This window comes from Paenibacillus sp. FJAT-27812, assembly GCF_001273905.1.
GTDB lineage: Bacteria > Bacillota > Bacilli > Paenibacillales > Paenibacillaceae > Pristimantibacillus.
Genome location: NZ_LIGH01000001.1, coordinates 240078 through 355420, shown reverse-complemented (window position 1 = coordinate 355420; position 115343 = coordinate 240078). Strand labels below are relative to the sequence as shown.

Here is a 115343-nt window from a genome sequence, read left to right as displayed (position 1 = left end):
TCTGGAGAACGCGACAAACGGGATATAAATAACGGTAAAATAGGCTAACGTCAGCAACAGCAGCATGTAAGGGATATTGCGCTGCCTGATCGCGTTGAACAACATGAGCAGCAAGCCTGCCGAGCCGATCAGCATCATCAGCACATGCGGCGGATAGACGTACGCAATAGGGATGTCGAATACCATTCGCCAGTAGTAGGGGCCGAGATACAGCCCTTTAATTTTCTCGGTCGTATACCACTTCAAATAGTCCGTAGGCTGCTGCGTAAAGCCATAGCGCATAATTTTTTTGGCCGTATCAGCCATTGCATCGTCTGAGCCTATAAATAAGCTGGCTCTATCGCGTCCCTCGTATTCCGGGTGAGCATCGAAGAAAGCCGGCGCAGGAGCAGCGTTATTGATTAAAGCCCCTAACAGCATCGGGTTTCCGGCAGATTTGGTGAACGGAATAAACTCGTCAAACGTGATGTAGTTGCGTATCCACCATGGAGAGAGCAGAAGCACCATCGTTATGGATATAACAACCGTATGCTTGATGATCGTTTTCCAAGACACTTTATTGAACAACCACAGTATGAATAACACGACTGGAAAAAGTCCGGTATGCGGTTTGAAGTAGCAGCCGAGTATGACAAGAACCGCGACGATGACATAATGCTTCGTTTTATTGCTCTTTAAAGCGAGCAGGCTGAAGCAAATTAACAGCATGAATATCGTTCGGAATATCGTCTCGGACAAAATAACGCCAGAAGAGAAATAATCTGGTAAATATAAAGCTGTTGCAATGCTTGCAATAAGAGCGGCACGGCTATTAAACAGCTGATTCGCAATGACGAAAATCAGATAAATGGAGAAAGCCTGCAGCGCCGCCTGCAAAACGCGAAACGCAATTACGGCAGCGTCCCCCTGCCCAAAAATGAGCATTAAACCGGACAAAACAAACGGCATGCCAGGCATAATGAAGGAGGACGGCGACTCGCCGCTATTGTAAGCAAGCGTATGTTTGTTCAGTAAGATTTTTGCGCTGTTTACGTATTTCACGTCATCATTGTTTAATTTTTCATAGGTGCCCAGCAAGAAGTAGTCTCCGTAAATGAGAACGCATGCGGTACTGATTGCGAATACGAGAAGGATCGTTACGAGCAGTGAGGTTTTGATTGGCTTCGATACTTGGCTTAAATTAAACAATAATTACACACCTTTCAAATGTATTAACCTTATTATAACGAATAAAGAAAGCAAAATGTTCCAGCCCGAGCGATCATTCCTTCGATTTACTATATTTGTTTTCTAATAAACGTTCGTACAATTGCTATAGACCTCCCGAGCATAGAGTAGATGGAGGTGAAATGCTGTGTTTAAAAAAAATTATGCTAGCCGAAACATAAACGGAAAGCTTCTTGTCAGTGAATACTTATCTGCGAATAAGAAGCTGGAGCAATACGTGCCGCAAACCGTCTCGTTTAGTCTTGAGCATCTGGAGATGATGTTTAACCACTACGATATGGTTTATGTTAAGCCCGATATTGGCTCGCACGGGAAAGGCATCATCAAAATCGAACGAGCCGATTCAGGCTTTGAGCTTTATGAAATTGTGCAAAAAAAACAAAGCCGCAGCTTCTATAAGACTATTCCTGAAGTCTATGAGCGGTTGAAGAAGCGGAAGACGTGCAGGCTTATTGTTCAAAAAGGAATTTCTTTGGATCGGGTGAATAATCGTCCATACGACATTCGGGCTATGGTGCAGCGCAAGCCTGGAGGCTCATGGGTTTGCACGGGGCTTATGGTAAAGGTCGGAGCGCGCAATAAAATCGTCACGAACTATTATCAAGGCGGCGCAATCTATTCGATGAAGAAGCTGGGAAAAAGACAAGGGCTGTCAGTAGGAGCGACTGAAGCGCGCGTAAGAACGCTTAGCCGTGTCGCCCTGCAAATAGCCAGTACGCTTAGCCAAAGGCGCTCGGGGATGCATGAGATAGGCGTCGATTTTGCTTACGATAAGAAGCAGCAGCTGTGGGTGCTGGAGGTAAACTCTAATCATCCGCAATTTTATCCGCTTAAAAAGCTCGACCCTGCCGCCTATCGCAAAATGAAACGTTTTGCGGCGAGCTACGGCAGACGCGATGCATAAGTAGAGGCAGGGAAGCAGGTCACGGCAGTCGCCATGGCCTGCTTCCCTTTTTGTCACAAATTAATTGGTTGCGCTTACTTCGATGATTGAAAAGTATCATTTATAGTTGTTCAGGTGCCTATTAGTCCTATTCGGATCACGATAAAATACAAGAAGAACAACAAGAGCAAGGGGGATTGAGTAGTGGCGCAGCTTTCCGTAAATGACGAGCTAGAATTAAAACCAAAAACTAAAAATGTATTTTTCCGTTTCGTGAAGCAAATGGACATCCAGATGATGGTGTTGCCTGCATTGTTACTCATTATCGTGTTTAGCTACATTCCGATGTACGGCGTATTGATGGCTTTCCAAGATTACAGCATTTTCAAAGGCTTTTTTGCAAGCGAATGGGTCGGTTTGAAACATTTCGACATGTTCTTTAACTCTCCGGAGTTTTTTAAGGTCATGCGAAACACGGTCATCATCAGCTTGCTGAAGTTCTTTATAGGATTTCCGGCACCGATTGCGCTGGCCTTAATGCTCAATGAAGTGAAGAACATGATGTTCAAGCGACTCGTGCAAACGGTCAGCTATCTGCCTCACTTTATGTCATGGGTAATCGTCGCGGGACTGATCATGTCCATGCTTTCGACGGATAACGGCAGCATAAACATTTTGCTAGAGAAAATGAATTTTATCAACGAACCGATCAATTTCTTGTCGCTTCCGGAATTATTCTGGTCCATCCTCGTATCGACGGGCGTTTGGAAGGAAATCGGATTTGGCTCCATCGTATACTTGGCGGCTATCGCCAGCATTGATCCGAGCATGTACGAAGCGGCTTCGATGGACGGAGCGAGCAAGTTTAAACAAATATTTTTGATCACCTTGCCTTCCATCATGCCGGTAGTCCTTATCTTCATGATTTTGGCGATAGGGAATCTATTGAATGCAGGCTTCGAGGATATTCTCTTGCTTGCCGTTAACCCGGTGCTCCGAGACGTCTCTGATGTCATCGATACGTACGTTTATCGAGTCGGTATTCAAAGTTCAAGGTACTCGTACGCTACTGCGGTAGGATTGTTCAAAGCCGTAATCAGCGTTGGACTTCTGACGATGGCGAACTATCTGGCACGCAGAGCCGGCAGCAGCTTGTGGTAGACTATAATTAGCCCGGAAAGGCGGATGATGCAGTGATCAGGCTCAGCTTTGGAGACCGCGTGATGACGGTAACCATCTACATTTTACTAACACTATTAGCATTTATGACCTTCTATCCCTTCTGGAATGCGTTGGTCATATCCTTTAATACCGGTATCGATACGTCAATGGGCGGTGTAACCTTCTGGCCGCGCGCTTGGACACTGGAAAACTACGGCATCGTATTTAAAGACGATCGAATGATCGGCGCCTTTATGATATCGATCGCCCGTACGGTTGTCGGTACGGCAGCTTCCATTATGTTGACAGCCATATTCGCATACGGTATCTCTAAGAAAGAACTGATCGGCCGCAAATTTTACATGATCCTATGTATCATTACGATGTATTTCTCCGGCGGTCTAATTCCTTCATTCTTGCTGATCCGTGAGCTTCACCTTATGAATACGTTCTGGGTGTTCATCATTCCTTCGCTAATCAGCGTGTGGAACATGATCATATTCCGTACCTTCTTCCAAGGCTTGCCTGCAGGTCTTGAGGAATCGGCGAAAATCGACGGAAGCGGCAATTGGGGCATCTTTTTCCGAATCGTCATTCCGCTCTCTGGACCGGTTATTGCTACGCTGTCGCTGTTCACGGCAGTCTTCCATTGGAATGATTGGTTTGGCCCGAGTATCTATATTACCAATGAGAAGCTGCTTCCTATACAAACGATGCTTAAGCAAATTTTGAACTCCAACATCGTATCGGATCAGATGTCTCAGCTCGATTCCGCGGCACAAGGCCAAATGGCCAAAATGAGAACGGTGACGAGCAAGTCGTTGTCAATGGCGACTATGATGGTAGCAACGATCCCAATCATTATGGTTTACCCATTCGTTCAAAAGTATTTCGTGAAGGGCGTTCTCGTAGGATCGCTGAAAGAGTAGGGCAACAAGTATGAAAAGAAGTTTAAAGCGAAAGCTTTGAACATATAAAAATGAGCTTGAAAGGGGATTTTAAACAGATGAAAGCGAAAAGTAAACTTCTCGTCCCTATGGTCTCCGCTTTTATGGCCGTTTCATTATTGGCCGGCTGCAGTGGCGGCAACGGCGGTAAATCCGGCAACGGAGAAACGCCTGGCAACAAGGCGGAAGAAAATAACAGCAACAAACCTGCATCCGTGTATGAGCTAGGCAAGGAGCAGCTTGATTTCACGCTTTACGGTCACTATGATTGGTACACTATGCCGGCTTGGGGTGGCGACATCACGAGCACATGGATTAGAGATACGAAGAAAGTTAATGTTAAACCGATTCATTCCGGCGGTGCAGCTCCTCAGAAGCTGAACACGATGATCGCAACGGGCGATCTGCCTGATGCAATCTGGCTGGAGCGCGTAGATGTAGAGAAATTGCGCAGTGCAGATTTGCTAGTGCCGTTTGACGATTACCTCGATAAATATCCTAACTTGAAAAAATGGCTCGGCGAAGAAGGAATCAACATGCTTCGCTCCGAGGATGGCAAATTGTATCAGTTCCCGAACTGGTATACAAAACAGCCAAATGGTAACTCAGGTTACGTTGTAAACAAAAAGATCTATTCGGAGCTAGGTTCTCCAAAGCTTGAAACAACCGACGATCTTTACAACTACTTGAAGCTAGTTAAAGAAAAGTATCCGAACGTAGTTCCTTACGAGCCGCATCTCGCAAAAGATGGACAAGGTCTTGATGTTCTTTACTCCGCATTCAAAGAAAACGATCAGAAGTACCCAGGCATGCGCGCTGTACCTAACGGCGACAAACTGACTTCGATCTTCCTTGACCCGCAATACCGCGAGTCGTTGCAGTATACAGCTAAATTGTTCCGCGAGAAATTGATTACGCAGGATGCAATGACGCAAACACTTGATCAAATTACAGAAAAGGTTATGACAGGCCGCGTAGCCGTATTCGCAGCTGCAAGCCCGACAGAAATCGCGATGCAAGCGCATGCTGAGCTCGTGAAGAATGATCCAGAAGCTGGTTACTTCATGATTTGGCCGGTTCATAAAGAAGGTCTAGATAAAAATAAAATTTTCCCTGGAACTTATGGTATGCTAGGTTGGAACGTAACGGTCATTACGAAAAAAGCTAAAAACCCAGAAGCAATCTTTGCATTCTATGACTGGTTGACTGGTGCTGAAGGACAAAGCGCATTGATGTGGGGCCCTCCAGGCATCTACTGGGATGGCGTAGAAGCTGACGGAGAAACACCAATTTTCACAGAGAAATACACTTCCGATGCAGGCGAGCTTGCTAAGCTTCAAGCGATTACGACTAACCTGAACTGGGTTGGTAACACGGTATTCCTAGATACTACAAAAGCGAAATTCGAATCCACATTGCCGGTTGAGCAACAAAACTGGTCGACTCGCTACCAACGTGAAATTACGTGGAAAACGCAATCCAATGCTACGGAATTCATCAACATCGATCCACAGCCGGAAACAGAGGAAGGCATTATCCGTCAACGTATTGAAGACTTGTACCTGGAAGTTAGAGCAAAAGCATTGTTCGCTAAGAACGACGCAGACGTACTGGCTATTCTAGACCAAGCCGAGAAGGATGCTCAAGCAGCTGGTTATGACAAGCTTCTTGCATTCAAAACTACAAAATGGCAGGAAAATCTCGCGAAAATGAAAGCGCAATAAGTTTATAGCCTTTTATAAAACGGCGGGTATACTAAGATCATTAGTGTACCCGAGTTTTTTCGTTTATACAGAGCTATGTTCGGAGCATGAAACATCTATCGCGTTTTCCTAATTGGAGCTGATAACATCATGTATAAAGTATTGCTTGCAGACGACGAGCGGCTGGATTTGGAAGGTATGCGCACCTTTATTCCTTGGGAGGACCTTGGAATGGAGGTCGTAGCTGGCGTGATGAACGGCTTTGATGCTTGCAAGGTGCTGGATGCGGAAAAGGTAGACATCCTCGTTACCGACGTCCGCATGCCTAATATGACAGGATTAGAGCTCGCGAGGCGAGCGCTTGAAATGTCCAAGGACATTAAAATTATATTCGTCAGCGGCTATCAGGATTTCAGCTATGTGAAGCAAGCGTTGTCGCTTAATGCGGTCAATTATGTGCTTAAGCCGATGGATGATCAGGAGCTGATCGATTCCTTGCTTAAGGTCCGTGACGATTTGGACCAAGAGCGGGTAAGGCAGGATGCCTACTGGCAGATGGTGCCGATCGTTAAAAACGAATACTTGCTGCAGCTGCTTGAAGGGACAAGCAGTGTGAGGACGATTGAGGTATTGAATCAGGAATATGAAATGAACCAGTTCAGATGGCCTGGTTATGCTGCGGTGATCGAAATCGATGATATGTCTTGGAAGCAGCGTGACGAGAACCGGAACGACCCGGATGAGATGCAGGAGGTTGTATCCATCTGCAAGGAGCTGGGCGTGCGGCAAATTTGCAAAATAAGCAAGGCCCGCGTCGCGCTTCTTATCGAAGGCCCGGATAACGACGCCATGTTAGAGAAAATCGTTGGCCTTGTAAATGAGCAAAATTTGTTCTCTATTACGGCAGGTGTGGGCGAGCGGTGCCGCTCTATCTCCGAGGTAACGATCTCTTACCGGCAGGCCGTGGAAGCGCTTGATATGAAAATGTTTTACGGCAAAGGAAAGGTAATCGGCCATGGCGAGGTTAGGCCGGCGGAGAAGGAAGATGTAAGGCATCTCGAAGCTAAGCTTGAGGCGTTATTTGGAGCGATGTCCGGTTATGAGCTTGTACGCATTCATGACGAGCTTGATGATTTATTTCAGGTTGCCAAAAATTTAAAATCGAAATTCACTCTGCGCAATTATGCACTCTACATCTTGATGAAGCTCGACAATTACTTGCAAAGAACGAATGAAAATGTGTTCCAGCTGCTAGGGATGGAGCTGAACAATTACGATATTATTATGCAATTTGAAACGATCAATGATATCCATGTGTGGCTCAGACGCAGAGTTTACGAGATTTCCGAGACGCTGCAAACGAATAAGCAAAAGAAAAATTGGAAGCTTATTAAGCAAATGATCGAATATATGAAAGAACGGACGAATGATAACATTACGCTAAGAGATTTGGCTGAGCAATTCTCATTGTCGCCAAACTATCTCGGATTGATTTTCAAAGAGGAAACAGGGAAAAACTTCAGCGAATATTTCATTCAGCTGCGTATGGAGAAATCCTGCGAGCTTCTTAAAACGACCAATTTGAAAATTTATGAAATAGCCGATCGCGTAGGCTATCGACACCTGCCTTATTTCAGCAGGCAATTCAAAGAAACTTACGGCATGACGCCGCTGGAGTATAGACGAACATGACCATCCACAAGAAGGAGCATCGCTACATTCCTTTTGGCATCAAGCTGATGCTAACCTATAGCTTGTTTATCATTATCCCCGTGCTGCTGGTCGGCTACGCAGCCAACGTGATTTTTACAAACTCCATACAGGAACGAACTCGCGAAATTAACCACGGGACGCTCGAGCAAATGAAGGACAATATCAATTACAAGCTGGAGGATATGTCCCGCATTTCAGGCATGCTTTATTTTGACAGCAATCTAGCCTCTTACCTACGCCGCTATGAGGAGGGCTGGGTCAGCTATGAGGCTACGACAAAGCAGCTGCTTCCCCGAATTTTGACGACGATCGATGCCGCCAATAACAAAATGAGGCTTGTGATCTATTTGCATAACAACACACTCCCTGAAATTTACCATAACTATAAAGACACCGATCCGCTTAATGCGGAAGGGCCGCTGTTCGATTTGTACCATATTGAAAGAATTAAGGACAAGCCATGGTATTTGGATTATCCGACAGAGCGGTACGGCGAGACGATGCAGTGGAAGCAGATAGAGGGAGATGCGAAATTCGGCCATATTTCTTTGCTCCGTAGGCTGGTTGATATGAATGATTCCACCGCAGTTAAGGAAATTGGTTTTGTTCGGATCAGCCTGCGGCTGACGGATTTGCTTGAGAGCGTTGATTCCGAGAAAATCGGCAAGGGCACCAAAATATTTGCCATGGACGAAAATCGCAAAATTATGTTCTCCTCCGGCGATACGGACTACAAGCTGGGCGAGACGCTGAGCGAAGAGAAAATTTCGAATTATTGGGTTATAGATGAAAAGATACCGCAGCTCAACTGGCATCTTATCGCGCTCGTTCCGACCGACATCATGGAGAAAGCAACGAACGAGGTTAGGCTGTGGACGATACTTATTTGTTTGGCTTGTTACATTGTCTTCTCGTTCGCGGGCTTGTTTATATCCCGTTTCTATTCCCGTAAGGTGTCAAAAATCGTTCGTGTGCTGGATTCGTTCCAAGAGGGCAACTTCCAAAAAAGCATCAATTTCAAAGGCAATGATGAATTTACGCGCATCTCCATTGCCCTTAATGAAATGGGACAGAACATCGACGAGCTGATTCAAGAAGTGTATATGACGAATATTAAGAAAAAAGAAGCGGAGCTAGAATCGCTGCAAGCACAAATCAATCCCCATTTCTTATACAATACGCTTTCTTCGATCAGTCGCTTGGCTAAGTTCGGCGAAGTGGACAAGCTGCAGCGAATGGTGCTCGATTTGGCTAAGTTTTACCGGTTGTCGCTGAATGAAGGTCGAACCGTTATCCCGATCAGAAATGAGCTGGAGCAGGTCAGCGCCTACATCAACATTCAGAAAACGAAATTTGCCGATGGCATGCAGGTGTTGTTTGATGTTGATCCCGATATTTTAAAGTTTACGACCGTAAAGCTCATTTTGCAGCCCTTTATCGAAAATGCGCTTGAGCATGCATGGTATGGCGAGCGGATTAACATTCGGATCGTCGGGAAACTCGAGGGAGAGCTGATCACCTTCCAAGTCATTGACGACGGCGTCGGCATCCATCCCGAGATGCTGCGACAGCTGTTCGATCCCGTTGAGAGCTTGAATGTCGGCTATGGCATTCGCAATGTTGACGGGCGAATTAAGCTTCATTTTGGCGCTGAGTACGGCGTCATGATTGTCAGCAAAAGAGGAATGGGTACGTCAGTCATTATAACCATTCCAGCAAAAACAAGCGTTAACCAACCAGAACGCCCTATTTAAAATAGGGTGTTTTTTTGTATCTTTTAAACTTAATGTAATAAAACCTAACATAGTTATTGACACATCCGTACATTCCGCACTATAATTCGGTTAAACGTAAGGTTTTATGACAAAAGAATATCGGCTCTCAACATTATTGATGAGGGCGACTAGCAGTCTAGGGTTCCGTTAACGACGGCTCGGCGCGGCAATAACGCGTTTGGCATGTAGTTAAGCCTGGTCCAAGAGACGGCGTATAGATGAAGCGGCGCGAGCGGCCGCCCGTCTATATAACACGGAAGGATAAAAGCCTGGGAGATCATTCTCCTTGGCTTTTATTTTTTTTATAACGCTTTTTAGGCGCTAATAAAAAGATGACAGGAGTGGGGAGTAATGAAAAAATCACTGAAGGCAGCACTGGTTCTCATGCTTATTGTATCGATGGCGTTTGTGGCGGCGTGTTCTGGCAATGCAAAGGAAACGGCGGGAGGGGCATCGGGGGATCCCATTACGATTGCGCTCAGTCCTTGGCCGGGTTGGTATATGTGGTATTTGGTAGAGGAGAAAGGATTTTTCGAGAAGCACGGGGTTGACGTTAAGCTGGAGTTTTTCCCCGTGTACAGCGACTCGCTCCAAGCGATCGCCGCTGGCAAGGTTGATGCGAACAGCCAGACGTTAAGCGATTCGCTGGCGCCGCTCTCGAAGGGAATTGGCCTGAAGGCAGTACTCGTTAACGACAACTCCTTTGGCGGAGATGCGATCGTGAGCAAACCTGACATTAACTCTATCCAAGATTTGAAAGGCAAGACAGTGGCGACGGAGCTCGGTACGGTCGATCACTTCCTTCTGCTTACTGCGCTAGCGGAAAACGGGATGGATGAGAAGGACATTAAATACGTGAACATGACGGTGAATGATGCCGGACCTGCCTTTATTTCGGGCAACACCGATGCTTCGGTGCTTTGGGAGCCGTTCCAAACGACTGCCGTAAAGGAAGGGAAAGGCAAGGTGCTTTATTCTTCCAAAGATACGCCGGGGCTTATTCCGGATTTGCTCGTATTCCGCGAATCAGTCGTGAAGAATCGTCCGGAAGACGTACAGAAGATTGTTGATGCTTGGTTCGATGCGCTGGCATGGTATGAAGACAACAAGGATGAGGCGATTAAGCTGCTGGCTGAAAAAGCCGAAACGACGCCCGAGGACTTTAAGCTTGGGTTAGACAGCATCAAGCTGTTCGGCGTCGAGGATAACGTAAAGGCATTCGAAAAACACGATGATTATACATCGCTCAGCTACACAGGCCTAAAAACAGCGGATTTTCTTCATAAGCTTGATATGGTCGATAAGCTTGATAGCGTAGATGAGCTGCTCGATCCAAAGTTTGTAAATCATAAAGCAGGGAAGTGATAAGCGATGGGGACGCCAATACGACGTAAAAAGTATAAATTTCAAATTTTTAAAGACATCGGCCCAAAGCCGTTTGCCGTAACGGCGGGTTTCTCCTTCGTCTTGCTGCTTGGCATTTGGTCGCTGCTTAGCTACACGGAGACGGTTAGCCCGATCTTTTTGCCGAAGCCGCATGCCGTGCTTATTCAGCTTATTTTAAATCTTGGCAGCCCGGAATACTGGGGACATATCGGCATTAGCGTATTCAGGGTTACAGCCGGATTCTTGTTGGCCTGCGTGATCGCCATTCCGATCGGATTGTTCGCCGGAACGTTTAAGTACGGGGAAGCCTTCGTGGAGCCGCCGATGGAATTTATCCGGTATATGCCGGCGGTTGCTTTCATTCCGCTTATTATGGTGTGGGCGGGAATCGGCGAATGGGCAAAGGTGCTGTTAATTTTCATCGGCTGCTTCTTCCAGCTCGTGCTGATGGTGTCGGATATTACAAGGCGCGTACCGCATGATCTGCTGCATGCATCCTTTACGCTTGGAGCGAGCAGATGGAAGGCGATTGAAACCGTGATTATACCGGCGATCCAGCCTCAGCTGATGAACACGCTTCGTCTTATTCTCGGATGGGCATGGACCTATCTTGTCGTAGCGGAGCTCGTAGCCGTAAGCAGCGGGCTTGGCTATCAGATTATGAAGGCGCAGCGGTTTCTGAATACCGATGAAATATTTGTTGGCATTATCGTAATCGGCTTGCTGGGCCTTGTAAGCGACCGGGTGTTTGCTTTTCTAAATCGTCGTCTGTTTCCTTGGGCATAACATTGCGTAATAATACCTGACATAACAATTGACAAAATCGGTGAATCGCTATTATACTCCGATTAAACGTAAGGAAACATCACAACAAAATATAGGTTCTCATGATTGCCATTGAGGACGACAAGCTGTCTAGGGTTCCGCTGGTTAGCACAGGCGCACTCCTTTTGATGAAAGGAATCGCCGGTTGTTAAGCAGGCCTGGTCCGAGAGACGGCATATAGCAGAGCGGTTGTTTTACAGCTTAGCCCGCTATAGTACACGGAAGGATAAAAGCCTGGGAGACTACTCTCCCGGGCTTTCTTTATTTTTAACACCAACATTTATTGAGGGGGAAACAAGGATGAGCAGCATTTGGAGCACAACCATCCGCCCAGGCGGCAAATGGTCAGGAACGATTAGTCGAGGGAGATTGCTAAGGTTCACCGCGCTTGAGGCGGGAGCGAATGTGTCCGTTCTTTTGTACAATGCGAAGGATTTGACGGAACGCTACAATATGCCGGATACGCTAAAAGCGCAATATACCTCACATCTAGCCAAAGGGAATATGCTCATGAGCGATAACGGCAGATCGCTTGCGAGCATCGTGGACGATGAGCTCGGCTGGCATGATACGATTTGCGGCTATACGAGCCGCGCTGCAACGGATGCCAAATATGGCAAGACCACCTATCAGGAGCTGCGAAATGAATGGCTGCACAGCGGGCAAGAAAATTTTGCAGTCGAGCTGGTGCGAAATGGACTCGGCGTGAGGGATCTTGTTCCCGTCGTGAATCTGTTCTCCAAAGTATTTTGTGATGAGCAGGGCACGATGCACTTTAGCTCAGAGCACTGCCGCGCTGGTGCGGCGGTAACGCTGAGAACCGATATGGATGTGCTGCTGTTGCTGTCTAATACGCCTAACCCGCTTGATCCAAGCAGCAAGTATCCATCGGTGCCTGTTCAAATCGAGGTGCTGGAGGCGGAGTCGGTCGCGGATGATGACTATTGTTTAAACTACCGTCCGGAGAACCGGCGCGCCTATGAAAATACGCAGCAGTATTATTTGCTGCAAGGCCTATAGAGCTTATTAAACATTGAATAGGAGGAATGACAGATGTCTGTTTTTAATCGAGTGGAAAGCCTGCGTAAGGCAGAGGATGCCATATACGATGAAGTGATAGCAGCCGGTGACGGCTGGATGTATGATCTGGAGCCGGGCCAAGTGCTGCGAATCGTTGATTTGGACGGCAATCAAGCAGCGGACACGTTATTCTATGATGCGGACCATCCGGAGGATCATTACAGCGCGGTAGCGACGATCGCCGGTCAAGGCAACATCTATTTGACGACAGGCACGGTGCTGCTCTCGGAGTCGGGCAAGGAAATGCTGAAGATTATTGCGGATACATGCGGTCGGCATGATACGGTCGGCGGCTCATGCTCGGCGGAGAGCAATACCGTTCGCTACTCGCATGACAAGCTTCACATGCATAACTGCCGCGATACGTTCATGCTGCAGCTGGCAAAGCGGAATGGAAATTATACGAAGCGGGATTTGGCTCCGAATATTAATTTTTTCATGAACGTGCCGGTTACGGCTGACGGCGGCCTGCAATTTGCGGATGGCGTATCCTCGCCTGGCGCCTACGTAGAGCTTGAATCACTTTGCCGCACAACGGTGCTGCTCAGCAATTGTCCGCAGCTTAACAACCCGTGCAATGCTTATAATCCAACGCCGGTTCGGGTGCTCGTTTGGGAGCAATAGAGTCATATATGCGCTAAGAAATTAGAGAAAAATCATTGGCGAGGAGAGGTTACCATGTTCACGAAAGTATTGATTGCAAACCGCGGCGCAATCGCCGTCCGCATAGAGCGCACCTTGCGCAAGCTTGGCATAACCTCCGTTGCTGTTTATACCGCAGCCGATCAAGACAGCCTGCATGTCGATCAAGCGGATGAAGCCGTTCTGATTGGGGATGGCGCTGCTAAAGAAAGCTATTTGAACGTGGAGCTCATTCTGCAAACGGCGCTTGAGACGGGAGCGCAGGCTATTCATCCAGGGTACGGCTTCCTTAGCGAAAATGCTGACTTCGCCCGCGCTTGCCGCGAGCATGGCATCGTCTTTATCGGTCCGACGCCGGAGCAGATGGAAATGTTCGGCCTCAAGCATTCGGCGCGGGAAATTGCCGAGCGCGCAGGCGTTCCGCTGCTGCCGGGCACGGCGCTGATTACGGAGCTTGAAGAAGCGCTTGTACAGGCCGCGCAAATCGGATATCCGGTTATTTTGAAGAGTACGGCGGGCGGCGGCGGCATCGGGATGCGGGTATGCGCGGACGAGGAATCGCTGCGCGCAGCCTACGATGGCGTGAAGCATTTGGCGGAAACGAACTTCAAAAACGGCGGCTTGTTTCTGGAGAAATATATTGCGAGGGCGCGCCATGTAGAGGTGCAGATATTCGGCAACGGCTATGGCGAGGTCGTTACGCTGGGCGAGCGTGACTGCTCGATTCAGAGACGCAATCAGAAGGTCATTGAGGAAAGCCCTGCGCCAAATCTGTCGGATGAGGTTCGAAATGCGATGTTCGAATCCTCGAAGCGTCTTGCGGCGGAAGCCGGCTATCGCAGCGCGGGTACGGTGGAATATTTGTATGATCCGGAAACATCCGAGTTTTATTTTCTGGAAGTAAATACGAGGCTGCAGGTGGAGCATGGCGTAACGGAAGAGGTGCTCGGCGTTGATTTAGTGGAGTGGATGGTCCGGGAAGCGGCAAATGAGCTTACGGGTTTGCAGTCGCTCGTGAAAGCGCCAGTCGGACACAGCATTCAGGCACGTATATACGCAGAGGACTGCTTGCAAAACTTTCGTCCAAGCGCGGGGCAGCTTGATCAAGCGGTATTTTCCGAAAATGCCCGCAATGAGTTTTGGGTTAGAGACGGGCTTACGGTGACGACGCTTTATGATCCGATGCTTGCTAAAATTATCGTTCATGGCGCAAACCGCGAGGAAGCGATCAATAAGCTGATTCAAGCGCTTAGCGAAACCCGCATGTACGGCATTACGACAAACCTGCAGTATTTGCAAGCGCTGCTTGGCGATGAGGAGGTAACGAGCGGCAATGTCTACACGCAGCTGCTAAATGGCTTTGAGCCTGCCGAGCATGCGCTCGAGGTCATTGACGGTGGCGTGCAGACGACCGTTCAGGATTGGCCGGGTCGGGTCGGCCACTGGGATGTTGGCGTTCCGCCTTGCGGGCCGATGGACCCTTACTCGTTCCGAATCGGCAATAAATTGCTCGGCAATGATGATCAGGCGGCTGGACTTGAGCTAACGCTGCGCGGCGGCGCTTATAAATTCCGCAGCGGCGCATGGTTCTGTGTAACCGGCGCGGATATGGGAGCGGAGCTGGATGGCGCTAAGGTTGAGCTTTATAAGCCGACCTATGCGGACCGCGGTCAGGTGCTTAGCTTTGGGGAAGCGCGAGTAGGCCTCCGCACGTATTTGCTCGTTGCCGGCGGCTTCGATATGCCGCGGATTCTTGGAAGCGCGGCGACCTTTACGCTTGGCGGGTTTGGCGGCCATGGCGGACGCGCGCTGCGCGCAGGCGATGTGCTTGGCGTGAACAAAGCGGCAGAGCCTGCTGTTTTGATTGAGCTTGCTCCGAGCGAACGACCGCAAATGACGCGCGAGTGGACGATTGGGGTCATTCCCGGCCCCCACTGCACGGGGGAGTTTTTGAAGCCGGAATATTTGAAGCAGCTTGCGGAGACGGCTTACGAGGTTCATTTTAACAGCTCTCGCACCGGGGTTCGCTTGATTGGCCCTGCTCCGCTATGGACGCGGGAGGATGGAGGGGAAGCTGGGCTTCACCCTTCGAATATCCATGACAATGCGTATGCGATCGGAACGCTTGATTTGACGGGCGACATGCCGATTCTGCTTGGTCCGGATGGGCCGAGTCTGGGCGGCTTCGTATGTCCGGTGACGACGGCTTCGGCGCAGTTTTGGAAAATCGGCCAGCTGCATGCCGGCGATAAGGTGCGCTTCCGGCTGCTGACGCTTGAAGAAGCGGATGAGCTGCGCGATGTGCAAGAGCGCAATTTGCTGGCCATTGGCGGCTCGGCTCGTGAAGGCTTGCCTTCCGCGGAGCTTTCGGAACTGGCATCGGCTTTGACGCCGGATTATCCGCTGCTTGTCAACGAGGTAGAAGGCCGTAGATTCCCGATCAAAATCCGCTGCAGCGGTGATGAGAACCTGCTTGTGGAGTACGGCGATTTGGAGCTTGACCTGCTGCTGCGCTTCCAAGCGCATGCGCTGATGCAAGCAATCGAGCAATCGGGAAAAATTCCGGTGCTGGATTTGACGCCGGGCATTCGCTCCTTGCAGGTGCATATTGACCGCTCCAAAATTACGGTAAGCGAGGCATGTAAAATGATTTTGGAGCTGGACAGCTCGCTGCCGCCTTTGGAAACCATTCAAGTACCGTCGCGGATCGTTCGTTTGCCGCTTTCATGGGATGATCCGGCAACGCAGCTGGCGATTGACCGCTATCAGCAAACCGTTCGGCCGGACGCCCCTTGGTGCCCAAGCAATATCGAGTTTATTAGGCGAATTAACGGGCTGGAAAGTATAGAAGAGGTGCAAAAGATCGTATACGAAGCGAACTATCTTGTGCTTGGCTTGGGCGACGTATACCTAGGCGCTCCGGTAGCAACGCCGGTTGATCCGCGTCACCGCCTTGTGACGACAAAATACAATCCGGCACGGACATGGACGCCGGAAAATGCGGTTGGCATCGGCGGCGCGTACATGTGCGTTTACGGTATGGAGGGTCCGGGCGGCTACCAATTCGTTGGACGGACGATTCAAATGTGGAACCGGCTGCGCAGCACGGAGAGCTTTAAGCCTGGCAAGCCATGGCTGCTGCGGTTTTTTGACCAAATTCAATTTTATCCGGTGGAAGCAGATGAGCTGCTGAAGCTTCGCGAGGACTTCCTGCGCGGCAGGTATGAAGCGGACATTACCGAAACAACGTTTGACCTTGGTGAATATTTGAACTTTTTAGGCTCCATTGAAGAGAGCGCCGCGGCGTTCAAGGAGAAGCAGCAAGCCTCTTTCCAAGCGGAGCGCGAAAGCTGGAAGGAGCTTGGCCTTGCCGAGTATGTGGCGGAGCATGAGCCGGCGCGGGCTGAGCAGGAGGAGCAATTGCAGGAGGGCGCTGCTGCGATTCGGTGCACGATGCCGGGCAGCGTGTGGAAGGTGCTCGTTGGCGTTGGCGAACAGGTGAAGAAGGGCGATACGTTGCTTATCGTAGAAAGCATGAAAATGGAATTTTCACAGCAAGCGTCATGCGACGGCGTCGTATGCTCCGTCCATGTAGAGCCGGGCGACCAGGTGCATACGGGCCAGCTGATCGTGGGGATTTTGCAGCATAAGGAAATGGAGGCGGTCGTATGAAGAAGGCAGCGATTCCACTTCAATTGACGGTTGGGTGGTTAAGGGAGAGCTATGCGAGCGGGTTGTTGACGCCGGAGGATGTCATAGCGGAAATCGTGCAGCGGTCAATATCAGATGCAGGCATGAATATTTGGATTACGCCTCCGTCTATGGCTTCGATTAAGCCTTATTTGGAAAGGCTAGCTGGACTTGACCCTGCTGATGCTCCGCTTTGGGGCATCCCGTTTGCGATCAAGGACAATATCGATGTAGCTGGCGTTCCAACGACGGCTGGCTGCGAGACTTTCGCATATACGCCGCAGGAGCATGCGTCTGTCGTGGAGCGGCTTGTCGCGGCAGGAGCTATTCCGCTTGGCAAAACGAACCTAGACCAGTTCGCGACCGGGCTTGTCGGCACTCGCAGCCCTTATGGCGAAGCGCATAATTCGCTTCGTCCCGAGCTGATAAGCGGCGGCTCGAGCTCCGGCTCGGCCGTGGCGGTAGCCCGCGGTCAAGCCGTATTTTCGTTAGGAACGGATACGGCTGGCTCAGGACGGGTGCCGGCTGCGCTCAATGGTCTTGTTGGCTATAAGCCAAGCCTCGGCTCATGGCCGGTGAAGGGCGTTGTGCCTGCTTGCGCCAGCCTTGACTGCGTGACCGTGTTTGCGAATAGCTTGGAGGATGCGCTTGTCGTGGATAGCATTGCTAGAGGCATTGACGAGAATGACCCTTGGTCGCGTTACGTGCCGAGGCAAGAGGCTGGGCTGCCAGCCAAAATCTGTTTGCCGAAGCAGCCGGTAGATTTCTATGGACCTTTCGCAGAGAAATACGAGGACGCTTGGCAAGCTGCGGTGAAACGTATAGAGCAATTAAACATTCCGATTGCGTATGTGGATTACGAGTTATTTTCGGATGCGGCAGCTATTTTGTATGATGGTCCGTGGGTAGCGGAGCGCTGGGCGGATTTAAAAGACTTCATCGAAGCGAATCCGGAGGTAACCTTTCCGGTGACAGAACAAATATTGCGCTCGGGCGCTGCGGCAAGGCATGATGCGACTTCGGTATTCAGCGCCTTGCATAAGCTGCAGGCTTATAAGCTTGAAGCGCGAAAGCTGCTGCAGGATGCGGTGCTCGTCATGCCGACCTGCGGCGGAACATGGACGCGCGAGCAGGTGAGGCAGGACCCGATTCGCACAAATAGCGATATGGGACGCTACACAAACCACTGCAACCTACTCGATTTGTGTGCGGTAGCTGTACCGGCAGGCCTGGCAGATGAGCGGCTGCCATTTGGCATTACGCTGTTTGCGCTTGCTGAGAATGAGCATCTTATTAACGAAGCTGCGCGTTCGTTCGTGAATGAAGGTGAGCGAACTGTTGAAGCGGGAAATGCTGCCGGAAATGAAAATGCGCAGGCAGTCGTGGATGATACGTTGGCTTTGACCGCGCAGACATCGGCAAATGAAATTGGAGCTGCCTCGGATCCTGTTGAAGAGATGATCGTCGTTGCGGTTTGCGGCTTGCATATGCGAGGTTATCCGCTTGAGAAGCAAATGAATGGACTCCATGCGCGCTTCATACGCGAAGCGAGATCGGCACCACGCTATAAACTGGTGAAGCTGCCGACGACGCCAGCGAAGCCAGGCATGATCAAGCAATTGCAGGGCGGCGCATCCATTGAGCTCGAGCTTTGGGAAATGTCTCCGGCAGCCTTCGGAACGTTTACCTCTTTAATTCCGGCGCCGCTAGGCATTGGCAAGGTTGAGCTGAATGATGGTTCAGAGGTATCCGGCTTCGTCTGTGAAGCATATGCTGCTGCGAATGCAGAGGACATTACCGCATACGGCGGCTGGCGCCATATTCCGCAAGTATAATAAAGACTTCCGATAAACTCGTTATTCGAGCTTTTCGGAAGTCTTTTTCTTTTTTGAAACAAAAGGGGGAATACAAACGTCTTGTAATTGGAAATATTATCAAAATAGATGGTTTCAGTATAAGGAGAAAAATGTATGCGTATTTCTTTAATGAATAGACTCTCGACAGTTGTAGGGACTCTCATAAAACAAACTTTTATTATAGCGGCGACGTATACAATGCTTTACTTTTTAACGCAAGCAGTGGATAAACTAGGCATTGCTTTATTGGCAAATTTGATGGCTAAAGGTTTCCCATGGTATGGACACGAGTTTCCGTCCGCGGGATTTGAGCTATTGTGCGAAGAACTACCCTTTTACTGTTCCGGCTACGTTAAGCCTTATCTTGTTATTAACACAGTCGGCAGCATGATTGTTTTTACAATAGCTTATGCTGCTTACAGATTAAAAGCCAGAAGCTAGCTTTCCACCCGATATTCCCCCCCTTAAATCGACAAAATTAGACGAATCTTTATAAAAGCTATGCATAAGGAGTGAATCACGATGGTGAATAATTACAAAATTATGTTGAGCTGAAAGCAATCGCCGATATGCAGCATACGACCGTGCAAGCGATCGTCAATGGAATCATTGTCCAATACCTGGCAAGCGCCCCAAACGAATCAACCCCTATCTCAGTGGACCAAAAAGAAGATAACCCACTTCTGTATTTGGACGGTATTTGCAAACTAGAGGATTAAGGAGTGCTTACATATGGATAACTACTTGAACATTAAGGAAACCATTTTTCTGGATGAAACGGCTTTAGCCGCTTTAATGAACCCTGAAGACCCCCGCTATATGAAAGCCCGTTCCCTGTTTCTGGATTTGCATGATCTTGAACGTAATTATGTGACTACCAACTCCATTATATTTGATCTTCACGTGTGGCTTTGCAACGAATACAGCTATCAGCAGGCGGAATATTTTCTGAATGCCATTGATAAGGCGGTGAGTAAAGGGAAGCTTGAGGTCATCTCCGGCGGCCCCGAATTTGAGAGGGAATCGCGCAGACTGCTTATGGACAGGCCCGAGCTTCGTTTCTCGCTCAGCGAAGCATTCACTGCTGTGACCATGTCCTTTTATCAGGTAAAACGCATCTTTACTTTCAATCGCAATTACATGATGCTTGCCAATTTGGATAAGGAAATTCGAATCATTCCATCCAATTAAGGACTTTAAACTAATACAGCCTGCCCTCATTAGTGGCGGTTGTATTTTTTTGTTGAAAAATGGTTCATTCTTTCTGGCGAGAGCGATGTCCGCAGGCTCCGTGTCACCTCTGCGGGAATAATCTCGCGGTGAATTTACGGAAATTCACTCGAACCGTGACTAGTTTTGGATGAGACAGCCTTCGACAGAAACATTTTCCTCCGTAGTGTCGTTAAAGAGGGTACATTCGCTGGCCCGCATCCGCTTACGGATTCTTCTTTTTCCGCGGTTCCAGCAGAAATTCTATAGGAGGATTGCAAAAATGAGGAAAATCGCTCTGGCATTGCTCGCGTTATCGTTGCTGCTTGGATTGGCCATCCCGGCCGTGGGAGCGGCGGCGCTCACGACGGAGGAGAAGTTCCAAGTGCTGAAGCGTCAAGGGATTATGACCGGTTTCGAGGACGGGTCATCCCGCCTGAACGAATCCATGTCACGCGAACAATTCGCTTCCGTGCTCTACAAGCTTCTCGAGTTGCCTCGTTCCAATTCCACGCCCGGCTTCGTGGACGTGCTGAAGACGCGCTGGTCGTTCGCGGCTGTCCAAGCCGTGCGAAGCGCGGGCATCATGATCGGCAAAGGGGGTAACCGATTCGAACCGAAAGCCCCGGTGAAGGTCGAAGAATTGGCCACCGTGCTGGTGAAGGTCAACAACGTCCCTGCCAGCCCGAATGTCGGCTTCGTTGGCAAAGCATCTGCTTGGGCGAAGGTTGCGGTCGGAACCGCTCTTAGCCAAGGTTGGATCACCCCTCGGAACGACTATACGGTCAACGCCACGCGAGGCGTGCTCGTGGAGGCTGTTTACGCAGTCTATACGGGCTGGGACAGTGCGCTCGACGTGAAGTCGGTCGAAGGACTGAACGTTCAGACGGTGCGGGTGAACCTGAAGACGAAGACCGACTCGGCGGATATCGGCCGATTCTCTCTGCGGGACGATCTCGGCAATGTTGTACCGATCATTCTTGCGACGCTCAGCGGAGATGGGATGTCGGTATTGCTCACGACGAGCGACCAGCTCGAGAACCGCAAGCATTACTTAGCAATCGATGGCAAGGCATGGGATTTCTCTTCGACGAGATCGGACTTGGTGAAGCCAACGATAACCGGATTCGACCGGGTAACAGCTCGCTCCTATATCCTGACGTTCTCTGAGCAGGTTGAAAGCAAGACGGCTACGAATCCCGCGAACTACTCGTTTTCCGGCAATCTGAAGCTAACGAATCTGCAGCTCTCTTCGGACAAGAGACAGGTCACGTTCTCTACATCGAATCAGTCGGACAACACCAAATACTGGCTAACTGTTAAGAACGTCAAAGATCTCGCCGGCAATGTTATGGACACACGATCGGATTTGTCTATCATCGGCAACGACGACGCGGTAAAGCCGACGATCATTGATTCGGAATTTAAAGTAAATGCGGATGCTTCATTGACCGTTAAATTCAGTGAGAAGGTAAATCGGGATATTGCCGTGCAGACTGGACGGTATAGCATTGGCGGCTTGGCGATCGTGTCAGCAAGCCTGGACAACGAGGGACGCACCGTCACGCTGCGGACTTCCGCCCAACAAGACAAAACCGTGTACAACCTTACCGTGTCGGGCATTCCCGACCAGGCTGGCAATGTGATGGATTCGAAATCGGGCCTTCTATTCGGGGGCATCTCCAATCCAATCCTTCCGGTGAAGCTTCAGAGCATAGCCGCGGTTAACGAGAACACCATCGAGATTACGTTCGACAGAGATATCAAGGACTCAGACGTCGGTTCCTTATCTGTAACGATTCTCAAAGACAACGGAGCCAATGTTTCGATGTCCGGCTGGAGCAAATACGCCGTCCGCAAGCCGGGAACGAATAGGGTCGTTGCCGTCCAATTCCGCACGGGAACCGATCCGAACCCGGGCTTGTTCCATCCTGGTCACGTGTACACGGCGAGAGTAAATGGCGTGTCATCACTCATCTCGCAGGACGGCGCGAACGAATCCGCGTTCGCGGGAACCATTGTCGCCAACGAGGCTCCGTATGCGAACCAGGTTATCGTCTTGAGCCGGACGACGATTAAGGTCGTATTCAGCGAACCAGTGAAAAACGTCAACGAGCCATTCTTCGTAATAAAGGAACAGGGAGGGGATGCCGTCGGTATATCCCGCGACGAATTAAACAATACGGGCGCGGTCGTTACCGAGGTAACGCTGAAGCTGTCCAAGGACATGAAGCCGGGCCAGGTGTATGAACTGACGTTCAAACCGGGCATTACCGATGCGGCAGGCTACAACGGATGGAAGACGAAGAACGGCAACGAGGATATCAGCCTTCTTTTCACCGGCGTTTAAAAAACGTCTGAAGGAATGAAACGCATCAGGAGCAGCGTTCTCCGTACGGCAGCCAGAAATCATCATCGGTGGACTGCGAAGCTTGTGCCGGATGAGCCGCAGCCAACGGCGCCTAAAGCGGAGATGCAAGGATGAATAGGGTACCCATACCTGGACACTTTGAAAAAGTGTTTACAGCTATGGGTATCTTTTTGTATATGAGAGTAGACAGCGATGGCGAAGCGAGCGTACGAGTGAAAAAATACCTTCGGATGCAGTGGATTCAACTCTATCTTTTCACCAACTTAACTATTATGCGTTTTGATGGCGAGACCCCTACAAGCAAAAACAGACCGCCCAAAGCTGGCGGTCTGCTCTTATCCGATCAAATATGCAGTTACCTGCTGAAGTAATCTTCCAGCCCTTCCGCAATTGCTTTGGCTGCTTTCTTTTGGTAGCTGGAGCCGCGGACGATGGATTCATCCTTTGCGTTGGACAAGAATCCGAGCTCTACGAGTGTTGATACCCTATCATTTTCCCGCAAAACATGAAGATTGCCAAAAGAAATCCCGTTGCTCTTCAAGCCGATGCCGTCTGCAAGCCTGTTTTCTATCGCGCGGGCCAATGGTTGATCTTTCGTTTCTGAATAAAAGAAGGTAAGTATGCCGGACGTATTTTTTTCCGAAGAATTATAATGGATGCTGACGAAAGCGTCCGCGCCGGCGGATTCGCTTATCATCACCCTGTCGGAGAGCTTAGGCCTCTCCTCATCCTTCGTTCTTGTCATGAGGACGCGAGCTCCGCGGTTGCGAAGCTCATCCTCGAGGTAGAAGGAGGTGGTCAAATTAAGCTCTTTCTCTATCGTTTCATGTTTCATTCCGATCATTCCGGGATCGTCTCCGCCATGTCCGGGGTCAATGACGATTACTTTCCCTTTAAGCCCATTCGATTTTCCTGAAGAAACCGAAGCCGAAGCTGTTTGCTTTGCGCCTCTCACGATATAACGATCTGATACCCAGCCGATTTGTCCATCAGCAGTCTGGATCTTTGCCCAGCCTTCCTGGTTGTCCATTATCGTAACGGCCTCACCCTTTGTTAGGCCTCCTAGAACCTTATAGCTCAATCCGGCGCCAGCCCTGATCCGCAGCGAATCCGCGAGCACAGTCGCCCGGGTGGTTGCAGAACTCTTTTGCACAATGCTATCTTGATCTGTCGCCGATGCCGTTACTACAGTGCCATCGACCTTCTTCAAATATTGACCTGCCACCCATCCGGAGAGCTGGTCCGACTTGATGCGCAGCCAGCCGTGTTCATCATTCGAAACGGTGACCAGCTCGCGATTCTTCAAAGCACCTACGATCGTCGATTCAAGTGAAGGCTCACTGCGGACATTCAATAAGTCGGTGTACACCCTGGCTGTATAACTACCGCTTGCTACCGCCTGGTTTGGCATATAACCGGAAATACTCATCAACCCACAGATCAAAATGATCAGGTATACATTTTTTTTCATACAAGTCTCCTTTAGAATTCTTAGGCTATGTAGGTCTATTATTATACCAGCAATTACTAGATTCATGCAGTCTTATATACGTAAAATTGCCTGTATTCTCCATGAGCCGTCAAAAAACTAGAGTCATAGCTATACGTTAGAGCGTGACGCTAGTTGCAAGAGTGTGAAAAAAAAGAGCCGCTTACGTCAGGAACAGACGTAAGCGGCACCGATTTAAATGTACTGCGGAGGAATGAAGCAAGGAAAATAGCTGCGTTCTTATCGCAGGTTTTGAACATGAACAATGGTCAATAATGGTATTGTTATAGGAGATTGCTTGAGCAGTGAAGAGTTTAAGGGAGGCAGATGCTGTACGCTATGGCTGTCCGGTATGAGGTTATGATAAAATTGATGGAATCCTTCATGAATAAGGAAGTGTTAAACAATGAATATTGAAATGGTTATGCAGGAGCTTGAAGCTCTCGGCAAGGAACGAACCAAGAAAATATATGTATCCAATGGCGCGCACGAACCGCTTTTTGGTGTGGCTACAGGCGCAATGAAGCCCATCGCCAAGTAAATTAAAAAAACCAACCTTTGGCGGAGCAGCTTTACGCAAGCGGAAATTACGATGCCATGTACTTTGCCGGTGTAATTGCAGACCCAAAAGCAATGACGGATGCTGATTTTAACCGTTGGATAGATTCGGCTTATTTTTATATGATATCCGACTATATAGTGGCTGTAACCTTGGCAGAAACAGATATTGCACAAGACGTTGCCGATAAATGGATCGCAAGCGGCGAAGAACTGCGAATGTCAGCGGGCTGGAGTTGTTACTGTTGGCTTTTGGGCAGTCGACCGGACGGCGAATTTTCCGAAAGCAAACTTGCCAATATGCTAGAAATTGTGCAAAATACGATTCACGATTCTCCCGAACGAACAAAATATGCAATGAATCGTTTTATTTACACCGTGGGGGTATCCTTTACGCCTCTCCATGATAAGGCGGTCGAGACCGCAAAAGCAGTTGGCCAAGTAGAAGTCAAACGGGACAAGACAAAAAGCAAGTTCCTACACGCTTCCGAGACTATTCAGAAGGCAGTAGATAAAGGGCGGCTTGGTTTCAAACGCAATTATGTAAGGTGTTAATGATTGAGTGACGAACAGGCAAAACGATGTGCATAACATCTCATTTTGTGCGTATGTAAAAGGAGCAGCCGACCAGCTGCTCCTTTTCAATTTTAGTGCGCCCAGCATGGGCGCTATCTATAGGGTTCAAGTCCCGAATGGCGAAGGCAGTAGTAGCCATAGCTCAAGGCAAGGGTGTTCATCGCGAGGTGGAATCTGAAGGAAGCTGGCGGCAAATCTCCGGTCTGAGGAACACGAACTTCATATAAGGCTAGCGAACGTTGGATGAGGTTGCTAAACAAACCAAAGTCCTTACTGCCGAAGGCGTGCGAGAGTAAATGAAGCAGATAGATGGAGAGGAAGATAGCGTTCTTACCTGGGGAGATCTGTACGGAACGCGAGAAACCTCGTAAACCTGCTTGTGAAAGCAGGCTGAACGTACAGAAGTCAGCAGACGCCAAAGTACAGAAGCTGTTGCAAGGTTAAGCACCTTATAATATGAGCCGGTGCTGACATCAGTGGCAATAGAGAGTTGAGAGCGATCTACCATCACTTCTTCCATCGCCTCAGTGAGCTCCGCGACCTCTTCCTGACTGAGGATATTGTCCACCTGAACGAAACCGTTCTTCTGATAGAATTCAATGTGCTCTTGCGTTACGACATGAGTCATCCGCCCATCCATCCTTTCGATTGTTATGGATTTACTGTACCATGCCGCCTCTGCCTGCTCTTTGTTATGAAAGGATGTCTTGGGATGATGATTACTAAAGAATGTCTTATCGATGAGATTCAATTTCTTATTGAAGAATACATCGACGGGTTATCTTCACCTTTTGATTCCTTCTTGGAGGAGCATATTCTAGCATCGACTTTTTACATGATCCAAGAGAGGTCAAAAGTAGTCGGTTGGTATGTTAACGAATGAGGCTTATAGAAAGCAAGGAATTGGGAGAGTCATCATTTTACAATTAAGGAAATGGTGTGCTGATCAGGGTGTTAAGCCTGTAAGTGGATGTTGGTACTATAACGAAGCTTCTAAGAGGACTCTGGAGAGTGCGGGCATGGTCACGAAAACCAGACTACTGAATATGAAAGTAACTTATTTTCTTTAAGGTTTGCCAGCCAGCTGCCGAAGCCGGAAGAACGCCCGCGAGTCATTTCGGCATTTTATATATGCGCGTACTCCGGATTCATAGTTCCTCCTGTTGGAGTCAGAGTGCTAACTCAATTCGAAAGTTACATCACAATAATTTTACAAATGATTTTAAAAATAGATGCTTTGCGCTTGGCGAACCCGGTCTTTTGTAAATTTTTTGTTCTATCCTCCCGGAAGTCTCCATTTCCTATACAATAAGAGCATTCGGTTCATTCAGGAGGCCAAGCTTATGGGGTCATATTCGAAGGAAGAAAAAAGCTGGATGTGGTACGACTGGGGCCATTCCGCCTACTCCATTATCATTTCGACTGCCGTCTTTCCGCTTTTCTATAAAGCGGCGGCAGAGGACGCAGGCGTCAGCGCCACGAATTCTACGGCTTACCTGGGATATACGATTGCGATTTCGACGTTTATCCTTGCCCTGTTAGGCCCGATCTTGGGCACGATTGCGGATTACCAAGGGTTCAAAAAAACGTTTTTCGCCGGCTTCAGCTTGCTAGGCATCGTCGCCACGGCGCTGCTTACGTTTATTCCGAACGACAGCTGGGAGCTGCTGCTCGTCTGTTATATGTTCATCGCGATCGGCTCGGCGGGCTCCAATGTGTTCTACGATGCCTTTCTCGTGGACGTCACCGATGACGAACGAATGAACAAAGTGTCTGCCCGCGGGTTTGCGTTCGGATATATAGGGAGCACGTTTCCTTTTATCATCAGCATTGCGATCATTCTTCTTGCTGAGCAAGAGGTTCTGCCAATCTCCGTCACGGCTGCGAGCCAAATCGCGTTCTTCATTACGGCTCTCTGGTGGGGCGTCTTCACCCTGCCCATGCTCCGCAACGTACGCCAGAAGCATTACTTGAACCGCGAGCCTCGGATCGTTGCCAACAGCTTCAAGCGTCTTTACGAGACCTTAAAGCAGATCAAGCAGCATCGCGCGATTTTCCTTTTCTTGCTCGCTTATTTTTTCTACATCGACGGCGTTGGTACGATCATTACGATGTCCACCGCCTATGGGACCGATTTGGGCATCGAATCGACCGACCTGCTCATCATATTGTTCGTCACGCAAGTCGTCGCTGCCCCGTTCGCGATGTTGTACGGGCGTCTGGCGGATCGGTTCTCGGGCAAAATCATGCTGTACGTCGGCATCTGCGTCTATATCATCGTATGTATCTATGCATATTTCATGAAGTCGGCGTTCGACTTCTGGGTGCTTGCGATGCTGGTTGCTACCTCGCAAGGCGGCATCCAGGCGCTGAGCCGGTCTTACTTCGCGCGGATGGTGCCTAAGGAGAACGCTAACCGGTTTTTCGGGTTTTATAATATTTTCGACAAGTTCGCTTCGATTCTGGGTCCCCTTCTTGTCGGCGTAACCGCGCAGCTCACCGGCCACACGAGCATGGGCGTATTCAGTCTCGTCATCCTGTTCATCGTAGGTATCGTCATCCTTATGCGAGTGCCGGAGCCGGGTACAGGGCAGATAGTCGGCTTCTCGGGCGGGCATGGCGACAAGACGAGCGGGCTGGACTAGTCACCGATGCACCGTGCTTGGTCATAAATTGCTGCAGCCAGTTCAGCTATAGAGGATAACATTGGTATTTCCAATACGAGAAGCATGCACTTGTCGCGAGATCGGGATAGGAGCATGCTTCTTTTTAATGACTTGAAAAGCGATATCGTCCTCAACGTTCGATTAATCGAGCAAACCCATGGCTTGATAAGAGCCGAGAAAGGAGAGGCGGGTAAGTTGTAAAGCCATATGCCGGGATGAGTAAACCATTCGCTGCTCCAACCATTTTTTCGCCAAGTGAAAAGTAGAGAAGCTGACGTAGTCGAGCAGCAGGTCCTGTGGAACAGCCTGTTTGTAATCCATTGGGATGTTGGAAATTCGCCAATAAAAGGCATCACGGATGACAGCGATCATTTTATCGGAGTAGTAGCTAGATGCCGCCGGATCTAGTTTCGTCAGCAGCACGCGGTAAAACGTTTCATTGGCCTCCAGATGATCGAACAAAGCAATGAAAAACGGATCGGAACTATCGAATCTAGGTAAGTAAGCTTCTAGTCTCCCCGCTTTATCCTCCGTGAATATGGCGTTTAATTCAGTGAGCTTTCCCTCCACCATTTTGATCAACAGATCATCTTTGTCGCTGTAATAGGCGTAAAAGGTAGAACGGTTCACGTTAGCCCGCTCCGTAATTTCCTTAATGACAATTTCCTTGAAGCTCTTCTCCTGCAGTAAAGCAAGGAATGCTTCGGTAATGAATTGTTTGGTCCGAATAATGCGACGATCTGAAGATTGCTCCATTCCCACACCTCCATGTTCAACATATTTAATAAATTTGTCGGAAAAACAACATGTAAATGAGCTTGTTTGTTACTGTGACCTAAACAGGGAAATAGATTTCCATCTATACGTGGTCATTTTAGAGACAAACAAATGCATGTTTTCTGTAGGGTTATTCTCAAGAATTCAAACATTTTCCCAGTTAACTGTTGGATTTTCGACAAAATTCTCAAAACTAACGGTTGTAGGAAAATAAATTATAGCTATCATAATAAATAAAACCAATTAAATCAATTGGGATAATGTAAATAATTAATTATACGAAATGGGGAATGTAGCTTGAGAGGAGAAGCATTCTTGCGCAGCTTGAATGATGGCCGTCAAGTTTGGCTCGAAGGCGTTCAAGTCGGGCAATTGTCTGAGCATCCGGCATTCAAGGGTACTTTGGACACGATTAGGCAGTTGTTTAATACATTGGACGATCCTGCCATAAGGGACATTGTCGGGTTCAAGGTTGGCAATACAGATCGTTATGCGCACAGCTCGTTTCTTGTTCCATATACGCATGAACAGCTGGCAAAGCGAAGCCGTTCATTCGATTACTGGTCACAGCAAACACATGGGATGATGAGCCGTTTATCGGATTATGCCCGCTCGCTCGTAACCGGCTGGTATGCGGCGCGGAAGGAACTTGGGCGGCTGGATCCGCACTTTGAACATAAAATCACGAAATATTACGAGGAAGCGCGTGACGGTGACCTATTTCTGACTACTGCCATTATCGATCCGCAAATTGACCGCTCCAAGGATTTGGACAATTCCCGCATTGCAGATCGCTTCCTCCATGTTGTAAAAGAAACGAGCGAGGGCATCGTCGTGCGGGGAGCCAAAATGATTGCAACGGGGGCGCCTTATACGCATGATTTCATCATTTCATCTTTTTTGAAATTTGAAGCGAAAGACCGGAATTACGCGCATGTGCTTATTGTGCCAGCGAACTCACCTGGACTGCATATCGTATGTCGGGAATCGTTCGCAGACCTCCGGGGACAGGATCATCCACTCAGTGCGAGATACGAGGAAATGGATGCTGTGTTGTTTTTCGAGGATGTACTCATCCCTTGGGAACGAGTGCTGCTGTTCGGCGATTCGGCGAAGGTGCTGGCGCTAAGGAACAACAAGTCGGCCAATGCGCTGGCATTCCATCAAAATATCGTCCGCTATGTGGCGAAGCTCGAATTTGTAGCGGGCATCACTTTTGCAGTAGCAGATTCAATCGGGGCGGGAGGCTTTCTCCACGTGCAGGAAAAGCTCGGCGAACTGATCACGCAGATTGATGTCATTAAGGCACTCGTCATCGCCTCGGAGACGCAGGCAAAGCCGGATGAAACGGGCGTTCTGGTCCCAGAGCTAACCTACATTCATACTGCGCGCAGCATAGGCACGAAATTTTACCCTCGGGCGATCGAGATCTTGCAGCAGGTGGGCGGAGGCGGGTTCGTTCAGGCACCGTCAGGCATGGAGGATTTTTATGGCCCGCTCACGAATTTGATGCACCGTTATTTCGAGGGTGCTTCAATCAGTGCCGAGAAGAAGGTTCAGCTGTTCAAGCTGGCTTGGGATTTAATCGGCAGTCCGCTAGGCGCAAGGCACGAGCTGTACGAGCGGTTCTATGCCGGGGATCCGGTTCGGGGATATGCCAATCAATACAACGATTACGACAAGCAGCGCTTGACGGATCCGGTGTGGCAACTGCTGAAGCAGTCAAGCAAAAACAGCAGAACACCTATGTAACGATGAAGAAGATAAAGTATAAACGAAAGGATGAGCATGAATGGAAATATTTTGGTTTATACCAACGCATGGCGACGGTCGTTACATGGGTACAAGCGATGGAGCGAGGGCCGTCACCTACAATTATTGCAAACAGATTGCCCAAGCAGCGGACGAGCTCGGGTTTAACGGGGTACTGCTTCCGACAGGCAAATCCTGCGAGGACTCCTGGATCGTCGCCTCTACTCTTGTGCCTGCCACCGAGAGGCTTAAGTTTCTCGTTGCTGTAAGGCCGGGTTTAGTTCAGCCGACATTGGCGGCAAGAATGACAGCGACGCTGGACCGGTTCTCGAAAGGAAGACTTCTCATTAATGTCGTAGCAGGCGGTGATCCGGTGGAGCTTGCCGGCGACGGGCTGTTCTTGGACCATGATACGAGATATGAACTGACCGACGAGTTTCTGCATATTTGGCGCAAAGAGCTTGCGGGGGAGAGCGTCGATTACGAGGGAGAGCATTTGCACGTGCAAGGCGGAACGGTATTGTATCCGCCCGTTCAGAAGCCTTACCCGCCGCTTTACTTCGGTGGTTCGTCCGATGCGGCGATGGACGTCGCGGCGGACCATGTCGATGTTTATCTCACCTGGGGGGAGCCTCCTGACCTTGTTCGATGCAAGTTGGACAGAATGCGCGAATTGGCAGCAGCTAAAGGAAGAGTGCTGAAGTTCGGCATTCGGCTTCATCTTATAGTTCGGCGGACGGAAGAGGAAGCTTGGCAGGCAGCCGACGATCTCATTTCCCATCTGGATGAAGAAACGATCGCAAACGCGCAGCGTATTTTCGCCCGAATGGATTCGGAAGGGCAGAAGCGGATGAGCCAGCTTCATAACGGAGACCGATCGCATCTCGTCATCAGCCCTAATCTGTGGGCAGGGATCGGATTGGTTCGCGGCGGAGCAGGAACGGCGCTTGTCGGCAGTCCTGAGCAAGTAGCCGAAAGGATTAACGAATATGCAGCGCTTGGAATCGACACATTCATCTTGTCAGGTTATCCGCATTTGGAGGAAGCATACCGTACGGCTGAGCTGCTATTCCCGCTGTTGCCTCTACGCAATCAGGAGAATCACGATGAACGATCATTCATCAGTCCGTTTGGTGAAATGATTGCCGGAAATGAGCTCCCGCCCGACAAGGGCAAGAAGCAGCAAGATGCTGTTAACGAAAAGGCAACAGTTTCTGGAGCGCATAAAAGCCAGTAAAGGAGGAGAAACGATGACAATTGATTTCGGATATTGGGCCCCCTTAGAGAAGGGTGGTTTGGTCGCAACAAAGCTGGAGCAGCGAACGAGCTGGTCGTTCGACGCCAATGTCAGCTACGCGAAAACGGCAGAGCGAGGCGGCTTTGCCCATATGCTGCTGCCAACCCGCTTTGTCGCCAGCAGCGACTCCGAAGATCAGTGGGAGGCACTTACCTTCGCCGCCGCGCTTGCTGTCAAGACGAATAAGCTCAGCCTTATCGTCGCTGTCGCTTCCGGCTTGTGGCCGCCCGCAATTGTAGCGAAAATGTTAACAACTATCGATCATTTGAGTGGCGGTCGAGCAGCGATCAACGTCGTAAGCGGTTGGCTCAAGGATGAGTATATTGCGCTTGGCCAACCTTGGCTGGACCATGACGAACGTTACCGTCGCTCGGAGGAATTCATACGCGTGCTGCGCGAGCTGTGGACAACGGATAAAGCGACGTTCGCGGGAGACTTTTACCGGCTGCGCGAGGCGCAGTTCAGCCCTCGACCGGTTCAGCGGCCCGGCCCGACAATTTTTCAAGGCGGAAATTCCAAGGCTGCGAAGCGAATGGCAGGACGGGTATCAGATTATTATTTCATGAATGGCAATACGCTTGAAGGATTGAAGAAGCAAATCGATGAAGTAACCGGTTATGCGCAAGAATATCGTCGCACGGTGAAATTCGGGGTTAACGCCTTTGTAATTGTGCGGGAAACTGAGGCCGAGGCGAGGCAAGTGCTGCAGGATATAATAACGAATGCTGACAGTGCTGCATTGGAAGCGTTCCGTGAGCAGGTAAAGAATGCCGGACAAGCGACCTTGGACCGTGAAGGCATGTGGGCTAATTCATCCTTGGAGGATCTGATTCAATTCAACGACGGATTCAAAACCGGGCTGATCGGCACTGCCCAGCAGGTAGCCGAGCGCATTATCGCCTTAAAAGAGATAGGTGTGGATCTAGTGCTTACGGGCTTCCTTCATTATGACGAAGAGCTCGAGCTTTTCGGACAAACAGTCATTCCTCTTGTGAGGCGGCTGGAAGCGGCGGCACAGTCATTGAAGCAGCAGACGAGCGCAAATTGAAATAACTTTATACACGAAATAGACCGATCGGACAACCGAAGGCTCTCTTATCTCGAAACAGAGAAATTAAGGGAAGTCTTCTTTTTTATTCTTTTCAATGTCCATCACTTATTATTGAGGAGGAGTTTTGAGATGAGTCATTCCGAATTAGCAGCACAGGTTGGAAGCAATGAGGGTGGAGGATCGAAGTTAACACCTAAGCGAAAGCTGAGTCTGTTTGATACAATTGGCTCTACGTTGGCGCAAATGGCGCCAGCGGCAGCTATTTATTACGGCCTTCCAGTCATCTTCATGGCAACAGGCATCGGCTCGCCGCTGACGATTTTAATCTCAGCAATCGCGATTATTTTCGTAGGGCTGAGCCTTACACGATTTTCCACCAAACATCCTTCGAGTGGTTCCTTAATCAAATATATCGGGATGACGTTCGGACCCTTGACGGGAACGGCTTCGGCCATCGTATTTCTCGTTGGAACGGTCTTTCTGGCGGGTTCAGCATTCCTTGAATTAGGGGGATGGATAGCCGATTCGTTATCGTTGTATAACATTCACGTCCACTGGGCGGTTCCGACCCTCATTCTCGGCTTAGTTATTTGGGGATTAACGATTATAGGAATTGACCGCTCGACGAAAATAGCGACGATTGCGCTCGTGATCGAAGTCGTCGTGCTAGCGGGAGTTTCCATTTACGTGCTTATTGATCCACCGGCCGGCTTATCACTTGAACCGTTCGCTGCATCATCCGTCACGGGCGGCTTGGCTGGTATTGGGCTCGGCTTCCCGCTTGCGATCTATTTGTTTATCGGGTTTGAAAATTCGGCTGCGCTTGCCGAGGAATCGGACAATCCAAAGCGCAATACGAAGCGTGCTGTTCTGATCAGCATCGCCCTAATGACGGCGTTCTATCTGCTGGTCAGCTACGCGGTCGTAACGGGCTTTGGCAACGATAACAGCGCGCTCGTTAAAAGCTCGAACCCCTTCATCGATGTCGCGAACCAATATCTAGGACGCTTCTCCTTCCTTGCGATTATCGCGGGCTTCACGAGCATTGTCGGCATGACGATTGCCTGCCTGAACGGCTTCTCCCGGGTTGCTTTTAACTCCGCTCGCGATGGCGTCATTCCAGCGAAGCTCAGCTTTATCTCCAAGTATCAGACGCCGGCAGCGACCCTTTCCCTGCTTAGCGGCCTTGGTATCGCGGCCGCTCTTCTATTTGGTTTTTCGGGAGAAACATGGGTGACGGGTTTTGGTTATTTGGGAACGATTGGGACCATTCCGCTTTTAATTATTTATGCTTTGCTTAATTTAGCTGTCATTTTCTATCCGAATAAAGAGTTGACGCTTGTTCAGCGTTACGTGCTGCCGATACTTGGCGTCATTAGCATTGGGCTCCCGATTTGGGCGCTGGTTCAGCCTGGACAACCGAAACCTTTCAGCTACTTCCCTTGGATTATTTTTGGCGTCGTCGCAGCGAGTCTAATCTATGCCTGGTTCAAGCTTAAAAGCGATCCATCGATTAAGCAGCGCATCGGAGCAGTCGCGACGGAAGCGTCCGAACTGGCCGAGTCGGCCGATTACCATTCGAACAATGCGACGGCGCTTAATCGGCAGCCGCTGCAACCAAGGAGGTTAAAAAAAGATGACAGCTTATACAAAATCAGCCCATGATTCGCATGAGCAAACAGCGGCACATATTCGTCGCATTGTAGATGAAAGGATTAGACCAAATGCGGAACGGATCGATGAAGAAGGCCGTTTTCCAAAAGAAAATTTGCAGGCATTGGCGGATGAAGGCTGGAACAGCATCCTCATTCCAAAGGAATACGATGGTCTTGGACTGGATTATACGGCGTTTTCCTTGGCTGCTGAGGAAATTGGCAAAGGCTGCCCTTCGACCTCGCTCATTTATGTCATGCATGTCGGCGCGGCGCAAACGGTGGCCTATTACGGAACCGAGGATCAGAAGCAGCGCTGGCTGAAGCCCGTTCGCAAAGGGGCGATCGCGACGCATTCGATGAGTGAGAAAGCGACCGGCGGTCATACCTGGTTCAACTTGAGTCAAGCGAAGCGGGACGGGTTAGATTATGTCCTGGATTTGGAAAAGTCGTTTACGACGAGCGGCGGGCACGCGGACTTTTATGTGCTTCAGACCCAAACACCAGGCGCGCAAAAGCCGAGTGACTTGAGCTATTTCATCGTGGACGGCAAAGATCCAGGCATTTCCGCGGGGCCTTGGGAAGCTCATGGCGTACGCGGCAATCAAAGCGGACCGCTCAAGCTTGACAATGTGAAGGTTCCTAGAGAGGATTTGCTCCTCGGCGAAAATAAAGCGGTCGAAATCGCCCTCAACGGTGTCGACCCGCTGTATCTGCTTGGCATCGGATCGGCTTGGATCGGCGTGGCGCAGGAGGCACTTGCGATCGCGATAAACCGCGTGAAACGGACGATCCACAGCGATTTTAACAAGAGCCTCGCCGACTATCAGGTGATTCGCCAGCAACTGGCTAATGCAAAAATCTCACTAAGTGCTTTGAAGCCGTGGCAGCTCTCGCTTGCTGAGAAGTATAACCGGTATGAGGCGGAAGGCAGGCTGCTCGGCGAGCTGTGGTATGAGGGGACCGAGTTCAAAATCCATGCCACGGAAATTGCGAATCAAGTCGTATCTATCGCAATGGACGTTACAGGCGGCTATGGGTATAAGAAAGGTGTAGTCGAACGGTTGTACCGCGATGTTCGCGCAGGATTGGTGCTTGCGCCTTCCAATCATTTGGCGCGCGAGTTGGTTGGTAAAGATTTAGTCGGTTTGCCACCAGAGCTATTCACTGCCGGGGGCGAATAGTGACAAAAGGAGGGAAAGGACATGGGGGTTGCCATTGAACCGATTTATTTAACTGTGGCGGCTGAGCTGGCAGAACGGTTTCGAGAGGACGCCGTCCAGCGTGACAAGGAAGGCGGCACGCCAAAGACACAGCGCGATTGGATACGCGAAAGCGGCCTGCTTAAGCTGCTCATTCCAGAGGAATATGGCGGAGACGGAGGGCTGTGGTCGGACGTTCTTAAGGTCGTGAGGGAATTTTCTCGGTCTGACGCAGCGCTTGCCCATTTGTATGGCTATCATTTTCTATGCATGGTCGCACCTCACTTGGCCGGAACCGAGGAGCAGAAGCGCTATTTTTACGAATTGACGGCTAGACATCATTATTTCTGGGGAAATTCCTCAAACCCGCTTGAGAAGTCAATCATCGGTAAACATACAACGAGGGGGGTAGTGGTCAACGGCTCCAAATCGTTCAGCTCAGGCTCTCCGGATTCGGATCTGCTCGCTATTTCTTGGAATGATGAAGAGACCGGTGAGTATTACGAAGGCATCATTCCAACCTCTCGCGAAGGAGTCCGTATCGTGGATGATTGGGATAATATGGGCCAAAGACAGACAGGGAGCGGGACGGTTGTATTCGCAAATGTTTGGGTAAAGCCGAATGAAATATTAGAAAGGCCTTATTCTGGCCAAACTGTATTTTCTACCATTATTCCGCTGCTGTCTCAAAGTATTCTTGCAAGTATCTTTATCGGCAGCGCAGCAGGTGCGCTCGAAGAAGCAAGAGCTTATACGAAAACGCATGCGAAGCCCTGGTATACATCGGGAGTTGAGCAGGCTTCCGCTGAACCGTCTACGATTGCACGTTACGGCGATCTGTGGACGGATTACCAGTCAGCACTAAGCCTGGTCGAGAAAGCGGATCGTGAGCTTGATTACATCTGGAGCAAAGATATTGATCTAACCGAAAAGGAGCGAGGCGAATGCGCAGTCTTGATCGCTGCTGCTAACGTGAAGGCGGGAAAAACGGCACTCGACATTACGAACCGGATTTTCGAAGTGATGGGAGCAAGGGCTACTTCATCCAAATACGGCTTTGATCGATTTTGGCGCAACGTGCGAACCCATACCTTGCACAACCCTACTGAATTCAAGCTGCGCAGTGTCGGAAACTGGTATTTGAACGGCGTATCTCCGCTGCCTGGATTTTATTCCTAGAGGTTAAGTACATGGAAGGCTTGAATCTGTAGGTAAACCACGATCTTTCTATCGACAAAAATGGCCAAATGGAAGAAGTTCCTTCCTATTGGCCATTTTAGTTCATCAAATTTTTCTGTCAGCTATTGTGATAAGGTCAATTAGCGGCAAGCTCTCGACGCTACGGGAGCAGCTCGAGAAACCGTTTGGCAGCCGCGGAAATCGGAACACCTCGCAGCGTAGCGATGCCAACGCATCGAGCGGGAGTAGGCGGGTGCAGCGGGATTTCAATAAGCTCGCCTGAAGCTAGCGCATCTGCAACTTATGCGCGAATGAGAAAGGCGAGACCGAAGTCGCTTCTTGCGAATTGAGCAAGCAGATCGAGGCTGCCCACCTCAAGCTCGGGGACGAGCTTAACCCCATGCGACTCGGCATGCTCTTCAAGAAAACGGCGAGTGCTGCTCCCTTTTTCCAATAACAGCAGCGGATGCTCGCCAATAGTTTCAAACCGTATGGGCTGCTGGTCTTGGCTGTCCAATAAAAGACGCGAACGACGGGAAGGCCGCGCCGGATGGGCTGGTTTGATGCGGTGGCAACTCGTTATGGCTGCATGCTCCAGGGCGCTACGGAGGTTGCTCTGACCAACCTCGACGTGCTTGGCTACTTAGAGGAAATACCGGTATGTGCTGCATATGAGCTGGACGGTCAAATCGTAAAGGAGCACTTCCCGGTTACGGCAAAGCTTGATTCGGCAAAGCCAGTACTAGAGCGGCTTCCAGGCTGGAAATGCGATATTTCTCACGTGCGCAGCTTTGAGCAATTGCCGGAGGCGGCGCAGCAATATGTTAGGTTCGTAGAAGAAGCCGTCGGCGTAAGGGTCGGAAGCGTATCTGTAGGTCCAAGCCGAGAACAGTTGATCACTAGATAAGCGCGGGCAAGTAATGGAAAAGAGGCTGTCCCAAAGCCTTATCTTGGTTTGTTTTCGCCCACAGTTGAAGTGCGGATCATAAAAGCTAAGCTTCCAACTTCACTTTCAAGGTGAGGTCGGGGGCTTTTTCAATTGATAGTTGAGACCTTCTTCTTCCGTATTTCGGTTTTGTGTCAGACTTTGTTTTCATGTTTGTTGGAATGGAATAATGCGCATGGATCAGTCCGGACGAAGAAGGTTTTCTTCTTTCTAATGTATTGCAACACATGAATGTGTAATGAGCGGACTGAAGTTCCGTTATATTTGCGTTTTGACCATTTTGCTGTAAGAAGCGGACAGGAGATCCGTTATCTCCATTTAAACGAGGTTAAAATTGGTTTTTTGAGTGAATAGCGGAACCTGAGTCCGCGAACGCCACAATAATCGTTGTATTAGAAAAATAAAGGATTCTCTGTCCGCTGAAGCTCTCTTTTCACCACCGCCCTCATGCCTGATTAGTTGCAAGCGAAGATTTTGGAAGAGCCTATCACTTAGCAGCGTCTCTTTCGCTTGCTCTTCATTTACTCCATTTGGCTGCTATAGCTAAAAATAGAAAGATGGCGGTACAGGAGTAGTCCCTGCACCGCCAATTCATGTTTTCTTTACTTTTGATCAAAGCGAAATATTTCTCTAGCGAGTTTAGTACTTTTGAACCTGCTCCTTTTTCTTGCGCGGCCACAGCGTATAGCTGAAGCTGATAAGAAAATCAATGCCGAGCACGAGTGACCAGAGACGAAGCGTATGAAATAAAGCTACTGTTCGTGCTTCATCTCCAACCATCCTAATCATGACGTACAAGATGATGGAACCGATTGCCCATGCTAATAGATGATGCAGCCATCCATTCCTTTCATATCTTGCATGCTCAGCGCCGAATTTCGGCTTTCCGGCTGGGGCGGGTCCGCCAGCGAAGCGGTGAGCGAACCGTTCATCGGCCCATTTGATCATGCGATGCCCAAAAGCGATGGAAACACCAATATAGACAGCTGCCAGACTGTGGGCGAACGTGGCTTCAGCGCCGCCGCGCAGATCATAGACGGTTGCGATCACGAGCGCCAAATCGATTAGAGGTGTAGCCAATAGGAAGAGAGTGCCTAACAGTTTCAATTTAAAAATATAGCGGAATAATAGACCGGCAAGCACAAATACCCAAAAACCAATTTCACAGCCAATGATAAAAGCGGTAATCATGTGATTATCTACTCCTTCTGTTAAAATAGTTTCATGCTTGAACATTGCGAATGGGATAACGCGAACATTGGAAGGGATTGAATCATTGATGAAAAAATTGCTTGTCGTTGGAAGCATTAATATGGATATCGTTAGCAATGTCCAAAATTTTCCGCTGCCGGGGGAGACGATTCCGAGCACGGCTACTTCCTTTTTTCCGGGCGGCAAGGGTGCGAATCAAGCTGTCGCAGCAGCCCGAGCTGGCGGAAGCTGCACGATGATCGGGGCGGTGGGCGAGGACCCTTTTGCCGAGACGCTAATCCATGCTTTGTATAATAATGGAATTGCCACAGAACACGTATTACGCAAAAAAGGTACTTCAGGTTTCGCGATTATTACGGTAAACGAAGAAGGCGAGAACCATATTATTTTATCCGAGGGGGCGAACGGGCAGTTAACGTCAGACGATGTGGCAGCAAGCGTTGGCAATTGGTCTAATGTATATGCGGTGCTGCTCCAAAATGAGATCCCATGGGAAACAAATTTGTCCGTTATGACCAGCGCAAGCGGCAGCGGCGTCCATGTGTTTTATAATCCGGCTCCTGCAAGACCGATTCCAGAGCATGTATTCCCGCTCATACATACCCTTATCATTAACGAAACTGAGGCGGCTGTCATCTCTGGCCTCGCGGTAAGCGATCCGTCTACGGCAGCGGAAGCTGCAACGTGGATTTTGGCAAAAGGAACGAAAAATGTCATCATTACGCTAGGCGAGAAGGGCTGTTTTTATCAAAATGCACAGGGCGAATCAGCAACAATCCCTGCTTTCCGGGTGAAGCCGGTCGATACGACGGCAGCAGGCGATACGTTTTTTGGCGCCTATACGGCCGCAAGCGCAAATGGCTTGCCGGTTGAGAAGGCTTTAACGTTTGCCGCTGCGGCAGCGGCACTTGCAGTTACGAAGGCAGGCGCTCAATCCTCGATTCCAGGCAAAGCGGAAATTGAAGCTTTTCTCCTAAGCGAAAAGAAATATTAAATTTGGGCTTGCAAAAACTAATACCATTAGTTTATTATAAAACTAACGGTATTAGTTTTTATTTCGAGGAGGCCGATTAGGATGAGAATGATTCGTGAGAAAACTGTTGCACAGCTAACCTATTTGCCAAATGTGTTTCCGGTTAATTGCTACTTGGTTGAGGAGGAAGACGGCTTGACGCTTGTGGACGCAGCGCTGCCTAATAACGTGAAGGCTATTCTTCAAGCAGCCGATCAGCTGGGTAAACCCATTAAACGAATTGTGCTGACGCATGCTCATGATGATCATATCGGCGCCCTCGATGGGTTAAAGGAACAGCTTCCGAAAGCGCAGGTCTACATTTCCAAAAGGGATGCTAAGCTGCTCGAGGGAGACCGTTCACTTGAGAAAGGCGAGCCGAACACTCCGATTCGCGGCGGCGTACCGAAGAAGGTGCGCACGAAGCCGGATGTTCTTTTGCAGGAGGGAGATCGGATTGGCTCCTTGCTTGCCGTAGCAGCGCCGGGCCATACGCCAGGCTCGATGGCGTTTCTTGATACGAGAAACGATATTTTGATCGTTGGAGATGCTTTCCAAACCCGTGCAGGCGTAGCGGTATCTGGTCAAATGAAGCTGCTGTTTCCTTTTCCGGCAATGGCAACGTGGGATAAGCAAACAAGCCTCGAGACCGCGCGTCGACTTAGGGATTTAAAGCCTTCGCTGCTTGCGGCGGGACATGGCAATATGGTGCCTCAGCCGCAGCGGTTGATTGAAAAAGCGATAAATGTGGCGGAACGGTCTTTGGCAAAATAGAAGCTTAAGGGGGGATGGCCTTGTCGCCTAGAAGAGGACTGGATTTGCTTACTATCGTAGAGGAAGCAGCAGCGATAGCGGATGAGCATGGCATACAGGAAGTGACGTTGGCATCGCTTGCGCAAAAGCTCGGCGTTCGTTCACCTTCATTATACAATCATGTGAGCGGCTTGAATGGATTGCGCATCGAGCTTGCCGTATACGGCTTGAAGAAGCTCAACATAGCTATCAGCGAAGCGTTAAAGGATAAGACGGGCGATGAAGCCATACATGCGATAGCTGCGGCTTATATCGCTTTTGCAAGGAAGCATCCAGGATTATATGAGCTGACCCTGCGCTCGCCGGACGCCGATGAAGCGGAGTATGTTGCAGTCGCGCAGCAAGTGGTTGACCTGCTTGTGAATACGCTAAGCTATTACAAGCTGGACCACGACCAGTCGATACACATCGTGCGGGGCTTCCGCAGCTTTTTGCACGGCTTTGCCTCGATTGAGCAGAAGGGCGGCTTTGGGATGCCCCACGCAATTGATGAAAGCTTAAAGATAACGATACAGACGTATTTGAACGGGCTTCGCCAGATTTAACGGGATCGGCGTGCTATTTAAGAGAAGGGCAGTCCTTTAAGGCTTAACCACCTTGAAGGACTGCCCTTTTATTTTTAGTACGTTTGCTGAATTAATGCGGCAGCGCCGATCAGGCCTGCGTCCTGCTGAAGCAAAGCGGGAACGATTGCCGCTTCTCTTCCCGAAGGGTTAAGCGCATTTTTGGAGACATAATCTCTTACCGCTGCAAATAACGGCTCGCCAACCTGCGAAACGCCGCCGCCGATGACGATTTTGTTCGGATCAAGGATGTTGATGAGCGAGACGCAGCCCATGCCGATTGAAGTAAACACGCGGTTCACCAGCACGGACATTTGCGGGTCACCCTGCGCGGCCAACTCGAAGGCTTCTTTGGAGGAAACTTCACGGCCAAGCAGCTCCGTCGCTTGACGGGCAACAGCTGTGCCGGAAGCAACCACTTCCCAAGGCGTGCCAGCTTGATCCACGAGCATAAAGCCTGCGTCGCCGGCATTGCCTGTTGATCCGGTGAGCAGCTTGCCGTGCATAAAGATGCCTGCGCCAATTCCGGTGCTTATCGTAATAAAGATGAAATGCTCCGAATCCTTCGCCGCTCCGATCCATTTCTCGGCAAGCGCAGCTGCGGTAGCGTCATTCTCCATTTTGATAGGTAGTGGCAAATGTGCTTTAAGAGCTTCTACGACAGGGAAGCCCCACCAGCTTTTTAAGTTTGGCGGGCATGTTAGCTCGCCTTTTTGCGTGTTGAGCGGGCCGGGAGCGCCAACGCCAACGCCTTTTAACGTCTCAATCGAAAGCCCGTTTTGCTCAGCCAGCTGCTTGACCGCGTTTGCGACTCTCGCAAGCATGACGTCCGGCGCGACTGTAAGATCGGTTTTGAGCGAGCCTTTGGCAATTACGTCTCCTTGCTCATCTACAAATCCAAATGCTATTTTTGTTCCGCCAATATCGATTCCGATTGCTATACTCACTTAAATACCCTCCAATAATGTGAAAAATGGCTTTAACCGTTTGAGAAAAAGTCTATCATACTAGCGGAATATAAGGAAGAACCGCCCGGAAGAACGCTCAGCGGACGCGGCCAAATCTACCTGTAACTTATGCTGTACAAAAAGAGAGGAGTGTAGTAATATCCAATCAAATGAAGTGCAAGAGAGAGGATCCTTTGCGGCGCAAGGGGTCCTCTGACCGTTTACAACCTACATAAAGAAGAAGGTAGCCACCCACATGAAACCCGAGGCCAAAGCAAGCTCACGCATGTTGAAATTCGGAATGCCTATGAGCGCTAACGTATGGCGAAACGCCCGTATCGATCTTGGCGCATCCTGTTTGTTCAGCTTATTTAACGTCGTTTTGAATCAGTTTTACATGGCATTCGCGATTCAACAGGGCGCTACCAATTTTCAGGTAGGATTATTGGCGGCCGCACCCGCGGTTGGCTTATTATTTTCACCCTTCTGGGCCAGTTGGATTGAGAAAGCGAATAATCCAAAGCCATTCGTCATCATTCCTAATGCGATCGGAAGACTGCTTTTGCTGCTGCCAGCCTTTTTTGCTTATCCATCCGTGTATGTAACTGCGGCGCTCCTGTTTCAACTATTAATGGGCATCCAGGCTCCGGCGTATGCGGCGCTCGTATCTCGTATGTATCCTTCGGACTTACGGGGCAGATTAATGGGTTATGTACGTGTGGCTATGGGGATCATCATGATTCCGCTCGCTTATTTGGTCGGAAGCTGGTCAGATGCGTTTGGCCCTTCTGGCCCGCTTATCGCGGCTTCTATTGCAGGCGTACTCTCCATTGGTTTGTTTAACACGATCAAGCTGCCCGAGCATAAGGCAGAGATAAAGCCGGCTATGTTAAAAAAGAGCCGTTTTCCGCTGCAGGAGCAATGGAAGCTCGTTAAGGAAAATCGAACGCTTGCCGTTTTTTTAGCAGCTACTACATTTGCAGGCTTTGGCAATATGCTTGCGAATCCTCTCTATCAAATTATTCAAGTCGATGTGCTGGAGCTGTCCAACATAGAAATCGGTTATGCGCGCGTCGCTTATTTTACAGCGCTGCTGCTTACCTTTTGGCTAGCGGGCTGGATGATCGATCGGATCGATATTAAATATACGCTGTTATGCGGCATTGCCGCTTATGCGATTGTACCGATGCTTTACGGATTATGGGGCAGCTATGCTGCGGTTATTACGGGTAATGCGATTCAAGGGGTCGGGGAAGCGATTTGGGACATCGGAATCTTAGCTTTTGTTTTCCGATTGGCGCCAGGCCGCGAGGCGATGGTGTTCGGGCTGCATTTGATGCTGTTCGGGTTTCGCGGCACGATTGGACCTATTCTCAGCTCGTCACTCTCAACGAGCGTATCTTTCTCGGTTCTGCTCATTATCGCTTCCATTTGCGGCTGGATCGGCACGCTTCTGTTTGTAACGGGCAACTGGAAGAGGCGATCGCCCGTCTAGCAATCTTAATCTCTGATTTAGTTTTCGTTCATCTCTTGTTCATAATCGAATGCTAGTATTCAGTATGAACATAAGGAATATGGACCATATTCATAGGAGATGAACGATATGAACAAATGGAAAGTAATGCTTAGCGCGGTTGTAATCGCTGCGGCTCTAGCGGGCTGCGGGGTGCAGGAGGAGCAGACATCGGCTGAAACGAAAGCAGATTCGCCGGGAGAAGTGCAGCAAAATGGATCAAACGGCAGCACGCAGCCAAAGGGCTCCGGAGCAGGCATGAGGCAGATGGGCGCTCAAGCGGATCTGATGGGAAAAGTGAAGTCGATTAATGGGCAAACGATAACGCTCTTTAAATCAGCGATGGGACAAGGCGGTCCTCCGCAAGGAGACGGTGCGGGCGGCGAGGGACAGCAGCCGCCGGCGGATGGTGAACAGCCAGCGAGTGGTGAGCGACCGCAAGCTCCCGCTGGGGATGGAACGGCGCCCGAAGGCGGCGGACGAGGTATGGGCGCCATGTTCACGGACGAGACGGTAGATGTCGAGGTTACGGATGCGACCAAAATAGTCTCAGTCACGTTCGAGAACGAACAAATGGTAGAGAAGGATGTCGCGCTTGCGGATCTCAAGGCAGATGATATTTTGTCCATTATGCTTAAGGATGATTCACAAGAGGCGGAGTCGATCACGATTCGCGCCGGCGGCTTTGGCGGTTTCGGAGGCGGAGGCGGCGGAAGACAGCCGCAGCAAGAGCAGACAACCGCAACAAAATAGAAGAGCCATGAACAATGAATCGGCAGCAACAAAGAAGGAGATGCGCAAATGCTTGCATCTCCTTCTTTTGCGTTTTCACCATCAATAAGCGACTAATAAGCGACGTACACCTGAATATCCTGGTCATAATTGCCGAACTGCTTGCCGAACATACTTAATCCGCCGCTATGTGTAGCAGTTTCGGGTGCGCATATCCGGAAGCGGATATCTTCTCCATAACCTATGGCAAGATCCTCCACGGTCCGATCAGACATCCGAATGCCGTCGATGTAAGAGCCTTCCGAGTCGACGGTGATCTGCTTAAGCAAGCCATGCTGCGTTCCGAGCTCCCACCAAGCCGGGGTGTATACGCCTTTAACGGCGCCAAAGTCACCCGGGCAGGTCCATACGCCTAAGCAGCTATCATTCAAATAAAAGGATAGGTCAGACGGCCAATTTTCATTGTAGTGCGGTGCTTCCGAGCAAATCTCAAGTGAGATGGAAATGCTTCTTACGCTTTGTTTGCCAACCAAATAATTGGGGATGCGGTATTCGATATAGCCGCTGCCAAACCATAGATGGCATGCTTTCACATGCTCGGGATCTGAGAAGTAACGCGGGTCGTCAACCATTCCGATAATTTTTGTATCTGACGAGAGTCCGCAGGTCGGCTTAACCTCATAAGATGAGTATTGTCCGATCGGAATCGAAACGGCATACCGATTTTGATCCTTTTTCTCCTTCACGCGGAACTGCAGCGTTGCTGATTCCAGCGTCAGATGGCATATTTTCTGGCGTCCTCTCGTGCTTGGAACGCTCTCCGTCGTTACAATTAAAGCCTCCTCAAGCTTCTGTATATGCTTGGTCACGATAGCCGAGGAGATGCCGAGCGCTTCTGCCAATTCCTTAATATTCATGGGCTTGATATTCAGAAGCTCAATGATTTTGATTCTTGTGTCCGATGCAAAACATTCAAGAAATTTTATGTTATGGCTGGTAACCTCAATATTCATGGAAACGCCTCATTCCGTTCGGTTTGCTCCTATTATATAATCTAAAAGTTAAGTAGACAACTTTAAAGTTTACTATTATTCAAAACATAAAAAGGGTGTCCCGCAAAAGTCTGTTTAGACTTATATGGGACACCCTATTTGAGTGTATATGCTGTTTATAGGATTAATAAAGAGAAATGGTTAGAGTGTCGCGTTCAAAATAAGAATGAAGCGTAGCCTCACTGCCTACGATCTCTACGCTAATTAATGATTTAATACACGTTTTTAATGCGTTTTTGCCTGTCGTCAGCTTGCGATTCAGTACAGCGGTCAGCTTTTCAATGGCTTGTTTATTCGTATCGGTTAAATAGACAGGTATCGTTTTATTTTGGAACATCAGCATCGTTTTCATAAGTATGGACCTCCATCCCGCGAAGGATTTTTTTTATAGTGTAACTGACAATTATTAAATAATTCTTAAAATTCGGTGAGTATTTGGTTACAAAGCTGTAACTTTTGGCAAAAAGTCATATAAATGCGCCTTTTTTGCTAACTATAGTCTGCGTTCCGACGTTTCTAGCTGCTTTTTGCGGAACTGCGAAGGTGTACATTTCATCATTTTGCGAAATACTTTAACGAAATAACTAATATGATCGAATCCGACATCAAGCGCTACGGCCGATATCTTAAGCTCGGATCTGAGCAGCAGCTCGGTCGCTTGCCTAATCCGATAGGCATTCAAATACTCAATAGGCGTTTGCCTGGTCATCGTCTTGAAAAATCGGCAAAATTGTCCCTCGCTCATCGGAATCTGATCGGCGATTTCTGCGATTCGGATGGGACGGTGGAAGTTTTGCTGCATATATTCGATGGCCTTCTTCAGCCTGTCAATCTTAGTTGAGTCAGACATGCTTGTTTCGCTGCGGTTGCAGCAGGCTCCGACCGCTGCGATCTCGTGGAGCATTAAATAGAAGCGGCCCTTCACTGCCGTCTCAAGACCGGGGGGCTGGCTCTCATAAACGTTCATGATGCTTTGCAAATGATGAAGCAGCGCACGCTCCCAATCCGTCTTCGGCTGAATATGTCTCGGAAACGTTCGTTTCTTATCTTGAAGCGGTGAGATGTAGCGTTCCTGCACGGCATCAAAGCTTGCGCTCGCAAGCAAATGCGTATCGAACACAATGGCGCAAAACGAACATGCTTTATCGCCAAGAGCATGTCCGGCATGAATGTCGCCGCCATCAATGTAGACCGCCTCGCCAGCCCGGACAGGAAAATAATCGGTATCTACCTGAAACAGCACTTCGCCCTCAAGCACATAAAAAAATTCAGCCTCGGCATGCCAGTGACAATCCAGGACGGGGACACCGGCTTCATGATGTTCAATCCAATAGGCTGCAAGCGGGAACATATTGTCACCGTGTAGACGGTCTTCCTTTAATGAATGACGTGTAGTTTGATCCATTTTGCAAGGGCCTCCTGTGTTTGATTCATGATGAATAGCATCTGAAGAGGCATATCGTCAGAATAGTGCTATAGATGAGCATGATTTTGTTAGATTTATGCGATTAACTATCAGTATAATGCAATTATATAAGAAAGCAAATAAAACAAAACAGGAAGGTTGGTTCAGTCCATGAAATTTACAGACGGCAACTGGCTCATTCGTGATGAATACAAAGTATTAGGAGCAGTACAGGTCCATGATTTTGAGCAAAAGGAAGGAAAACTGACGGCTTACGCCTCTCCGCAGCCAATCGTAACGCGCTCTAATATGCTCGATACGATGCTGTTAACGGTTCATTTTCATTCTCCGCTGCCAGGCATTATCGGCGTGAAGCTCGTGCATAACGCGGGAGTAGTGGAACGCGGTCCGGCATTCGAGTTATCCTCGCAAACCGGCGATCATGTCATTATTGAAGAAAACGATGAAGAAGCCGTTCTAACAAGCGGCAATTTGAGCGTTCATATCCGTAAAGGCCCGGTATGGGCAGTCGATTTCTACCGCGGCGGCGAACGCATTACGGGCAGCACGCAAAAATCGATGGCTTACATTAAAGAAGACAATGGCAACACGTTTATGCGCGAGGAACTGGATGTTGGCGTTGGCGAGTGGGTGTATGGCTTAGGCGAGCGTTTTACGCCATTCGTTAAAAACGGCCAGGTCGTTGATCTTTGGAACAAGGATGGAGGCACAAGCTCCGAGCAATCCTACAAAAACGTACCTTTCTACATCACGAACAAAGGCTACGGCGTATTCGTCAATCACCCGGAGCTCGTTTCGTTTGAGATCGCTTCCGAGAAAGTGAAGAAGGTACAATTCAGCGTTACGGGCGAATCACTCGAATATTTTATTATCGACGGTCCAAGCATGAAGGATGTGCTTAACAAATATACCGATCTGACAGGCAAGCCATCGCTGCCGCCGGCATGGACGTTTGGTCTATGGCTGACGACGTCATTCACGACAAACTATGACGAAGCGACGGTTAATTCCTTCGTTGACGGCATGGCTGAGCGCGATCTGCCGCTGCATGTGTTCCATTTTGACTGCTTCTGGATGCGCGAATTCCACTGGACGGATTTCAAATGGGATGAGCGTGTTTTCCCGGACCCAGTCGGTATGCTTGCCCGTTTGAAAGCGAAAGGACTCAAAATTTGCGTTTGGATTAATCCTTATATCGCGCAGCGCTCGCGCTTGTTCGAGGAAGGCAGACAAAACGGCTATTTAGTGAAGAAAGCAAACGGAGACGTATGGCAGTGGGATTTGTGGCAGCCGGGCATGGCGCTAGTTGATTTCACGAACCCAGCGGCTTGCGAGTGGTACGCGAGCTACCTGCGCGATCTTGTAGACATGGGCGTAGACAGCTTCAAAACGGATTTCGGCGAGCGTATCCCAACGGATGTCGTTTATTCAGACGGCTCGGATCCGATGAAAATGCATAACTATTACACGCAGCTTTATAATAAAGTGGTGTTTGAAGTGCTGGAGGAGAAGCTAGGCAAAAACGAAGCGGCTTTGTTCGCGCGTTCCGCTACTGCCGGCGGTCAAAAATTCCCTGTTCACTGGGGCGGAGATTGTTATGCCGATTACGAGTCGATGGCGGAAAGCCTTCGCGGCGGCTTGTCGCTGGGCATCTCAGGCTTTGGCTTCTGGAGCCACGACATTGGCGGATTTGAAAATACGGCGCCTGAGCATGTATTTAAGCGTTGGCTCGCTTTTGGCTTGCTTTCGAGCCACAGCCGCCTGCATGGAAGCAAATCGTACCGGGTGCCTTGGGCATATGATACCGAAGCGGTTGACGTAACACGCTTCTTCACGAAGCTGAAATGCCGCATTATGCCTTATTTATTTAATACGGCTGTTCAAGCAACCGAGCTTGGTTTGCCTTCGATGCGCGCCATGGTGCTTGAATTCCCGGAAGATCCGACAAGTGAAATTCTTGATCGTCAGTATATGCTGGGCGACTCCTTGCTCGTAGCTCCAATCTTTAATGAGCAAGGCAACGTGACTTATTATTTGCCAGCGGGCAAATGGACGCATCTGCTGTCCGGCGAAATCGTAGAGGGCGGATCATGGCGCAAGGAGAACTATGATTTCTTCAGCCTTCCGTTATTTGTACGCCCGAACTCGATTATTGCGCTAGGGGCAAATGATGTTCGTCCAGATTACGACTATGCGGACGGCGTATGCCTAGAGCTGCACAACCTTGAGGATGGCAAAGCGGCATCTACGATCGTTCGTGATGTAAAAGGCGCGACTGAACTTACGGTAACGGCAAGCCGCCAAGGCGGAGCGATCTCCGTCAAAGTCGATGGAAGCGGCAAACCATTCTCAATCGCGCTCAAAGGACTTGGAGATATCGTCTCATTAGAAGGTGCGGAAGCTGAGATAAATGGCAATACGGCTAAACTATCACCTAGCGCTAAGCAATTGGCGTTCACGATTAATATTTAAGGAAGGGGAGAGCAGCTCTGTCACGGCCCTATGCTGGCGATATCGGAGCTGCTCTTCTTTTTTTAGCCCGTAAAACAAGCATTGACCAAAATCGCATAAGAAAAGGCTAATAAAACAACTGTTTTTCGTATGAAACTGTCGATATAATGAAAGGCGTAAGGCAAAATCAAATACATCAAAAATAACAAATATAAGGAGTGCAGCTCACATGACAAGAATGAATGTTGGTTTGCAGTTGTACACATTACGCGACGCTACGGCGCAGGATTTTGAAGGCACGCTTCGCAAAGTTGCCGCAATGGGCTATGAAGGCGTAGAATTTGCCGGCTACGGAGATATCAAAGCAGAAGCGATGCGCGATTTGCTTCAAGAACTAAACTTGAAAGCAATCGGAAGCCACATCGGCTTGCATCTTCTTGAAGGCAACCTTGAAGAGGAAATCGCTTATCTTCAAACGATCGGCGCAAAATATGCGATCTGCCCTTGGCTTCCAGCCGAAGCTCGCGATACGGAAGCATGGCGCGGCCATCTCGTCAAATTTGAAGAGTATGGAAAGCGTTTCCGTGAAGCTGGCATTACTTTCGCTTACCACAACCATGAATTTGAATTTGAAGTGGAAATCGACGGTCAAATCGTATTCGATGCATTGTACGAGCGCATTGCTCCACAATACTTGCAGGTTGAAATGGATATCGGCTGGGTGCAATATTCCGGCGTAGATCCGCTTGCTTACATCGCAAAATACGCTGGTCGTTTGCCGCTTCTTCATTTGAAAGATTTCCGCGGCGGCGAGAAAGGCCAGCAAATCGATACGGTTGAGCTAGGCCGCGGCGATTTGCCGCTTCTGCCAATCATCGAGGCTGCTTCGCAAGCATCCGTTGAATGGATTATCGTTGAGCAGGATACATGCGCGAACCCGCCTCTTGAGGCCGTGGCAGAAAGCATGGAATGGTTGAAATCCAATTTTTTAAACAAATAAATTAATCTAGAATAGGCAGGGGAAAATCATTATGTCAAAAGTTCGCGTAGCAGTTGTAGGTTGCGGTTCTATTTCTAAATATCGCCACATTCCGGAATATGCAGCTCATGAAAATGTTGAGCTTGTAGCTTTCGTAGATCCGATTATCGAGCGTGCTGAGCATTACGCTAATCTGCATGGCGGCAAAGCTTTTGCGGATTTTGAAACAATGCTTGCAGAAATTAAACCGGATGCGGTAAGCGTATGTACGCCAAACGCGCTTCACGCGCCTATGTCCATTACTGCAGCTAACGCTGGCGCTCACGTGCTTGTTGAGAAGCCGATGGCTGTTACAGACGAAGAAGCGGAAGCGATGATCGAAGCTGCTAAGAAAAACGGCGTTCATTTGATGGTTGGCCACAACCAACGTTTCATGCCGCCGCATGTTAAAGCTAAGCAAGTGCTGCAATCAGGCATCCTTGGCAAAGTACTTACATTCCGCACATCGTTCGGCCACCCAGGACCGGATGGCTGGAGCATCGACGGCGCGAACAGCTGGTTCTTCCGCAAGCCGGAAGCGATTATGGGCGCAATGGGCGACCTTGGCGTTCACAAATCCGATCTTATCCGCTGGATGCTTGACGATGAAGTTTCCGAGGTTGCTGGTTTTGTTGGCACGCTTGACAAAAAAGGCACGGAAGTTGACGATAACGCATCCTGCTTGCTTCGCATGAAGAGCGGCGCAATCGGCACCCTTGTAGCAAGCTGGACTTACTACAAAGGCGAAGACAACAGCACGATTCTATGGTGCGAGAACGGCGTTATGAAAATCGGCACGCACCCTGACGATCAAGTGATCGTTGAACTGCGCAACGGTACGGTTGAGAAGCATAAAGTAGGCGCAATCTCGACTAACGACAAGCAAGAGACTAGCGGTGTTGTTGATGCTTTCTTGGAAAGCATTCTAACGAACACTACGCCTGCTGTAAGCGGCGAAGACGGCCGTGCATCCTTGAAAGTTATTTTGTGCGCATTCGAATCACAAGCGACTGGCAAGTTTATCAGCGTAAACTAATTTTTATCGATACCTCCGAGAGGCTGGCGAGAGCCGGCAGCCCGGAGGTATTATTTTTTACACACTATCTTGTATTGCAGAATAGTATGTGGTAAATTATACAAAACAGCGAATTCGCGCACGATGCTATACTATAATAGTGAATAGTGAGTTATGCTTCATAGTGGAGCAGATGAGGCAGGATAACTTGAATTCACTAATGGAGGACAAGAAATGAACATTCAGTTTAAAAAGGGCGTGCTTGAAGTATGCGTGCTTGTTCTGGCTACAAGAGGGGATCGCTACGGCTATGAGCTGGCAGTTAAAATATCCGAGAAATTCGAAGTAGCAGTTGGCAGCGTCTATCCGCTTCTTAGCAGATTGACACAGGATGGCTACTTCTCTACTTATTTGAAGGAATCAACCGAAGGGCCTCCGCGAAAGTATTATCATTTGACACCGGAAGGCTGGAGCCATATGCGCCAGCTGATCGCGGAGTGGGAAAATTTCACAAGAGCCGTAAATGAAATCGTAGAGGAAGGACTAAAGCCATGACGACAAGAGATCGATATATGATGGAGCTAGAGAGCATGCTTTATAAAATACCGGAGCCGCAGCGTAAAGAGTGGCTGTATGATTATTATATCCATTTCCAGCAAGCGGTGGAAAATGGCCAGAGCGAAGAGGATGCGGCCCGCGAGCTGGGAGATCCAAAAATCATTGCAAACGAGCTGCTGCTTGGCTACCGGGTAGGCCAGGCCGAGACGAATAACAGCTTCGGCAAGCTGTCCCGTGCGGTGTTTGCGACGGTAAGCCTGGGACTATTCAACATTATTTTCATATTAGGCCCTTACTTGGCGCTAGCTGCTGTATTAATCTCATTATGGGCTACCGCTGCTGCACTCGGGATTGCAGGCGTAGGAATCGTCGTAGAGAGCATATGGAACGGGACGTTTACACTTCCTCAGGCTTTGACGCTAGGTTTGATTACGACCTCGCTTACGATCTTGCTCATCATCGGCTTGAAGGCTCTAACGGCTTCCTTCTATAAGATGACTTTAAAATATTTGAAATTCAACACAAGAATCGTAAAGGGGAATAACAAATGAAGAAGCTAGCAGCTTTCGCTTTAATTATGCTGGGCGTTGGGGTGCTCTGTGCATTTTTTGTTTTTGGCAAAAACGATTTGACGAAGTTTAAAGGTGATCCCTATTTGCTGGAAAAGACGGTTGATGCCTCATCTCTTAAATCGATTTATGCGAAGACGGATACGTTCAGCGTGAATTTTGTACGTGGCACCTCGGATGATATTCAATTGCGGCTCGAAGGCAATGCCAGTGCCCAATATAAAGATAAAATAGTGCTAAAAGCAGATCAGAAGGGCGATACGCTTTATATTGAAGGCAACACCAAAAACAGCTTCACCTTCGGCATCTCGATTATTAATTTAAAGCTGACGATAGAACTTCCAGAGAAGGTGTGGGATACCGTCGATATCAATACGGACACCGGCAATATTACGATTGAGCAGATGGAAGCGGAAAACTTAAAGTTGAAACTCGACACCGGTAATTTGAAAGTGTCTAACTACAGCTTTAAAGAAATCCTGTTTGATACGGACACCGGCAACGTTACCTTTACGGATGGCGTAGGCAGTATCAAGGGCGAAACGGATACCGGCAATATACGCATAGAAAATGATGAGCTTCGCGGTGATATTGCTTTGGAATCGGACACCGGCAATGTGACCATTAATGTAGACAAACAACCGCAATCAGCTGCTATACACATTCAGAAGGACGTAGGAAGCAGCAAGGTTGAATGGGCGGGCTTTACCGATACCAATGACTCCAAAAGTATTATAGAAGGAAAAATCGGAAACGGAGATATTCAGATTGCTGTTAAGTCTGATGTAGGCAACGTGAAGCTCGGCAGCAGATAACGAGCAGACAGCGCCTATCCGCATTTATAGGAAGCAAGCTACGGGTAGTAACCGCAGCTTGCTTTTTTGCTTGTCTGCCGTTTCGGGCCCATTGCGCACCGCATATGATATTGCAATGAGTTTACAGAAAGGGAGTGAACATGATGGCTGTTGAACGCAAATACTTCCGTAGATTCACGTTTGCTGAGTATGTGGATTACTTAAAGCCATTCGTATCACAGGTAAAATTCTCGCAGGTCCATGTGCATGGCACATGGAAGCCGACGATAGCTGATTATCGCAAGGCGAGCGATAAAATGAAGATCATACAGGCGATGTGGCGTTTTCATGCGATCACGCAAAATTGGGGCGACATCGCGCAGCACGCGACCATAGATCCGGACGGTTATATCTGGGAGGGACGCTCCTTGCTCGAAGCGCCAGCTTCGGCGGTCGGCTACAACGACCCGGATAACGATCGCATCCATCCGTTTATGTTCGAAATGATCGGAAATTTTGATGTCGGCGCTGAAAAGCTTGAAGGTGCTCAATTGGCTACAGCCGTTAAGCTTACAAGCAGCATAATGACGATGTGGAAGCTGCCGGAAGCTCAAATTAAATTTCACCGTGAAATGAACCCGGGCAAATCTTGTCCAGGAAGCTCGGTTAACAAAACATCCTTCCTAGAGCTTGTTCGTGATTGGAGGAATGTTGACATGAGTCCAGCGGACGCGAACAAAATTATCTCTAATTGGTTGTCGCCTGCATGGTTTGCCGCCAGCTCCAAAGCGGAGCGCGACGAGATACATCGACTGGCAAATGAGCTGCGAAAAGCAAGCGGTCAACTCTAAAAAACAGCTAAAAACGGTCATTAGCATATTCTCATAAAGCAGTAATGGTGCTGTTTTGCAAGCTATTTTTCGTCTATATCCAGTTTTTGTGTCATGAAACAGCCAAAACCCCATGGTAAGATAAGTGGCGTCAGGAAGAACAACACGCAAACAAAACGAACGTGCAGCTGATAAACAGCTCAGCCCGCAGTCGTTGAGTTAAAAAAAACTTATCTTATTATAGGAGGAATTATTCATGAAGATGCAACCAATACGTGTAGGTGTCGCAGGCATACTAGCAGCAACAGTAATCGGCGCAGGCGTAGGTTTTACGGCTCCAACGGCAGGTGCAGCACCGGCTGTGAAAACATACTCCACCTTTCAGAACTGCCCTGTTAGCATTAACACGATTAACCCAGATATGATTAAACAGATCGCAGATAAATATGGCATAGATCTTAGCAAGCTGCTAAATGGCGGTACGATTCAATTCCCGACTGGCGGAGCTAATGGAAATACAGGCACAACTAATCCGGGAACTGGTACAGGCACAGTAACAAAACCTGGCACTGGCACTGGTTCGGGTACGGTAACAAAACCTGGTACAGGCACTGGCACAGTTACGAAGCCTAGCACAGGTACAGGCAGCGGCTCTGGCACTACAACGAAGCCAGGAACAGGTACTACAACTAATCCAGGCACTTCAACTGGAGGCAACACTGGAAGTGGTACTACGACAGGCACATTCCAAACTCAAGTATTTGACCTAGTTAACCAAGAACGTGCGAAAGCTGGATTGTCGGCTTTGAAATCAGATGCTTTGCTTACGAAAGTAGCGACAGAGAAAGCAAGAGATATGGATGTAAACAACTACTTCAGCCATACTTCGCCGACTTACGGCTCGCCTTTTGATATGATGCATACTTTCGGAGTAACTTATTCCTATGCCGGCGAGAACATTGCTTCCGGTCAAAGATCGCCGCAAGAGGTTATGACTGCATGGATGAATAGCGCTGGTCACCGCGCGAACATTCTAAGCCCTAACTTCACGAAAATCGGCGTAGGATATGTAAACGGCGAGTGGGTCCAAGAGTTTACTGGTTAATGAATGCTGACGCATGAACAAACGGCCAATGTTAAGGGCGCTTGTCGCCCTTAACCATTTTTTTTACAATAACGCTACCGAGGTTGGGAAACGTCGGAAGAGCACAGGAGGATTTACCCCCAATGATTAAAAAACGTACATTAGCAGCAGCAGTAATCGGATTATCCGTCATGATGGCGGCAGGCACGGTTAACGCGGCATCAAAAACACATACATCGACAGACAATGATACATTCTGGAAGCTTTCCAAGCAATATAGCGTACCCTTGGATACTTTGATGGAAGCGAATCCAAAAATCGACCCGCTTAATTTATATAAAGGCTTGAAGGTTAACATCCCAACCACAGAAGCAGAAACGGCTAAGAAATCAGAAACGGTGGCTGCCGCTGCCGCTGATTCATCGAAAACGGTCAAAGCCATGAATGGTAAAGAATACGCTTACTCCAAAGCTTTGCTTGTACAAGCTACTGCTTACACATCAGCAGCATCGGAAAATGGCAAATGGGGAGCAGTCGACTATTTTGGCGATAAGCTTAAAGTAGGAACAATTGCGGTTGATCCTAAAATGATTCCGCTAGGAACGAAGCTTTATGTTACCGGCTATGATTATAACGGTTTGCCGCAGGGCGGTATGGTTGCAACGGCAACCGATATCGGAGGCTCCATTAAAGGCAACCGTATCGATATATTTGTTCCAGGCGTTTCAAGCCAAGCCATGTCATTTGGCATTCAAAACGTAAAAGTGTTCGTTTTAGAATAGATGGTTGAACAAAAGAAGGAATCCGCTGCAATCAGTGGATTCCTTCTTTTTTTGTTATGTTCCGGCAGCCGTTATCTGGCTGCGTCTTGTCCTACCAGCTCAGGCAAGGTTACGAGCTCATATCCTTTGCTTCGCAGCAGCTGAATAAGCTTGGGCAGCGCGTTAAGCGTGCCAGCCAAGCTTTGGCCGGTACCTCCGCCAGCATGCTGTAGCACGATTGATCCTGGCTGAAGCGTTTTTTTTATATTTTTTAAAATTGCGGCGCTGCTGGGGTTGTTTTTCCAATCTACTGAATCTACGTCCCAGTTCACTACGGTAAAGCCCGCCTGCTTGCTCCACTTCACCTGCTGCGGCAGCATTTCGCCATAAGGCGGACGGATAAAATGCGGGGAGTAGCCGACAATGTTTTTAATAATCGTATCCGTACGCCAAATTTGTTTTTGATAATTCGTTAACGAAAGCTTCGACATTACGGCATGGTTATAAGAGTGGTTACCAATAACATGCCCTTCATTATGTATCCGCTTCACGATCGAAGGGTGTTTGGCTGCACGTGTTCCAACAACAAAAAATGTGGCGCAAACCTTATAATTTGCTAATACATCCAATATGGCTGGCGTGTACCTAGGATCGGGGGCATCGTCGAATGTTAGCGCCACCCGCCTCGTATGGCGGGGTCCGTTAGTGAGAAAAGCATTAGGGTACTGCTTATGTAGACGAACCCATGACATGTCGGCCGCTCGCCGCTTCTTATCGTCTTTGGCCGGATGAGTCTCGGCTAGCTTCTGCCCGCTGGCAGTTGCGACTGCTTGCTCCGCTGTCACATTAAGCAGCAAGCAGCCGATTAAAGCAGTGCTAATTGTAGTCAATCCTATTTTGTTAACAACGTTACGCATGCCGTATCATTCCCCGCAGTCGATAGTAATCAGTCGTGCCGCTATTTTACCCATGTGCTTGCCTTTCATGCGCTTTACAATAAAAAAGCAGGGGCTTAAGATAAAATAAGATCTTATTTAACCATACGAAGGAGAGCGCTAAAATGAAGCTGCTGCACTATAAGCATTCGGATCAATTGAGGCTTGGCGTTAAGATTGAGGAAGGAATTATCGATGTTGCGTCTGCATCACAAGCTTTTGGAATAGCTGCCCCGCAAACCATCGAAGAGGCTTTGGCAAGCGGCGAGGAAGCGGCAGCTCAGCTGGAGACAGTGATGAAGCTTGTTTTAAATGATGCCGATCGTTCCTATTTGCTTGAGGAAGCAAGCCTTTCCTTTGCGCCGGTGGTAACAAATCCACAAAAGATCATATGCGTAGGCTTGAATTACCGCAAGCATGCGGAGGAAACGAAGGCTGAAATTCCGACCTCGCCGATCTTATTCAATAAGTTTGCAAATGCGCTTAGCGCTCACGGCGGCTCGGTCGAGCTGCCGCTTGCCAGCGATGAAGTCGACTACGAGGCAGAGCTCGCGATCATTATTGGGAAAACCGCCAAAAACATTGAAGAGGCAGATGCGCTCAGCTATGTATTCGGATATAGCTGTGCCAATGATTTGTCTGCCCGCAATTTGCAGCGCCGCACCTCGCAGTGGATGCTGGGCAAAAGCTGTGATGGATTTGCGCCGATTGGGCCTTATCTCGTTACGGCAGACGAAGTGCCTAATCCCGATGGGCTTTCCATTTCCTGCAGCGTGAATGGCATACAAAAGCAGCATTCCAATACAGCGGATATGATATTCTCTTGCCGTTCGATCATCAGCTACATATCGAAGCACATGACTCTTGTTCCCGGCGACGTTATTCTCACAGGAACGCCTGAAGGCGTTGTGATCGGATATCCGAGAGATGAGCGTGTTTACTTGCAAGCTGGCGATATCGTTTCCGTTCAAATCGAGAAGCTTGGCGAGCTGACCGTTACGATGTCAAAGGCTAATTGATAATCATTGTCGGTCACGGTATAATGAAAGCAATTGTTAAAAATGGTACAGGGGCTGGCGAGAGAGGGCGAGTAAATCAATGAATGATGAAATGCTTACGCTGCTTGAGAGCAGCTTTAATCTAACGGTTAACAAGCCGGAGGAGCTCGTATTCAGCTGCTTGGCATCGGAATTGCTGGATGAGAACAAGATGAAGTCATTATTAGAGCTCTATACGCCAATGATAAAAGGAACGGAACCCTCGGTAGGAGAAGTGTACATGGCTGGCTGGTTCAGAGGACCGATGCTTGGCTTGATTTATACGCTGTCCGCTTGGAACAAAGTTCCGGACTTGTCGTTGGATAATTTGTCGGCGCAAATTTATAAAGCCTATTATAATGAAGAACAATATTATGAGGTATCTTTCCTTATGCATAACGCGGATCTGATAGCAGCGCCGGAGCAAACGGATGATAGCACGGAATGGGCGACAGAGAAGCTTATGATCTTTTTTGAGCATACCGTCCGTCCCGTATTTGAAACAATAGCCAAGGCGGGAACGCTAAACGCGGGTATGCTGTGGAGCCAACTTCCAACCTCGCTTGCCTACTACCATGAGCGGCTGATGAATGGGGAAGATAGCGAGCATGTAAAACAAGCGGCCGAACGGATTTTTGGAATAGTGAAATCGCTCGAGGGCGCTGTCTTTGGCAGAAGCAAAAATCCGCTCGACGTCAAATTCCGGATGACGGAGTCGTTAGGCGATCCTGATAAGCAAGTTAGATTGAAATCGGCATGCTGCTTATATTATCTTGTGGAGGACGGAAATTATTGCTTTACTTGTCCTAAAATCAAGGAAGATGTTCGAATCGAGAAGCGTGCAGCTTACCGCTCCAAGCAGCAAGCCTAATAAAAAGACCATGATCTCGCCGCAGTTAAGCGGAGGATCATGGTCTTTTGTCTTATGTACTGTCCCCAATATTACTTCATTTTGAAAACGCTGATCGTTCTGAGCAGCTGAGCCGCCATCGTCCGCATCCGCTCGGTCTCCTCAACGACCGCTTGCACGGAAGCGATTTGCTCGTTCATCGAAGCAGAAACCTGCTCGGTGCCTGCAGCGGACTGCTGCGTAATCGCGGAAATATTTTGAATCGCTCCGGAAATTTTACGCGCGCTTTCGAGCATCGCATCGCTTTCCTGGGAGAATACAAAAATTTTATCCGTAATGAACTGAACGCTTTCAACAATTTCGGTAAAGACGACTTCTGATTCCTTAATATGCTCGGTTTGCAGCTTTACGACTTCTTCGTTTGTCTTCATATTTTTGATCGTTTGCTTGATGCCTTCGTCAATGCTCTTCACAAGGTTAAATACTTGTTTGGTTGAAGCGCTTGATTCCTCGGCAAGCTTGCGCACTTCCTGTGCAACGACGGCAAAACCTCTTCCGTGCTCTCCTGCTCTAGCGGCTTCAATCGAAGCGTTCAAGGACAAGAGATTGGTTTGTTCCGCAATATCGGAAATCGTTGTCGTGATGGCGCTGATCCCTTGTGCTTTGCGGGCTAGCTCTTCTATGGTTGCGGATACTTTCTCGGTAGCCTCAACGTTGCGGCGCATGCCGTCAGCTTGTACATCAAGCGCTTTCATACCTTTATCTACGAGCTGAAGCGTTTGTTCGGAGCGCGTGTTCATCTCTTTTGTAGAAGTAGCGTAATCGGACACCTTTTCTTCGATCTCCGTAATGGACTCGCTCATTTCGGATACATCCTCGGAGATTTCATTAGCGCCGGTTGCAAGCTCATTGGCAGAGGCAGCGACCTGCTGCATCGCAATTTGGATATTATTATTTTTGTCAAAAATGCTGTGGCTCGTATCGGACACGTGACGGATAATGTTAGACGTTTCCGTTAGGATGTCGCGCAGCTTATCGATCATGCTGTTAAAGGAATGGCCCAGCTCACCTAATGCGGAAGAGGAGTTGGTGTCGATTTTTTGGGTGAAGTCACCCTTGGAAATACGTAGCGCTGTTCCTTTTATTTCATCGAAGGAATTATTTATTGACCTTTCAATGAAAGAAACGAACGGCAGGGTAGCGATTGCCATAATGATCGTAACGATTATGCCTGCAATAATGGAGCCGCCTGATACAGATAAAACGAGAAGCATAATGAGGGCAAACACCGCTAAATTAAGGTAGGAAGTGATCAGCAGCTTATTGCGCACAGAAAGCGAATAGTACCATTGGATCATTATGAAAACGCTCCTTTTATTAGATTATCCATATTATAGCACCCGTCGCGAAATTGGTCTATAATTGTCGATTCATAAAAAATAAATAATAATAGCGCGCGCAATAGCCTTTTCGGAAAATACCAAACATATTTTCGGTGTAACAATATTTAGTCAATGATACTATTATCGGTAATTGATAGTTATTTTGTTTATTTTTATTTATCTTTCGCAAATGGTTCAATGATACTAGCGTGTGCGCGGAAAGGTTGAGCAATAGGCCAATATATATGTTTATACAACAATCAAAGCTTTTGTTGACTGAGGAATCGCCTGCTTTTTTTGAGGATCATTCAAAAGTCTTATTTTATTATGTATAATAAAGGTAATATATTGATTTTAAATGTCAGAATATTTATAATTTATTAAAATAAACGAAATATTTATGTTGTAAATGATAGAAAAGGACTATATAATATGCGTTGAGACCTATATGGAAACTCATTCCTAATTAACTACTAAGGAGGGAAAATAGTATGAAGCTGGAATACGGATCGCTCGCCCGTCAAGTTGAATTTGTGTTTCGTCAGCTGGAGGGGGAGCTGACGAATGCAACCGCAGGTACTGTATTGATTCATGTCCGTAACAACGCGGTGGGGAAGTTCGGCGTTAGGCATCATCCGATTGAATGCAAAAATGGAAAGTTTGAGGCTGTAGACAAAGGTTTGACTGCCGCACAGGTACAAGCCTTTAAGCAAATGGCAATTGAAGCGCTCAAGTTTCGAAGCGAATGGACACATGGCGAAATTTTATACGATTTCTCCGTACGCTCAAGCGCAAACACATGGTCAGCAAGTATTTTGTTCGAATCCAACTACAATATGGCCAATTGGAACGCACGCTTTTCTCCCCGAAAAAATGAGCTATGGGATTCGCAATTATAATCAGCCAAATCGATTTGAACAGAATGAATAGAAAAATAGCGGTACAGGGGATTAGCCCTGCACCGCTATTTTTTTTATTCTGGTTGAACGAGCGTTAGATCGAGCAAATGCCCAACCTAAAGGCCAAAATCAAAGTCAGGATACACATAAGGCGATTCTGGCGCTTTTATTCTCGTAAGCTTGACTGCCTCAAGTGCAATAATCTCATTATCCAGATAAGTTGAGGTCGTAAATTCTCCTCTAACCGACACCCATTCATCATCCGCATAATCCATCGCTTTTGGCCAAATGATCATTAATCCGTAAGGCAGCGCGTCGGCAGAGCAGCAGCTCATGGCAAAGCGGCTGACAGCAAAACGATCCTTGCCCATATCCTCCTCGCGATAAACAAAACCCGTTATTTCAATCTCCTTGCCGATGAAGGCTTCTCGGTACAGATCAAGCGTCGTTAACGTTTCAATAAATTGTTTCTCCGGAACGGAAATAAGCGGCTGCTTGTAAAGCTTTTTGCCGTATGCAGCATGGTCCGCCGTATACTCATCAGAAGGAAATAAGGTTTCGCTGCTGCCTGTATTTGGATTTTTTTGTACAGCAGAAGGCGGCGGGGTGGATTCCGCTTCGTGGATAGCCGGCGAAGGAGAGCTTGGCGCGGCAGCGCGTTCGATCGAGGAGTTCCCCGAGAAGCTAACTCCTTTTTTGGCTGCAAGCGCGCTGCCAAGCGTTCCGGTCGGAACAAGGAAGCCTAGCAGCAGCGGGAAAATAAATAATCCGTAAATCATAATATTTTTGAATAGGGAGGGTGAATGCTCATGCTCGCAATCGCAGTCCGGCACTTGATTGCCAAGACGCTTTTGGAGCGCCGCATAGACTTGATAGATGGCTGCCGCATAAAGACCGATCGCCGACAGCTTCACATAGAGCTCCATTCTTGGAGCGATGTATAAGATCATTTCGCCAGTGCGGTCCAAATAGACGATAAACATGGCAAAACCGGTTAATATGGCAGCGCGTATAAGATGATGTGTCATAAAAGGAATACCTCCGTTATCCAAGCTCCGATAAGGGTCAATACAGCCGTTAAGGCAATGAGGACAAGCACAAATTTAATTCGGAATGTCGTCAGCAGCATAAGCGTGTTTTTCAGGTCGATCATTGGACCGAACACAAGAAAGGCCAGCAGCGGCCCCGCGTCAAACATGCCGGTAAACGATGATGCAATAAAGGCGTCGGATGTGGAGCAAATCGATAGGATAAAGGCAAAAGCCATCATAAATAAATAGGAGTATAAGGGCTGATCTGCAAAAGCGTTAAACGTGCTGCGGTCGATCGCTGTCTGTAGAATAGCCGTTAATAAGGCGCCGAAAATCAAATATTTTCCCATTTCAAAAAACTCATCCGAGGCATGGGATAAAATCGAGGCGACTCTGCCGCGAAATCCTTTGGCTGTATGCTCGTGATGGTGGCGATGGCTATGGGTATGCCCATGCTGTATCATTTGGAACGGCGAGGCTGCGGATGCTGCTTTGAGCGGACTGCTTTTCATGAATTTATAAAGGAGTAAGCCGACAACAACCGATACGGCAAAGGCTAGTCCCATTCTTGAATATGCCATCGCGGGCGTTGTTCGAAATGCAGTGAATGTTGACGCGTATACGATCGGATTCACAATGGGGCCAGCAAGAAGGTATACGATTCCGATATAAGCGGGCATCCCCTTGCGAATAAGGCGGCGTACGACCGGAATCATGCCGCATTCGCAAAGCGGGAACAAGAGTCCAAGCAAGGCTCCGAATAATACGCCGGCTATCGGATTTTTTGGCGTGAATTTGCGGATATGCTCGTCGGTAACGAATACTTGAAGCAAAGCGGAGAACAGCACGCCGAGCAGGATAAACGGAAAAGCTTCTAATATAATGCTTATGAATAAGATTTTGAAGGACTGCATATTCGCGGCACTAAACAGATGCAAGGGCAGCTCTCGATTCGTTATGATGAGCGCGATCATGATCAGGCATCCAACCCCAAGCAGTGGCGTGCCATAGCGCAAAATGAATTTCATCATTAGAGTGATCCTCTCTTTTATGTAATTATTACGATTAGTATAGCTTATGCATTAATTGCCTACAATAGGACAACTATTTGTGCGCTTGACATTCATGTTTACAACGGTATAATCGTTGTAAATGCAATGATGGGAATAAGTAAGCTCGATTGAATGCGTGCAGAGAGCCGGTGGTAGCTGCGAACCGGTGCAAGCGTCGATGCTGAATGGGCCCCGGAGCCGATGAACGGAAACTGGCAGCAGCCGCTGCCGAAGATGTTTGTACGGAAGCTCCCCGTTATGGAGCAACAAGGTTTATGGGCTATTTGCGCTTCGTTTCTATAAAAGAGCGCACCATAAACGAATTAGGGTGGCACCACGGTCCCTCGTCCCTTGCGGCGGGGGATTTTTTGCGTTTTTTTAAGCCGAATTTTCGGTAATCAAAAATGAAAAGGGGTAGAAGTCGCATGAAAAAGGTACTTTCCGGCATTCAGCCAAGCGGTCAGCTTACGCTTGGAAATTATATCGGCGCGATGCAAAACTTCGTAAAGCTGCAGGATACGGAGGAATGTTTTTTTATGGTGGTGGATTTGCACGCCATATCGGTGCCACAGGACCCCGCTGCGCTAAGGGAGCAAACGGAAGCGGTAGCCGCTTTATTTATCGCTGCTGGAATCGATCCGCTTAAGGCGAACGTGTTCGTTCAATCGCATGTGCGCGCGCATGCGGAGCTTGGCTGGTTGCTGACGACGCTTACCAACATGGGCGAGCTGGAGAGAATGACGCAGTTCAAGGATAAATCTGAAGGCAAAGATTCGGTAGGCGCTGGCTTATTCGTATATCCGGCGCTGATGGCAGCCGACATTTTAGTTTACAATGCTGACCTGGTACCGGTAGGAGATGACCAGAAGCAGCATTTGGAGCTGACGCGCGATTTGGCGCATCGCTTCAATACAAGATTCGGAAAGTACTTTACGCTTCCTGAGCCTTATATTCCGAAAGTAGGCGCAAGAGTAATGTCACTGGACGATGCTAGCAAAAAAATGAGCAAAAGCAATCCTAATGCCGGCAGCTTCATTGCTTTGCTTGACCCGCCGGACGTTATCCGCAAAAAAATTAGCCGCGCGACAACCGATTCGGGCCGCGAAGTGAAATTCGATCCAGCGAGCAAGCCAGAGATCAGCAATCTGATGAGCATCTACTCGCATTGTGCGAATATGACGATTGAAGAGATCGAAGCCCGTTATGAGGGACAAGGCTATGGTCCGTTCAAAAAAGAGCTGGCGGAGCATGTCGTTTCGGTTATCGAGCCGCTGCAAGCCAGATATAATGAGATTCGCAGCTCGGGCGAGATTCATCAAATCTTAAAGCAAGGCGCTGAGCGGGCTTCCGTTATTGCAGATCGCACGCTTGCAGATGTGAAAGAGCTTATGGGCTTCCTTGCTCCCCGCAGTTAATAAAGCTTAAAAAAATGAAGGCTGACGCTTGGCGTCAGCCTTGTTTTTTTCGCCGCAAGCGAGCCTTCACGATAAACCCGGCTCCGATGGTAAAGAGGCTTAATAAGCCAAATAATAATACGAGCCAGCCATTATAGCTAATGGAAACGGCCATCGCGCTCATAAATAAGATGGCAAGTACCGAAAAGAACAGGGATAGCGGTTTGGACACGATGTTTTCTCTCCTTAACAAAACGTCAATATAATTTAAAATTTTTCAGAATAGTTTCCCCAAGGGTGCACATAATAAGCTTGCAAGCTTGCAACACACATCAAAGTGCAGAGGACGAAAGGAGAAATACATTATGGCAGGAAGAAACAACAGAAGCAATCAACTTGTTGTTCCACAAGCTAACCAAGCACTACAACAAATGAAACTTGAGGCAGCGCAAGAACTAGGCGTGCAAATTCCTCAAGATGGCTACTACGGTAATGTTTCGACACGTGATGCAGGTTCCCTTGGCGGTTACATTACGAAAAAGCTAGTCCAAATTGCTGAGCAACAGCTTTCTGGCGGTTCCCGTTAATCGTTTCTAATACAATGATGAATTGAAGCCCCAGGCTTGCCTTGGGCTTCTTTGCTATTGTAAGCTCTATTTAATCGCAGGGCAAAAAAAGAAAGCCCCTTTATTTTGCATCAAAGGGCTTTCGACGTCAATGTCAATAAGTATCCATACGCAATCGTTTCATTAAGCGCTCATCGCTTAGCCAGCCTACATAGGAACCGATCGTTTCATAGCTTTTGTTCATGAGCAGGACGCCGACAAATGGGTATTGCTTGCGATGCCGATACCGAACGTCGCACCATCTGACCTCATAGCCCCATTCATGCTCGCGAACATCTGCACAGGCGAAGCTTGTAAAATACAAAAAGGATCGTATGGCGGGATCATTTTTGGATTTCGCGACGGCCGGATGGTCTGAGCAATGTACCCGGTCTAGCCACTTCAAAGTGCCGTTGCGTAAATTGCCGATGACGAAGCCGCCATTTTTTACTTGCTTGACAACGTTCCATATCGTAAGCGATATGGTCGGTATCGCGATGTAGACATCGCCCTCATGGTACTCGGCATCAAGTGTTTTCATTTTTTGAACGGTGCTTTTGGCTGTGTGCGTCCGCCATGCGAAATACACAGCTAGAAACAAGTACATGAGCGGAAATAAAAAAGCGGGATTTGCTAAGCCGCCTGCCCACATTAAAATAGCAATGACATGCACCGTAAAAATGATGGGATCAAAAATATGGATGATGTTCCATGAAATCCATTTATCCGTAAAAGGCCGCATCGCTTGAGTGCCATAGGTATTGAACAAATCGGTAAATACATGCACGCAGACGGCGAGCAGTACCCATCCTCCAATATGAAGCCAAGGCAGGCTGCCGCGGTAAAACAATTGGAGAATGCCGGTAATCAGCAACGTCCATATGGCGATTGCGGGCAAAGAATGAGAAATGCCGCGATGATTGCGGATATAGACGGCATTTCCTTTTAGGCGAAGAAGACCATCCAAATCCGGCGCTTGCGATCCAACAACCGTGCCGAGCAGCACGGCTGTTTGAATCGATGGATTAGCTGCTACTACAGGATCGATGGCCGCGAGTCCGGCGAGTCCGATGCCCATAACAAGATGTGTGCCTGTGTCCATGTCGATTCCTCCTAAATCAAATGATTAGGTGTAGTATCGACGGAGCGGGGGAACTTTATCAATGATAGCAAAAGGAGACTGAAGGCAATGTATATTTGTTTTGCGGAATACCGGATTTCCGAGGAATGGCGGGAGCAATATCTTATTTATACGAACAAGCTGCTCGAAGAAGGCCATGATGTGCAATTATATGAAGGAACAGATCAGCCCGGCCTATTCGTGGAGGTATGGAACGCGGCAAGCGAGGAGCAAGCGGAGCAAATCAAAAAAGAACGCTGCAATGAGCGTTCTCCTTGGTTCCGGGTATCGGAGTGGATCGTTGGCGGACCTGCGAAGCTGCATATCTGGACATTTAAGCCGGCACATCCGAGCAGCAGCGCGGCATCACCCGATTAACGGCTGGAATTCGCAGTGCCGATTGTAGCCATGCCAAGAGGAGTTGAGGAGTTGACTACGCCGCCTTGGAAGGGGTATTCATAAGCGATTGGCTCATCGAAGGTGATATAGTCCAAATTAAGCGTCAAAAGTAAGTAACGCATACCGGTTGTCGGATCGCTGATGATGATGTGATCGCGTCCGGCAGCCTCGATGATTCCTTTGAAGATCTTGGCATTCCATTCACGATTGTTTTCGTATGTCATATAGAACGTTGCCATCTTTCCTCGGTTTAAGCGCAAGATGTTTTCTACATAAGATTCCTCTACCGCCGGAAGCGTAACGATATTGCCGCCAGATGGCGTAACAAAAGCGCCGCTTGGCACGGAAGCGGGAGGCATTTGCTGCATTTGCATTTGCTGCATCGGCATTTGTTGCATAGGCATTTGCTGCATCGGCATCGCAGTTGGGAACGGCGCTGCCTGACCAGCTACAGGAAACGTAGTTGCTTGCCCGGCCATAGGATAGCCATACCCGCCGAAGCCTTGTGTTGGACCTACATTTGCCGGACTTACCTGATTTTTGTAGCCATAACCGTTAGACATTTTAAATTTCCTCACTTTCACATCTTAGAAATTGAATTTAATAAACGGCAGGACAATCTCCTTGCGTAGGAACAAAGAAGCAGTGCGCTTTATATCTTCCGCTGTTGCCTTGGTCATACCATGTGTCAGGGCAGTCGCCTGCTGGACGGAAAAACCATAGCGCGTTTGAAGCTGGGCGTTGACGCTCGCCATTGATGACTCGCTCCGCCAACCGAATATCCTTATCGCGTGCACTTTGGTAAAAGTAACCTTTGGTCGTCGCCTCGAAGCCGCCTGGGCTTTGGTATACCATATCTGGTATGGATCGGATGTTTCTGAAGTCCAAGCAATTACCAAGTACGCGGTTTACGCCGACATTGCCAACCATAAGCATCCCGAGCTCGCCTTCGCCTTCAGCCTCTGCGCGCATGAGCCTGGCGAGCATGTTCGTATCCGCGGAATTCGTTTTAATGACTGCCATGGACTTAACGGTTCACTTCCCTTCGCATACATTAGATAGGTTTGATGCGCGGAGCGACATAGGCATCAAACTATATAGCCATAGTACTCGGCGCCCACCAAAATGGTTACTAAATGATTTGTCACAATTTGCGTGGCAAAATGATGAACAAAGCCGTCGAACGTTGTCATTGCATTCTTTTTTCGGTATGATTAAAAACGATTCATCAATGGATGATAGACGCCACAGGCGTCTTGTCGCATAACTCGGGAGGCTCGCTTCGTGCTGAAAGACTTAATTGCATTGACAAAACCGCGGCTACTTCGACTTAATGTGTTTGCTGCGCTAGGTGGCTTCTTGGTTGCTTCTAAATGGGACGTTGATGTCCTATTGCTCATATGGGCGCTAGTCGGTTCAACCTTGACGATAGCGTCGGCCACCGTCATTAATAATTATTGGGATCGGGAACTCGATTTGAAAATGGAGCGTACGAAGGATCGCGCGCTGCCAACCGGTCGGATGCAACCAGGGACGGTATTGCTTTACGGAATTATTTTAGGAGTCGTGGGACTGCTCATCTTGTTCGCGCTTGTAAATCCGCTGTCGGGCTGGCTTGGGCTGCTCGGATGGTTCGTGTATATCGTGATTTATACGATGTGGCTGAAGCGGACGTCGACATGGAGCACGTCGGTAGGCGGAATCTCAGGCGCCATGCCGCCTGTTATCGGATACTGCGCGGTAACCAATGAGATTGACGCTGGGGCTTGGATCTTGTTTGCTTTGTTGTTCCTATGGCAGCCAGCTCATTTCTGGTCGCTTGCGATTCGCAGAGTAGAGGAGTACCGCGCGGCAGGTTTTCCTTTGCTGCCTGTCGTGAAGGGAATCAAACGGACAAAGCTGCAAATGATTCCTTACATTTTGCTGCTGCTGCCAACTGGAATCTTCTTTTACACGTATGGATACGTAGGCATTTATTTTCTAATCATATCGATTCTGGGAGGCGGGGTATGGCTTGTCCATACGCTGCGCGGAACTGGTGCCAAGGATACGGAGAAATGGGCCAAAACAAACTTTCTTATCTCGGTCAATTATTTAATGATCATTTTTATTGCCATGATTCTTAATACGACGGGATCATAATCATTGCTTTAAGGAGTGGACGGGCGTGGAATTTGTAAAAAAGCATAGCTTCAAGATAGCCGTTCTTGCGCTATGTGCAGCTATGGGCATTTATTTATTTATAACATACGGCATGCCGGAGAAGCAGACGCTTCCAATCGAGATGGCAGCCCCGGCTTTTGAGCTGTCGGACCTTGACGGGAACGAGGTTACGCTCGCATCCACTAACGGCAAGGCGCGCATCGTTTATTTCTACTTTGCCAATTGCCCGGATGTATGTCCGCCGACGACCTTCCTGCTCTCGCAGGTACAGGATCAGCTTGAGGCAGAGGGCAAGCTCGGCACGAAGGCTGAGCTCATCTCCATTACATTCGATCCGGTTCGGGATACGCCGGAGGTTATTCACGACTTTGCAGAGCGCCATTTTGCCGATTTTAACGGCTGGCGGTTCCTCCGCGGCGATGAAGCGAAGACGATGCAGCTTGCCAAGGACTTTGGCGTTGGCGTAATCAAAAACGAGGATGGCTCATTTATGCATACGAATGCGATTACGATTGTCGATAAAGACGGCCAAATACGCAAATGGATCGATGGCAGCAAAGAGGAATTGACAGCTGACCAAATCGTAGCGGAGTTAAACAAAATCCTTTAAAATTCATCTTTGCTCCAAATCGAAGCGGGACTCTGCGCAGGGTACAAAATATGCGCATCGAGCCCCGCTTTTTCTAATTGCTCGATTAAATATTCCAGAGGCGTGTGCTCGACCCCGGAGTAGCCTCTGCGGGTGTAAATATGTTCAGCATCGGGAAAAACGTCGCGCAGCAGGTAGCGAATTCTTTTGCCGGAGGAATCGTTGTCGGTAAAAATGTAAGCTTGATCATGCCCCACCTGCTTGCGAAGCTTGTCCAGCTGCTCGGAACCGGGCGTGCCGAACGTGCAATAAATCGGCACATCGGGATGGAGGACGCGCTTTAGCCGCGATTTGTCATTTTTTCCTTCTACGATTATGGCGATATTCATTGTAGTCACCTCGGGTAAGTGATTAGTGGCAGGAAGCTAGCTGCGTACGTATAGTTTACCACCGATTTTCAATTTTACCGATAGCCGAATGGTTTGGCGACCAATAGAAAAAGCCTGCGCGGGGCAGGCTTTTTCTCATTTGCTAATATAAGCAAGTGCACGCAATGATCACGAGAAGGATAAACAATACGAGAATAATGCCAATATTAGATAAGCCATTGTGTCCACAACCGCGATTTTCGGAGCTTACATGTCCAGACATTTATGGAGTCACCCCTTTTCCTTTACGTAAGAACGATGACAGCCTTCAGCTAATGCCTGCTTCCCAACTGGTCATCTGCCATAATGTATCATATGTACCTACGAGAGATTAGCCCTGTGCATATACCCACGCCTACGAAAAATGGGTTCGGGAGGACAGTGAGCGCGAAATGTGAAAGGGCAGGACGGTTACGGCGATCATGAGCGCGATAAATGCGATGTAATAAGGCGAAATATGGTCCCGAACTTGTCCGGCGGCCATAGGCCCGATAAATGCGCCTACTGAGAAAGCGATGGATAATACAGAAAATGTTCGCCCGTAGCGGGCTCCGCCGCTAAGCTCAATTAACAGCGTTGACAGCGCTGGCAAAATGACTCCTTTCGCCATTCCGACCAAAAGCAGCATAACCGTGAGCGGCACAGGCGTGTCGGAGGCGATGCCAAAATAGATAATGGCAAGAATCAAGGAGCCCCATATGGTACGCTGATAGGCGGAAACGCGGTTCAGGAAGAGCATGCTCAGCGTAACGAGCGCCCCGATGCTTACTACCGAAAATAAGAGGCCGGTCGTCATCATCGCTTCTTGCGATTTGGCGAGCAGCGGCAGCTCGAACGAGAGTATGCCTTGAGCGCAGCTCACGGCAACCGGCAGCAAGAAGACAAGCCATGGGATAGGGGTAGCTTGCTCTAGCGTAAGCTTCTCCTTTTTCACTTTGCTCGCTTCAACGGCTGCCGGTTCCACTTTAGCTCGAATATCCTTTATGAAGAAAAGCGCGCAAACGGATGTAACGATCAGAACCCAGCCAAGCAACGTAAATGCGGTCGCAAACCCGATTTTGGCAACGAGGTATGCTCCTGCCGCAGGCGATACGACGGATGCAAGCGTATGAACAAGGCCATTGCCTGCCATGAGCTTTCCTTGCTGCGTTCGGTCGCTCGTAATTCTGGCCAGCAGCGAGAGACACGCAGGCGACAGAAATGCCAGCACAAAGCCGCTTATGGAGCGAAGCAGGAGCAACTGCCAAGGATTGGTCACATGCGATTGGAAGAGGAGCACGACACCTGCTGCCATGAGACTGAACACGATAAAAAATCTGCTGCCGTAACGGTCAACGCCGAAGCCCGCGATAAGATTGCCGGGCAAATGCGTAATGGAATACATGCCCATCATAAGTCCGATAAAGGAAGGGGCTGCGCCTAAGGAGATAGCAAAAGGCGTTAAAATCGGGTATTGCGCATGCAAATCGAAAAAGGCGATAAACAGAAATAGATAGAGCCAAACAGCGGTTTTCACAGGGCTGCCCTCCTTGCCAAATACATACTTATATACTTGTACGTTTCTATGGGACAGGATATGTCTGGATAAAAAGGGGGCGAGCGTTTACGCCCTAAATTTCGTAGGTTATAATATTTTGTAATGGCATTTTGTACGAGGTATAATGGAGGGGATCAGGTTTGGATTTTTTGAATTTTTCTACCTATGATTTGGATACGTGGACAACTTTTTTCAAAGAACATTGGCTAGTGCTTGTCATTGCGCTCATCGTGCTATTCCTTATCGTCAGAATCGTGAAAACCGTCTTGAAATGGGCGATCGTTGCAGCAATCGTGCTTGGCATTGTCGTGTACAGCGGCTATAGCATGGATGACCTGAAGGCGATCGGCACAACCGCGGTAGACACGTTGAAGCAGGAAGCGGTTAATGCCATGGTAGGCGAGGCAAAGGACGCTGCCTTCGTGACGAACTCGGATGGAACCTTTACGGTAAAAACGAAAAACGTTGAACTTACCGGAGAGCCGGGTGCGAGCGAGGTTTCCGTATCATTCCGGGGAACCGAGCTTGGCAAATTGGATGTTAACAGTGCGATTCAAGCCTTTATCGACCAAGCGAAGCAGAATGGGTAATGCTTATGACGAGCTGGGATCAAATGTTTAGAGAGCTTGAGCCTATTGCCGTTATTGTACTTTTGCTTCTGCTTGGCTCTCTTGTACAAGGTTTGCGGAGGGGCGCGTCGGGTTCTGCGAGGCGTCTTTTCTTTTTTGTATGGGAGGGCGTTGTCTTAGTCGCTTGTTTGGCGCTCGCAGCGCAGCTTACAAACCGACTATCTCCCGTCGTAGCGAAGTGGTTGATTAAAAGCGTGAAGGTACCCTTGCATGAGCTTAGCGGCTTAGAGCAAGCATGGTTTACTTTCCTCACGAGCATGCGGGATTTTGCACTGCTGCGCTACTGCGTCTTGTTTCTGCTTGGGTATTTGCTGCTGCGTACAATAGCCTCTTTTCTGGAGCCTATCGTTGCTCGCGCGGTGGAAGGTATGCTGCGCGGCAACAGGGAAGAGCGGGCAGACGGCACGAGGGGCAACAGAATCGCAAGCCGCGCTGCCGGCGCAATCATTGGGGCAGCGCATGGCGCAGGACGTTCATTCCTATTTGTTGCTTTGTTGTTTGTTTATGTGTCCCTTATTCCAAACGGCTGGTATGTCGACAAAATATCCGAATCGCAGATTTACAGCAAAGCGGCCGCATGGCTCAGACCGGTTGCTGGCGATGTTCTTGCCGGCCAAGGCCCCGTGCTGACCAAAGCTGTAGAAGCACAGTTCCAGCAAATTTTACAGCGCAAATATGAGATTATTGATTATGCCATTCCTGAGGATATCGAACAGGCCGCGCTTCATGTGACAAAGGATGCGGTTTCGAATGAGGATAAGGCACGCAGCCTTTACGAGTGGCTGGGCACAAGAATTGCTTACGACTATGATAAAGCCCGTAATTATGAGGAACAGGGTATTTGGAAAGAACAAACTCCGCCCGAAACTTTTGATACGCGCAAAGGCGTATGTATAGATATAGCTCGTTTATATGCGGTAATGGCTAGATCGGCAGGTCTTGAAGTGCGAGTCGTAACGGGCATGGGCGCCGACGGTCGCGGCGGTTTTGGCCCGCATGCTTGGAACGAAGTGCGTATTGGTGAAGGCGAAGGAGGCTGGATTCCGCTGGATGCCACTTGGGCAAACGCAGGGGATTGGTTTAATCCGCCGTCATTTGATGATACTCATATTCGTGACGCATAGCGAAGCCAGGAGCGGTTTAAAATTTATGAATGGGTTATGAGGTGATAAGACGTGCAAGACGATCCGCAAAAGCGGGAAATTATCAATAGACGTCACTTTTCGTTCCGATTGAATTTATTTTTCTTTATTACATTTGCATTGTTCAGCGTATTGATCGTGCGGCTTGCCATCCTTCAGTTCGTCGAGGGACCTACTCTTAGCGCAGAAGGTTTGGACAAAAGCACGCGCAGCGTGAAGCTTCCGCCGATACGGGGCAATATTTACGATTCTACGGGTTACCCGATCGCGTATTCAACTTCAACCCAGTCCTTGTATTTCAGCATTCAGCCTGAGCTTAAGCTGGCGGATGCCAAGGAAAACGCGAAGGAAATGGCTGAAAAATTGCTAAAGGTATTTAATGAATTCGGAGATCCAGCTAAGAAAATGACAGTGGATGATATCATCCGTCAGATGGACCTCGATTTCAGACGGAATAATATTTCAACTCCAAGGCGGATTAAATCTGGTTTGACGAATAATGAAATTGCCTATTTCATGGAAAACCGCACATCCTTCAAAGGCGTCGACATCATGGAGGAAAGCGTTCGGAACTACGACACGGATTCAATAGCGGTACAGCTCGTAGGCTATTTGAAAAAATATAAAGGCATACGGGAAACGGTTGATTTCTACAAGGAAAAGACGAAGGAAGAGGACGCGCGTCTTCAGTACTTAGAGGAAGAAGACGTGGGCATGGACGGTCTTGAGTTCATGTATCAGGACATTTTGCGCGGTAAAAACGGCTTAAAGACTTACCCGGTCAACAATGCGGAACGCATTATTGGCCCGATGCAAATCACGACTCCCGAAAAGGGTTCCGACATTTATCTGACCATTAATAAAAACGTGCAATTATCCACGGAAGCTGCCATTATGGATCAATTGAAAAAAATAACAAAATCAACAAGCAAATTTGAGCGTGCGCCTTATGCGCAAACGGGATTTGCGGTAGCGATGGAAGTCGATACCGGCAAGGTCGTGGCGATGGCAAGCATGCCGGATTACGATCCGAATATTTGGGCAGGCGGAAGCATAAGCCAGGCAGATTACGAAAACTTCTCGAACATCCTATCCAATGGCACGATCCGTACGGTTTACGGAAAGTATACCCAAGATGAGATGAAAGAGCATCCTTCGTCCATTCTGCCTCCGGGTTCGACGATGAAGCCGCTTAGCGTTCTTATCGGATTGAACGAGAAATTGTTTACGACGACGACCCGTTATACGGATACGGGGAGATTCGCATACGGAAGAAAAGGTTATGAGACCTATATCGGCAACTCCCAAGGTCATATTTATGGCAGCATTGACGGAGCAGGGGCGATTGAAAATTCTTCTAACCCGTTCATGGCTGCGATGGTCGGCAACAAGCTTTACATGAGAGGCTCGCAAAAGGGCAAAAGCAGCGTTGAGATTTGGGACAGCTACATGAAGCAGTTTGGCCTCGGCGTGCTTACGGGCAGCGGATTGCCTAATGAAACAAAGGGCATCATTGAGTACTTTAAAGAGGCGGAGAGCGGCAGTGCGCAGTCCGCGCTGATACAGGCCTCTTTTGGTCAGCAAGGACGTTACACGACCTTGCAGCTTACGCAATATGCAGCGATGCTGGCTAATCACGGCAAACGGATGAAGCCGCAATTTGTTAATGAAATAAAGGATTCGGATGGAAACGTCATTCAAGGCTACACGCCTGAAATTTTGAATGAGGTTAATTTCCCTCTTGAATATTGGAAAGAAATCGAAACAGGGATGTCGAAGGTAAAATCACAAGGATTCGAAGGCGTAGATTATACCTATAGACGGAAAACAGGAACCTCGGAGCAATCGGTTGCGGGACGTACCGCAGAGAACGCGGTATTTATCGCCTACGCGCCTGCGGATAAGCCTAAGCTTGCTGTAGCGGTTGTTATTCCGGATGGCGGCTTCGGCGGTTATGGCGCTTCGCCTATCGCACGTAAGATTTTTGACGCGTATGATCAGGAGATAGGCTTGTATGGCGTGCCTAAGAAGAAGGCGGCAGACAATGCCGATGCCAATGCCGGTGCTAACGGAGCAGGGGATACAAACCAAAACGCAGCAAATGAATAAGGTAACGAATCGTCAAGAACAGGCTGGAGCTGACGCTCCGGCCTGTTTTTTTTATTTGTGAAAATGGGTGGGTTTTTAAAAAAAAATGTTGCACTTGAGAAACATTTTTGTGTATTATAAAAAAAGAGGCATAAGGCAAACTAAAATTCATAAGGGCAAATCTTATCGCATATAAAAAATGACAAGGAAGCAGGAGGTTTTATTCATGCGTAAAAAACACAAGGTTAATTCAGCTCTTCGCAGATTTATAATGACGATTATGTTTTTGGCCATAACGGCGATCGTGATGTCGGCTTGCGGTCAGCCGTCAGCATCAAGCGACAGCGGCAAGCTGAACATTACAGCGACGACGGGAATGATAACGGACGTTGCCCAGCAGGTAGGCGGCGAATTTGTGGAAGTGAGCGGCTTGATGGGCGCAGGGATCGATCCCCATTTGTACAAAGCGTCGCAAGGCGATGTGAAGAAGCTGGACAATGCGGACATTATCTTTTATAACGGATTGCATTTAGAAGGTAAAATGGCTGAGATGTTCGAGTCTTTGGAGAAGCGCAAGCCGACGGTTGCCGTGTCTGAGTATTTGACGGAAGATCAGCTGCATACTGCTCCCGGCCAGGGAGCAGGCATGCATGACCCGCATATCTGGTTTAATGTGAAGCTCTGGATTTCAGCAACCGAGGTCATTCGCGATACATTGGTTGAGAAGGATGCTTCCAACGCCGATTATTATAAAGAGCGTGCGGCGGCGTATATCAAGCAGCTTGAAGAGCTTGATGCGTATGCGAAGGAGCAAATTGCCCTGATTCCGGAAGCAAGCCGCATTTTGGTAACCGCACACGATGCATTCGGATATTTTGGCGAAGCCTACGGGTTAACTGTCACGGGTTTGCAAGGAATGAATACGATGTCTGAATATGGCTCGAAGGATGTCAGCAAGCTGCGCGACTACTTGGTCGAGAAAAAAATCAAAGCTGTTTTTATCGAATCCAGCGTACCTAAAAAATCGATTGAGTCCGTCATTGAAGGAGCGCGCCAATTAGGACATGAGGTCAAAATTGGCGGGGAGCTATTCTCCGATGCGATGGGCGATGCGGGTACGGAGGAAGGCACCTATATCGGAATGGTAAAGCACAACGTAGATACGATTGTAGCTGCCTTGAAATAGTTGAAATCAAGTTATGAAAGCGAGTGATGAACATGAGCCAAATCTTTACAGCAGTAAAGCCAAATACGAAGGCGATAGCACCGCTAGCCATTAAAGGATTGAGCGTGGCATACCAGAAGAAGCCGGTGCTGCGCGGCGTATCCTTTGAAGTGAATGAGGGAGAGCTGGTCGGCGTAATCGGTCCGAACGGAGCCGGTAAATCGACGCTGATGAAGGCGGCGCTTGGACTTATACCGAGCATTGGCGGGGAAGTGCTAGTATACGGAAAGCCATATAAGCAGCAGCGGAAAATAATCGGTTACGTGCCGCAGCGCGAATCGGTGGATTGGGATTTTCCGACGAATGCGCTGGATGTCGTACTTATGGGGCGCTATGGGCATTTAGGATGGTTTCGCCGCCCTAGCGCGAAGGATAAGGCGCTTGCGCTGGAGTGCCTCGGCAAGGTCGGAATGGCGGATTATGCGGGCAGGCAAATAAGCCAGCTGTCGGGCGGACAGCAGCAGCGTGTGTTTCTTGCGCGTGCGCTGGCGCAGGATGCGAAGCTGTATTTCATGGATGAGCCGTTCGCGGGCGTAGACGCCGCAACGGAGAAGGCGATTATTACCCTTCTGCAAGAGCTGAAGCTGCAAGGGAAAACCGTCATCGTCGTCCATCATGACCTAGCGACGGTTCAGGATTACTTTGACTCCGTTCTGCTGCTCAATGTGGAGCTTCAAGCCTATGGCCCGACAGAGCAAACCTTTACACAAGAAAAACTACAACGCACATACGGCGGGAGACTCGCCTTTCTGGATCGCAGCCTGCAGCCTCCGACACGCCATGGCGGAGAGGGTGAGTGAGCCATGGATAAAATATGGTCGATGCTTGCTGATCCGAACATGCAGTGGATCTTTCTTGGCTGCACGATGCTTGGGTTAAGCAGCGGAGTAATCGGATGTTTCTCTTATTTGAGGAAACAAAGCTTGATGGGCGATACGCTGGCGCATGCCGCTCTACCGGGAATATGCATCGCTTTTATGCTCACGGGAATCAAATCGATCGGACTGTTTCTGATCGGCGCGGGTATTGCCGGCATCATCGCAACGTTCGGCATTGGTTATATAACGAGAAACTCCAAGCTTAAGCAGGATGCGGCAATGGGCATCGTGTTATCTAGTTTTTTTGGGCTCGGAATCGTGCTGCTTACGTTAATTCAGCATGGCAATTACGGCAATCAAGCGGGCTTGGATAAGTTTTTGTTCGGCCAGGCGGCTTCGATGATCGCCTCGGACGTGATTACAATGACGGTTGTCTGCGTGTCGCTCATAACGATTTGCACGCTGCTATTTAAACAATTTAAAATCATCTCCTTTGATCCGGGCTTTGCTAAAGGCATCGGCTATCCGGTAGCTTTTCTGGAGCAATTGCTCATGCTGCTAATCGTAGTCGCTGTCGTTGCCGGCATTCAGGCGGTTGGTGTTGTGCTCGTAGCGGCGCTGCTCATCACGCCAGCCGTATCAGCGAGATATTGGACGGACCGGCTTGGACTAATGGTCGTCTTGTCAGGCTTGTTCGGCGCTGTCAGCGGTGCGGCAGGCACATGGATTAGCGCGTCCGTGTCCAATTTGCCAACCGGTCCGGTAACGGTGCTGGCTGCGACTCTGCTTTTCTGTATTTCGATTTTATTTGGCCCGCAGCGCGGCTTAATCGCCAAACGGATGCTGCGCCAAAAAGTGAAGCAGCGCTATATTCGAGATCATGAGCTCCACCTTGAGAGCGGCGTGAAGAAGGAGGCTGCTTTATGAGCGACTTTTGGATTTTGCTTACGGGTGCGCTTGTAGCCAGCTGCTGCGGCGTTCTGGGCGTATTTCTTGTCCTTCGCAAAATGGCGATGATCGGGGATGCCATCAGCCACTCGGTAATGCCGGGTATCGTTATTGCGTTGTTGCTAAGCGGTTCGCGCGATTCGCTGCTCATGATGTTCGCTGCGCTGTTATGCGGCTTGCTGACCACTTTTCTGATTCAAATGTTCCAGCAAAGCGGCATTCAATCCGACGCATCGATCGGAGTCGTATTTACGGCTTTGTTCGCCATTGGGGTCGTTCTTGTCAGCTTATATGCGCGTCAGGTGCATTTGGACCAAGACGCCATTCTCTATGGAGAAATTGCTTATGTGCACTGGAATATATGGGAGCTGGGCGGCGTCAATATGGGGCCGAAGGCAGTATGGCTGCTCGGAGTCACGCTGTTTGTCATCGTGACGGTAATCGGATTGTTTTACAAGCAATTTAAGCTTTGTGCATTCGATCCGGCGCTTGCAGCAGCAATCGGCATCCCTGTAGCTGTGTTTCATTATTTATTGATGGGTCTCGTCTCCATGGCAACGGTAAGCTCCTTCGAGAGTGTAGGCGCCATACTGGTTGTAGGCTTGCTGATCATACCTGCTTCCACCGCTTACTTGCTGACCGACCGCCTTGGACTCATGATTGCGCTGAGCGTAGCGGTTGGCGTTGCGAGTTCGTTCATCGGCTACGGGGCAGCAGTCATGCTGGACGCGTCGATTGCTGGATGCATGGTATGCGCGGCTGGGGTACTGTTCATAATTGCTTTTTTATTCTCTCCCTCGCAGGGGATTATTGTAAAAAAGATTCGTTTAAGAAGACTGGCATCATAATTATCGAATAAGAAGCAGGCTTTCGCATGAAGCGAAGCATGCTTCTTTTTTTGGATGCTGCATACATTATTTATGCGGATTCCTCCTTGAAAAGATGAAAAACTGCAACATTTATCCAGTAACCTACGTACTATATTTGGTACATATTAGAAGTAGAAAAAGGAGAGAGGAATTTAAAAATGAAAGCATTAACAAAATTTTCTTTACCGTTTGTAATCATCGCTATTATTTTATCAGGCTGCAGCTTTGGCGGGGATAATAAAGGACCGGATAAAAATCAGCCGTCTTCGCTGAAAGTCATGTATTATGACGAAAATGCTTTTTTCCAAGAATTCGGTATGGTGTTCTCGGCCTTGCATCCAAATGTTGAAATTGAAGTGATTTCGAACCAAAGTATGTATACAGGTGAAGTGAAGGATTATGATGCTGCACTGGACAAGCTGATTGAAGAGAAGCAGCCTGATATCCTTATGCTGAGTTCTGACCAGTACAAAAAGATGGCGCTGGACGGTAAGCTTTATGATCTGGATGCAGTGATGGAGAAAGAGAAATATGACACTGAAGGGCTTATCCCCGGCATGGTTGATTATTTGAGAGAAGAGGGCGGCGGCAAGCTGTTCGCGATGTCTCCGAATTTTTATAGCCAAGTTTTATTTTACAATAAGGACCTATTTGAAAAATATCAAATTGAGCTTCCGACCGATCGGATGAGCTGGGATGCGGTGCTGCAGCTTGCTCGCCGCTTTCCGACTGATGGAGAAGCAAAGGATCGGATCTACGGTTTGAAAATGGGCTATAACGAGGAGTTATTCGATGTAGCAAGCATGATTGCTTCTTCCGAAGGCGTCAACTATGTAAATGCATCGCAAAAGCAAATGACGATCAATAGCGACTCATGGAAAAACGCATTTCAAACTGCGCTTGATGCGGTCAATTCAAAGGCGCTTTATTTTGAAAGCATGAATAACCAAGAAGCATCCATGGGGTCGTCGTACGAGGATTACCTGATGAGAGATCCATTCGTATCCGGCCGCTTGGCAATGGCCATTGGCGACAGCAATTACGTCACGCAGATTAAGCAAGCGAGCAGCAACGAGAAGCTGAAGGATAAAGTGGTGGAAAATTGGGATTTGGTAACCGTTCCGGTCGGACAGCAAAATCCGGATCAATCCAATATGATGTCATTCAATAATTTGTTTGCAATCAAAGCGGATTCCCCGAACAAGGAAGCCGCATGGGAATTCCTTAGTTATGTAACGAGTGAAGATTACGCCAGAGTAAAAACGAAATCCAACAATTATGGCGGCTTGCCGGTTCGCACCAAGTATATAACGGATACGGAAGGCCGCAATTACGCGGCATTTTATAATTTGAAGCCAAGCACGAATAACAGCTACAAGGATTTTGATAAGCTGCCTCAAAACTTCTGGGGAGAATTTAGAGCGGCTGCCCAGCAGGAGTTTCAGAAGGTGAAGGACGACAAGCAGACTGTAGACGAAGCGCTTGGCATTTTGCAAGTAAAAGGCCAGGAGATGCTCCTCAAGGAGGACCCGGTCGTTTCGGATGAAATACCGGCTACCGAAGGAAGCACGACGGTTGTAGAGTAAGCAATTGAATGTCGGATCTTAGGAGCAGGCTTCCGTGCTTAAGCGGAGCCTGCTCCTTTTTTGTTTTGAGCTGCTATTGTTTAAAATTGTGAAGCGACTTTCGTTTGGAATCTGTCGCAAATGTGCTAAAATAATTTACTAGTTAGGTTAAATGAATGATACGGCTTTTACGAGGAGGCACAATATTGGGAGATTACAAATTGCTTGCGCTCGACATGGACGGGACGCTGCTTAACGAACAAAGTGAAATTAGCGCAGAGAATGCGGAGTGGATTCAAAAAGCGCTTGATGCAGGGGTTATTGTCATTTTTTCAACCGGACGCGGCTTCCGCAGCGCGCTGCCTTTCGCGGAGCAACTGAAGCTGGAAACGCCGATGATTACGGTAAACGGCAGTGAAATATGGCATCGCCCGCATGTGCTGCACAAGCGCACGCATCTCAGCGCTGTTTATGTGCAAAGGCTGCATGAGCTTGCTCTTGCACATGGCGAGCCATGGTTCTGGGCTTATACCGCTGATGAGATTTACAATAAGGAAAAATGGATCAGCCCCGCTGGCGACTATGCGTCGCATCATTGGCTGAAGTTCGGCTATTACACCGAGGATGACAGCATTAGAGAGAAGCTGCTAGCTGAAGTGCAGAGCTGGGGTGCGCTTGAAATTACGAATTCCTCTCCTCATAATTTGGAGCTTAATCCACTTGGCGTCTCGAAGGCAAGCGCGCTTCAAGAGCTGTGCGGCCTGCTTAATATCGAAATGTCGCAGGTCATTGCCGTTGGGGACAGCTTAAATGATATTGCGGCGATCCGCGAGGCCGGACTTGGCGTGGCGATGGGCAATGCACAGGAAGCCGTTAAGGAAGCGGCTGACTTCATTACATTTACGAACAACGAGCATGGAGTAGCGGAAGTCATCAAGCGATACGTTTTGAAAGGGTGAGGAACGTATGGATATTTTAGGCTGGATATTAGTTATTCTGCTATTCGTTGTCGGGATGGCCGGGGCTATTTATCCGATCTTGCCCGGAGCGCTTGCCATATATGGGGCATTTTTTGTTTATGGCTGGTTTTTCTCGTTTAGCGAGTTCGGCTTTTTGTTTTGGAGCATTCAGACGATCATAGTTATCGCGCTGTTTATTGCCGACTATGCGGTCAGCGCATGGGGCGTCAAACGATTTGGCGGCTCCCGAGCCTCGGTTATCGGCAGTACGATCGGCCTTATTTTTGGACCCTTTGTCATTCCTGCACTTGGCCTTATTATCGGTCCGTTCGTTGGTGCTGTAATTGGAGAAATCATTATCGGAACAAACATTCAGAAATCGCTGAAGGTAGGCCTTGGATCGGTTGTTGGTTTATTCACGAGCGTAGTTGTGAAGGTTGTTTTGCAGCTGGCTATGATCGTGCTGTTTGTATTGTGGCTTATTTTCTAAAGTGTGACTAGTTGAAAAGGTGGATAACACGATGATTAACGTAACGGTATGGAATGAATTTTTGCATGAAAAAATTCATGATGAAGTGAAAAACGTCTATCCGGACGGCATTCACCAAGCGTTGGCCAAAGGAATCGCAAGCGGAGATATTGAAGTGGCAACGGCGACGCTTGAGGAGCCTGAACACGGGCTTACGGTGGATCGCTTAGCGAATACGGATGTTCTGATATGGTGGGGTCACATGGGGCATGACCAGGTGGATGATGCCATTGTGGAGCGCGTGCAGCAGCGCGTGCTTGCGGGCATGGGCTTAATTGTTCTGCATTCCGGCCATTTCTCGAAAATTTTCAAAAAGCTGATGGGAACGGGCTGCGATTTAAAGTGGCGTGAAGCGGGCGAGAAGGAACGGATCTGGGTCGTTAATCCGTCACATCCGATTGCTGCCGGCTTGCCGGAATACATTACGCTGGAGCATGAGGAAATGTACGGCGAGCATTTTGATATTCCAGCGCCGGATGAGCTTGTGTTCGTAAGCTGGTTCGAAGGCGGAGAAGTATTCCGCAGCGGCTGCACGTTTAGTCGCGGACAAGGCAAAATCTTTTATTTCCGTCCGGGGCATGAAACTTACCCAACTTACTATAACCCACAGGTGCTGCAGGTCATTCAGAACGGCGTGCGCTGGGCAGTGCCATCGAACGCGGCTGCGCCCGTTCGCGGAAACCACCAGCCGCTTGAGCCCATTGGCAATAAAGGATAGGGAGACTTGGACAGACCATTATGTTAAAAAAAGACTCATTAATTAAAGGCACGCTTATATTAGCTGCCGCTGCGCTGATCGTGCGGTTTCTTGGGCTATTCCAGCGTATTCCGCTCGATTACATGCTTGGGCCCGCAGGGCAGGCAGCCTTTAACTCAGCCAATACGATTTATTTGCTTCTGCTAACGATCGCTACAGGAGGCATTCCACTATCCATAAGCAGAATGATTTCAACGCGTTATGCGCTTGGAAGGCCCGGCGAGGCTAAGCGTATTTACAAGGCGGCCTTGATGTTCGGTACCGTAACAGGGGTGCTTCTAGCTACTGCCATGTTTGTGTTTGCCCCTGCTTATGAACGAATATCGAAGGTGCCGGATTCCGTCTTATCTTTGCAAGCAATCGCTCCTGCACTGCTGCTGTTTCCGATTATCGCGATGATGCGCGGTTATTTTCAGGGCAGACAAATTATGTCCGCTGGCGGCATCTCGCAAATTATGGAACAGATTTTACGGCTCATCGGCGGTATCGGGCTAGCGCTTATCGTACTCGGCTGGGGCTGGGGCGATAAGTACGGCGCTGCGGCGATTGCCTTTGGCTCCGTGCTCGGAAGCATTGGCGCATTTTCGGTAATGATGTGGTTTTGGCGTAAGCTGAAGAAACAGGATCAAGCGGAGGCTGTGAAGTCCTCGGCAATTGAACAGGATAAGCTGCAGAGTTCTAACTTGCCTTATCGTACGATCTATAAAGAGATATTCCGCACCTCGATTCCAGCGGTAGTAACGGCAATGACTGTGCAATTTTTATACTTTTTTGATATGACGCTGTTTATGAGGCTGACGCAATCTTTTTATAACGAAAATTCGGCTACGAGGGTGTTGGCCGATTATACGACGAAGGCGATGGGCATTGCCGGCATTCCGCCTATTTTGGCCATTGCGCTTGGGGCTTCCATTATCCCTGTCATTTCGTCGGCTTTTTCGCTTAACAATATGAAGGAAGTGCAGCGTCAATCGTCGCTCGTGATGCGGATCGTCTGTTTTACAGGCGTACCGGTTGCCTTGCTGCTGACCGTAGCTTCTTATTCCGTTACGGGTCTGCTCTTTACAAGCCCGGGCGGCAGCGGCACAGTAGCTATGCTTACGGCGGGTGCGATTTTTCAAATTACGATGATGACATCGAATTCGATTTTGTATGGATTAAATCAGCCTAAGCTGCCTATGAACCATACGTTCATCGGTTTGGGACTTAAGGTTGTTTCCAGTATTGCGCTTGCGCCAGTGCTTGGCGTATACGGCCTTATTATAGGTTCAACCATTTGTTTTATCGTCATTACGATGCTCAACATAAGAGCGATCAATAAAGAAGTTAAGCTGAACGTGCTCGGCAGCAAATGGGTGGCCTATATGGTTGCAATTGCTGTGCCGGCGCTCGCTGGCTGGGGAGCAGAGTACGGTGTGCTAGCGCTGACGGATGCATGGGCTAACAAACTGTCTTATCTGGCGGCAGGAGCAGTCACGTCGATCGTAGTAGGCGGATTATACATCGTTTTACTGGCAGCGCTTCGGGTTATTACGCCGGAGGATGTACGATCATTCCCAGGCCCGCTGCGCAAGGTGCTGAATCTTATTTTAAAGCCTTTTTATAGAAAAGCAGTTTGATAGCTCGGCAAATAGATTTGTTCGGAAAATCGCTGTAAAATAGGTTGTTCCTAAAGCGGCATCTGCTGCTAGCCGGAACAGCCTTTTTTTTATTTTTCAGATAATAACCAAATGATGGATATCGTGCTATATTTAGAGATAGAGACAGATTGAAGGGAGTATAGGAATGAATAGGGAAACTATTCTTATGGTAGACGATGAGAAAGAGATTTTAAGCTTGATGGACATATATTTTAAAAATGACGGTTTCACGATGCTGAAGGCGTCTAACGGGCTTGAAGCGCTGGAGCAGTTAAAAAATCATAAGGTTGATCTTATTATCCTTGATGTAATGATGCCTGTTATGGATGGTCTAGAGGCCTGCATGAAAATTCGTGAAAAAAACCATATCCCGATCATCATGCTTTCAGCTAAAACGCAGGATATCGATAAAATATCGGGCTTAAGCCTCGGAGCGGACGAATATGTGACTAAACCCTTCAGCCCGCTGGTGCTGCTGGCAAGCGTCAAATCGCATATACGCAGAGCGAAGCAGTTTCATGCCAAAGCGGTCCTTAACGATAACGAAATGATTATCGATGATCTTATTATCAATACAGCGACGCATACCGTTACCGTCGACCAGCAGGAGATTAAGCTGACGCCTCGCGAATTTGCGATTCTTAAGCTACTGGCAGTCAATCGGGGCATCGTTTTGAGCATGGATAAAATTTACGAGGAAGCTTGGAACGAGCCGTTTATGGAATCCAAAAATACAGTCATGGTCCATATCCGCAAAATCCGGGAAAAAATTGAAAAGGATACCCAAAAGCCAAAGTTTATAAAAACGGTATGGGGGATCGGCTATAAAATGGAGGCGCTATAGCAGCAGCTTCCAGCTTGTGATGCATGCTAGCGTAGCGAACATGAACATACAAATAAAGGTGATGACATGATAAAGTTTAATATAGCTGCTTCTGTAAGCTTAGGTGCAGCATTGCTGCTGGCGTTCGCAGCTCGCTTGCTGATTGCTTTCATGATTGACATTCCGCCTTACGACAAGCCATTGCAATGGATCGTAGAAAATATCGGTTCTACCGTGATGATGATTGCTGCCGTTATTTTGTTTTTTGGCATCGGCTATTGGAAGCTAATAAATCGCAAGGCGATGGGCAACAAGCTGTTCCGCACCATTCGCTGGACGTTTATGTACGCGTTTCTGCAAAGCTTAGGGCTGATGGTTGGCTTCGTTATAATAGGGCATTTGATCGCTTATATTCTCATCCAACATACCTCCTATCATGGTACCTTGGATTGGATCGTGAACCATATCGGCTCAACGCCTGTTATTGCGGTATTCGGCTGCTTGCTGTTTCTTGCCTTCTTTTTCTGGACGAGTAGGAATATGATTTTGTATTTAAAAGAAATACGCCAAGGGCTTCAGCAGATGGCGGAGGGAAAGCTCGATCATGTTATCCCGGTCAAAGCCGCAGATGAGCTAGGAGAGATTGCCAGCAGCATCAACATCCTCGGCGAGCAATTCAAGCAATTGCTGCAGGAAGAAAGAAATGCCGAGAAAACGAAAAACGATTTGATAACGGGCGTATCGCATGATTTACGCACGCCTCTTACGTCCATATTGGGGTTTCTAGAGCTTATTGAAAACGACCGTTATCAGGACGAGGTGGAGCTGCGTTATTTCGTAAACATTGCCTTCGAGAAATCGCAGCATTTGAAACGGTTAATCGATGATTTATTTGAATATACGAAGCTGAACAACGGCATGCCGCTCGCGATGGAGGAGCTTGACATCGTTGGTTTCACGATGCAGCTCGCCGAGGAATTTGTTCCTAGTCTGGAGAAGGCGGGGATGAGCTGCCGCATTCAGGGGGCGGAGGATGCCTTATGGATTATGGCAGACGGCGATTTGCTCGTACGCGCCTACGACAATCTCATTGCCAATGCGATTCAATACGGCCATGCCGGAAAATCGATCGATATTCGTATGGAGAAGGCGCAAGATGAGGCGATTATTCAAATCGTTAACTATGGCGAGCAAATTCCGGCCAAAGATATTCCTTATATTTTTGACCGTTTTTACCGTGTTGACCAAGCGCGGTCAGCTGAAACGGGAGGCACCGGGCTTGGTTTGGCGATTACGAAAAGCATCATCGAAGCGCATAACGGCCTGATTACGGTAACCAGCACGGCGAAGGAGACGGTGTTTGAAACACGTTTTCCGCTGGCGCATAGCAAAACTTAAGATTTATTTAAGCAAATGTTAAGCAGGAAGAAGTGCGGTCGATAAGATCCGTCCTCTACACTACTTATTAATAAGACTAAGGAGGATAAGCGCTTTGGATCGTATAAAACAAACCGCAATTGCATCCGTAATCGCTGTTGCCATGATGGTAGGATGGCTGACGTCAGGCTGCTCGAACGATAAGAAGGTGAATCTCCAGTTTGTAGTCAATGACAACAAAATCGAGACAAAAGCGTCGGCGCGCATCCGTGACGGCAGACTGATGGTACCGGAGGCTTATCTTGAGGAAATATCACAGAAGCAAATAGAATGGCTGACTTTGCCTCCCAAAAACGAAGGTGCTTATTATTCCGATGAGGTAGCCGTACTTATGTATCATGATATTAAGCCCGTTCCAAAAGGCGATTCGATTATAGCGGTCGAGCGATTTGAGAAGCAGATGAGCTTATTGAAGCAAAATGGATTTAAAGTCATCAGTTTAGCGCAGTATGAAAGCTTTATGCTAGCCAATGGCGAAGTGCCGGATAATGCGGTATTGATTACTTTTGATGACGGCTATGAAAGCTTCTATCAGTACGCTTTTCCTATTTTGAAGAAATACGGCTACTCGGCGGTCAGCTTTGTCATCGTCTCTTCGGTCGGTGACCATACGAAGCCGGAAACAACGAAGCTTGGCTGGGATCAAATGAGGGCGATGCAGAAGGAGGGGATGAGCTTTCGCAGCCATACCTATGACATGCATCAATATAGCGCGGTGAATGAAGCCGGCGACACAACGCCTGTTATGGTGAGGCCTATTTATGACAAAAAGAATCAAAGGATCGAAACAAAGGATGAATACGTGAAGCGCGTGATCGCGGATTTGCGCAAGGCGGAGGAATCGCTGCGAAGCGAGCTCGGAAATACGCAAAGCGCAATCGCCTTTCCATTTGGAGCATACAATGCGGTTGTCTCGGAGCTGACGAATGAGGCAGGCATTCCGATTAGGTTTAGTACAAGAGAGGGCATAAATACGAGATTTCATCATACGGGCTACCGAGTTAACGGAGCGAAAACGGGAGAAACCGAAGAAGAGCTGATCGAAAAGCTGAAGCATTTGGGCGACAGAACGGAAAAAAACGGCGATGCGGCCATTTTGATTATGGATGGGCAAGAGGCTGTGGATATAGGTTTCTCCAAAAATCAGGATACGCAAGAGAACCTGATCTCTTTGCGGGATTTTTGCCATTTTTTCAACTGGACGATCAAATGGGATAGGCGGCATAAGCTGGTTGAGATCAAGACGCTAGAAACGCCATTTTTAGCGGAAAAAACCTAACAAATTCGACAAAACTAGCTCTTTCCATACATTTACAATGCATAGTGTCTCCTGTACAATGAGTAGAGTTTGTAAATAAAGACGGACTACTACTTATCGTTATAAAAGGAGACGAATGAATGAGAAAAATTTTCGCAAAACCTAGCAAGCTGATCGTGCTTTTATTAGCGTTTACACTCGTATTCGCAGCGGGCTGCCAGGCTATTTCCAATCTTGATTTCAATACGGTGTTGAAAAATTCCCTTAAGGTAACTTCAAGCGAAGGCAAACAATCGGTAGAGCTGCAGCTTCTGCTTGATGAAGCGGCTTACGAGGGTTCTTCGAAAGAGGAGCTCGCGTTGATGAAGCTCGTATCCCATTTAAAATTGCAGCTTGATAACGTAAAAGCACAGGATAACTCGCATGTATCCTTCGACGGCAGTTTGATTTTGGGAGACGCGACGAGCATTAAATTTTCGTTGAAAATGTCCGATAAGCTTGCGGTATTGGAGCTGGAAGGCGCAAAGCAGCCTTTTGTGCTTGATCTGACGAGCAATGGCTTGCTTGGTTTGACCGGCATGTCAGATTTGACGGGCTTGACCGGAGAAGCTGCAGCCGCGGATGCGACTAAGCTGGATCAGGCTGCTCTTACGGAGCTTGGCCACCAAATGATCGATACAGTCGGTACATATGTCATTCAAAACTTGCCGAACCCGGAGCGCATCGATGTGAAGCCCGTAACGGAATCGATTTACGGAACCTCAACTTCTTTGATGCAAGTACATATCGACATGACCGGTGCTGAGATTTGGACTTGGGTGAAAAAATATGTGGATGCACTAGTCGCTGACCGTGCAGGCCTGGATAAAATGGTAGCAGGCGTGTTCGAAATTCTTAAAACCAACCCGGATGTTTGGGCGGCTGCCGGGACGATAAACCCATTTGAAGAAAGCGGAATCGATGCTCCTGATCAAGCCCAAGTGTTGAAGGAAACAACCGATGGCATTGCGCTTCTTCTAACGGAGCTGCAAGGAGAGCTTAACCAGCTTGCGGAAGACGACAAAGAAATGATTGATGGGTTAAGCAAAGCGTTAACGATTAAAGCCGATGTTTATGTCGACAGCAAGCTTGATATCCGCAAGCAGGCTTATGAGCTTACTTACGTGCCAGTCGCAGAGCTGGAATACGGCGTGCTTCCATTTAAGGGCATAACGCTCAAGGTAGAAAGCGAGTCTTGGAATGTGAACGGCACGGTTAAGGCTGAAGTGCCTGTCGCTTCAGAAAATGCGGTACCTATTGATAAGCTGTTTAACATGCAGGGCTATCAAGTGCTTAAGCAATTTAATGAGAATTCAACCCTTTATGACTTGCTCAAAAACAAGCTTCACATCAATAAACAAAATATTACTTGGTACTCATACCAATATTATAATCCGGCTATTGTAACGGCAGGCAATATTACGATCATTCCGCTCCGCGATACGGTTGAACAGCTTGGCGGCAAGCTTACTTATGATAAGAATACAAAAAGCTTAAAGGTATTCGACGAAGCGACGAACACGACGATTCTGTTGAAGAACGGCAGCGATGCTGCGGTCGTCAAAGGCAAAAACGTAAAATGGTCTTTCCCAGTCACCGTTATTGACGGAGTAACGTATGTTCCGGCGCGTAATTTAGCATCTGCGCTAAAAGCAAAGATTGGCTGGTCGGTTATTAGCGATGAGATGAGAATATTTACGCTCGACCGGGAAGTCTAAGCAGTAGTTATCGATACCGCAGCGGTTTCATTACGATTCGTTTAGGGGTGCTACATGAAAAAGTTAACGACAGATGCGCAGTTTCGTGAGGCGGTTGCAAGCGAAGGACTCACGATTGCCGTATTCAAAACGACTTGGTGCAAGGATTGTCACTTTATTGACCCATTTATGCCTGATCTGGAGCGTCATTACGAAGGAAAGGTCACTTTCGTAGAGCTTGATCGCGACGATCTTCCCGACCTTTGCTCCGAGCTTAACATTTTAGGGATACCAAGCTTTATCGCTTTCCGCGAAAGCCAGGAGCTCGTGCGCTTCGTAAGCAAGTTGCGCAAGACGCGTGATGAAATCGAGGAATTCGTAGATCGAGCTATACAAGTCAGCGATGCGCTGACCCATAAGTAATCGTTAGTCCGCGCTAGAGGGAAAAGCATTCCTTCTCGTGCGGGCTTTCCTTTTTTATCGCGCTTCTACTCGGAAGTGTCACATTTTCAACATGGCTTTTGCCTTTTTTTATGGCTATAATTGAACTGTTATTAAAACATGAAATAAGGTGATTTTATTATGGTAACCGGGCGTTTTCGCGCGTTAGCTATCGCTGCGTGCATCGGAATGCTTCTTGTACTGCTCGGCGGAGCATTAGTCACGAATACAGATTCAGGGCGCGGCTGCGGTGATGATTGGCCGTTGTGTCATGGAAAGTTTATTCCTGCTTATACGATTGAATCCATGATTGAATACTCGCATCGTCTTGTGACCGGCTTTGAAGGCCTGCTTGTTCTCGCTACATGTCTTTCCATGTTTTTGAAATTCAGAAAAAACCGCGCTGGCTACAGTGAGCCATTGTTTTATGCGGGAGGCGCATTGCTGTTCACCATTATTCAAGCGCTAATGGGGGCGGCAGCCGTCATGTGGCCGCAATCGCCGCCGATAATGGCCATTCATTTTGGCATATCGTTAATCGCGTTTGCTGCGACGCTGCTGCTCGTGATCTGGACGTTCCGAGCTAAAAACGGACCTCCAGTGGAATTTAAAGTACCGCGCTCGATATTTCCTCGCGTGCTGGCAACTGCGATTTTTTGTTACATTGTCGTTTATCTTGGCGCTTTCATTCGGCATACCGATTCAGGCGGCGGCTGCATAGGCTGGCCGTTATGCAACGGAGAGGTCGTTCCGGAGATTAGCGGCGCAACAGGGGCTGTATTCATACACCGGCTGGCAGCGATGACGCTAGCTATCAGCTTGGCAGGCTTGTTTATTCATATTCGCAAAGTAAGCATCGGCGGAGCGGGTTTGACGAAGCCGGCAGCATGGACTTTGGGGCTCGTTATTACGCAAATATTCAGCGGCGCGCTGCTGACGTATACGATTTCGAATTCGAATTGGTTTTTGTTCACCAATTTATTGCATAATCTTATCGTTACCGGTCTGTTTGGAATTTTAATGGATATATTAATTCGTTCGTGGCGGCTAAGGGAAGGGCGTGGAGGATAAGTGAGCTTTAAAAATTTACGTGAGTTTTTGGACGTGTTAAAGCGTGAAAATGATTTGGCAATTATAGATGCACCCGTAGATCCTAATCTAGAGGTAGCAGAAATTCATCGGCGTGTAATCGATGCGGGAGGGCCCGCTTTATTATTCACAAATGTGAAAGGGAGCCCGTTCCCCATCGTGACGAATTTATTCGGGACAAGCCGCCGGGTTGACCTTGCATTCGGCCCGCGGCCCGAAGCGCTTATGAAACAAATTATAGGAGCGGTAGACCGCGTTCTGCCGCCGACGCCTAAGGCGATATGGGGCGAAAAAAACTTAATCTGGGATATGCTTAAGGTAGGAATGAAAGAGGTTCCTGCCGGCGGCGCGCCTATTCTACAGGCCTGCAAACGCGAAAATCCGCTTGCAGGTTTGCCTGCGATTACAAGCTGGCAGGATGACGGCGGTCCGTTCATCACGTTGCCGCTCGTCTATACGGAACATCCGGAGCACCGAAAGCAGCACAATCTTGGCATGTACAGAATGCAAATCTTTGATGATTCCACAACAGGCATGCACTGGCAAATACATAAAGGCGGCGGCTTCCATTACCACGAAGCAGAGAAACGGAACGAAGCGCTGCCGGTTTCTGTTTTTCTCGGCGGGCCTCCCGCTCTAATTGCATCGGCAATCGCTCCTGTACCGGAGCATTTGCCTGAGCTGCTGCTTGCGTCGCTTATTATGGGCGGCAAGCTGCCGGTCGTCAAAGACCCGAACGGCTCGCATCGCATTCCGTCAGAAGCGGAATTTGTGCTGAGCGGCCATGTGCCGCCGCATATTAAGCGGGCAGAGGGACCTTTTGGCGACCATTACGGCTATTATTCCTTGATGCATGATTTTCCGATATTCAACGTCAGCCATATGTGGCATCGGAAAGATGCCATCTATCCTGCGACCATAGTCGGCAAGCCGCGCCAAGAGGATTATTATATGGGCGAGTTTTTGCAAAAGCTGCTCTCGCCGGCATTCCCGATGGCTATGCCTGGGGTTAAGGATTTATGGACATACGCGGAGACCGGCTTCCATGCGCTTGCCGCAGCCGTCGTTAGGGAAAGCTACTCGCGTGAAGCGCTAACGTCTGCATTCCGCATCTTGGGAGAAGGACAGCTAACGCTCACCAAATTTCTGATCGTTACGAATCAGCCTGTAGAGCTTGAAAATTTCCCGGTGCTGCTTGAAACGGTGCTGGAACGCTTCCGGCCGGAAACAGACCTGTTTATTTTTGATAATACATCCCATGATACGCTTGATTACACGGGCGGCAAGCTGAACCACGGCAGCAAAGGGGTTATGCTGGGCGTTGGCGAACCGATTCGCGAGCTGCCAAGCGACTATACCGAAGGAGCAATCGATGAGATTACGGCTGCACAGCCTTATTGCCGGGGTTGCTTAGTCGTTTCCGGTGCATCCTATGAGCAGGAGCCGAAGCTGGCACAGCGGCTGCTTGAGCGCCTGACGGAGAAGGAAACAGAGTGGCCGCTCGTTATCCTTGCTGATGATGCGGCCATCGCTGCCGCGCAAACGCCGTTCTTGTGGACGGTATTCACGCGGTTTAATCCAGCGGACGATATATACGCGAATTCAGATATTCGCCGTCACCACTTTGGCTACAAGCTTCCAGTCGTAATCGATGCGAGAATGAAGCCGGGATACCCGGATGAATTGTTCCCGCGCGAGGATATCGTGAAGCTGGTTGATAAGCGCTGGAGTGAATACAAGCTTTAATAGTTTTTGCTGAAAAAAAAATTCGTCATTCTCATGCAGAAGGGACTGTTCGATTATGCTGCGTTTCCTGTTTAATGAGCCCCTAAGAGAAGCGGAAGGAACACTTGCAGAAACGTTCCGTTTAATGGATCAGTTCGTTTCGATCTTGTCCAAAAAAATGGCGGCAGGCGGAGATATCGGAAAGCTTCGCAAGTACGAAATATGGACGTTAGGCCTTCGCTCGTCATTAGATGAGCTTGAGCAAAGCCACTATGTTGCGCTGCATTTTCAGCATAAAATTACTTCCTCTTCGGTTAAGCAAATGACAGATGAAGAGAGAATCCATTATAATCGTTATATCTACTTTGATAAAAATGCCTTTATTCGCGTTTTCTCCTTGCTTGATAAGCTTGGCACACTGCTGAATGAGCTTTTAGACATGAGAACCGAGCGGATAAAGTCACATTTCTCCTATTTTACGGTTTTGCGCAATATGCGCGAGAAGAAAGCACATCCGGAGCTGACTTGGAAACTGAACGATGTGAAGGAGAAATACAAGGAACCGATGACAAGGCTGCGCAAGCGCAGAAATACCGAAATTCATTATATGAATTCGGAAATGCAGGATGATTTGATCCAAAGCAGCCGTATGTATGGCGAGGAGATCAAGCTTGAGAACCTCGCTGAACAATCAGCTGATTTAACGCAGGGGCTGTATCTGGCGATGGAATCGCTGCTGTTAACGTTTCAATATGCATGCGGATTAATGCGAAACAAGCATCAATAATCCCAAAGGGGGAACACTCGTGGGACTCAAGGGCAAAACCGCGTTAGTAACAGGCAGCGCGAAGGGGCTTGGCAAACGTACGGCGCTTCAGCTTGCCGAGCAAGGCTGCAATGTTGTTATTAATTACTACGAGAGCGAACTTGAAGCAAGGCAAGTTAAGGCACAGATCGAGCAATTGGGAGTTAAAGCGATTACGGTGCAGGCCGATATTGCAACGACCGAAGGCGCGGCGAAGCTTGCGGATGCCGCGGAGCAGTGGGCAGGCGGCGTTGACATTCTTGTCAATAATGCCGGGCCGTTCGTCCGCAAGCGGCGGCTCTTCAGCGAATACGACGAAGAAACGATCATTAGGCTGCTGCATGGCAATCTATTAGGCGTCATGCTGCTCGACCACCGCCTTCTACCGGGCATGCGCGAGCGCAAATGGGGGCGGATCGTCCATTTTGGCTTTGGACACGCGGGTGAGGCAAGAGCTTGGCCGCACCGTGCCGTGTATGCCGCTGCGAAGACAGGGCTCGTATCGTTTACGAAGTCACTAGCTGTGGAAGAGGCGCCGCATGGCATCACGGTTAATCTAATCGGTCCTGGCGATATTCGCGGCGTGAACAAGGAGCGGTCCATTGCCGAGGTAGAGGAAGAGTACGATAACGAGTCGCCGATTGGACGCCCTGGCGCAGGGGAGGATGTTGCGCGCGTGGTGCTTTTTCTCTGTGACATAAATTCCAATTTCTTGACCGGCAACGTCATTGATGTCACGGGCGGCTTCGATCCGATCGTAGCCAACATCAAAGGCATGTTCTAATCTGCCTTGTCTATGAAACTATAAGCTCACACAAAAAAAGAGTCTTACCGGTAAGCTAAGGAGGCATGCTCCCCAGCGCCGGTAAGACTCTTCGTTATTTTGTCAAACATGAGGCGAGCTTGAATCGTTCTTATCTATTAAAATACTTGAACGACTTCGACTACACCTTCAACTTCTTCGAGAAGTGCACGTTCGATACCCGCTTTAAGCGTGATCGTCGAGCTTGGGCAGCTTCCGCATGCACCCATCAGACGAAGTTTGATGATGCCTCCTTCGACATCTACCAATTCAACGTCGCCGCCGTCGCGCTGCAAAAACGGACGAAGCTTATCGAGTACGTCCAAAACTTCATCGTACATCGTATCTTGTACTTGTTCACTCATTGCAATCATCTCCTTTCTCCCCTATTATAGTACAAAGTGAAGCAATTGAAAATGGATAGTAACTAAGTAAAGTTAGGTGAAGCATGATGTTTAAACCAATGATCGAATTTTGTGCCAGCAATATGCATCATGGCACTGACCGTATAATGAATGAATTTGAGCAAAATGATGAGTTCGAAGTAACCGAATACGGCTGCTTGGGCAATTGCGGCGAATGTTATTTGAATCCATTCGCTTTGGTCGATGGCGAGATCGTATCCGCCGAAACGGTGGACGAGCTGCATGCCAATATTTTAAAAGCAATCAAGCAGCAGCAAGCGGATAAAGAAGCGCTGGATAAGCTGCTGGATGATTTGTAAGAAGCTAGCCTAGGTGACGCTTGGAGCGCCAGAGCACGCCGCTCTTAACGAGGCGTGGCACGCGGCCCATGATGGCTGTGCCGCCCATAAGGCCGAAGCCGCTTTTCTTGCCGAGCGAGCCGAGCACGCCCTTTAGCTTGATCTTGCCAAGCCTCGGTGTTTTGTCATGCCAGATCGCTTGAAGCACCTCGGCAATTTGTTTGCCTTGCGCGCCTGCTGCTTGACCGCTTGGAGAAAGCGGCAATGCTGCGCAGTCGCCAACGATATAAACATCATTGTGGTCTGGCAATTGATGATATTCGTTAATAACTAGTCTGCCCTGATTATCCTTTGGCAAATCCATACGCTGAACGAGCGGCACGGGCTGAATGCCAGCCGTCCATACCGTTACGTCTGTATATATAGGCGTTGTGGAATTGCAATCATGCAAAATTCCGCCTTCGACACGCGTTAAGCCGACATGGCCGCGCATCTCTACGTTATGCTCCTCGAACCATTCTGCTACAAAAGATTGAAGCTTGCTCGGGAAAGCAGACAATACGCTCGGACCACGATCCAAGATGCGGATATTAAGGTCCGGGCGGCTTTCGCGAAGCTCAGCGGCTACCTCAACACCGCTAAGCCCTCCGCCTACGATGGAAACCTGACCGTAAGGCTTAACGTCATTCAGCTGCGCATAAGTCTGCCTTGCGGCAGAGAAGGTTTGGATGCTTGTAGAGAACTGCTCCGCACCTTCGATGCCATGGTATTTGTCGGTACAGCCAAGGCCGATAACAAGCCATTCGTATTCCATCGATTCCTGTCCTTCGATGTGAACAAGCTTTAGCTCCATGTCGACATCGGTTACTTCCCCGTATGCCAAGGAAATTCTAGGATCAACCGGGAATTTGACACGCAGCTCCAGGTCCGAAACCGTTCCGGCGGCAAGCGCGTAATATTCCGTCTTCAAGCCTTGAAACGGCATCCGGTCAATCAATACGATGGAGACATCGATGGGCAGCTGCTTCTCCAATAATTCGTTAGCGATGGCAAGCCCGCCATAGCCTCCGCCTAAAATAATAAGTTTTCTCATATGATTTCCAACTCCACGCCTCTAGATGATGATTCTATTTTGTGCTTCCGTGCTGTCGATTACTCATTCATAAACTTTGATTTCATTGTAAAACGTGTCGCGTTCAACCGGAATGCGGCCTGCGCCTTTAATAAGCCAAATCAAATCCTCGCGGGTAATGCCCTCTGGCGTTAAAGCGCCTGCGGCATGGCTGATCTTTTCCTTCACGATCGTGCCGTGAGCATCGGATGCGCCCATCGTTAGAGCAACCTGCGTCAGCTGCACGCCGATGTTGATAAAGTAAGCTTTGATGTGCTGGAAGTTGTCGAGCATCAAACGGCTGATTGCGATGGTTTTCAAATCCTCGAATGCCGAGTTGCGGCGGCGTATGCCGGCTCTTGGGTTGATCGGCTGCATCGAAAGCGGTATGAATACAAGGAAACCATTCGTTTCATCCTGAAGCTCGCGGATATGCATCAAATGGCGAATGCGGTCTTCCTTCGTTTCGATCGATCCGTACAGCATCGTCGTGTGCGTCCGAAGTCCAAGCTCATGCGCCGTACGGTGAACCTGCAAATATTGCGTAACGTCGGCTTTGTCCACACGCATTTTTTTACGGTAATGGTCGGATAAAATTTCCGCGCCGCCGCCAGTCAAGGATTGCAAGCCCGCTTTCATCAGCTCTTGAAGCACATCACGGTAAGTGAGTCCGCTAATGCGCGAGAAAAAATCGATTTCCGCAGCTGTGTAAGCTTTAAGGGTAACCTCTGGAAACCGATCCTTCAGTGCTTTGAGCGAATCAACATAATATTGGAACGGAACATTCGCATTATGGCCGCCGACGATATGGAATTCACGAACACCAGGGTGGAAATGCTGTTCGACGTATTCGATCATTTGCTGACCGCTAAGGGTGTAGGAGCCTTCTTCGCCCTCATCTTTACGGAAATTACAGAAAGCGCAATGAGCTTCGCAGACGTTCGTGAAATAAAGACTCATGTTTTCGATAAAATATACCTTTTTGCCATTCTTGCGCAGGGCAACCTCATTAGCTAGCTGCCCAATCGTCAGCAGATCATCTGATTGATATAAGAAAACGCCATCCTCAAGCGTCAAACGCTCTCCATGACGCACCTTCTCAATAATGTGCTGCATATGTGTATCCTCTGTCGGTATTACGACGTTCATGGCCAAGCCTCCTCGATACTTAGTAGTTTGTGAAAAAAAGAACTTTCTTTTCCGTTTAAAGAAGCTGTAACTATTATAAACCTCATACGTAACATGGGCAATAAGAAAAGTAATTCATCTTCCAACAAATGGGATATGAGGATGTAGGCATGCTGCTCTTGAGCAACTGAACAAACTGGAGTATACTACAAATAAGTAAGTGAAAAGCAATCGAATTGATTATACGGATAAACGGAGGGATGTAGCATGATCACGATTAGTGATACGGCATCTGACAAAATAAAAGAAATGCTCGCAGAAGAAGGCGGTCCTGAGCTATTCCTGCGTATCGGCGTTAAAGAAGGCGGCTGCAGCGGCTTCTCCTATGGAATGGGCTTTGACGATGAAGAGCATGCCGGAGACAAAGCGATTGACATGGAAGGCCTTAAAGTAGTCGTTGACGAGGACAGCATCAAATATTTGAACGGCCTCGTTATTGATTTTAAAGAATCGGCAATGGGCGGCGGTTTTACGATCGAAAATCCGAACGCCAGCGCTACATGCGGCTGCGGTTCATCATTCCGTACTGCTTCCGATGCAGGCAAACCGGCTGCAGCGGGTGAGTGCTAAAACTTGTCAGCAATAGTTATCTTCCGGAATGCGTATGAAATTCATATGCATTCCGGAAGTTTTTTTTGTTCGTATTTTGGTTTTAAGTCTATCAATCAACCATCTTGGGGGCTAGCAGCACATGACATTTATTCACGATTATAGACAATTTATCGAGGTAGGTTGTTCGTCATGCGGCAGGAAACATACGGTTCAAGCCGATCAGTACAGCGTTAATTCGCAAGGTTATTCTTTTCACTCACCCGTAAGCTGCGCCTGCGGCCAAACGGCGAGCACTGCCAACAAGGATAAGTGGACCCAAACGTTGAAAACCGAAAATAATGAAATGCTGAAAAGAAATAAAGCGACAACGATCAAAATGATGGTTGTCATTGGTTTAGTGATCGTATTTTTTGCGGGCGAAACGGTCTACATGATCAACTCCAAGGATGCGGAACAAAAGAGCGCGATCCATGAGACGAAAAAAGAAGTTTCCGCTTTTTAAAAAAACGATGTATAAGTTCCGCCGATTTTGTGAAATATAGTGTTGACGGTGTGAAGAGAGGTGTGGTTCCGTTGGACCTTTTGGTGCTAGGGCTGCAGGAGGAACTTATTTAATCACTTAGCTTTTATGAAAGCGAGGGGTTGTGCCGCAGAGCACTTCTGAACACACACGCCAAAAGCTATCCGTTAAAACCGGAAAGCAATAAGCGGTGCCCAAGTAATCTTAATAATGTGAAGTGTTAGATGTGAAGAGACTCGAACGATCAAACACCGTCGGGAAGAGGAGCCTGTAAAAGGGCTCCTCTTTTTTGTTTGCCACTGGATGAAAGCGGGCGGCATTTCTTAGCATAATTCAGGGAATTCCCTGACATACAAAGCTGGAGCATAGCTTTATAATAAACTCAATGATTGCTTGTATTCCCTAAAGGAGGAACGAGGATGAAGACAAGCGAAGTAAATATGGCAGCCTGCATCGAGCGGCTAAAAATAGATACAGGCAGCGATTTTGCTGCTCTAGGTTTAATCGATACGGCCAAACGCAAGCTGCGCTGGTCCATGGCGACCGGCAGTATTAGCAAGCGAACGCTGCTTGTCGAGCAGAAGCTTGCTGCAGGCTTGTCAGGCAGTGCGATTCGCTCCGGCAGGCTGGCGAGCACGAGGGAAGCCATGACCGACTCGGAGCGGTTCAAGCTGGGTGAGCCCATACTGTTGGCGGAGCAGCTGCAAGTGGCGGCAAGCCTACCGCTCATCATGCCAAAAGGCATTTTTGGCGTGCTGCTGATCGGCAGGCGTTCTACACGAACCTACAACACAAATGAATTAGAACAAGCTTCCTTATTAACGAATGAACTAGTGAGCCTGCTGCTCGAAAGGTAAATATAGGTTATAATAGTTGGCAATGACAGCCTAATGTTTCAAATGGATTGGCGGAGGAGAAGGAAATGATAAAGCTATTGATTTGCGATGATCATGCGATGGTCAGGACCGGCCTTGCGATGCTGCTGCACGGCAAGCACGACATTGAGGTCGTTGGCGAAGCCTCGGAAGGCGATGAAGCGATTCGGATGGCGCAGGAGCTGCACCCGGATGTTGTCTTGATGGACCTTAGCATGCCGCATGGCAAAGACGGGATGACCGCAACGACGGAGCTGAAGAAGCTGCTCCCGGATACGGCGGTCCTCATTTTAACGATGCATGACGATGATGAATATTTGTTCCGGGCGATCCATATCGGAGCTTCAGGTTATATTTTAAAGAATGCGCCCCATGACGAGCTGTTATCGGCTATTCAATCGGTAGCGCAAGGAAATGCTTATCTGTATCCTACCGCAACCAAGCGTCTGATGAGTGAATACCTCATGAAGCTGAAACAGGGCGGAGAAGACAGCGGCCCCTACGAAACGCTGTCGGAGCGCGAGAAGGAGATATTAGGCTGGATCGCCAAAGGTTATTCGAATAAGGAAATCGCAGAAAACCTGATCATAAGCGTTAAGACGGTGGAAACGCATAAAAGCCATCTGATGGATAAGCTCGGGCTGAGAACGCGGCCGGAGCTCATCAAGTTTGCGCTAAAGAAGGGACTGCTTCATTTTGATTAAGCATAGCGGCGATAAATTCCGGCAAATTATCGGTTCGGATGTGGAGTATCTTCTGTCCGTCTTAGAAGGCCAGATCGATGATAAATCGATGCTGTCCCAGGTGAATCAGTCGCTTAAGCAGCTTGCTGACGTGAAGTTTGCGTTGGATGAATCCTCGATTGTGGCCGTTACCGATCAAAAGGGAAAAATTGAGTACGTAAATGATAAGTTTTGCGAAATATCGAAATATGGCCGGGAAGAGCTGATCGGCAAGGATCACCGGATTATTAACTCGGGTTATCATGGCAGCGACTTTTTCCGCCAGCTATGGAAGGTTATTTCGGCTGGCGAAGTATGGCGGGGAGAAATAAAAAACCGCGCGAAGGATGGCAGCTTTTACTGGGTAAACACGACGATTGTCCCTTTTCTGGATGAGGAGGGCAAACCTTATCAGTATCTTGCTATCCGCAGTGAAGTGACGCAAAGAAAGCAGGCGGAGCAGAAGCTGAAGGAGATGATGGTTAAGGTTATTGAAATACAGGAGGATGAGCGGAAACGAATATCGAGAGAGCTTCATGACGGTATCGGGCAAGGCTTGTTCTCCCTGCTTATTCGGCTGGACCGGCTAATTGGCGAGCATGACGAAATCGCTGAGCTGACGGCGCTTCGCGGCGATGTTTCGGGCATGATGGAAGATATTCGCGGACTTGCATGGGAGCTGCGGCCCTCCGTGCTTGATGATCTTGGCGTTGTGCCGGCGATAAGAACCTATGTGGACAACTATTCCCAGCATTTTGGCATTCGGCTGAAGCTGGAGAACCATTTAAAGAGCCGATTGGGCATTATGAAGGAAACGGCAATCTACCGCGTCATACAAGAGGCGCTGACGAATATTGCCAAATATGCTGATGTCGCGGAGGCGGAGATCATGCTGGAGGAGCGCCCGGAAGAGGTAGAGGTGCGCGTAACGGATCGCGGCCAAGGCTTCAGCCCGGACCGGATAGGGCGCGGTGTAGGCTTGTTCAGCATGGAGGAGAGAGCGCGCAGCATAGGCGGGTTTCTGGAGCTTGTCTCGGAGCCAGGCCGCGGTACGGTAGTACGGCTTGTCGTGCCGAAGGAGCAGACGTCAGGCTGATCAGGCTTTAGTAGCAAAGGAGGCACTTATGTATCGTATTTTTATCGTGGAGGATGACGACAAGATTGCTTCAATCTTGAAAAATAATATGGAGAAATACGGCTTCGAGGCAGCGTCCGTTACGCAGTTCCGGGAGATTATGCCGGAGCTTGAGGCGTTTGAGCCGCATTTGGTGCTGCTGGACATTAATTTGCCGTATTTTGACGGCTACTATTGGTGCCGCCAAATTCGCGCCCGCTCAAGCATGCCGATTATTTTTATATCCGCGCGCGCGGGTGAAATGGATCAGGTCATGGCGATCGAGAACGGCGGCGACGATTACATAACGAAGCCGATTCATTTGGATTTGCTGATGGCGAAGGTGAAAAGCGTGCTTAGGCGGTCATACGGCGAGTATGCGAGCGCGCAGCAAGCGGCAGCCGAAGCGGGAAAGCATGGCGAGCTTGCGGCGCTCGGCTTGCGCCTTTTTTTAAACCGGAATGAGCTAGAATGGAAAGAGCAGCGCGTGGAGCTGACCAAAAACGAACAGCTGCTGGCCGAGTGCTTAATGAAGCGGCCGGGCGAGGTTGCCTCTCGCGAGCAGCTGCTTGAGGCGCTGTGGGATGACGTGCAATTCGTTGACGATAACACGCTTACAGTTAATGTAACGAGGCTGCGCAAGAAGCTTGAGGAGCTTGGCCTGCCGAAAGCAATCGAAACGGTGCGCGGGCAAGGCTACAAGCTGACCATAGCGAATACGAATGAGGAAACGCCGCGATGAGAGGGTTATCGTTGGCGTTATTTTTGCGAGACCGGCTATTGTTTATTATTGTGGCTTTGTTGATTATTGCATTATCGATCAGCATGCTGCTGCTCGAGCGTGAGCGTTATTCCGGGTTTATTGAGCTGGGAACGATCTATTACTTTGTCGTTCTTGCTTTATTTTTTCTCGGCATATGGCTAGCGGTCGATTATTTGCGCCAGCGCACTTATTTCAAGCAATTGTTAGACGCCATCAAGCGCTCCGAAGAGCTGCAGGCAACAACGATCGTGCAAGCTACCGTAACGATGGAGCAGAAGCTTGTCGCCAAGATGCTGGAGGAGCAGAACCGCGCCTATTTGAACGAGCTAGGCAAGTATCGCCGGCAGCAGGAGCTGCATAATCATTTTGTGCTTCAATGGGTGCATCATATGAAAACTCCCGTATCGGTAATCGACTTGCTGGCTCAAGAAGCGCTGCAGCAGAGCGAAGCCTTGCAGCCCGAGCATAAGCAGCTTGCGCTCAGCGTGCAGGAGGAGACGGATCGTATGACGCGGGGGCTGGAGATGATGCTGTATACGGCCCGTCTGGACAAGTTCGAGATCGACCTTCACGTGAAGCAAATTGCGCTGCAAGAGCTTGTGCGCTCCGTAATCAACGCGCATAAGAAGCTGTGCATCCGCCACTCGATTTTTCCGCGCATCGATGGGGAAGCCTTCGTGGAGACGGACGAGAAATGGATGACATTCGTATTAAATCAGTTTGTAAGCAACGCGATAAAATACAGCAAGGGCAAGCCTGGGGCCAAAAAGCTGATGTTTCAGTTAGAGTCCCATCGTAACGGAGGCGGCAAGCTGACGGTGACCGATGAAGGGATCGGCATAGCGCCGCATGATCTTCCGCGCGTATTCGAGCCTTTCTTTACAGGAGAGAACGGCCGTGCCACGGGGGAGTCAACGGGAATGGGGTTATATCTGGCGAAGCAGGTATGCAACCGGCTAGGACATGTTATGGCGATATCCTCGGTGCTCGGGGAAAGCACGACGATAACGATAACGTTCGAGCCGCGCGGCATTCACATATTGGCAGGAGAAAGCGATAGAAGGGAAAGTTAAGTGACAACTTTGTAAGGTTTGCCGCAGGCAATTGAAAGGGAAATCGATGGGTTCAACCTCTTCCGCTCGTCTATACTAATGCTAGTGAAGCACAAATACAGACCGATTCGGGGAGGAACAAAGCAATGAGTGTACTACAAGCACAAGGGCTTGGCAAAATATATAGCAGCAAAGGGAACGTGGCCTACAAAGCGTTAGAGGATATTGAGCTGAAGGTGGAAGCGGGAGAATTTGTAGGCGTAATGGGCCCTTCGGGGAGCGGTAAGACGACGCTGCTGAATTTGTTGTCTACGATCGATCGCCCGACATCCGGCCAAATCGAAATTAACGGCGTCAATCCTAGCAAGCTGACGGACAAGAAGCTGGCGTTATTCCGCCGCAGGGAGCTTGGTTTCGTCTTTCAAGATTTTAACCTGCTGGATACGCTGTCGATTAAGGAAAATATTATTTTGCCGCTCGTGCTGGAGGGCATGGCGCCCAAGCAAATTGAGCAGAAGCTAAATCCGCTAGCCGAGCTGCTGCAAATTAAGCCGATTTTGGAGAAGCGCACCTATGAGGTGTCCGGCGGACAGAAGCAGCGCGCCGCGATTGCGCGGGCGATCATTCATCAGCCCTCGCTCGTGCTGGCAGATGAGCTGACGGGAAATTTGGATTCGAAGTCAGCGAAGGATGTTATGGACTCGCTAAAGGATATGAACGAGCGGTTTAAGGCGACTGTGCTGATGGTTACCCATGATCCGTTCTCAGCGAGCTATTGCGAGCGTATTGTGTTCATCAAGGACGGAAAGTTTTTCTCGGAAATTCGCCGCGGTTCAAACCGCCAGGCGTTCTTCCAACAAATATTAGACGCTCTCAGCGTGCTGGGAGGTAATTTCGATGACGTTCCGTTCGCTCGCGCTTAGCAACATCCGGGGCAACTGGCGATCATACAGCGCATTTTTTCTGAGCAGCGTATTTTCTGTCATGATCTTTTATATTTATGCGGCTTTTCTATACCATCCCGAGGTCATTAACGGTCAAATTATGGCGGCTTCGAAAATTAGGAAAGGCATGGAGTTCTGCGAGTACATTATCGTTATTTTCTCGTTTTTGTTCGTGCTTTACTCCAATTCAGCCTTTCTGAAGACAAGGCAGCAGGAATTTGGTTTGTTCTCTTTATTTGGGATGACAAGGGCGCAGCTGCGCAAGCTTGTTGTCTATGAGAACGCAGCGATCGCTGTCCTCGCTATCGCCGTAGGCATTGGCCTTGGCATGCTGTTCAGCAAGCTGTTCTTCATGGCGCTGACGGTGCTTTTAAAATTGAATGAAACGATTCCGTTCGCGGCACCTGTCAAAGCGATAGTCATGACGGCTGGTGGGTTTTTCGTCCTGTTCATGCTTATTTCGATCTGGACAGCGCTTCGAATCGGGCGTACGGAAATTGTAGATTTGCTTAAGGCAGCACGCAAACCAAAGGGACAGCTCGTCTTCTCTCCATGGCTTGTCACCGTTGCCGTCATTTGCCTTGGGTCTGCTTATGGAATGGCGTTGTTTATGACGAGCGGGACATTCATTTTGCTAGCATTGCCCATACTAATTACGGTCGTAATCGGAACGTATTTCCTCTTTACACAGCTTAGCGTATTGCTGCTGAGGTTTATTCAAAAACGCTCCTCCGTCTACTACAAGCGCACGAATATGATCGTATTCGCACAGCTTGGCTATAAGATTAAAGACAATGCGCGAATCTTGTTTACCGTGTCGATTCTGAGTGCCGTCATTATGACCGCCTTGGGCACTGTTTATATTATGCAAATAGGCAGCAAGCAGGGCATGCTTGAGAACTCGCCGTTCTCGCTGGCTTATAGTGAAAATGGCTTAAACACGCATGAGGTAATCGACCCGGCGGAGCTTAAGCGTGTTGTCGCGGAAGACGGCTTCCAAATTGTTAAGGAAGCAAAGGTAGCAGGCGTACTCATCAATCGCTTTGCGATTGGATGGGGAGATGACGAGCCGAACGAAAAGGACTCGGACGCTTTAATTATTTCGGCAACCGACTACAATAAGCTTGCCAGTTTGACCGGTCAACCCAGCATTCATCCTGTGAACGGCAAATTGACGCTTGCGCACCCGTTAGGCAATGCGTCAAACTCGGCTGGCCTTGTAAAAGGCAGCATTAACGGCAAAGAAGTGAAATATGAAATTAGCGATCGGATAAATACGAAAGTAATGAACTGGCTGGAAAGCAATTACTTTACGTTTGTCATGGATGACTTCTCGTTTGTAGAGCTGCGATCTAGCGTTCCAGAGGATAAGTTATTCGTGATGTATGGTTTTGAGCTTAGTGATTGGGAAAATAGTTCAGCAACTGCTGAGAAGCTGAAAAAGCTCGTGCCTGAAGAGCTTCAAGGGCAAATCGACTTTAGGCGCGCATCCAATATGGTTGAAATGAAAGAGACGGTCTCGCTTACCTTATTTATCGGGATGTTCATCAGCTTGTTGTTCTTTATCGCATCCGGCAGCATGATTTACTTCAAGCTGTTTACCGAGCTGCAGGAGGATCAAGCACAATTCAAAGCGCTGAACCGAATCGGCATGACGAAGGGCGAGATTCGCAAAATCGTGGTAACGCAGGTAGGCATTGTGTTCTTCGTGCCAGTGATCGTCGGCATCTGTCACGCTTTGTTCGCCATGAAGGCACTAGATAACATGATGGGTTCTTCCAATTGGTTCTATTCCTTTGTCGTTATCGGCATTTATATTGCCATGCAGACGTTGTATTTCCTCGTTGCATGCAGCAGCTATATGAAGAGCATGCTGCGCGGCGCGGCGGCTTAGCAACTGCATGAATGAAGAAGGCTTCCTCCTCGGTTATAGAGGGGAAGCCTTTTTGCATATTTAGAAGCAGGTAAACGAGCTGATTTGTCTCAGATCGATGCCTGTATACCCCCAAGTTCTACCGAACCAGCGAAATCCAGCAACAGAATTTCGTCCTACAAAAACAGGGAAGAACCAAAAGCCTTGCCCGTTATTGAGCCAGACATAGGTGTTGCGGAAGAGACAACGGGAAATGGCGCCTGGGTCAACGGCAAACGGCACAGCAGCGGACTGCTGCGGCGTGAATTGAGGGGGCGGTGCTGTCGGTCCCATAACTCCTTGCGGTCCTCCTTGCGGACCTTGGGGTCCTTGGGGCCCTTGTGGTCCAAACGGTCCCGGACCGGGACCCATTGGCCCGAAAGGTCCAAACGATCCCGGACCGGGACCCATTGGCCCGAAAGGTCCAAACGATCCCGGCGGACCTGGAGGGGGCATAAATGACATGCAATATCACTCCTTATGTTGTAGGCTAAAGCATATTATGCGGGAGCAAGTGACTAGGATTGGGCTAATCATCATAAAAATTTGCTTGTGAAATCGTGAAGGAGGCAGCTAAAAATGAGAAATGAGGTGAGTACCAAGAATGGCAACGGTCAATCGAGAGGAGATGAATGTGCTGCCGTCCCATGTAAGAAGATTTTCGACATAACCCAATGTATCTGCATTCGTGGTGCCGATGATTCGCTGCAGGGCAAGCAGATCAAAGGACGCCCGGTTTCCGGCAGTCGCGATAGGATTTAGGGCTGCCAGAGCAAGCACTTCGCCTTGCATAGGCTTCTTTAGCTTCCCGTCATCGTTGTAGTAAGCAGATAAATAGGAGTAGCCTTTGCCGCTTATGTCAATCGTAAACAAAAGATCGAGCTGAGGGCTTGATACGGTTACTTTATACATGTCCTCGTATTGGACACGGAACTTGTATTGCTGGTTATAGCTCTCTGAATCAAACAGCAGGCGCAGCGTGTTATGGGCAAAAGAGTAGACATAGAAGATGCCGTATCCGCCGCTTCCTCCTGTGTCGATGCTCACTAAAATATCGGGTATTTTGTTCTGGTCAAAATCGCCTAAAAACAATGCCGCATTGTAGCCTGCATTGTTCTGCAAAGGTACGACTGTCCGATGCTGGGTGTAGCCGTCTTGAATGACAAGCGTGATTTGGTCAGCGAAAATGCCGGACGGCCCGTCAGGTTTATTTCCGAATAAATAGACATGGTCAGGTATGCCGTCGCCGTTTACATCACCTTGCTTCATATCCAGCAATACGTTGTCTTTAGAAAACCGATCGGGCTCGAATCTATGTGTATGGAAAGACGAGTACATAACCATTCCTCCAAGCGTGAATTAACTATGCTCCTGTCTATACCTATGCAGGCATGCTTCGTTTTGTTTGTGCGGATGCCCAGCTGTTTGATGAAAAAAAAGCGCAAGCCTCGTATGTGAAAATACGGGCTGCGCTTTATTTATAGGGAGGAGGCGAGCGGTTCGATTCTAAAATCGCCGCCGCGGCTTCCGGGCGAGGTGGAGCATGAATAGCTAAGCTTGCCGCTGACATCAAGAAGCGTTAAGCGGTAACCATGCTTGGCTCCAGTATCGATGGCAAGCCGGCGCTCTCCTTGCCAAATAGTTCCTGGGGCATCCAGCTTAAAGGTCGGCGTATGGCCAAAAATAATGGTGTAAGGACGTGCCTCGTCCTGCTCGGATAACGGAGTATAAATAAATTCGTCGCGAATTTCTGTAAGATCCGCCGAATTTTGCTTATGCAGCGGTACGCCTGGACGAATGCCTGCATGAACGAATAGATAGGGGCCTTGAATGAAATATAAAGAAAGCTTGCGCAGCCATGCCTTCGTGCTTGCGTTAAGCGTTTTGCTAGACTTTGTTGAAGCGAGCAGGCGGAGCTCTTGATTTCCGAGCAAGGCAGCCGCGCCTTCGGCAACAAGCCGGCGAACCGTATCGAGCGTGCCCCAAGTGTCGGGATTATCGGCATCGATATAGTCGCCAAGCAGGATAAGCTGGTCTTGAAGCGGGTTATAGCTTGCTTTTTGAAGCAAATCCAACAGTTCTTCCTTATAGCCGTGAATGTCTGCGACAGCTAGCAGCCGCGAGTTTGTTTTCGCTGGGTTGTGCAAAAGAATCGACTACCTTTCTTCCTCATTCGGGTAAATGAAAGCAGAACGTGCGGCAAGCTTAATCGTTACATATTCGCCAGCCTCTAATGGAATGGCGAGCACCAAATACAGCTTTTGACCGCAGCTCGTTTGTGCGACTGCCCGCCAGCGGTTGCCCTCGAAGGTACAGTGAAGCACATGCAGCTGAAGCGCATTGTCAGCTTGCTCCTGCGGTATGGCTAAGGCAAGTGCGGCTGCCGGATCTGCTTCGCCATGGCGCTCCAGCACCTCGACCTCCTCGGGGCGAAACATGAGGATCGCTTGCGAATGGTTAGGCAAATTATGCTGCTCCGGCGCAAGCAAGCCGTGAATAAGCGTAGAGCCGATTCGAACAGCGCTTCCACTGCTCCCGTTTACGACTTCGCCGCGCAAGCCGTTAATCGCCCCAAGCAAGGACGCTGCCCAGCGGCTCGCAGGACGCGTAAAGCATTGCTGCGGCGTGCCAATCTGGTCGATTTGACCATTGCGCAAAATGAGCAGCCGATCAGCCATGGCGAAGGCCTCGTCCGGATCATGCGTAACATGGAAGACGCTCATGCCTAATTGGCGGAATAAATACGCCATCTCCGTGCGCATTTCTACGCGCAGACGCATATCGAGATTGGAGAGCGGCTCATCGAGCAGCATCAGCTTTGGCCTTGTCGCCAGCGCCCTCGCAATGGCAACCCGCTGCTGCTGGCCGCCGGAGAGCTGAGGCGGCAATCGATGCCCAAGCCCTTCGAGATGAAGCATCGTCAGAAGCTCTTGAACCCGCTGCTGGATGTCCGCCCGTGCCATCTTGCTTCTGCGCAGCCCATAAGCAATGTTGTCGAGGACATTCATATGCGGCCACAGCGCATAGTCTTGAAACACCATATTAACCCCGCGTTTCTCGGGGGGCATCATGACAGACGACGAGGCGATAACCTCATCGCCTATCATGAGCTGGCCGCTGTCAGGCTTCGACAAGCCGGCAACAAGCTGGAGCAGCGTCGATTTGCCGCAGCCAGACGGACCAAGCACGCTAATAATCTCGCCTTCGCGCATGTCGAAGGAGATTCCTTTGAGCGCTTGGAACGCGCCATAGCTTTTGGTCAGGCCATGCGCTGAGAGCAGCGGTTTTGCAGCAATCGAAGCTTTAAGCTTAATCTCGTCAGAGGGATGATGGTTTTGATGGTTTTGCTTCATGGCAGTCGATGTCATGCTTTGACCTCCTTGCGGCGGAGCAATAGCTCAATCGCCAAAATGATAAGTATAACGATGGCTGATCCAAGTACGGTAGCCGCTGACGCATATCCAAAATCCAAATCCTCGAACGCTTTGTTGATCGTAACGGGCAGCGTAAGGAAGTTTGGCGGGAACAGGATCGAATTGACCGCGAGATCAAAGACGCTGGAGCCAAATGCCGCAAGGCCTGCAGAGAGCAGCGCTCCGCGAATTAGCGGAACAAGAATGAAGCGGCCCCGTCCTGCGAGCGTATCGCCTTGCAGCTGTGCGGCTGTAAGCAAGCTGTGAGGCACCTTTGCCATCGCGCCTACCATCAGCCTTGTAATGACAGGAATGGCGCCGGCAATGGCGGCAAGCACAAGAATCCAAGGCGTGCCGTAAAGGAGCAGGCCGATGGATTCGAGCCATTTTTGATTCCAGACAAAAATATAGCCAATGCCAAGCACGACGCCGGGTACGGCAAGCGTAACGATCGAGAATACCTCAATCGTACGTTTGAACTTGAACTGCGAATAGGTTAGCACATAGGCGACGCACAGCCCGAATAACAAACCTAGCAGGGCAGCGATGCCGGCGATCATTAAGGAATGGGACAACCCCTTCAGCAGCGTGCTTGAGCTATGAAATAAAACGCGGTAATGCTCGAAGGTGAGATTGCTTAGCTTCAAGCCGCCTGATTGGGTTTTGAATATGGACATGAGTACGTTCGCGCCTATCGGAATGCCGATGATTACGGCAAGAAATAACAAATTCATTGTCGCAAGAAGCACGGCAAGCTTGCCTGCCGGTTTCGGTACGGAGCGCTCTGCACGCGCCGATAAGAAGTCAAAGCGAGAGCGGCGCATTGCATAAAATTGGACAAACATCGCAATGCCAATCAGCAAAACGAGATAAAACGAAAGGACGCCTGCCATATCGAACCGAATTGGCGAGGTATAGATAGCCGAATAAATAGAGTAGGGCAGCGTTGGAAAACGATAAACGGCAGCAATCGATGCGGGAAGGCCAAAATCGCCGATGGTGTCCATAAAAACAAGCGCCGCGCCAGCCCAGACCGCAGGCATAAGCAGCGGTGCCTCGATTGTCCGCCATACAGTAAAGGCCGATGCGCCGGATAGACGAGCGGCGTGGGACAGCTGATCAACCTTCCACTCCATTGCCGCATGAACGCTCAAATAAGCAAACGGAAACTTGCTTAAGGTCATAATAAAAATAAGTCCGGCAGGCTGGAAAACAGCGCTTGTGACCCAGTGCCAGCCAAGCAGGTTGACGGCAATGCCGCCGCCGGCGGCAAACAGCACCCAGCCCTGCGCTAGAATAAAGGAAGGCGTAATAATAAGCAGCCAAACCGAAGCGTCTAACAGCTTTGCCGTCGGAAATGACCATTTTGCACGGATCGTTGCCAGTACGCCGCCAAGCAGCGTAGCGAGCACCGTTGTACCGAGTCCAAGCACGACGGAATTTTCGAGTGATTTTTGCCATAGGGGACGCTTGAATATTTCGAGCAGCAGCGCAAGATCTCCAAGTTGCCAATTGCCGAAGAAAACCCCGGGCAGCAGTACTTGAATAATGACTGCCGCCAAGGGATATAAGACGAGTATGAACAGGATGATGCTGACGAACCATCCCAGTCGATCCTTCATAAAGGTTTGCATCGCTTACTTAACGGATTGGTCGGCGAACCATTGCTTAATGGCTGCTTCATTCTCAGATGCCCAGGAAGCGTCGGCTGCAACGAGCTTCGCATCGGCTGCGCGATCTTGCTTAGCATTTACGCCGTTCACGGAAGGCTGGAAATAGCTTTCGTCGCCTTTGTCGATTAGCGCTTGCTGTGTTTTTGGATCGAGCAAAAATTCGATGAACGCTTTTGCCGCATTCGGATTTTTCGTGTTTTTCTGAATTGCTGCTACCCGGACCGAAGCAGGCGCGCCTTCAGCAGGCCAAATGATCTCAATCGGCTCGTTGTCGTTTTTCATGGCGTATGCATTGCTCTCTTGCAGCGCAGCTATGGAGATTTCGCCAGCGGCTAGCGCTTTGACGACATTCGGATTTTTTGGATAGACGCGAAGGCCGTTGCTCATCAGCGAGCCAAAGAACGTCTGTCCGCCTTCAATTGTTTTTTCGTTAAAGAACCAAGAAACAAACGGATAAGCAGGAGCCGCAATCGCCGGATCAGCCATGCCGATCAAGTTTTTGTATTTCGCATCGGAGAATTCCTCCCATGTTTTTGGAGCATCCTCGGCTTTCACTTTTTCCTTGTTGTATACGATAACGCCCGCAGCATGCGCGCCAGTCGGTACATACCATTTTTTCTCAGGCACAAAAGATTTGGCAAAATCGGTTAGATTAGCGAGGTTACCCGGAGCCCAGTCTTCAAGCAGCTGACCGCTTGCGCCTAATCCATAAATGGAAGGCATGGCATCAAGCCAGATGATATCCCAGTGCGGATTGCCTTTCTCTGCTTCAACGCGGGACATAATTTCTGCGCCGTTGCCTGCTACAACCTCAAGCTTGTACCCAGTCGCTTCCTCGAACATAGGGGCAATAATGCTGTCAAAATCATTTAAGTAAACGGTAAGCGTTCCTTCATCCTTCGTCGTTGCTTGCTCTGTCGCTTGCGCTTCCTCAGTAGGAGCCGCCGTTTCTGTATTTCCGGCGTTTGCAGCTGTATGGTTATTCGTGTTGCCTGCATTTCCGCTGCCGCAAGCAGCGGTCATTGTCATCAACCCGGCCAGCAAAATAGTTCCAAGCCAGCGTTTCCCATTCGTTTTCATCGTTTCGATTTCCCTCCACTATCTGTTTTGCTTACCTCCTAACTTTAGCAATGGTTTGTCAGATGATTGTTAACATATTGTCGAGATATTATTAAATGTAATCGATAGATATTGATATACATATAGATATAATCTATATTAATAGGCAAAAAGCGAGGGAGGATGATCGGGATGAACGTGCAGCAGCTGCATGTATTTATGGAGGTTTGCGGCGGGCGGACGCTCGCGGAAGCCGCGGACAAGCTGGGGCTTAAGCAGCCGACGATCAGCTTTCATCTCAAAAGGCTGGAGGAGGAGCTGGGCGTGGAGCTGTTTCGCAAGCACTCGCGGAGCCTGCAGCCTAGCGACGCGGCGGTGGAGCTGCTGCCTTATGCGAAACGTATTGTTTTTCTGATGGAGGAGGCTAGGCTCGCCATGCTGGAGCGTCGCGAGCAGGGCGAGGGACGCCTTAGGCTTGGAGCAAGCTACACGCCGGCAACCTATGTCATGCCTCCGCATTTTGCCGCGTATCGCAAGCTGTACCCGAGCGTGAGCCTGATGCTGACCGTGAAGCAGGCGGCTTCCGTGCTTGCGATGCTTAGAAGCTACGAGATTGATATAGGCATCGTTTCGCTAGGCGAATCGCCGCAGGAGGGACTTATCGTGCAGCCGCTCATTGCCGATGAGCTGAAGCTGCTGCTGGCGCCGGAGCATCCATTAGCCGGACTGTCACAGATAGAAGTGGAGCAGCTGAGGCAACAAACCTTTTTGCTGCATGAGGTAGGATCAACCTCACGAACGCTTTCCGACGAGTGGGCGCGCGGTGCCGGATTGCAATGGGGAAGCGTCATGGAGCTTGGCGCGATCGAGACGATCAAAGAGGCGCTTAAATGCAACATGGGAGTCGGCATTTTGCCTCGACGGAGCGTCATTCGAGAGATCGACGCCGGCGAGCTGGTTATGCGCGACCTGCCCCAATATGTAAACAGCAGGCATATTTGTCTAGCGTACCGCAATGAGGATCAGCTTTCACCGCATGTCAGATCGTTTATTGAATTTGTGCGGCATACGTTTCAGGTACATGATAAGCTGTAAGTAACAAATATGCGGAGGTGGCTAAGATGGGAGATATGACGGGTAAAATCGTAATGGTAACCGGCGCTAATTCCGGCATGGGGCTTGCGACTACGGTGGAGCTTGCGAAGCAAGGCGCGCATGTGGTGATGGTTTGCCGCAGCAGGGAGCGCGGTGAGCTCGCACTAGAGCAGGCACGTAAGCAGAGCGGCAGCAAGGAGCTGGCGCTTATGACCTGTGATTTGGGCTCGCTAGCGAGTATTCGCAGCTTCACCGCGGCTTTTAAGCAAAAGTATGATCGGCTTGATGTGCTGATTAACAATGCGGGCGTCGTCTCTTTGAAGCGGGAGCTGACGTCGGACGGATTCGAGTCGCAAATCGGCATTAACCATTTGGGCCATTTTTTGCTGACAAACGAACTGCTGGAACTTATTAAGGCTGCCCCGCAAGGACGAATTGTCAATCTATCCTCCGGCGCGCATAAGGCAGGAAGGATCCATTTTGACGACCCAAATCTTACGAAGGGCTACAATGTTGTTAAAGGCTACGCGCAGTCCAAGCTGGCTAATATTTTGTTCACGAAGGAGCTGGCAACTAGGCTAGCGGGCACGAGAGTAACGGTTAACAGCGTCCATCCGGGCGCGGTGGCAACCAATATCGGCGTGGATCGGAAGACAGGCTTCGGCAAAACGGTGCATAAGCTGCTTCGGCCATTTTTTCGTACGCCGCTTGAAGGGGCGAGGACTGCTATTTATTTGGCTTCAAGCGACGAGGCGGCTGACCAAACCGGACAATATTATATCGACAGCAAGATCGTACAGACGGCGAGCAAGGGCAGCAATGCTGAGCTTGCAGCTAGATTATGGGCATGGAGCGAGCAGCAGGTCGGACTTACATAATTGGGGGTCATTAGGCAACACTAGTGCAGACTGATTTCTATAACTGCGGAGGTGCAGCCTGATCATGAAGCACTTAATCATCTATTGCCATCCTAATCCGGATAGCTTCAACAATGCGATCGTTGATGCGTTCATCGGATCTTTAAAGGAAAAAGGACATGAGGTTGTCGTCAGAGATTTGTACGCGATGGGATTTGAGCCTGTGCTTAAGGCGAGCGATTTTGAAGCGATACGCGAGGGCGATACGCCAGCGGACATCAAGACGGAGCAAGAGCATGTGAAATGGGCTGATGCCTTCACGATGGTCTATCCGATTTGGTGGACGGGCTTGCCCGCCCTGATTAAAGGTTATATCGATCGTGTGTTTGCGTACGGCTTCGCCTATGCGTACGGGGAGGACGGCAATATTAAGAAGCTGCTGGCAGGCAAAAAGGGGCTCATAATCAATACGCATGGTGCTCCCGCGGAAATGTACAGCAAAACCGGTATGTACGAAGGTTTGACCTTGACTTCGGATACGGGAATTTACGAATTTTGCGGCATTCAGCCGGTCGGCCATCTTTTCTTCGGCAGCGTGCCCCAAATCGATGACGCCGCCCGCAAGCAAATACTTGAGGAAGTAAAGGGCAAGGCAGTTAGGTTGTTTGAATAGACATAGCGTGGGAGCCGGTCGCTTATGGCGAGCGGTTTTTTTTATGTCTTGAAGGGGAAAGGGGAGGGGGACTTCCTAGAGGTAGGAGAGTGAACCTTTCTACATGCTTCACAATTAGCGGTAGCTTTTCTTGCTAATTTGCAATTAGCAGGAAATGCTCCAGCTAATTGCATCAGAAATCATCAATTTTAGAATTTAGATGGAATTTCTCATGCAAATTCAACGAATATTGGCTGGAAACTCTTTAGCCCCCTAATTCCATTGGAGTCCGAATTGGAATCCATAGTACACTATGTATATGGATGAGGTGAGGGATAATGAGGAGAAAAAGACAAAGTGAAGCGTACAAAATGAAGGTAGTTGAGGAGGCCCTGCAAGGGGGCAACTTTAGTCATACAGCGAGAAAGCATGATCTGAATCCCGAATCGGTAAGGGTCTGGGTGAGAGA

General features: G+C 48.9%; 111 protein-coding genes, 2 pseudogenes, 2 riboswitches and 1 other annotated feature (1 of these 116 only partly in view). Of the genes and pseudogenes, 84 read left to right on the top strand and 29 right to left on the bottom strand.

All coding sequences use genetic code 11. From position 1 onward, the window contains the following. Window positions 1–1188 carry the 5' portion of a glycosyltransferase family 39 protein gene (locus tag ADU23_RS01600; RefSeq protein WP_053372145.1) on the bottom strand. Its footprint begins 93 nt before the window's first position, so only the first 1188 of its 1281 coding nucleotides appear in the window; it begins with the start codon at window positions 1186–1188; its stop codon lies off the left edge, out of view. Window positions 1189–1354: 166 nt separating this feature from the next. On the opposite strand from ADU23_RS01600, the gene ADU23_RS01595 reads away from it, so the two are divergent. From ADU23_RS01595 to ADU23_RS01520, 16 genes are all read left to right on the top strand, one after another. Further along, window positions 1355–2131: a YheC/YheD family protein gene (locus ADU23_RS01595; RefSeq protein ID WP_053372144.1), complete on the top strand. Its 777-nt coding sequence runs from the start codon at window positions 1355–1357 to the stop codon at window positions 2129–2131. Window positions 2132–2314: 183 nt separating this feature from the next. Beyond that, the gene (locus tag ADU23_RS01590) at window positions 2315–3271 is read left to right on the top strand and encodes an ABC transporter permease (RefSeq protein WP_053372143.1); all 957 of its coding nucleotides are present in this window, start codon (window positions 2315–2317) and stop codon (window positions 3269–3271) included. A gap of 32 nt (window positions 3272–3303) precedes the next feature. Further along, window positions 3304–4200: a carbohydrate ABC transporter permease gene (locus ADU23_RS01585; protein ID WP_053372142.1), complete on the top strand. Its 897-nt coding sequence runs from the start codon at window positions 3304–3306 to the stop codon at window positions 4198–4200. A 77-nt stretch (window positions 4201–4277) separates the two neighbouring features. Continuing rightward, complete coding sequence (locus ADU23_RS01580; protein ID WP_053372141.1) at window positions 4278–5942, top strand: extracellular solute-binding protein; 1665 nt, start codon at window positions 4278–4280, stop codon at window positions 5940–5942. A 129-nt stretch (window positions 5943–6071) separates the two neighbouring features. Continuing rightward, on the top strand, window positions 6072–7613 hold the full coding sequence (locus tag ADU23_RS01575) for a response regulator (protein WP_053372140.1): 1542 nt from the start codon (window positions 6072–6074) through the stop codon (window positions 7611–7613). After that, a complete protein-coding gene (locus tag ADU23_RS01570; protein ID WP_053372139.1) occupies window positions 7610–9388 on the top strand; it encodes a sensor histidine kinase in 1779 nt (592 codons plus the stop codon). The genes ADU23_RS01575 and ADU23_RS01570 overlap by 4 nt, the downstream gene beginning before the upstream one ends. 146 nt (window positions 9389–9534) lie before the next feature. Beyond that, window positions 9535–9687: riboswitch (guanidine-I (ykkC/yxkD leader) on the top strand. Window positions 9688–9760: 73 nt separating this feature from the next. Then, window positions 9761–10774, top strand: a complete 1014-nt coding sequence (locus ADU23_RS01565; protein WP_053372138.1) for an ABC transporter substrate-binding protein — start codon at window positions 9761–9763, stop codon at window positions 10772–10774. Between the two features lie 6 nt (window positions 10775–10780). Beyond that, window positions 10781–11581 (top strand): ABC transporter permease, encoded by an 801-nt coding sequence (locus tag ADU23_RS01560; protein WP_053372137.1) that lies wholly within the window; start codon window positions 10781–10783, stop codon window positions 11579–11581. Between the two features lie 118 nt (window positions 11582–11699). Beyond that, window positions 11700–11863, top strand: a riboswitch (guanidine-I (ykkC/yxkD leader). A gap of 57 nt (window positions 11864–11920) precedes the next feature. Then, entirely contained in the window at window positions 11921–12640 is a 720-nt protein-coding gene (locus ADU23_RS01555; RefSeq protein ID WP_053372136.1) for an urea amidolyase associated protein UAAP1, read from the top strand. Window positions 12641–12673: 33 nt separating this feature from the next. Beyond that, on the top strand, window positions 12674–13324 hold the full coding sequence (locus ADU23_RS01550; RefSeq protein WP_053372135.1) for an urea amidolyase associated protein UAAP2: 651 nt from the start codon (window positions 12674–12676) through the stop codon (window positions 13322–13324). 54 nt (window positions 13325–13378) lie between these two features. After that, on the top strand, window positions 13379–17014 hold the full coding sequence (uca, locus tag ADU23_RS01545) for an urea carboxylase (RefSeq protein WP_053372134.1): 3636 nt from the start codon (window positions 13379–13381) through the stop codon (window positions 17012–17014). Further along, window positions 17011–18867, top strand: a complete 1857-nt coding sequence (gene atzF / locus ADU23_RS01540) for an allophanate hydrolase (protein ID WP_053372133.1) — start codon at window positions 17011–17013, stop codon at window positions 18865–18867. The genes uca and atzF overlap by 4 nt, the downstream gene beginning before the upstream one ends. Before the next feature lie 135 nt (window positions 18868–19002). Then, entirely contained in the window at window positions 19003–19329 is a 327-nt protein-coding gene (locus tag ADU23_RS01535; protein ID WP_053372132.1) for a hypothetical protein, read from the top strand. Window positions 19330–19620: 291 nt separating this feature from the next. Further along, window positions 19621–20079: a hypothetical protein gene (locus ADU23_RS01530; protein WP_053372131.1), complete on the top strand. Its 459-nt coding sequence runs from the start codon at window positions 19621–19623 to the stop codon at window positions 20077–20079. Between the two features lie 301 nt (window positions 20080–20380). Next, the gene (locus ADU23_RS01525; protein ID WP_053372130.1) at window positions 20381–22447 is read left to right on the top strand and encodes an Ig-like domain-containing protein; all 2067 of its coding nucleotides are present in this window, start codon (window positions 20381–20383) and stop codon (window positions 22445–22447) included. Window positions 22448–22578: 131 nt separating this feature from the next. Then, complete coding sequence (locus ADU23_RS01520; RefSeq protein WP_053372129.1) at window positions 22579–22839, top strand: hypothetical protein; 261 nt, start codon at window positions 22579–22581, stop codon at window positions 22837–22839. Here ADU23_RS01520 and ADU23_RS01515 read toward each other — a convergent pair. Then, complete coding sequence (locus ADU23_RS01515; protein ID WP_053372128.1) at window positions 22824–23939, bottom strand: N-acetylmuramoyl-L-alanine amidase; 1116 nt, start codon at window positions 23937–23939, stop codon at window positions 22824–22826. The genes ADU23_RS01520 and ADU23_RS01515 overlap by 16 nt on opposite strands. Window positions 23940–24363: 424 nt before the next feature. Between ADU23_RS01515 and ADU23_RS01510 the strand changes: the two are divergent. After that, window positions 24364–25070, top strand: a pseudogene (locus ADU23_RS01510) (DNA alkylation repair protein). Window positions 25071–25320: 250 nt separating this feature from the next. On the opposite strand, the gene ADU23_RS32610 reads toward ADU23_RS01510, so the two are convergent. After that, window positions 25321–25719: a hypothetical protein gene (locus ADU23_RS32610; protein WP_053372127.1), complete on the bottom strand. Its 399-nt coding sequence runs from the start codon at window positions 25717–25719 to the stop codon at window positions 25321–25323. Between the two features lie 84 nt (window positions 25720–25803). Here ADU23_RS32610 and ADU23_RS32605 point away from each other — a divergent pair, with 84 nt between their 5' ends. The 3 genes from ADU23_RS32605 to ADU23_RS01500 all read left to right on the top strand — a co-directional run bounded on the left by ADU23_RS32605 (window position 25804) and on the right by ADU23_RS01500 (window position 27736). Continuing rightward, entirely contained in the window at window positions 25804–25974 is a 171-nt protein-coding gene (locus tag ADU23_RS32605) for a hypothetical protein (RefSeq protein ID WP_157265546.1), read from the top strand. Continuing rightward, entirely contained in the window at window positions 25961–26161 is a 201-nt protein-coding gene (locus ADU23_RS34015) for a GNAT family N-acetyltransferase (RefSeq protein WP_331459217.1), read from the top strand. The genes ADU23_RS32605 and ADU23_RS34015 overlap by 14 nt, the downstream gene beginning before the upstream one ends. Window positions 26162–26434: 273 nt before the next feature. Further along, on the top strand, window positions 26435–27736 hold the full coding sequence (locus tag ADU23_RS01500; protein WP_053372126.1) for an MFS transporter: 1302 nt from the start codon (window positions 26435–26437) through the stop codon (window positions 27734–27736). A gap of 162 nt (window positions 27737–27898) precedes the next feature. On the opposite strand, the gene ADU23_RS01495 is transcribed toward ADU23_RS01500, so the two are convergent. Then, on the bottom strand, window positions 27899–28513 hold the full coding sequence (locus ADU23_RS01495) for a TetR/AcrR family transcriptional regulator (protein WP_053372125.1): 615 nt from the start codon (window positions 28511–28513) through the stop codon (window positions 27899–27901). A 336-nt stretch (window positions 28514–28849) separates the two neighbouring features. On the opposite strand from ADU23_RS01495, the gene ADU23_RS01490 reads away from it, so the two are divergent. The 6 genes from ADU23_RS01490 (at window position 28850) to ADU23_RS01465 (ending at window position 36667) form a co-directional block, all read left to right on the top strand. Beyond that, a complete protein-coding gene (locus tag ADU23_RS01490) occupies window positions 28850–30286 on the top strand; it encodes a 4-hydroxyphenylacetate 3-hydroxylase family protein (protein WP_442950597.1) in 1437 nt (478 codons plus the stop codon). A gap of 40 nt (window positions 30287–30326) precedes the next feature. Continuing rightward, window positions 30327–31523 (top strand): FMNH2-dependent alkanesulfonate monooxygenase, encoded by a 1197-nt coding sequence (ssuD, locus tag ADU23_RS01485; protein WP_053372123.1) that lies wholly within the window; start codon window positions 30327–30329, stop codon window positions 31521–31523. 13 nt (window positions 31524–31536) lie between these two features. Next, on the top strand, window positions 31537–32631 hold the full coding sequence (gene sfnG, locus ADU23_RS01480) for a dimethylsulfone monooxygenase SfnG (protein WP_053372122.1): 1095 nt from the start codon (window positions 31537–31539) through the stop codon (window positions 32629–32631). A 132-nt stretch (window positions 32632–32763) separates the two neighbouring features. Then, window positions 32764–34299 carry an APC family permease gene (locus ADU23_RS01475; RefSeq protein ID WP_053372121.1) on the top strand — a complete coding sequence of 512 codons (1536 nt, stop codon included), beginning with the start codon at window positions 32764–32766 and terminating at the stop codon, window positions 34297–34299. Beyond that, entirely contained in the window at window positions 34271–35470 is a 1200-nt protein-coding gene (locus tag ADU23_RS01470; protein ID WP_053372120.1) for an acyl-CoA dehydrogenase family protein, read from the top strand. The genes ADU23_RS01475 and ADU23_RS01470 overlap by 29 nt, the downstream gene beginning before the upstream one ends. Window positions 35471–35491: 21 nt before the next feature. Beyond that, the gene (locus tag ADU23_RS01465) at window positions 35492–36667 is read left to right on the top strand and encodes an acyl-CoA dehydrogenase family protein (RefSeq protein WP_053372119.1); all 1176 of its coding nucleotides are present in this window, start codon (window positions 35492–35494) and stop codon (window positions 36665–36667) included. 301 nt (window positions 36668–36968) lie between these two features. Here ADU23_RS01465 and ADU23_RS33405 read toward each other — a convergent pair whose 3' ends face one another. Beyond that, on the bottom strand, window positions 36969–37184 hold the full coding sequence (locus ADU23_RS33405) for a LysR family transcriptional regulator substrate-binding protein (protein ID WP_053372117.1): 216 nt from the start codon (window positions 37182–37184) through the stop codon (window positions 36969–36971). Between the two features lie 12 nt (window positions 37185–37196). Here ADU23_RS33405 and ADU23_RS01450 point away from each other — a divergent pair. Beyond that, window positions 37197–37574, top strand: a pseudogene (locus tag ADU23_RS01450) (adenylosuccinate synthetase); the annotation flags it as partial. A 678-nt stretch (window positions 37575–38252) separates the two neighbouring features. On the opposite strand, the gene ADU23_RS01445 reads toward ADU23_RS01450, so the two are convergent. Beyond that, window positions 38253–38804 carry a hypothetical protein gene (locus tag ADU23_RS01445; protein ID WP_053372115.1) on the bottom strand — a complete coding sequence of 184 codons (552 nt, stop codon included), beginning with the start codon at window positions 38802–38804 and terminating at the stop codon, window positions 38253–38255. 88 nt (window positions 38805–38892) lie between these two features. On the opposite strand from ADU23_RS01445, the gene rbsK reads away from it, so the two are divergent. From rbsK to ADU23_RS01430, 3 genes are all read left to right on the top strand, one after another. Then, a complete protein-coding gene (gene rbsK / locus ADU23_RS01440) occupies window positions 38893–39819 on the top strand; it encodes a ribokinase (RefSeq protein WP_053377411.1) in 927 nt (308 codons plus the stop codon). Window positions 39820–39900: 81 nt separating this feature from the next. Next, window positions 39901–40611, top strand: a complete 711-nt coding sequence (locus ADU23_RS01435; RefSeq protein WP_053372114.1) for an MBL fold metallo-hydrolase — start codon at window positions 39901–39903, stop codon at window positions 40609–40611. Between the two features lie 20 nt (window positions 40612–40631). Further along, window positions 40632–41195 carry a TetR/AcrR family transcriptional regulator gene (locus tag ADU23_RS01430; protein ID WP_053372113.1) on the top strand — a complete coding sequence of 188 codons (564 nt, stop codon included), beginning with the start codon at window positions 40632–40634 and terminating at the stop codon, window positions 41193–41195. Between the two features lie 74 nt (window positions 41196–41269). Here the strand turns inward: ADU23_RS01430 and ADU23_RS01425 are convergent, their stop codons facing one another. After that, window positions 41270–42160, bottom strand: a complete 891-nt coding sequence (locus ADU23_RS01425; RefSeq protein WP_053372112.1) for an ROK family protein — start codon at window positions 42158–42160, stop codon at window positions 41270–41272. Between the two features lie 256 nt (window positions 42161–42416). Here ADU23_RS01425 and ADU23_RS01420 point away from each other — a divergent pair, with 256 nt between their 5' ends. Both ADU23_RS01420 and ADU23_RS01415 read left to right on the top strand, forming a co-directional pair. Then, window positions 42417–43655, top strand: coding sequence for an MFS transporter (locus ADU23_RS01420; RefSeq protein ID WP_053372111.1), 1239 nt, complete (start codon window positions 42417–42419; stop codon window positions 43653–43655). Window positions 43656–43763: 108 nt separating this feature from the next. Next, the gene (locus tag ADU23_RS01415) at window positions 43764–44426 is read left to right on the top strand and encodes a hypothetical protein (RefSeq protein ID WP_053372110.1); all 663 of its coding nucleotides are present in this window, start codon (window positions 43764–43766) and stop codon (window positions 44424–44426) included. 92 nt (window positions 44427–44518) lie between these two features. Here ADU23_RS01415 and ADU23_RS01410 read toward each other — a convergent pair whose 3' ends face one another. The 3 genes from ADU23_RS01410 to ADU23_RS01400 all read right to left on the bottom strand — a co-directional run bounded on the left by ADU23_RS01410 (window position 44519) and on the right by ADU23_RS01400 (window position 46862). After that, window positions 44519–45418, bottom strand: coding sequence for an ArsR/SmtB family transcription factor (locus ADU23_RS01410; RefSeq protein ID WP_053372109.1), 900 nt, complete (start codon window positions 45416–45418; stop codon window positions 44519–44521). A gap of 163 nt (window positions 45419–45581) precedes the next feature. Beyond that, the gene (locus ADU23_RS01405) at window positions 45582–45809 is read right to left on the bottom strand and encodes a hypothetical protein (protein ID WP_053372108.1); all 228 of its coding nucleotides are present in this window, start codon (window positions 45807–45809) and stop codon (window positions 45582–45584) included. A gap of 141 nt (window positions 45810–45950) precedes the next feature. After that, entirely contained in the window at window positions 45951–46862 is a 912-nt protein-coding gene (locus ADU23_RS01400; protein ID WP_053372107.1) for an AraC family transcriptional regulator, read from the bottom strand. Between the two features lie 171 nt (window positions 46863–47033). Here ADU23_RS01400 and yicI point away from each other — a divergent pair, with 171 nt between their 5' ends. The 9 genes from yicI (at window position 47034) to ADU23_RS01355 (ending at window position 55984) form a co-directional block, all read left to right on the top strand. Further along, window positions 47034–49355, top strand: a complete 2322-nt coding sequence (gene yicI, locus ADU23_RS01395) for an alpha-xylosidase (RefSeq protein ID WP_053372106.1) — start codon at window positions 47034–47036, stop codon at window positions 49353–49355. A 208-nt stretch (window positions 49356–49563) separates the two neighbouring features. Further along, window positions 49564–50334 (top strand): sugar phosphate isomerase/epimerase family protein, encoded by a 771-nt coding sequence (locus ADU23_RS01390; RefSeq protein WP_053372105.1) that lies wholly within the window; start codon window positions 49564–49566, stop codon window positions 50332–50334. A 31-nt stretch (window positions 50335–50365) separates the two neighbouring features. Next, window positions 50366–51388: a Gfo/Idh/MocA family protein gene (locus ADU23_RS01385; RefSeq protein WP_053372104.1), complete on the top strand. Its 1023-nt coding sequence runs from the start codon at window positions 50366–50368 to the stop codon at window positions 51386–51388. A gap of 213 nt (window positions 51389–51601) precedes the next feature. Further along, entirely contained in the window at window positions 51602–51922 is a 321-nt protein-coding gene (locus tag ADU23_RS01380) for a PadR family transcriptional regulator (protein ID WP_053372103.1), read from the top strand. Beyond that, window positions 51919–52476, top strand: coding sequence for an HAAS signaling domain-containing protein (locus tag ADU23_RS01375; RefSeq protein ID WP_053372102.1), 558 nt, complete (start codon window positions 51919–51921; stop codon window positions 52474–52476). The genes ADU23_RS01380 and ADU23_RS01375 overlap by 4 nt, the downstream gene beginning before the upstream one ends. Then, window positions 52473–53309: a DUF4097 family beta strand repeat-containing protein gene (locus tag ADU23_RS01370; RefSeq protein ID WP_053372101.1), complete on the top strand. Its 837-nt coding sequence runs from the start codon at window positions 52473–52475 to the stop codon at window positions 53307–53309. Before ADU23_RS01375 ends, ADU23_RS01370 begins: the two co-directional genes overlap by 4 nt. 140 nt (window positions 53310–53449) lie before the next feature. Continuing rightward, window positions 53450–54139, top strand: coding sequence for a peptidoglycan recognition protein family protein (locus ADU23_RS01365; RefSeq protein WP_082310958.1), 690 nt, complete (start codon window positions 53450–53452; stop codon window positions 54137–54139). A gap of 235 nt (window positions 54140–54374) precedes the next feature. After that, on the top strand, window positions 54375–55223 hold the full coding sequence (locus ADU23_RS01360) for a CAP domain-containing protein (RefSeq protein ID WP_053372099.1): 849 nt from the start codon (window positions 54375–54377) through the stop codon (window positions 55221–55223). Between the two features lie 122 nt (window positions 55224–55345). Next, entirely contained in the window at window positions 55346–55984 is a 639-nt protein-coding gene (locus tag ADU23_RS01355; protein WP_053372098.1) for a 3D domain-containing protein, read from the top strand. Between the two features lie 71 nt (window positions 55985–56055). Here the strand turns inward: ADU23_RS01355 and ADU23_RS01350 are convergent, their stop codons facing one another. Continuing rightward, window positions 56056–56880, bottom strand: a complete 825-nt coding sequence (locus tag ADU23_RS01350) for a polysaccharide deacetylase family protein (protein ID WP_053372097.1) — start codon at window positions 56878–56880, stop codon at window positions 56056–56058. A 143-nt stretch (window positions 56881–57023) separates the two neighbouring features. Between ADU23_RS01350 and ADU23_RS01345 the strand changes: the two genes are divergently transcribed. Together ADU23_RS01345 and ADU23_RS01340 are read left to right on the top strand one after the other, a co-directional pair. After that, window positions 57024–57917, top strand: a complete 894-nt coding sequence (locus tag ADU23_RS01345; protein WP_053372096.1) for a fumarylacetoacetate hydrolase family protein — start codon at window positions 57024–57026, stop codon at window positions 57915–57917. Between the two features lie 79 nt (window positions 57918–57996). Next, window positions 57997–58806, top strand: coding sequence for a (2Fe-2S)-binding protein (locus ADU23_RS01340; RefSeq protein WP_053372095.1), 810 nt, complete (start codon window positions 57997–57999; stop codon window positions 58804–58806). Between the two features lie 71 nt (window positions 58807–58877). Here the strand turns inward: ADU23_RS01340 and ADU23_RS01335 are convergent, their stop codons facing one another. Beyond that, window positions 58878–60140: a methyl-accepting chemotaxis protein gene (locus ADU23_RS01335; RefSeq protein ID WP_442950641.1), complete on the bottom strand. Its 1263-nt coding sequence runs from the start codon at window positions 60138–60140 to the stop codon at window positions 58878–58880. A 518-nt stretch (window positions 60141–60658) separates the two neighbouring features. Between ADU23_RS01335 and ADU23_RS01330 the strand changes: the two genes are divergently transcribed. Beyond that, entirely contained in the window at window positions 60659–61066 is a 408-nt protein-coding gene (locus ADU23_RS01330; protein ID WP_053372093.1) for a hypothetical protein, read from the top strand. A gap of 116 nt (window positions 61067–61182) precedes the next feature. On the opposite strand, the gene ADU23_RS01325 is transcribed toward ADU23_RS01330, so the two are convergent. Both ADU23_RS01325 and ADU23_RS01320 read right to left on the bottom strand, forming a co-directional pair. Next, window positions 61183–62094 carry a TIGR03943 family putative permease subunit gene (locus ADU23_RS01325; RefSeq protein ID WP_053372092.1) on the bottom strand — a complete coding sequence of 304 codons (912 nt, stop codon included), beginning with the start codon at window positions 62092–62094 and terminating at the stop codon, window positions 61183–61185. After that, window positions 62091–63128, bottom strand: coding sequence for a permease (locus ADU23_RS01320; RefSeq protein ID WP_053372091.1), 1038 nt, complete (start codon window positions 63126–63128; stop codon window positions 62091–62093). Before ADU23_RS01320 ends, ADU23_RS01325 begins: the two co-directional genes overlap by 4 nt. A 117-nt stretch (window positions 63129–63245) precedes the next feature. After that, window positions 63246–63504 (top strand) — a binding site (T-box leader). Window positions 63505–63574: 70 nt separating this feature from the next. Here ADU23_RS01320 and trpS point away from each other — a divergent pair. Further along, window positions 63575–64564, top strand: coding sequence for a tryptophan--tRNA ligase (trpS, locus tag ADU23_RS01315; protein ID WP_053372090.1), 990 nt, complete (start codon window positions 63575–63577; stop codon window positions 64562–64564). Window positions 64565–64598: 34 nt separating this feature from the next. Here trpS and ADU23_RS33090 read toward each other — a convergent pair whose 3' ends face one another. After that, entirely contained in the window at window positions 64599–64775 is a 177-nt protein-coding gene (locus tag ADU23_RS33090; protein ID WP_176707833.1) for a DUF5325 family protein, read from the bottom strand. A gap of 133 nt (window positions 64776–64908) precedes the next feature. On the opposite strand from ADU23_RS33090, the gene ADU23_RS01310 reads away from it, so the two are divergent. After that, on the top strand, window positions 64909–65130 hold the full coding sequence (locus ADU23_RS01310; RefSeq protein ID WP_053372089.1) for an alpha/beta-type small acid-soluble spore protein: 222 nt from the start codon (window positions 64909–64911) through the stop codon (window positions 65128–65130). Between the two features lie 133 nt (window positions 65131–65263). Here ADU23_RS01310 and ADU23_RS01305 read toward each other — a convergent pair whose 3' ends face one another. After that, window positions 65264–66250: a metal-dependent hydrolase gene (locus tag ADU23_RS01305; RefSeq protein WP_053372088.1), complete on the bottom strand. Its 987-nt coding sequence runs from the start codon at window positions 66248–66250 to the stop codon at window positions 65264–65266. 87 nt (window positions 66251–66337) lie between these two features. Here ADU23_RS01305 and ADU23_RS01300 point away from each other — a divergent pair, with 87 nt between their 5' ends. Further along, window positions 66338–66646, top strand: coding sequence for a hypothetical protein (locus tag ADU23_RS01300; protein ID WP_053372087.1), 309 nt, complete (start codon window positions 66338–66340; stop codon window positions 66644–66646). Here the strand turns inward: ADU23_RS01300 and gerQ are convergent. Together gerQ and ADU23_RS01290 are read right to left on the bottom strand one after the other, a co-directional pair. Next, entirely contained in the window at window positions 66643–67230 is a 588-nt protein-coding gene (gerQ, locus tag ADU23_RS01295) for a spore coat protein GerQ (RefSeq protein WP_053372086.1), read from the bottom strand. The two genes, ADU23_RS01300 and gerQ, sit on opposite strands and share 4 nt — an antisense overlap. A 37-nt stretch (window positions 67231–67267) precedes the next feature. Beyond that, complete coding sequence (locus ADU23_RS01290) at window positions 67268–67690, bottom strand: cell wall hydrolase (protein ID WP_053372085.1); 423 nt, start codon at window positions 67688–67690, stop codon at window positions 67268–67270. 240 nt (window positions 67691–67930) lie between these two features. On the opposite strand from ADU23_RS01290, the gene cyoE reads away from it, so the two are divergent. Both cyoE and ADU23_RS01280 read left to right on the top strand, forming a co-directional pair. Beyond that, the gene (cyoE, locus tag ADU23_RS01285; protein WP_082310957.1) at window positions 67931–68809 is read left to right on the top strand and encodes a heme o synthase; all 879 of its coding nucleotides are present in this window, start codon (window positions 67931–67933) and stop codon (window positions 68807–68809) included. Window positions 68810–68834: 25 nt separating this feature from the next. Then, complete coding sequence (locus ADU23_RS01280; RefSeq protein WP_082310956.1) at window positions 68835–69440, top strand: SCO family protein; 606 nt, start codon at window positions 68835–68837, stop codon at window positions 69438–69440. On the opposite strand, the gene ADU23_RS01275 is transcribed toward ADU23_RS01280, so the two are convergent. Then, window positions 69437–69808 carry a toprim domain-containing protein gene (locus ADU23_RS01275; RefSeq protein ID WP_053372083.1) on the bottom strand — a complete coding sequence of 124 codons (372 nt, stop codon included), beginning with the start codon at window positions 69806–69808 and terminating at the stop codon, window positions 69437–69439. The two genes, ADU23_RS01280 and ADU23_RS01275, sit on opposite strands and share 4 nt — an antisense overlap. A gap of 394 nt (window positions 69809–70202) precedes the next feature. Then, window positions 70203–71363 (bottom strand): MFS transporter, encoded by a 1161-nt coding sequence (locus tag ADU23_RS01270; RefSeq protein ID WP_053372082.1) that lies wholly within the window; start codon window positions 71361–71363, stop codon window positions 70203–70205. A gap of 161 nt (window positions 71364–71524) precedes the next feature. On the opposite strand from ADU23_RS01270, the gene ADU23_RS01265 reads away from it, so the two are divergent. The 21 genes from ADU23_RS01265 to ADU23_RS01165 all read left to right on the top strand — a co-directional run bounded on the left by ADU23_RS01265 (window position 71525) and on the right by ADU23_RS01165 (window position 94651). Further along, window positions 71525–71974, top strand: a complete 450-nt coding sequence (locus ADU23_RS01265; RefSeq protein ID WP_053372081.1) for a hypothetical protein — start codon at window positions 71525–71527, stop codon at window positions 71972–71974. Beyond that, window positions 71974–73137, top strand: coding sequence for a transglutaminase domain-containing protein (locus ADU23_RS01260; RefSeq protein WP_231637285.1), 1164 nt, complete (start codon window positions 71974–71976; stop codon window positions 73135–73137). Before ADU23_RS01265 ends, ADU23_RS01260 begins: the two co-directional genes overlap by 1 nt. 51 nt (window positions 73138–73188) lie before the next feature. Next, window positions 73189–75264, top strand: a complete 2076-nt coding sequence (locus tag ADU23_RS01255; protein WP_053372080.1) for a peptidoglycan D,D-transpeptidase FtsI family protein — start codon at window positions 73189–73191, stop codon at window positions 75262–75264. 205 nt (window positions 75265–75469) lie between these two features. Then, window positions 75470–76429: a metal ABC transporter solute-binding protein, Zn/Mn family gene (locus tag ADU23_RS01250; protein ID WP_157265543.1), complete on the top strand. Its 960-nt coding sequence runs from the start codon at window positions 75470–75472 to the stop codon at window positions 76427–76429. Window positions 76430–76461: 32 nt separating this feature from the next. Next, a complete protein-coding gene (locus ADU23_RS01245; protein ID WP_053372078.1) occupies window positions 76462–77268 on the top strand; it encodes a metal ABC transporter ATP-binding protein in 807 nt (268 codons plus the stop codon). A 3-nt stretch (window positions 77269–77271) separates the two neighbouring features. After that, the gene (locus tag ADU23_RS01240) at window positions 77272–78213 is read left to right on the top strand and encodes a metal ABC transporter permease (RefSeq protein ID WP_053372077.1); all 942 of its coding nucleotides are present in this window, start codon (window positions 77272–77274) and stop codon (window positions 78211–78213) included. Continuing rightward, window positions 78210–79082, top strand: a complete 873-nt coding sequence (locus ADU23_RS01235; protein WP_053372076.1) for a metal ABC transporter permease — start codon at window positions 78210–78212, stop codon at window positions 79080–79082. Before ADU23_RS01240 ends, ADU23_RS01235 begins: the two co-directional genes overlap by 4 nt. Before the next feature lie 179 nt (window positions 79083–79261). Further along, complete coding sequence (locus ADU23_RS01230; RefSeq protein ID WP_053372075.1) at window positions 79262–80689, top strand: ABC transporter substrate-binding protein; 1428 nt, start codon at window positions 79262–79264, stop codon at window positions 80687–80689. Between the two features lie 185 nt (window positions 80690–80874). Further along, on the top strand, window positions 80875–81627 hold the full coding sequence (locus tag ADU23_RS01225) for a Cof-type HAD-IIB family hydrolase (RefSeq protein WP_141680443.1): 753 nt from the start codon (window positions 80875–80877) through the stop codon (window positions 81625–81627). Between the two features lie 7 nt (window positions 81628–81634). After that, window positions 81635–82117, top strand: a complete 483-nt coding sequence (locus ADU23_RS01220; RefSeq protein WP_053372073.1) for a DUF456 domain-containing protein — start codon at window positions 81635–81637, stop codon at window positions 82115–82117. Between the two features lie 31 nt (window positions 82118–82148). Then, complete coding sequence (locus ADU23_RS01215) at window positions 82149–82874, top strand: ThuA domain-containing protein (protein WP_053372072.1); 726 nt, start codon at window positions 82149–82151, stop codon at window positions 82872–82874. Window positions 82875–82894: 20 nt separating this feature from the next. Next, complete coding sequence (locus ADU23_RS01210; protein ID WP_053372071.1) at window positions 82895–84532, top strand: putative polysaccharide biosynthesis protein; 1638 nt, start codon at window positions 82895–82897, stop codon at window positions 84530–84532. A gap of 166 nt (window positions 84533–84698) precedes the next feature. Next, a complete protein-coding gene (locus tag ADU23_RS01205; RefSeq protein WP_053372070.1) occupies window positions 84699–85397 on the top strand; it encodes a response regulator transcription factor in 699 nt (232 codons plus the stop codon). Between the two features lie 66 nt (window positions 85398–85463). Continuing rightward, window positions 85464–86774, top strand: coding sequence for a sensor histidine kinase (locus ADU23_RS01200; protein WP_331459216.1), 1311 nt, complete (start codon window positions 85464–85466; stop codon window positions 86772–86774). Window positions 86775–86868: 94 nt separating this feature from the next. Beyond that, complete coding sequence (locus ADU23_RS01195; RefSeq protein WP_053372069.1) at window positions 86869–88092, top strand: polysaccharide deacetylase family protein; 1224 nt, start codon at window positions 86869–86871, stop codon at window positions 88090–88092. A 119-nt stretch (window positions 88093–88211) separates the two neighbouring features. After that, window positions 88212–89828 carry a copper amine oxidase N-terminal domain-containing protein gene (locus ADU23_RS01190; RefSeq protein WP_053372068.1) on the top strand — a complete coding sequence of 539 codons (1617 nt, stop codon included), beginning with the start codon at window positions 88212–88214 and terminating at the stop codon, window positions 89826–89828. Between the two features lie 54 nt (window positions 89829–89882). Beyond that, window positions 89883–90230, top strand: coding sequence for a thioredoxin family protein (locus ADU23_RS01185; RefSeq protein WP_053372067.1), 348 nt, complete (start codon window positions 89883–89885; stop codon window positions 90228–90230). A gap of 159 nt (window positions 90231–90389) precedes the next feature. Beyond that, a complete protein-coding gene (locus ADU23_RS01180) occupies window positions 90390–91319 on the top strand; it encodes a COX15/CtaA family protein (protein WP_053372066.1) in 930 nt (309 codons plus the stop codon). Then, window positions 91320–93083 (top strand): UbiD family decarboxylase, encoded by a 1764-nt coding sequence (locus ADU23_RS01175; protein ID WP_053372065.1) that lies wholly within the window; start codon window positions 91320–91322, stop codon window positions 93081–93083. A 55-nt stretch (window positions 93084–93138) separates the two neighbouring features. Next, window positions 93139–93849, top strand: a complete 711-nt coding sequence (locus ADU23_RS01170; RefSeq protein WP_053372064.1) for a Cthe_2314 family HEPN domain-containing protein — start codon at window positions 93139–93141, stop codon at window positions 93847–93849. Window positions 93850–93868: 19 nt separating this feature from the next. Beyond that, on the top strand, window positions 93869–94651 hold the full coding sequence (locus tag ADU23_RS01165; protein ID WP_053372063.1) for an SDR family oxidoreductase: 783 nt from the start codon (window positions 93869–93871) through the stop codon (window positions 94649–94651). Between the two features lie 137 nt (window positions 94652–94788). Here the strand turns inward: ADU23_RS01165 and ADU23_RS01160 are convergent, their stop codons facing one another. Continuing rightward, entirely contained in the window at window positions 94789–95034 is a 246-nt protein-coding gene (locus ADU23_RS01160) for a NifU family protein (RefSeq protein WP_053372062.1), read from the bottom strand. An 86-nt stretch (window positions 95035–95120) separates the two neighbouring features. Between ADU23_RS01160 and ADU23_RS01155 the strand changes: the two genes are divergently transcribed. Continuing rightward, complete coding sequence (locus ADU23_RS01155) at window positions 95121–95393, top strand: YuzB family protein (RefSeq protein ID WP_053372061.1); 273 nt, start codon at window positions 95121–95123, stop codon at window positions 95391–95393. 4 nt (window positions 95394–95397) lie between these two features. On the opposite strand, the gene ADU23_RS01150 is transcribed toward ADU23_RS01155, so the two are convergent. Beyond that, window positions 95398–96465 (bottom strand): NAD(P)/FAD-dependent oxidoreductase, encoded by a 1068-nt coding sequence (locus ADU23_RS01150; protein WP_053372060.1) that lies wholly within the window; start codon window positions 96463–96465, stop codon window positions 95398–95400. A 63-nt stretch (window positions 96466–96528) separates the two neighbouring features. Next, complete coding sequence (gene mqnE / locus ADU23_RS01145) at window positions 96529–97632, bottom strand: aminofutalosine synthase MqnE (protein ID WP_053372059.1); 1104 nt, start codon at window positions 97630–97632, stop codon at window positions 96529–96531. Between the two features lie 246 nt (window positions 97633–97878). Between mqnE and erpA the strand changes: the two genes are divergently transcribed. The 9 genes from erpA to ADU23_RS01100 all read left to right on the top strand — a co-directional run bounded on the left by erpA (window position 97879) and on the right by ADU23_RS01100 (window position 106107). Continuing rightward, window positions 97879–98241 (top strand): iron-sulfur cluster insertion protein ErpA, encoded by a 363-nt coding sequence (erpA, locus tag ADU23_RS01140; RefSeq protein WP_053372058.1) that lies wholly within the window; start codon window positions 97879–97881, stop codon window positions 98239–98241. A gap of 121 nt (window positions 98242–98362) precedes the next feature. Further along, a complete protein-coding gene (locus ADU23_RS01135) occupies window positions 98363–98725 on the top strand; it encodes a hypothetical protein (protein ID WP_053372057.1) in 363 nt (120 codons plus the stop codon). 437 nt (window positions 98726–99162) lie between these two features. Continuing rightward, the gene (locus ADU23_RS01130; protein ID WP_053372056.1) at window positions 99163–99600 is read left to right on the top strand and encodes a GAF domain-containing protein; all 438 of its coding nucleotides are present in this window, start codon (window positions 99163–99165) and stop codon (window positions 99598–99600) included. 65 nt (window positions 99601–99665) lie between these two features. After that, a complete protein-coding gene (locus ADU23_RS01125) occupies window positions 99666–100322 on the top strand; it encodes a response regulator transcription factor (protein ID WP_053372055.1) in 657 nt (218 codons plus the stop codon). A gap of 88 nt (window positions 100323–100410) precedes the next feature. Beyond that, window positions 100411–101436, top strand: a complete 1026-nt coding sequence (locus ADU23_RS01120; RefSeq protein WP_082198528.1) for a PAS domain-containing sensor histidine kinase — start codon at window positions 100411–100413, stop codon at window positions 101434–101436. A gap of 28 nt (window positions 101437–101464) precedes the next feature. Next, window positions 101465–102196 carry a response regulator transcription factor gene (locus ADU23_RS01115; RefSeq protein ID WP_053372054.1) on the top strand — a complete coding sequence of 244 codons (732 nt, stop codon included), beginning with the start codon at window positions 101465–101467 and terminating at the stop codon, window positions 102194–102196. A gap of 11 nt (window positions 102197–102207) precedes the next feature. Next, complete coding sequence (locus ADU23_RS01110) at window positions 102208–103290, top strand: sensor histidine kinase (protein WP_231637284.1); 1083 nt, start codon at window positions 102208–102210, stop codon at window positions 103288–103290. A 125-nt stretch (window positions 103291–103415) separates the two neighbouring features. Continuing rightward, window positions 103416–104192 carry an ABC transporter ATP-binding protein gene (locus tag ADU23_RS01105; RefSeq protein WP_053372052.1) on the top strand — a complete coding sequence of 259 codons (777 nt, stop codon included), beginning with the start codon at window positions 103416–103418 and terminating at the stop codon, window positions 104190–104192. Next, window positions 104167–106107: an ABC transporter permease gene (locus ADU23_RS01100; RefSeq protein WP_053372051.1), complete on the top strand. Its 1941-nt coding sequence runs from the start codon at window positions 104167–104169 to the stop codon at window positions 106105–106107. The genes ADU23_RS01105 and ADU23_RS01100 overlap by 26 nt, the downstream gene beginning before the upstream one ends. Before the next feature lie 60 nt (window positions 106108–106167). On the opposite strand, the gene ADU23_RS01095 is transcribed toward ADU23_RS01100, so the two are convergent. From ADU23_RS01095 to ADU23_RS01070, 6 genes are all read right to left on the bottom strand, one after another. Next, window positions 106168–106590: a hypothetical protein gene (locus ADU23_RS01095; RefSeq protein WP_053372050.1), complete on the bottom strand. Its 423-nt coding sequence runs from the start codon at window positions 106588–106590 to the stop codon at window positions 106168–106170. A 108-nt stretch (window positions 106591–106698) separates the two neighbouring features. Beyond that, window positions 106699–107463: a hypothetical protein gene (locus tag ADU23_RS01090; protein WP_053372049.1), complete on the bottom strand. Its 765-nt coding sequence runs from the start codon at window positions 107461–107463 to the stop codon at window positions 106699–106701. Window positions 107464–107603: 140 nt separating this feature from the next. Beyond that, window positions 107604–108272: a metallophosphoesterase gene (locus ADU23_RS01085; protein ID WP_053372048.1), complete on the bottom strand. Its 669-nt coding sequence runs from the start codon at window positions 108270–108272 to the stop codon at window positions 107604–107606. 9 nt (window positions 108273–108281) lie between these two features. After that, a complete protein-coding gene (locus ADU23_RS01080; RefSeq protein ID WP_231637283.1) occupies window positions 108282–109493 on the bottom strand; it encodes an ABC transporter ATP-binding protein in 1212 nt (403 codons plus the stop codon). Beyond that, window positions 109490–111160, bottom strand: coding sequence for an ABC transporter permease (locus tag ADU23_RS01075; protein WP_082310953.1), 1671 nt, complete (start codon window positions 111158–111160; stop codon window positions 109490–109492). The genes ADU23_RS01080 and ADU23_RS01075 overlap by 4 nt, the downstream gene beginning before the upstream one ends. Before the next feature lie 15 nt (window positions 111161–111175). Next, window positions 111176–112291: an extracellular solute-binding protein gene (locus ADU23_RS01070; RefSeq protein ID WP_053372046.1), complete on the bottom strand. Its 1116-nt coding sequence runs from the start codon at window positions 112289–112291 to the stop codon at window positions 111176–111178. 171 nt (window positions 112292–112462) lie between these two features. Between ADU23_RS01070 and ADU23_RS01065 the strand changes: the two genes are divergently transcribed. The 4 genes from ADU23_RS01065 to ADU23_RS34150 form a co-directional block, all read left to right on the top strand. After that, window positions 112463–113365: a LysR family transcriptional regulator gene (locus tag ADU23_RS01065; protein WP_053372045.1), complete on the top strand. Its 903-nt coding sequence runs from the start codon at window positions 112463–112465 to the stop codon at window positions 113363–113365. 35 nt (window positions 113366–113400) lie between these two features. Continuing rightward, window positions 113401–114243 (top strand): SDR family oxidoreductase, encoded by an 843-nt coding sequence (locus ADU23_RS01060; protein WP_053377405.1) that lies wholly within the window; start codon window positions 113401–113403, stop codon window positions 114241–114243. Window positions 114244–114307: 64 nt separating this feature from the next. Continuing rightward, complete coding sequence (locus ADU23_RS01055; protein ID WP_053372044.1) at window positions 114308–114895, top strand: NAD(P)H-dependent oxidoreductase; 588 nt, start codon at window positions 114308–114310, stop codon at window positions 114893–114895. A gap of 317 nt (window positions 114896–115212) precedes the next feature. Beyond that, window positions 115213–115343: helix-turn-helix domain-containing protein (locus ADU23_RS34150; RefSeq protein ID WP_157266059.1), on the top strand; the 131-nt coding region annotated here is incomplete at its 3' end.

Excerpts from the sequence above, each read along its gene's own strand:
- ADU23_RS01220 (WP_053372073.1), top strand. The coding sequence starts at position 81,635 with ATGGATATTTTAGGCTGGATATTAGTTATTCTGCTATTCGTTGTCGGG.
- ADU23_RS01060 (WP_053377405.1), top strand. The coding sequence starts at position 113,401 with ATGACGGGTAAAATCGTAATGGTAACCGGCGCTAATTCCGGCATGGGG.
- ADU23_RS01420 (WP_053372111.1), top strand. The coding sequence starts at position 42,417 with ATGAAACCCGAGGCCAAAGCAAGCTCACGCATGTTGAAATTCGGAATG.
- ADU23_RS01065 (WP_053372045.1), top strand. The coding sequence starts at position 112,463 with ATGAACGTGCAGCAGCTGCATGTATTTATGGAGGTTTGCGGCGGGCGG.
- ADU23_RS01125 (WP_053372055.1), top strand. The coding sequence starts at position 99,666 with ATGATAAAGCTATTGATTTGCGATGATCATGCGATGGTCAGGACCGGC.
- ADU23_RS01120 (WP_082198528.1), top strand. The coding sequence starts at position 100,411 with ATGCTGTCCCAGGTGAATCAGTCGCTTAAGCAGCTTGCTGACGTGAAG.
- ADU23_RS01260 (WP_231637285.1), top strand. The coding sequence starts at position 71,974 with ATGCTTATGACGAGCTGGGATCAAATGTTTAGAGAGCTTGAGCCTATT.
- ADU23_RS01350 (WP_053372097.1), bottom strand. The coding sequence starts at position 56,880 with ATGCGTAACGTTGTTAACAAAATAGGATTGACTACAATTAGCACTGCT.
- uca (WP_053372134.1), top strand. The coding sequence starts at position 13,379 with ATGTTCACGAAAGTATTGATTGCAAACCGCGGCGCAATCGCCGTCCGC.
- ADU23_RS01435 (WP_053372114.1), top strand. The coding sequence starts at position 39,901 with ATGAGAATGATTCGTGAGAAAACTGTTGCACAGCTAACCTATTTGCCA.
- ADU23_RS01445 (WP_053372115.1), bottom strand. The coding sequence starts at position 38,804 with ATGATTACCGCTTTTATCATTGGCTGTGAAATTGGTTTTTGGGTATTT.
- ADU23_RS01200 (WP_331459216.1), top strand. The coding sequence starts at position 85,464 with ATGATAAAGTTTAATATAGCTGCTTCTGTAAGCTTAGGTGCAGCATTG.
- ADU23_RS01205 (WP_053372070.1), top strand. The coding sequence starts at position 84,699 with ATGAATAGGGAAACTATTCTTATGGTAGACGATGAGAAAGAGATTTTA.
- ADU23_RS01235 (WP_053372076.1), top strand. The coding sequence starts at position 78,210 with ATGAGCGACTTTTGGATTTTGCTTACGGGTGCGCTTGTAGCCAGCTGC.
- ADU23_RS01130 (WP_053372056.1), top strand. The coding sequence starts at position 99,163 with ATGAAGACAAGCGAAGTAAATATGGCAGCCTGCATCGAGCGGCTAAAA.
- ADU23_RS01190 (WP_053372068.1), top strand. The coding sequence starts at position 88,212 with ATGAGAAAAATTTTCGCAAAACCTAGCAAGCTGATCGTGCTTTTATTA.
- ADU23_RS01055 (WP_053372044.1), top strand. The coding sequence starts at position 114,308 with ATGAAGCACTTAATCATCTATTGCCATCCTAATCCGGATAGCTTCAAC.
- ADU23_RS01380 (WP_053372103.1), top strand. The coding sequence starts at position 51,602 with ATGAACATTCAGTTTAAAAAGGGCGTGCTTGAAGTATGCGTGCTTGTT.
- ADU23_RS01320 (WP_053372091.1), bottom strand. The coding sequence starts at position 63,128 with ATGATGAAATTCATTTTGCGCTATGGCACGCCACTGCTTGGGGTTGGA.
- ADU23_RS01080 (WP_231637283.1), bottom strand. The coding sequence starts at position 109,493 with ATGACATCGACTGCCATGAAGCAAAACCATCAAAACCATCATCCCTCT.
- ADU23_RS01465 (WP_053372119.1), top strand. The coding sequence starts at position 35,492 with ATGGGGGTTGCCATTGAACCGATTTATTTAACTGTGGCGGCTGAGCTG.
- ADU23_RS01300 (WP_053372087.1), top strand. The coding sequence starts at position 66,338 with ATGTATATTTGTTTTGCGGAATACCGGATTTCCGAGGAATGGCGGGAG.
- ADU23_RS01095 (WP_053372050.1), bottom strand. The coding sequence starts at position 106,590 with ATGTCATTTATGCCCCCTCCAGGTCCGCCGGGATCGTTTGGACCTTTC.
- ADU23_RS01160 (WP_053372062.1), bottom strand. The coding sequence starts at position 95,034 with ATGAGTGAACAAGTACAAGATACGATGTACGATGAAGTTTTGGACGTA.
- ADU23_RS01500 (WP_053372126.1), top strand. The coding sequence starts at position 26,435 with ATGGGGTCATATTCGAAGGAAGAAAAAAGCTGGATGTGGTACGACTGG.
- ADU23_RS01375 (WP_053372102.1), top strand. The coding sequence starts at position 51,919 with ATGACGACAAGAGATCGATATATGATGGAGCTAGAGAGCATGCTTTAT.
- ADU23_RS01370 (WP_053372101.1), top strand. The coding sequence starts at position 52,473 with ATGAAGAAGCTAGCAGCTTTCGCTTTAATTATGCTGGGCGTTGGGGTG.
- ADU23_RS01210 (WP_053372071.1), top strand. The coding sequence starts at position 82,895 with ATGTTAAAAAAAGACTCATTAATTAAAGGCACGCTTATATTAGCTGCC.
- ADU23_RS01090 (WP_053372049.1), bottom strand. The coding sequence starts at position 107,463 with ATGTACTCGTCTTTCCATACACATAGATTCGAGCCCGATCGGTTTTCT.
- ADU23_RS01415 (WP_053372110.1), top strand. The coding sequence starts at position 43,764 with ATGAACAAATGGAAAGTAATGCTTAGCGCGGTTGTAATCGCTGCGGCT.
- ADU23_RS01150 (WP_053372060.1), bottom strand. The coding sequence starts at position 96,465 with ATGAGAAAACTTATTATTTTAGGCGGAGGCTATGGCGGGCTTGCCATC.
- ADU23_RS01550 (WP_053372135.1), top strand. The coding sequence starts at position 12,674 with ATGTCTGTTTTTAATCGAGTGGAAAGCCTGCGTAAGGCAGAGGATGCC.
- ADU23_RS01070 (WP_053372046.1), bottom strand. The coding sequence starts at position 112,291 with ATGAAAACGAATGGGAAACGCTGGCTTGGAACTATTTTGCTGGCCGGG.
- ADU23_RS01525 (WP_053372130.1), top strand. The coding sequence starts at position 20,381 with ATGAGGAAAATCGCTCTGGCATTGCTCGCGTTATCGTTGCTGCTTGGA.
- gerQ (WP_053372086.1), bottom strand. The coding sequence starts at position 67,230 with ATGTCTAACGGTTATGGCTACAAAAATCAGGTAAGTCCGGCAAATGTA.
- ADU23_RS34015 (WP_331459217.1), top strand. The coding sequence starts at position 25,961 with ATGTTAACGAATGAGGCTTATAGAAAGCAAGGAATTGGGAGAGTCATC.
- yicI (WP_053372106.1), top strand. The coding sequence starts at position 47,034 with ATGAAATTTACAGACGGCAACTGGCTCATTCGTGATGAATACAAAGTA.
- ADU23_RS01275 (WP_053372083.1), bottom strand. The coding sequence starts at position 69,808 with ATGAATATCGCCATAATCGTAGAAGGAAAAAATGACAAATCGCGGCTA.
- ADU23_RS01405 (WP_053372108.1), bottom strand. The coding sequence starts at position 45,809 with ATGAAAACGATGCTGATGTTCCAAAATAAAACGATACCTGTCTATTTA.
- ADU23_RS01400 (WP_053372107.1), bottom strand. The coding sequence starts at position 46,862 with ATGGATCAAACTACACGTCATTCATTAAAGGAAGACCGTCTACACGGT.
- ADU23_RS01135 (WP_053372057.1), top strand. The coding sequence starts at position 98,363 with ATGACATTTATTCACGATTATAGACAATTTATCGAGGTAGGTTGTTCG.
- ADU23_RS01410 (WP_053372109.1), bottom strand. The coding sequence starts at position 45,418 with ATGAATATTGAGGTTACCAGCCATAACATAAAATTTCTTGAATGTTTT.
- ADU23_RS01495 (WP_053372125.1), bottom strand. The coding sequence starts at position 28,513 with ATGGAGCAATCTTCAGATCGTCGCATTATTCGGACCAAACAATTCATT.
- ADU23_RS01565 (WP_053372138.1), top strand. The coding sequence starts at position 9,761 with ATGAAAAAATCACTGAAGGCAGCACTGGTTCTCATGCTTATTGTATCG.
- ADU23_RS01215 (WP_053372072.1), top strand. The coding sequence starts at position 82,149 with ATGATTAACGTAACGGTATGGAATGAATTTTTGCATGAAAAAATTCAT.
- ADU23_RS01560 (WP_053372137.1), top strand. The coding sequence starts at position 10,781 with ATGGGGACGCCAATACGACGTAAAAAGTATAAATTTCAAATTTTTAAA.
- ADU23_RS01360 (WP_053372099.1), top strand. The coding sequence starts at position 54,375 with ATGAAGATGCAACCAATACGTGTAGGTGTCGCAGGCATACTAGCAGCA.
- ADU23_RS01230 (WP_053372075.1), top strand. The coding sequence starts at position 79,262 with ATGAAAGCATTAACAAAATTTTCTTTACCGTTTGTAATCATCGCTATT.
- ADU23_RS32610 (WP_053372127.1), bottom strand. The coding sequence starts at position 25,719 with ATGACTCATGTCGTAACGCAAGAGCACATTGAATTCTATCAGAAGAAC.
- ADU23_RS01385 (WP_053372104.1), top strand. The coding sequence starts at position 50,366 with ATGTCAAAAGTTCGCGTAGCAGTTGTAGGTTGCGGTTCTATTTCTAAA.
- ADU23_RS32605 (WP_157265546.1), top strand. The coding sequence starts at position 25,804 with ATGATGATTACTAAAGAATGTCTTATCGATGAGATTCAATTTCTTATT.
- ADU23_RS01390 (WP_053372105.1), top strand. The coding sequence starts at position 49,564 with ATGACAAGAATGAATGTTGGTTTGCAGTTGTACACATTACGCGACGCT.
- ADU23_RS01345 (WP_053372096.1), top strand. The coding sequence starts at position 57,024 with ATGAAGCTGCTGCACTATAAGCATTCGGATCAATTGAGGCTTGGCGTT.
- erpA (WP_053372058.1), top strand. The coding sequence starts at position 97,879 with ATGATCACGATTAGTGATACGGCATCTGACAAAATAAAAGAAATGCTC.
- ADU23_RS01470 (WP_053372120.1), top strand. The coding sequence starts at position 34,271 with ATGACAGCTTATACAAAATCAGCCCATGATTCGCATGAGCAAACAGCG.
- ADU23_RS01570 (WP_053372139.1), top strand. The coding sequence starts at position 7,610 with ATGACCATCCACAAGAAGGAGCATCGCTACATTCCTTTTGGCATCAAG.
- mqnE (WP_053372059.1), bottom strand. The coding sequence starts at position 97,632 with ATGAACGTCGTAATACCGACAGAGGATACACATATGCAGCACATTATT.
- ADU23_RS01115 (WP_053372054.1), top strand. The coding sequence starts at position 101,465 with ATGTATCGTATTTTTATCGTGGAGGATGACGACAAGATTGCTTCAATC.
- ADU23_RS01535 (WP_053372132.1), top strand. The coding sequence starts at position 19,003 with ATGCGTATTTCTTTAATGAATAGACTCTCGACAGTTGTAGGGACTCTC.
- ADU23_RS01355 (WP_053372098.1), top strand. The coding sequence starts at position 55,346 with ATGATTAAAAAACGTACATTAGCAGCAGCAGTAATCGGATTATCCGTC.
- ADU23_RS01325 (WP_053372092.1), bottom strand. The coding sequence starts at position 62,094 with ATGACACATCATCTTATACGCGCTGCCATATTAACCGGTTTTGCCATG.
- trpS (WP_053372090.1), top strand. The coding sequence starts at position 63,575 with ATGAAAAAGGTACTTTCCGGCATTCAGCCAAGCGGTCAGCTTACGCTT.
- ADU23_RS01330 (WP_053372093.1), top strand. The coding sequence starts at position 60,659 with ATGAAGCTGGAATACGGATCGCTCGCCCGTCAAGTTGAATTTGTGTTT.
- ADU23_RS01180 (WP_053372066.1), top strand. The coding sequence starts at position 90,390 with ATGGTAACCGGGCGTTTTCGCGCGTTAGCTATCGCTGCGTGCATCGGA.
- ADU23_RS01530 (WP_053372131.1), top strand. The coding sequence starts at position 19,621 with ATGGATAACTACTTGAACATTAAGGAAACCATTTTTCTGGATGAAACG.
- ADU23_RS01580 (WP_053372141.1), top strand. The coding sequence starts at position 4,278 with ATGAAAGCGAAAAGTAAACTTCTCGTCCCTATGGTCTCCGCTTTTATG.
- ADU23_RS01185 (WP_053372067.1), top strand. The coding sequence starts at position 89,883 with ATGAAAAAGTTAACGACAGATGCGCAGTTTCGTGAGGCGGTTGCAAGC.
- ADU23_RS01520 (WP_053372129.1), top strand. The coding sequence starts at position 22,579 with ATGAATAGGGTACCCATACCTGGACACTTTGAAAAAGTGTTTACAGCT.
- rbsK (WP_053377411.1), top strand. The coding sequence starts at position 38,893 with ATGAAAAAATTGCTTGTCGTTGGAAGCATTAATATGGATATCGTTAGC.
- ADU23_RS01340 (WP_053372095.1), top strand. The coding sequence starts at position 57,997 with ATGAATGATGAAATGCTTACGCTGCTTGAGAGCAGCTTTAATCTAACG.
- ADU23_RS01155 (WP_053372061.1), top strand. The coding sequence starts at position 95,121 with ATGTTTAAACCAATGATCGAATTTTGTGCCAGCAATATGCATCATGGC.
- ADU23_RS01105 (WP_053372052.1), top strand. The coding sequence starts at position 103,416 with ATGAGTGTACTACAAGCACAAGGGCTTGGCAAAATATATAGCAGCAAA.
- ADU23_RS01515 (WP_053372128.1), bottom strand. The coding sequence starts at position 23,939 with ATGAAAAAAAATGTATACCTGATCATTTTGATCTGTGGGTTGATGAGT.
- ADU23_RS01290 (WP_053372085.1), bottom strand. The coding sequence starts at position 67,690 with ATGGCAGTCATTAAAACGAATTCCGCGGATACGAACATGCTCGCCAGG.
- ADU23_RS01250 (WP_157265543.1), top strand. The coding sequence starts at position 75,470 with ATGCGTAAAAAACACAAGGTTAATTCAGCTCTTCGCAGATTTATAATG.
- ADU23_RS01365 (WP_082310958.1), top strand. The coding sequence starts at position 53,450 with ATGATGGCTGTTGAACGCAAATACTTCCGTAGATTCACGTTTGCTGAG.
- ADU23_RS01555 (WP_053372136.1), top strand. The coding sequence starts at position 11,921 with ATGAGCAGCATTTGGAGCACAACCATCCGCCCAGGCGGCAAATGGTCA.
- ADU23_RS01170 (WP_053372064.1), top strand. The coding sequence starts at position 93,139 with ATGCTGCGTTTCCTGTTTAATGAGCCCCTAAGAGAAGCGGAAGGAACA.
- ssuD (WP_053372123.1), top strand. The coding sequence starts at position 30,327 with ATGGAAATATTTTGGTTTATACCAACGCATGGCGACGGTCGTTACATG.
- sfnG (WP_053372122.1), top strand. The coding sequence starts at position 31,537 with ATGACAATTGATTTCGGATATTGGGCCCCCTTAGAGAAGGGTGGTTTG.
- ADU23_RS01245 (WP_053372078.1), top strand. The coding sequence starts at position 76,462 with ATGAGCCAAATCTTTACAGCAGTAAAGCCAAATACGAAGGCGATAGCA.
- ADU23_RS01575 (WP_053372140.1), top strand. The coding sequence starts at position 6,072 with ATGTATAAAGTATTGCTTGCAGACGACGAGCGGCTGGATTTGGAAGGT.
- ADU23_RS01075 (WP_082310953.1), bottom strand. The coding sequence starts at position 111,160 with ATGAAGGATCGACTGGGATGGTTCGTCAGCATCATCCTGTTCATACTC.
- ADU23_RS01475 (WP_053372121.1), top strand. The coding sequence starts at position 32,764 with ATGAGTCATTCCGAATTAGCAGCACAGGTTGGAAGCAATGAGGGTGGA.
- ADU23_RS01100 (WP_053372051.1), top strand. The coding sequence starts at position 104,167 with ATGACGTTCCGTTCGCTCGCGCTTAGCAACATCCGGGGCAACTGGCGA.
- ADU23_RS01305 (WP_053372088.1), bottom strand. The coding sequence starts at position 66,250 with ATGGACACAGGCACACATCTTGTTATGGGCATCGGACTCGCCGGACTC.
- ADU23_RS01310 (WP_053372089.1), top strand. The coding sequence starts at position 64,909 with ATGGCAGGAAGAAACAACAGAAGCAATCAACTTGTTGTTCCACAAGCT.
- atzF (WP_053372133.1), top strand. The coding sequence starts at position 17,011 with ATGAAGAAGGCAGCGATTCCACTTCAATTGACGGTTGGGTGGTTAAGG.
- ADU23_RS01240 (WP_053372077.1), top strand. The coding sequence starts at position 77,272 with ATGGATAAAATATGGTCGATGCTTGCTGATCCGAACATGCAGTGGATC.